This is a genomic window from Nocardia sp. CDC159 (genome assembly GCF_023740735.1).
Lineage (GTDB): Bacteria > Actinomycetota > Actinomycetes > Mycobacteriales > Mycobacteriaceae > Nocardia > Nocardia pulmonis.
This window is the reverse complement of sequence record NZ_JAMRXH010000014.1, coordinates 113848-212784: the sequence shown is the minus strand read 5'-3', so window position 1 is coordinate 212784 and position 98937 is coordinate 113848. Positions and strand designations below refer to the sequence as shown.

General features: G+C 68.2%; 89 protein-coding genes and 3 tRNA genes (1 of these 92 only partly in view). 53 read left to right on the top strand and 39 right to left on the bottom strand.

The window, feature by feature from the left end; all coding sequences use genetic code 11:
• Window positions 1–123 precede the first annotated feature (123 nt).
• Both NDR87_RS27490 and NDR87_RS27485 read right to left on the bottom strand, forming a co-directional pair.
• Entirely contained in the window at window positions 124–486 is a 363-nt protein-coding gene (locus NDR87_RS27490; RefSeq protein WP_251916101.1) for an STAS domain-containing protein, read from the bottom strand.
• Window positions 487–859: 373 nt separating this feature from the next.
• Window positions 860–1198, bottom strand: a complete 339-nt coding sequence (locus NDR87_RS27485) for a hypothetical protein (RefSeq protein WP_251916099.1) — start codon at window positions 1196–1198, stop codon at window positions 860–862.
• Window positions 1199–1412: 214 nt separating this feature from the next.
• On the opposite strand from NDR87_RS27485, the gene NDR87_RS27480 reads away from it, so the two are divergent.
• The gene (locus NDR87_RS27480) at window positions 1413–2180 is read left to right on the top strand and encodes a TetR/AcrR family transcriptional regulator C-terminal domain-containing protein (protein ID WP_251916097.1); all 768 of its coding nucleotides are present in this window, start codon (window positions 1413–1415) and stop codon (window positions 2178–2180) included.
• On the opposite strand, the gene NDR87_RS27475 is transcribed toward NDR87_RS27480, so the two are convergent.
• The gene (locus NDR87_RS27475) at window positions 2174–2638 is read right to left on the bottom strand and encodes a DUF5994 family protein (protein ID WP_251916094.1); all 465 of its coding nucleotides are present in this window, start codon (window positions 2636–2638) and stop codon (window positions 2174–2176) included. The two genes, NDR87_RS27480 and NDR87_RS27475, sit on opposite strands and share 7 nt — an antisense overlap.
• A 383-nt stretch (window positions 2639–3021) precedes the next feature.
• Here NDR87_RS27475 and NDR87_RS27470 point away from each other — a divergent pair, with 383 nt between their 5' ends.
• The 4 genes from NDR87_RS27470 to NDR87_RS27455 are packed head-to-tail and all read left to right on the top strand — an operon-like array spanning window position 3022 to window position 5532.
• On the top strand, window positions 3022–4275 hold the full coding sequence (locus tag NDR87_RS27470) for a fatty acid desaturase (RefSeq protein WP_251916092.1): 1254 nt from the start codon (window positions 3022–3024) through the stop codon (window positions 4273–4275).
• A complete protein-coding gene (locus NDR87_RS27465) occupies window positions 4272–4781 on the top strand; it encodes a DUF5994 family protein (RefSeq protein ID WP_251916090.1) in 510 nt (169 codons plus the stop codon). The genes NDR87_RS27470 and NDR87_RS27465 overlap by 4 nt, the downstream gene beginning before the upstream one ends.
• 5 nt (window positions 4782–4786) lie before the next feature.
• Window positions 4787–5230: a DUF5994 family protein gene (locus NDR87_RS27460; protein ID WP_251916151.1), complete on the top strand. Its 444-nt coding sequence runs from the start codon at window positions 4787–4789 to the stop codon at window positions 5228–5230.
• Window positions 5231–5259: 29 nt separating this feature from the next.
• Window positions 5260–5532 (top strand): hypothetical protein, encoded by a 273-nt coding sequence (locus NDR87_RS27455; protein ID WP_251916087.1) that lies wholly within the window; start codon window positions 5260–5262, stop codon window positions 5530–5532.
• A 164-nt stretch (window positions 5533–5696) separates the two neighbouring features.
• On the opposite strand, the gene NDR87_RS27450 is transcribed toward NDR87_RS27455, so the two are convergent.
• On the bottom strand, window positions 5697–7280 hold the full coding sequence (locus NDR87_RS27450; RefSeq protein ID WP_251916081.1) for an AMP-binding protein: 1584 nt from the start codon (window positions 7278–7280) through the stop codon (window positions 5697–5699).
• Window positions 7281–7478: 198 nt separating this feature from the next.
• A tRNA-Ala gene (locus NDR87_RS27445) sits at window positions 7479–7551 on the bottom strand.
• Between the two features lie 159 nt (window positions 7552–7710).
• On the opposite strand from NDR87_RS27445, the gene NDR87_RS27440 reads away from it, so the two are divergent.
• Window positions 7711–9438 (top strand): amidohydrolase family protein, encoded by a 1728-nt coding sequence (locus NDR87_RS27440; RefSeq protein WP_251916080.1) that lies wholly within the window; start codon window positions 7711–7713, stop codon window positions 9436–9438.
• A 3-nt stretch (window positions 9439–9441) separates the two neighbouring features.
• On the opposite strand, the gene NDR87_RS27435 is transcribed toward NDR87_RS27440, so the two are convergent.
• Entirely contained in the window at window positions 9442–10182 is a 741-nt protein-coding gene (locus NDR87_RS27435) for a uracil-DNA glycosylase (protein ID WP_286014101.1), read from the bottom strand.
• A gap of 271 nt (window positions 10183–10453) precedes the next feature.
• Between NDR87_RS27435 and NDR87_RS27430 the strand changes: the two genes are divergently transcribed.
• From NDR87_RS27430 to NDR87_RS27395, 8 genes are all read left to right on the top strand, one after another.
• Window positions 10454–10897 carry a GyrI-like domain-containing protein gene (locus NDR87_RS27430; RefSeq protein ID WP_251916079.1) on the top strand — a complete coding sequence of 148 codons (444 nt, stop codon included), beginning with the start codon at window positions 10454–10456 and terminating at the stop codon, window positions 10895–10897.
• The gene (locus NDR87_RS27425; protein WP_251916078.1) at window positions 10894–11328 is read left to right on the top strand and encodes a GyrI-like domain-containing protein; all 435 of its coding nucleotides are present in this window, start codon (window positions 10894–10896) and stop codon (window positions 11326–11328) included. Before NDR87_RS27430 ends, NDR87_RS27425 begins: the two co-directional genes overlap by 4 nt.
• 254 nt (window positions 11329–11582) lie before the next feature.
• A complete protein-coding gene (locus tag NDR87_RS27420; RefSeq protein WP_251916077.1) occupies window positions 11583–12356 on the top strand; it encodes a hypothetical protein in 774 nt (257 codons plus the stop codon).
• A complete protein-coding gene (locus NDR87_RS27415; RefSeq protein ID WP_251916076.1) occupies window positions 12346–14496 on the top strand; it encodes an Rv1355c family protein in 2151 nt (716 codons plus the stop codon). The genes NDR87_RS27420 and NDR87_RS27415 overlap by 11 nt, the downstream gene beginning before the upstream one ends.
• Window positions 14497–14539: 43 nt before the next feature.
• Complete coding sequence (locus tag NDR87_RS27410; protein ID WP_308212153.1) at window positions 14540–16372, top strand: EAL domain-containing protein; 1833 nt, start codon at window positions 14540–14542, stop codon at window positions 16370–16372.
• Between the two features lie 4 nt (window positions 16373–16376).
• A complete protein-coding gene (locus tag NDR87_RS27405) occupies window positions 16377–17357 on the top strand; it encodes a GAF domain-containing protein (RefSeq protein WP_251916074.1) in 981 nt (326 codons plus the stop codon).
• Between the two features lie 67 nt (window positions 17358–17424).
• Window positions 17425–18552: a glycosyltransferase gene (locus NDR87_RS27400; protein ID WP_251916072.1), complete on the top strand. Its 1128-nt coding sequence runs from the start codon at window positions 17425–17427 to the stop codon at window positions 18550–18552.
• 95 nt (window positions 18553–18647) lie between these two features.
• Window positions 18648–19496, top strand: a complete 849-nt coding sequence (locus NDR87_RS27395) for an SDR family oxidoreductase (RefSeq protein WP_251916070.1) — start codon at window positions 18648–18650, stop codon at window positions 19494–19496.
• Here the strand turns inward: NDR87_RS27395 and soxR are convergent.
• Window positions 19488–20006, bottom strand: coding sequence for a redox-sensitive transcriptional activator SoxR (gene soxR, locus NDR87_RS27390; protein WP_251916068.1), 519 nt, complete (start codon window positions 20004–20006; stop codon window positions 19488–19490). The genes NDR87_RS27395 and soxR overlap by 9 nt on opposite strands.
• A gap of 116 nt (window positions 20007–20122) precedes the next feature.
• Between soxR and arcA the strand changes: the two genes are divergently transcribed.
• Together arcA and NDR87_RS27380 are read left to right on the top strand one after the other, a co-directional pair.
• On the top strand, window positions 20123–21352 hold the full coding sequence (gene arcA / locus NDR87_RS27385) for an arginine deiminase (protein WP_251916066.1): 1230 nt from the start codon (window positions 20123–20125) through the stop codon (window positions 21350–21352).
• Window positions 21353–21361: 9 nt separating this feature from the next.
• Complete coding sequence (locus tag NDR87_RS27380; protein ID WP_251916064.1) at window positions 21362–21721, top strand: GntR family transcriptional regulator; 360 nt, start codon at window positions 21362–21364, stop codon at window positions 21719–21721.
• 3 nt (window positions 21722–21724) lie between these two features.
• Here NDR87_RS27380 and NDR87_RS27375 read toward each other — a convergent pair whose 3' ends face one another.
• A complete protein-coding gene (locus NDR87_RS27375; RefSeq protein WP_251916062.1) occupies window positions 21725–23338 on the bottom strand; it encodes a dolichyl-phosphate-mannose--protein mannosyltransferase in 1614 nt (537 codons plus the stop codon).
• A gap of 149 nt (window positions 23339–23487) precedes the next feature.
• Here NDR87_RS27375 and rsmI point away from each other — a divergent pair, with 149 nt between their 5' ends.
• The gene (rsmI, locus tag NDR87_RS27370; RefSeq protein ID WP_251916060.1) at window positions 23488–24336 is read left to right on the top strand and encodes a 16S rRNA (cytidine(1402)-2'-O)-methyltransferase; all 849 of its coding nucleotides are present in this window, start codon (window positions 23488–23490) and stop codon (window positions 24334–24336) included.
• A 135-nt stretch (window positions 24337–24471) separates the two neighbouring features.
• Here rsmI and metG read toward each other — a convergent pair whose 3' ends face one another.
• A complete protein-coding gene (gene metG / locus NDR87_RS27365; RefSeq protein ID WP_251916058.1) occupies window positions 24472–26031 on the bottom strand; it encodes a methionine--tRNA ligase in 1560 nt (519 codons plus the stop codon).
• Window positions 26032–26090: 59 nt separating this feature from the next.
• Here metG and NDR87_RS27360 point away from each other — a divergent pair, with 59 nt between their 5' ends.
• On the top strand, window positions 26091–26918 hold the full coding sequence (locus NDR87_RS27360) for a TatD family hydrolase (RefSeq protein ID WP_251916056.1): 828 nt from the start codon (window positions 26091–26093) through the stop codon (window positions 26916–26918).
• A gap of 184 nt (window positions 26919–27102) precedes the next feature.
• Window positions 27103–28230 (top strand): resuscitation-promoting factor, encoded by a 1128-nt coding sequence (locus NDR87_RS27355; protein WP_251916054.1) that lies wholly within the window; start codon window positions 27103–27105, stop codon window positions 28228–28230.
• On the opposite strand, the gene NDR87_RS27350 is transcribed toward NDR87_RS27355, so the two are convergent.
• Complete coding sequence (locus NDR87_RS27350) at window positions 28231–28998, bottom strand: SDR family NAD(P)-dependent oxidoreductase (RefSeq protein ID WP_251916052.1); 768 nt, start codon at window positions 28996–28998, stop codon at window positions 28231–28233. It abuts the gene before it with no gap.
• A gap of 185 nt (window positions 28999–29183) precedes the next feature.
• Between NDR87_RS27350 and NDR87_RS27345 the strand changes: the two genes are divergently transcribed.
• The 3 genes from NDR87_RS27345 (at window position 29184) to rsmA (ending at window position 32496) form a co-directional block, all read left to right on the top strand.
• A complete protein-coding gene (locus NDR87_RS27345; RefSeq protein ID WP_251941238.1) occupies window positions 29184–30323 on the top strand; it encodes a lipase family protein in 1140 nt (379 codons plus the stop codon).
• 126 nt (window positions 30324–30449) lie between these two features.
• Window positions 30450–31571, top strand: a complete 1122-nt coding sequence (locus tag NDR87_RS27340) for a lipase family protein (RefSeq protein ID WP_251916144.1) — start codon at window positions 30450–30452, stop codon at window positions 31569–31571.
• A 43-nt stretch (window positions 31572–31614) separates the two neighbouring features.
• A complete protein-coding gene (gene rsmA, locus NDR87_RS27335; RefSeq protein ID WP_251916048.1) occupies window positions 31615–32496 on the top strand; it encodes a 16S rRNA (adenine(1518)-N(6)/adenine(1519)-N(6))-dimethyltransferase RsmA in 882 nt (293 codons plus the stop codon).
• A 246-nt stretch (window positions 32497–32742) separates the two neighbouring features.
• Here rsmA and NDR87_RS27330 read toward each other — a convergent pair whose 3' ends face one another.
• From NDR87_RS27330 to NDR87_RS27320, 3 genes are read right to left on the bottom strand one after another with little or no spacing between them, the layout of a single operon-like run.
• Entirely contained in the window at window positions 32743–34971 is a 2229-nt protein-coding gene (locus NDR87_RS27330) for a cation-translocating P-type ATPase (protein ID WP_251916046.1), read from the bottom strand.
• Entirely contained in the window at window positions 34968–35867 is a 900-nt protein-coding gene (locus NDR87_RS27325; RefSeq protein WP_251916044.1) for a hypothetical protein, read from the bottom strand. The genes NDR87_RS27330 and NDR87_RS27325 overlap by 4 nt, the downstream gene beginning before the upstream one ends.
• The gene (locus NDR87_RS27320) at window positions 35864–36073 is read right to left on the bottom strand and encodes a heavy-metal-associated domain-containing protein (RefSeq protein ID WP_251916042.1); all 210 of its coding nucleotides are present in this window, start codon (window positions 36071–36073) and stop codon (window positions 35864–35866) included. The genes NDR87_RS27325 and NDR87_RS27320 overlap by 4 nt, the downstream gene beginning before the upstream one ends.
• Window positions 36074–36205: 132 nt before the next feature.
• Between NDR87_RS27320 and NDR87_RS27315 the strand changes: the two genes are divergently transcribed.
• Entirely contained in the window at window positions 36206–37138 is a 933-nt protein-coding gene (locus NDR87_RS27315) for a 4-(cytidine 5'-diphospho)-2-C-methyl-D-erythritol kinase (RefSeq protein ID WP_251916040.1), read from the top strand.
• A gap of 1 nt (window position 37139) precedes the next feature.
• Here NDR87_RS27315 and NDR87_RS27310 read toward each other — a convergent pair whose 3' ends face one another.
• On the bottom strand, window positions 37140–37997 hold the full coding sequence (locus NDR87_RS27310; RefSeq protein ID WP_251916038.1) for an LLM class flavin-dependent oxidoreductase: 858 nt from the start codon (window positions 37995–37997) through the stop codon (window positions 37140–37142).
• Between the two features lie 221 nt (window positions 37998–38218).
• Here NDR87_RS27310 and NDR87_RS27305 point away from each other — a divergent pair, with 221 nt between their 5' ends.
• A complete protein-coding gene (locus NDR87_RS27305) occupies window positions 38219–40015 on the top strand; it encodes an ABC-F family ATP-binding cassette domain-containing protein (protein ID WP_251916036.1) in 1797 nt (598 codons plus the stop codon).
• Window positions 40016–40046: 31 nt separating this feature from the next.
• On the opposite strand, the gene NDR87_RS27300 is transcribed toward NDR87_RS27305, so the two are convergent.
• On the bottom strand, window positions 40047–40871 hold the full coding sequence (locus NDR87_RS27300) for an Abi-alpha family protein (RefSeq protein ID WP_251916034.1): 825 nt from the start codon (window positions 40869–40871) through the stop codon (window positions 40047–40049).
• Complete coding sequence (locus NDR87_RS27295) at window positions 40859–42178, bottom strand: hypothetical protein (RefSeq protein WP_251916032.1); 1320 nt, start codon at window positions 42176–42178, stop codon at window positions 40859–40861. Before NDR87_RS27295 ends, NDR87_RS27300 begins: the two co-directional genes overlap by 13 nt.
• Window positions 42179–42451: 273 nt before the next feature.
• Here NDR87_RS27295 and NDR87_RS27290 point away from each other — a divergent pair, with 273 nt between their 5' ends.
• Together NDR87_RS27290 and NDR87_RS27285 are read left to right on the top strand one after the other, a co-directional pair.
• Window positions 42452–43330 carry a DUF4393 domain-containing protein gene (locus tag NDR87_RS27290; protein WP_251916031.1) on the top strand — a complete coding sequence of 293 codons (879 nt, stop codon included), beginning with the start codon at window positions 42452–42454 and terminating at the stop codon, window positions 43328–43330.
• Window positions 43331–43399: 69 nt separating this feature from the next.
• Entirely contained in the window at window positions 43400–43924 is a 525-nt protein-coding gene (locus tag NDR87_RS27285; RefSeq protein ID WP_251916029.1) for a nuclear transport factor 2 family protein, read from the top strand.
• On the opposite strand, the gene NDR87_RS27280 is transcribed toward NDR87_RS27285, so the two are convergent.
• The 3 genes from NDR87_RS27280 to NDR87_RS27270 form a co-directional block, all read right to left on the bottom strand.
• The gene (locus NDR87_RS27280) at window positions 43921–45501 is read right to left on the bottom strand and encodes a peptide chain release factor 3 (protein WP_251916142.1); all 1581 of its coding nucleotides are present in this window, start codon (window positions 45499–45501) and stop codon (window positions 43921–43923) included. The two genes, NDR87_RS27285 and NDR87_RS27280, sit on opposite strands and share 4 nt — an antisense overlap.
• Window positions 45502–45669: 168 nt before the next feature.
• Window positions 45670–46233: a TetR/AcrR family transcriptional regulator gene (locus NDR87_RS27275; RefSeq protein ID WP_251916027.1), complete on the bottom strand. Its 564-nt coding sequence runs from the start codon at window positions 46231–46233 to the stop codon at window positions 45670–45672.
• A 16-nt stretch (window positions 46234–46249) separates the two neighbouring features.
• Window positions 46250–47566, bottom strand: coding sequence for a dicarboxylate/amino acid:cation symporter (locus tag NDR87_RS27270; RefSeq protein WP_251916024.1), 1317 nt, complete (start codon window positions 47564–47566; stop codon window positions 46250–46252).
• Between the two features lie 269 nt (window positions 47567–47835).
• Between NDR87_RS27270 and NDR87_RS27265 the strand changes: the two genes are divergently transcribed.
• From NDR87_RS27265 to pth, 3 genes are all read left to right on the top strand, one after another.
• A complete protein-coding gene (locus NDR87_RS27265; RefSeq protein WP_251916022.1) occupies window positions 47836–48495 on the top strand; it encodes a 1-acyl-sn-glycerol-3-phosphate acyltransferase in 660 nt (219 codons plus the stop codon).
• 213 nt (window positions 48496–48708) lie between these two features.
• Entirely contained in the window at window positions 48709–49323 is a 615-nt protein-coding gene (locus tag NDR87_RS27260; protein ID WP_251916020.1) for a 50S ribosomal protein L25/general stress protein Ctc, read from the top strand.
• A gap of 21 nt (window positions 49324–49344) precedes the next feature.
• Window positions 49345–49926 carry an aminoacyl-tRNA hydrolase gene (pth, locus tag NDR87_RS27255; protein ID WP_251916018.1) on the top strand — a complete coding sequence of 194 codons (582 nt, stop codon included), beginning with the start codon at window positions 49345–49347 and terminating at the stop codon, window positions 49924–49926.
• 4 nt (window positions 49927–49930) lie between these two features.
• Here pth and NDR87_RS27250 read toward each other — a convergent pair whose 3' ends face one another.
• A complete protein-coding gene (locus tag NDR87_RS27250; RefSeq protein ID WP_251916140.1) occupies window positions 49931–51106 on the bottom strand; it encodes an aminotransferase class V-fold PLP-dependent enzyme in 1176 nt (391 codons plus the stop codon).
• A 200-nt stretch (window positions 51107–51306) separates the two neighbouring features.
• Between NDR87_RS27250 and egtA the strand changes: the two genes are divergently transcribed.
• The 4 genes from egtA (at window position 51307) to egtD (ending at window position 56009) form a co-directional block, all read left to right on the top strand.
• Window positions 51307–52593 (top strand): ergothioneine biosynthesis glutamate--cysteine ligase EgtA, encoded by a 1287-nt coding sequence (egtA, locus tag NDR87_RS27245; protein WP_251916016.1) that lies wholly within the window; start codon window positions 51307–51309, stop codon window positions 52591–52593.
• Window positions 52594–52663: 70 nt separating this feature from the next.
• Window positions 52664–54004, top strand: coding sequence for an ergothioneine biosynthesis protein EgtB (gene egtB, locus NDR87_RS27240; RefSeq protein ID WP_251916014.1), 1341 nt, complete (start codon window positions 52664–52666; stop codon window positions 54002–54004).
• Entirely contained in the window at window positions 54004–55041 is a 1038-nt protein-coding gene (locus NDR87_RS27235) for an ergothioneine biosynthesis protein EgtC (RefSeq protein WP_251916012.1), read from the top strand. Before egtB ends, NDR87_RS27235 begins: the two co-directional genes overlap by 1 nt.
• Window positions 55038–56009, top strand: a complete 972-nt coding sequence (gene egtD, locus NDR87_RS27230) for an L-histidine N(alpha)-methyltransferase (protein ID WP_251916009.1) — start codon at window positions 55038–55040, stop codon at window positions 56007–56009. Before NDR87_RS27235 ends, egtD begins: the two co-directional genes overlap by 4 nt.
• Window positions 56010–56042: 33 nt before the next feature.
• Here the strand turns inward: egtD and NDR87_RS27225 are convergent, their stop codons facing one another.
• The 5 genes from NDR87_RS27225 to NDR87_RS27205 all read right to left on the bottom strand — a co-directional run bounded on the left by NDR87_RS27225 (window position 56043) and on the right by NDR87_RS27205 (window position 59849).
• Window positions 56043–56678 carry a DUF2461 domain-containing protein gene (locus NDR87_RS27225; protein ID WP_251916007.1) on the bottom strand — a complete coding sequence of 212 codons (636 nt, stop codon included), beginning with the start codon at window positions 56676–56678 and terminating at the stop codon, window positions 56043–56045.
• 105 nt (window positions 56679–56783) lie between these two features.
• Window positions 56784–57107, bottom strand: a complete 324-nt coding sequence (locus tag NDR87_RS27220; protein ID WP_251916006.1) for a hypothetical protein — start codon at window positions 57105–57107, stop codon at window positions 56784–56786.
• A 111-nt stretch (window positions 57108–57218) separates the two neighbouring features.
• Window positions 57219–58199, bottom strand: coding sequence for a ribose-phosphate diphosphokinase (locus NDR87_RS27215; protein WP_251916004.1), 981 nt, complete (start codon window positions 58197–58199; stop codon window positions 57219–57221).
• Window positions 58196–59686, bottom strand: coding sequence for a bifunctional UDP-N-acetylglucosamine diphosphorylase/glucosamine-1-phosphate N-acetyltransferase GlmU (gene glmU / locus NDR87_RS27210; RefSeq protein WP_251916002.1), 1491 nt, complete (start codon window positions 59684–59686; stop codon window positions 58196–58198). The genes NDR87_RS27215 and glmU overlap by 4 nt, the downstream gene beginning before the upstream one ends.
• 92 nt (window positions 59687–59778) lie before the next feature.
• Window positions 59779–59849: transfer RNA gene (locus NDR87_RS27205), tRNA-Gln, on the bottom strand.
• Between the two features lie 240 nt (window positions 59850–60089).
• On the opposite strand from NDR87_RS27205, the gene NDR87_RS27200 reads away from it, so the two are divergent.
• The 4 genes from NDR87_RS27200 to NDR87_RS27185 all read left to right on the top strand — a co-directional run bounded on the left by NDR87_RS27200 (window position 60090) and on the right by NDR87_RS27185 (window position 66087).
• Window positions 60090–60704 carry a TetR/AcrR family transcriptional regulator gene (locus NDR87_RS27200; RefSeq protein ID WP_251916138.1) on the top strand — a complete coding sequence of 205 codons (615 nt, stop codon included), beginning with the start codon at window positions 60090–60092 and terminating at the stop codon, window positions 60702–60704.
• Between the two features lie 216 nt (window positions 60705–60920).
• On the top strand, window positions 60921–61568 hold the full coding sequence (locus tag NDR87_RS27195) for a TetR/AcrR family transcriptional regulator (RefSeq protein ID WP_251916000.1): 648 nt from the start codon (window positions 60921–60923) through the stop codon (window positions 61566–61568).
• Between the two features lie 146 nt (window positions 61569–61714).
• Window positions 61715–65332, top strand: coding sequence for a transcription-repair coupling factor (gene mfd, locus NDR87_RS27190; protein ID WP_251915998.1), 3618 nt, complete (start codon window positions 61715–61717; stop codon window positions 65330–65332).
• A 41-nt stretch (window positions 65333–65373) separates the two neighbouring features.
• Window positions 65374–66087 (top strand): MazG family protein, encoded by a 714-nt coding sequence (locus NDR87_RS27185; RefSeq protein ID WP_372494303.1) that lies wholly within the window; start codon window positions 65374–65376, stop codon window positions 66085–66087.
• A 279-nt stretch (window positions 66088–66366) separates the two neighbouring features.
• Here the strand turns inward: NDR87_RS27185 and NDR87_RS27180 are convergent, their stop codons facing one another.
• Entirely contained in the window at window positions 66367–66804 is a 438-nt protein-coding gene (locus NDR87_RS27180; protein WP_251915997.1) for a MarR family winged helix-turn-helix transcriptional regulator, read from the bottom strand.
• 29 nt (window positions 66805–66833) lie between these two features.
• Here NDR87_RS27180 and NDR87_RS27175 point away from each other — a divergent pair, with 29 nt between their 5' ends.
• Window positions 66834–67361 (top strand): cupin domain-containing protein, encoded by a 528-nt coding sequence (locus NDR87_RS27175; protein ID WP_251916134.1) that lies wholly within the window; start codon window positions 66834–66836, stop codon window positions 67359–67361.
• A 156-nt stretch (window positions 67362–67517) separates the two neighbouring features.
• Here NDR87_RS27175 and NDR87_RS27170 read toward each other — a convergent pair whose 3' ends face one another.
• The 4 genes from NDR87_RS27170 to NDR87_RS27155 all read right to left on the bottom strand — a co-directional run bounded on the left by NDR87_RS27170 (window position 67518) and on the right by NDR87_RS27155 (window position 69681).
• Window positions 67518–68246 carry an NIPSNAP family protein gene (locus tag NDR87_RS27170; RefSeq protein ID WP_251915995.1) on the bottom strand — a complete coding sequence of 243 codons (729 nt, stop codon included), beginning with the start codon at window positions 68244–68246 and terminating at the stop codon, window positions 67518–67520.
• A 90-nt stretch (window positions 68247–68336) separates the two neighbouring features.
• Window positions 68337–68633: an MTH1187 family thiamine-binding protein gene (locus tag NDR87_RS27165; protein ID WP_251915993.1), complete on the bottom strand. Its 297-nt coding sequence runs from the start codon at window positions 68631–68633 to the stop codon at window positions 68337–68339.
• 4 nt (window positions 68634–68637) lie between these two features.
• Window positions 68638–69114 carry a hypothetical protein gene (locus NDR87_RS27160; RefSeq protein ID WP_251915991.1) on the bottom strand — a complete coding sequence of 159 codons (477 nt, stop codon included), beginning with the start codon at window positions 69112–69114 and terminating at the stop codon, window positions 68638–68640.
• A 111-nt stretch (window positions 69115–69225) separates the two neighbouring features.
• Window positions 69226–69681: a flavodoxin family protein gene (locus tag NDR87_RS27155; protein WP_251915989.1), complete on the bottom strand. Its 456-nt coding sequence runs from the start codon at window positions 69679–69681 to the stop codon at window positions 69226–69228.
• A gap of 555 nt (window positions 69682–70236) precedes the next feature.
• On the opposite strand from NDR87_RS27155, the gene NDR87_RS27150 reads away from it, so the two are divergent.
• Window positions 70237–71688 (top strand): stealth family protein, encoded by a 1452-nt coding sequence (locus NDR87_RS27150; protein ID WP_372494298.1) that lies wholly within the window; start codon window positions 70237–70239, stop codon window positions 71686–71688.
• A 28-nt stretch (window positions 71689–71716) separates the two neighbouring features.
• On the opposite strand, the gene NDR87_RS27145 is transcribed toward NDR87_RS27150, so the two are convergent.
• The 6 genes from NDR87_RS27145 to NDR87_RS27120 form a co-directional block, all read right to left on the bottom strand.
• Window positions 71717–72670 carry a phosphodiesterase gene (locus NDR87_RS27145; protein ID WP_251915988.1) on the bottom strand — a complete coding sequence of 318 codons (954 nt, stop codon included), beginning with the start codon at window positions 72668–72670 and terminating at the stop codon, window positions 71717–71719.
• Between the two features lie 126 nt (window positions 72671–72796).
• Window positions 72797–74140: an MATE family efflux transporter gene (locus NDR87_RS27140; protein WP_251916131.1), complete on the bottom strand. Its 1344-nt coding sequence runs from the start codon at window positions 74138–74140 to the stop codon at window positions 72797–72799.
• A gap of 77 nt (window positions 74141–74217) precedes the next feature.
• Window positions 74218–75240 carry a PLP-dependent cysteine synthase family protein gene (locus tag NDR87_RS27135; RefSeq protein WP_251915986.1) on the bottom strand — a complete coding sequence of 341 codons (1023 nt, stop codon included), beginning with the start codon at window positions 75238–75240 and terminating at the stop codon, window positions 74218–74220.
• Between the two features lie 40 nt (window positions 75241–75280).
• Window positions 75281–76573 (bottom strand): Y4yA family PLP-dependent enzyme, encoded by a 1293-nt coding sequence (locus NDR87_RS27130; RefSeq protein WP_286014126.1) that lies wholly within the window; start codon window positions 76571–76573, stop codon window positions 75281–75283.
• 23 nt (window positions 76574–76596) lie between these two features.
• A complete protein-coding gene (locus tag NDR87_RS27125; protein WP_251916129.1) occupies window positions 76597–77559 on the bottom strand; it encodes an ornithine cyclodeaminase family protein in 963 nt (320 codons plus the stop codon).
• Entirely contained in the window at window positions 77513–78685 is a 1173-nt protein-coding gene (locus tag NDR87_RS27120) for a TauD/TfdA family dioxygenase (protein WP_251915982.1), read from the bottom strand. Before NDR87_RS27120 ends, NDR87_RS27125 begins: the two co-directional genes overlap by 47 nt.
• A gap of 277 nt (window positions 78686–78962) precedes the next feature.
• On the opposite strand from NDR87_RS27120, the gene NDR87_RS27115 reads away from it, so the two are divergent.
• The 11 genes from NDR87_RS27115 to NDR87_RS27065 all read left to right on the top strand — a co-directional run bounded on the left by NDR87_RS27115 (window position 78963) and on the right by NDR87_RS27065 (window position 89965).
• Complete coding sequence (locus NDR87_RS27115) at window positions 78963–80465, top strand: ABC transporter substrate-binding protein (protein WP_251915979.1); 1503 nt, start codon at window positions 78963–78965, stop codon at window positions 80463–80465.
• The gene (locus NDR87_RS27110) at window positions 80462–81391 is read left to right on the top strand and encodes an ABC transporter permease (protein ID WP_251915978.1); all 930 of its coding nucleotides are present in this window, start codon (window positions 80462–80464) and stop codon (window positions 81389–81391) included. Before NDR87_RS27115 ends, NDR87_RS27110 begins: the two co-directional genes overlap by 4 nt.
• Window positions 81367–82200: an ABC transporter permease subunit gene (locus tag NDR87_RS27105; protein WP_251915976.1), complete on the top strand. Its 834-nt coding sequence runs from the start codon at window positions 81367–81369 to the stop codon at window positions 82198–82200. The genes NDR87_RS27110 and NDR87_RS27105 overlap by 25 nt, the downstream gene beginning before the upstream one ends.
• Window positions 82197–83606, top strand: a complete 1410-nt coding sequence (locus NDR87_RS27100) for an ABC transporter ATP-binding protein (RefSeq protein ID WP_251941237.1) — start codon at window positions 82197–82199, stop codon at window positions 83604–83606. The genes NDR87_RS27105 and NDR87_RS27100 overlap by 4 nt, the downstream gene beginning before the upstream one ends.
• A gap of 158 nt (window positions 83607–83764) precedes the next feature.
• The gene (locus NDR87_RS27095) at window positions 83765–84511 is read left to right on the top strand and encodes a lytic transglycosylase domain-containing protein (RefSeq protein WP_286014120.1); all 747 of its coding nucleotides are present in this window, start codon (window positions 83765–83767) and stop codon (window positions 84509–84511) included.
• Window positions 84512–84632: 121 nt separating this feature from the next.
• A complete protein-coding gene (gene eno / locus NDR87_RS27090) occupies window positions 84633–85922 on the top strand; it encodes a phosphopyruvate hydratase (protein WP_251915970.1) in 1290 nt (429 codons plus the stop codon).
• A 51-nt stretch (window positions 85923–85973) separates the two neighbouring features.
• A complete protein-coding gene (locus NDR87_RS27085; RefSeq protein ID WP_251915967.1) occupies window positions 85974–86642 on the top strand; it encodes a septum formation initiator family protein in 669 nt (222 codons plus the stop codon).
• Complete coding sequence (locus NDR87_RS27080; RefSeq protein ID WP_251915965.1) at window positions 86639–87169, top strand: DUF501 domain-containing protein; 531 nt, start codon at window positions 86639–86641, stop codon at window positions 87167–87169. Before NDR87_RS27085 ends, NDR87_RS27080 begins: the two co-directional genes overlap by 4 nt.
• Window positions 87162–88109: a Ppx/GppA phosphatase family protein gene (locus NDR87_RS27075; protein ID WP_286014098.1), complete on the top strand. Its 948-nt coding sequence runs from the start codon at window positions 87162–87164 to the stop codon at window positions 88107–88109. Before NDR87_RS27080 ends, NDR87_RS27075 begins: the two co-directional genes overlap by 8 nt.
• Window positions 88110–88367: 258 nt before the next feature.
• Entirely contained in the window at window positions 88368–89834 is a 1467-nt protein-coding gene (locus NDR87_RS27070; protein WP_251915963.1) for a peptide MFS transporter, read from the top strand.
• A gap of 57 nt (window positions 89835–89891) precedes the next feature.
• Window positions 89892–89965 (top strand) — tRNA-Leu (locus NDR87_RS27065).
• A 683-nt stretch (window positions 89966–90648) separates the two neighbouring features.
• Here the strand turns inward: NDR87_RS27065 and NDR87_RS27060 are convergent.
• The 3 genes from NDR87_RS27060 to NDR87_RS27050 form a co-directional block, all read right to left on the bottom strand.
• Window positions 90649–91290: a hypothetical protein gene (locus tag NDR87_RS27060; protein ID WP_251915961.1), complete on the bottom strand. Its 642-nt coding sequence runs from the start codon at window positions 91288–91290 to the stop codon at window positions 90649–90651.
• 144 nt (window positions 91291–91434) lie between these two features.
• Window positions 91435–93531 carry a UvrD-helicase domain-containing protein gene (locus NDR87_RS27055; RefSeq protein WP_251915959.1) on the bottom strand — a complete coding sequence of 699 codons (2097 nt, stop codon included), beginning with the start codon at window positions 93529–93531 and terminating at the stop codon, window positions 91435–91437.
• Window positions 93532–93631: 100 nt separating this feature from the next.
• A complete protein-coding gene (locus tag NDR87_RS27050; protein WP_251915957.1) occupies window positions 93632–94090 on the bottom strand; it encodes a hypothetical protein in 459 nt (152 codons plus the stop codon).
• 229 nt (window positions 94091–94319) lie between these two features.
• Here NDR87_RS27050 and rmuC point away from each other — a divergent pair, with 229 nt between their 5' ends.
• The 3 genes from rmuC to NDR87_RS27035 all read left to right on the top strand — a co-directional run.
• Window positions 94320–96005 (top strand): DNA recombination protein RmuC, encoded by a 1686-nt coding sequence (gene rmuC / locus NDR87_RS27045; RefSeq protein ID WP_251915955.1) that lies wholly within the window; start codon window positions 94320–94322, stop codon window positions 96003–96005.
• Window positions 96006–96143: 138 nt separating this feature from the next.
• Complete coding sequence (locus NDR87_RS27040; RefSeq protein ID WP_251915953.1) at window positions 96144–98171, top strand: hypothetical protein; 2028 nt, start codon at window positions 96144–96146, stop codon at window positions 98169–98171.
• A 13-nt stretch (window positions 98172–98184) separates the two neighbouring features.
• On the top strand, window positions 98185–98937 hold the 5' end (the start) of the coding sequence (locus NDR87_RS27035; protein WP_251915951.1) for a class I SAM-dependent DNA methyltransferase. 861 nt of this gene lie beyond the right edge of the window; 753 of the gene's 1614 nt are visible here — the first part of the coding sequence; its start codon is at window positions 98185–98187; its stop codon lies off the right edge, out of view.

Genomic DNA, 98937 nt, shown 5'->3' with positions numbered 1-98937 from the left:
GCCTCAAACAACACCGTGCTGTCGCCACCCGCTACGAGAAACTCGCCACCCGCTACTTGGCCGTCATCCAGGTCGCCGCCATCGACCAATGGCTCTGACACAACACCTACTTCGAGACACGGCCTAGTGGGCGGTCTTCGGATCCGGGCAGAGGGTGAGCATGTGATCGAGCCCGGTCTGCTCGAGTGCGCGGCGCACCTGGCCCGAGGGGATGACCCGCACCGGCCGCGGCGCGGCGGCGTGCACGGTGTCGATCAGCACGGCCAGCCCGATCGAGCCGAAGAAGCCGACCCCCGACAGATCGAGGACCATCACGTCCGCCGAATCGGCCAGCGCCTCGTCCAGCGCCGTCCGCAACCGCGGAGCCGAGGCCAGATCGACCTCCCCCACGACGGTCACCGTCACCACCTCCCCCTCCCGCGCCACCGTCGCGGTCAGCAAGTAGTCAACCCCACCGCCATCCTGACCACCCTGCATGCCATGCATTCCTTCACCTGAGACGAGCCCCGCGCGACACCCCAGCCCCTCGGCCTCAGCGCAATACCGCACAACCTACTTCCGAAAACATACCGTTCTGAATTTTATCGGCAAGTTCCGGGGCTCGGCCGCGAAGCGATTCGCCGCCATGCCGGTGAACGCGCGAAAACCACCGGCAGCGATCGCACGCCGGCCTCGTTCACCTGCTGCGGCCGAGCCGGATCGGGAGCCGTCAATGCCTCCGTCCACGAGCGTGAACACCACCACCACCGTCGTGCAGGCTCGGATAGTCCGATCATGAAACAGGTGAGATGTACCGTCGAATAGACCGATGGGCGGAAACTGCCGCTGCGTCTGTCGCCGGCCCGGTTCCCACGATCGATCACTCGGAGGGGAGCCTGCCGTAGGCGGAGGCGGTCATCGGCCAGCTGGCGGCTATGTCGAGCATTATGGTGTTGCTCGAGCGGATTTCCTCTTCCAGGTCGGCGACCACGTCGTGAACGTTCCGGTATGCGGCATCCCGTTGCGCCGGTGTGGATCTCGTGTCGTCGAGTACGGCCCGGAGGTCGTCCATACGCAGCAGCGCGTCCAGTAGGTGTCGGACGATCCCATCGCCGAGGGCGAGGAATTCACTTACTCGGCCGTTGTCGCTGGGGGCTGTCGACGGGGTCATGGGCTTGTGGGCCCTGCCGTATCCGGCAGTGGGCTTGATGGTGGTCATATCGCGTCCTCTCGGCTGATCTGGCCACATGCCGCTGGTCGCAGTCAACGGTCTGACAGAGGACAGGTTTTCATGCTACGCCCCCGATGTACCTGGTTGCGGGGCCCGGTCGTCTCGCGAAAGGATCTGCGCCGCAGCCGCGTAGCGGCGCTCTGCCGGGGGTGGGTCTGGATATCCCTTGCGGAAAATAGCGTCAACGATGTAGACCTACACTATGGCTGTATCGGGTAAAGGCGCCGTCTCGTCACGGTCCGGATCTGCTCGTGCCAGGGGGCGGGTTGCCGGGCGCAGGCAGAGCCCGATCACTCGGGAGGCGGTGCTGGCCGCCGCGCTCGAGATCGTCGATCGCGATGGGGTCGAGGGCTTGTCGATGCGGCGGTTGGCCGACGCGGTGGGACGGGATCCGATGGTGATCTATCGGCATGTGCCGAACAAGGCCGCGGTGCTCGATGGCGTGGTGGAGTTGGTGATCGCGCAATTGTCGGTGGACACCTCCGCCGTCGACTGGGTCGCGCAGGTCCGGGCGGTTGCTCGTGATTTCCGGCGGCTGGCGCTGGCGCATCCGAAGGTAGTGCCGCTGTTGGTGACCCGGCCCCTGGCCACACCGCTGGGACGGCGGCCCGCGGTGCTGGTGCGGCCCTTGGAGGACATGCTCGTGCTGCTGACTCGCGCCGGGTTCACCGACGTCGATGCGCTGCACATCTATCGGGCGTTGTTCGGCTTCCTGCACGGGCACGTTCTCAACGAGCTTCAGGAGCTCGTCGAACGCCCCGAGGAAACCGATGATTTGTTGCGGCTCGGATTGTATCGCCTACCGATCGGTGAGTTCCCATTCGTACGCGGGCTCGCGCCAGTCCTTGCCGGATACGACGGTGCGGCCGAGTTCGAGCGCGGGCTCGATATTCTGCTGGCCGGACTCGCCGCAACACTGCCCGGCCCCCAGGCTCCCGAGCGGCCCGCCCCCTCGCGCGCGGGTTACTGACGGTACTGTGCCGCAACGCTTTCGGTGTCGCTGAGCACTTCGCGCACCGTCATCGCGACCAGGTCGTCGATCGCGGTGGCCACGTCCGGATCCGCGGCGATCCGGACGGCGCGGGCGGCATCGGCCCGCTGCGGAACGACTCGCAGGGCGATGCGGGTGCCGCCGACCGCGAGCACGTCGACGGCGTGTTCACAGGCGTGCCGATATCCGTCGAGCCGTACTCGTCGTCCATCGGTCACGAGTCCGGTTGGCGCGCAGACCCATTCATCCATGTGGTACCCCACACGGCCGATCGGGCCGACGCGAACCGCGAGGAAGGTGAGCAGGGCCGGAAGTTCGGCCGCGAGGTCGTCACTGCGCGGCCACCATACTCCGTCCACGTCACATGTCACCGCTGCCTCGGCGATGAATCGCAGCCGAGGACTCGGCGAGATCGGGTGAGCTGGTTGCGGCGTCATGCGGACGCTCCCGCCTCGGCCGCTGATCGGCCGGATCGGTCGTCGGAGGAACAGGTCGCGGGTGCGGCCGGTCGTCTACGTTGTAATTCTACGTTGTAGACAGACGGACCACCACGGCATAGGGTGAGGTGATATCCGGTGCGTGCGTCGAACGGTCGGCCGACCCGGCCGCCGCGGCCAAGCCACACACCCGGAGACGGGACATTTCCGAATGACCGAGAACAAGATCACCCGCCGAATCCAAGCAGCGAAACAGAGCCTGGGGAACCGTTTCCGGTACGTGGATAGCGGTGGTCGTGCCAGCAGAGGCGCCCACGTGGGCCACACCCCGTTCGACAGGTTCGAGCACGGACTGAGGAACGTGTTCAAGCGCTGAGTCGACGATGGCAATCACGCAGGTCGCCGTCTACGCGCACCTGAGCGCGGCCGATATCGAGGCTCTGGGGCATGAGCTCGACAAGATCCGTCGAGATATCGAGGACCGGCGTGGAACCCGGGACGCCGACTACATCCGGCGAACGATCGCGTTCCAACGCACCCTCGACGCGGCGGCTCGACTGACGATCGCGTTGAGTCGCAAGAGAATCGGCTGGGCGCTGGGCACCGCCGCGCTGGCGGTGGCAAAGATCGTCGAGAACATGGAAATCGGCCACAATGTCGGCCACGGCCAATGGGATTGGATGAACGATCCCGAAATCCATTCCGCTACCTGGGAATGGGATATGGCGGGCCTCTCGTCGCAGTGGCGCTACTCGCACAACTATCGCCATCACGTGTTCACCAACGTCCTCGGCATGGACGACGACATCGGCTTCGGCGTGATGCGCGTGACCCGCGACCAGCGCTGGCGGCCGTACATGGCACTGCAGCCGCTGCAGAATCTCTTGCTGGCAGCCACCTTCGAATGGGGAATAGCCGTTCACGGTCTCGACGCCGAATGCGCGCGGGCCGTGGGCAGGGCGGAGAAGCTCGCAGAGGCGAAGAAGCTGCTCGGAAAGATAGCCCGGCAAACCGGGAAGGACTACGTACTTTTCCCCGCGCTGAGTGGTCGGCGCTGGCGCCGCACGCTGACCGCGAACCTCACCGCGAACACACTGCGCAACGCCTGGGCGTACCTGGTGATCTTCTGCGGCCACTTCCCCGACGGCGCGGAGAAATTCACCGCCGCGGTGGTCGAGCGCGAGACCAAGCCCGAGTGGTATCTGCGGCAGATGCTGGGTACCGCGAACTTCCATGCCGGACCGGTGCTGGCCTTCCTGAGCGGCAACCTGTGTTACCAGATCGAACACCATCTGTTTCCCGATCTGCCCAGCAATCGCTATGCCGAAATCGCCGTGCGGGTGCGCGCCCTGTGCGACAGATACGATCTGCCGTACACGAGCGGATCGCTACTGCGCCAATACCTTCTGGTCATGCGCACCATCCACAAGCTCGCCCTGCCGGACCGTTTTCTCACCGCGACCTCGGACGATGCGCCGGAGACGGCCTCGGAACGAAAATTCATCGGCCGCAACGCGATCGATGTCGCCGATGGGAAGCGGCCTGCCAGTCGGCAAGGGCTGCGTGCGGCCCTCCGGGCGCGGCAACGCGACCGGTTGACCAGCAATTCGCAGTCGAGGCAGGAGGACCGATCATGACACCCGCACATTCGCTGCGGCTGCGGATCGACTCGCAGCCGCCGCACACCGGATGGGTAGATGGTGCGTGGTGGCCGTACGGCCATGACCTCACGGCCGAGCTTCCGGCTCTGCTCGCGGTGCTGACGATCCGGCTCGGCCCGGTGCACCGTGTGATCTACCACCTCGACGATTGGCATGCGGCACCGACGGGATTCGCCGCCGGCGGTAAGTGGGTGCGGCTCGATGGACTTCGCCGCAAGCAGCCACACACCCTCGATGTTTTCGGTCTTACCGGTGGCAGGGCCGCGCTGCTGGTCGTCCCGCCGCGCACCGACGCTTGTTCCGCGCGCGTCACAATGGCCGCCGCGGCTGATCGGGGCAACGAATCGACCGTCACCGATCTGCTGGGGGTTGGCCGAAACGCCGCAGATGCCACGGAAATGGCCGTTGCGGAGCAGCGCTGGGCCGCCGAAGGCGGAGCACAACCGCCGATCCGAACCGGCGTCGGCGAGGACGACTGGTGAAGTTGATGATGAGCCCGAGCAATACCCTGGACCGATCGTTCGCGTCCGGCACAGCCGGCGGGCCGACGCCGGTCGAGGTGTGGCCTGCGGCGCCGCGGCTGATGATGCGTGAGCGAAACGCCGCCACCGGGCCGATCGACGGCGCGTGGTGGCTGCGAACCGCGAATCCGATGACCGAACTGCATGAGGTGGTGGGTGTTCTCGCGCCCAGCCTCGGTCGACTGGCGCGGGTCGGATTCGATTGGAAGACAGCGACATCCATCCACAGTGGTGAAGCAGGCGGCATCATGCACCTGTTCGGACTGTTGGGCGTCCACCTGGCCCTGCTGGTCGTACCGGCCGATACCGCATCCGAACTTGCCGCCATCCGGATGCGGTGGGCGAGTGGGCAGTCCCTCCCAGAGGATTGGTGCGACCGGAGAAACGGAGCGCGAGCGTATGCGAGGTGAACGGCTGACGCGGGCGGCCGAGGTGGCCGATGCGCGCGGTGCGTGAGAAGGACTACTTGGAACTGATGCGCGATCTCGTCGCGCTTCGGAGAAGACGTTCCGTCACAACCGATCCCGCGGTTCGCGACCGCCTCGATCGCGTCATCGAGGAATACGATGGGGAGGTGCGAAGCGCGACCGGCACGGTCATCCGGGGGTCTGTGGCCGCGGTCGAGTCCTCGACGCGGGGGGCGCTGCGGAAGGAGGGTTGGCGAACGGGTACGCCCGTGGCGGGGGCGGTGTCGACCGGTGCGCTGGGATGACTGAACGGAATGACGCGGGCGGGGCCTTCCGAGGTCATCCTTCGATCCTCCCCCGTTGTCGGGGAACGGCGAATCCCGCTCCCGTGATCGATTTTCAGTGGACAGATCGGTCATGCGTTGCGGCGAGCCCGGAAGTGCACGCTGTCTCACCCGGCCGACGAACGTCACGCCACCCCGGTACCGGAGTCCGCGAATTCGCCTGTGGCGTAGGCGGTCTGGATTCGACGCTTGTAGACCTTGCCGCTGTCGTCACGAGGAAGCGACTCGACGATGCGGATATGGGTGGGCACCTTGTAGCTGGCCAGCCGAGCGGTAAGCGCCTCGCGCACCGTGGATTCGGTGAGGTCCGCGCCGGGACGCGGCTGGATGTGCGCGGCGACCGCCTCTCCGAGGTCGCCGGCATCGGGGACGCCGAACACCGCGACGTCCTCGACTCCCTCGAGAGCGATGATGGCGTTCTCGATCTCGGCGGGATAGATGTTGACCCCGCCCCGGATCACGACTTCGGAGTCACGGCCGGTCAGGTACAGATAACCCTCACCGTCGAGATAGCCCAGGTCCCCGACCCACAGCATGCCCGGCATCGGCGATGATGGCGCACCGAGGTTGAGGTATTCGAAGTTGGGCCAGTAGTCCGCGCCACGCACGTACACGCGCCCGATCTCCCCGGCGGGCAACGGATTTCCGTGTTCATCCGCGATCACGACCGCCGATCCGTCGGCGGGGCGCCCGACACTTCCCGGGTGGGCGAGCCATTCACTGGCACCGATCCAGGTGATGGTCCCAGCTTCGCTGCACCCGTAGAACTCCCACAGCGCCTCGCCGAACAACTCGATGGCGGCCCGCTTGAGGGCGGGCGGGCACGGGGCGGCGGAATGGATGACATGGGTCAGGCTCGACAGATCGTAGGCCGCGCGTTCCTCGGCGGGCACGCTCAGGATGCGAGAAATCATGGTGGGCACGATCTTCACCTGCTGGATGCGATGCGCGTCGACCAGTCGCAGGAACTTGCGCGCATCCCATTTGGGCATGATCACGATGTCGGCGCCCATGCGCAGCCCGAGCACCGCCAGCGCGTTCGGACTGGTGTGATACAGCGGCCCGGCCACCAGCATCGGTACCCCGGGGGCCAGGCCCGCGCGCTGCGCGTTCGCCCCGGCGATCCGGAGCAGCTGCTGCGGTGTCATCCTCTCCCGCGCAACACCTTTGGGCTTCCCAGTGGTCCCCGAGGTGTAGACGACCCCCATGCTGTCGGCGATCGCCCCTTCGATATGTCCGACGGGTTCGAGATGCGCGGCGATCAGCTCCTCGACGAGCTCATGACGACCGGTGGGCTCGCCCAGCCGCCGATCCCACCCGCCTTCGGTAACCAGCTCGGCCGACATGGCGATCTCGACGATTCGAGCGTCACTGTCGGCGAGTTCCCGAGCAGCCTCGACCACGGGCACGAATTCGGTGTGCGCGAAGATGATTCGCACGTCGGCGTCGGCGAGCACGTGCGCCACCTCGGGTGCGGTCCAGCGGGTATTGATCGGCAGCGGATTGGCGCCGGTGGAGGCGATACCGACCGAGACCTCGAGAAACTCGATGTCGTTGCGGGCCATGATCACACACTTGTCACCACGCCCGATACCGGCGGCCAGGATCGCTGATCCGAGCCGTCCGGCACGCGCGAGCGCATCGGGCTGGGCCCGGCGACGGCTACCGCACGTCAGGGCAGGAGTCTTCGGCGAAGCAACGGTCGTCATGCTGGCGAGTCTGCCATCGGCGCGCACAGTTGTAAGGGCGGTAACCGAACTCTCACCAGACCCTCGGCACGGAGGGCGGGGCATCCGGAAACCGTCCGAGCCACCACAACAGGCCGTGTTCCCGCAGTCGATCCCAGGTGTGTCTGCGAAGGTAACAAAAACGCCGCCCGACCTGGAGGTCGGGCGGCGTTTCGACTGTGGAGCTAAGGGGAATCGAACCCCTGACCTTCTCGATGCGAACGAGACGCGCTACCAACTGCGCTATAGCCCCGCGTGGGTCGTTGCCGAACCACGGTGAGGAACTTTAGCAGGTGGGGGTGCGGGATGCCGAATCGGCTGGTCAGGGGGAATTTGGGGTGGGGGCTGGTCTGGGGTGGGGTGGGTTGGATACAGTCGTGTATCGGAACGTTTCAGCGGGCTGGAGGTCCTGGTGGCCGGGTACGAGATCGTGGTGCGTGGGGGTGTCGTCTACGACGGGAGCGGGGCGGGGCCGGTTCGGGCGGATGTGGGGATCTCGGGTGGGCGGGTGGCAGCGCTCGGGGTCGAGCTGCCGGAGGGGGTACGGACGATCGATGCGGCGGGGAAGTGGGTGGTGCCGGGGCTGATCGATGTGCACACCCATTACGACGCCGAGGTGTTGTTGGCGCCGGGGTTGGGGGAGTCGGCCCGGCACGGGGTCACCTCGGTGGTGATCGGGAACTGCTCGCTGTCGACGGTGTACGCCGACGCCGAGGACTGTGCGGATATGTTCGCGCGGGTGGAGGCGTTGCCGTGGGATGTCGTGCACGCGGCGGTCAAGGAGCATCGGGACTGGGTCGATCCGAAAAGTTATGTGGCGGCGCTGGAGTCGAAGCCGCTCGGGGTGAATGTGGCCGCGTTCCTGGGACATTCGGATATCCGGGTCGCGGCGATGGGGCTGGCGCGGGCGTCGGATCGCAGGGCCCGGCCGACCCGCGGTGAGCTGCGGCAGATGGTACGGATGCTCACCGACGCGCTGGATGCCGGGTTCGTCGGGCTGTCCACCATCCGCAGCTCGTTCTCCAAGCTGGAGGGCAAGCGCTATCCGGGTCGGCAACTGCCCTCCACCTATGCGCCCTGGTCGGAGTATCGAGCGCTCAATGACCTACTGCGGGAACGCAATCGGGTCCATCAGAGCACCCCGAATCTGACCAGCCGACTGGAGATGGGGCATTTCTTCCTGCAGAGCGCCGCGCGCGGGCACGGCAGGCCGCTGAAGACCACGCTCATCTCCGCCGCCGACATCAAGGCCGATCGGACGGTGGTGCGCCTTGCCACAACCGTTGCGGCGCTGGTGAATCGGGCCCTGGGCGCGCAGTTCCGCTGGCAGCATCTGCCGGTGCCGTTCGAGGTGTACGCCGACGGCATCGATCTGGTGGTGTTCGAGGAGTTCGGTTCCGGAGTCGCGGCTCTGAACATCCGGGATCTGTTGCGCCGCCACGAGTTTTTGAACGATCCGGTTTTCCGGCGGGCCTTCCGCAAGGATATGGCCAAGAAGTTCGGCTCGCGGGTCTGGCACCGCGACCTGGGTGACGCCGAGATCGTCGCCTGCCCGGACGCCGCGGTGGTGGGCCGATCCTTCGGCGATATCGCCGCCGAGCGCGGCATACTCGCGCCCGACGCGCTGCTGGACCTGGTCGTCGAGCACGGCGCGGCGCTGCGCTGGCGAACCACGATCGCCAATGACCGGGAGACGGAACTGAATCGCCTGGCCCGCTCCCCGCAGGTGCAGATCGGCTTCGCCGACTCGGGCGCGCATCTGCGCAATATGGCCTTCTACAACATGGGGATTCGTTTCCTCGAGCGCGTGCACCGCGACGGGTTCATGCCCGTGGAACGGGCGGTGCACCGGCTGACCGGCGAACTCGCGCAGTGGTACGGCCTGGACACCGGCCGGATCGTGCCCGGCGCCCGGGCCGATGTCGCAGTGCTGGATCCGGCCGGATTCGACGGGTCGAGCGCGCGGTATCACGAGGCGGTGATGCCGGGGGCGGCGGGCGTGCGGCGAATGGTCAACCGCAACGACCGGGCCGTCGCCGCGACCATCGTCAACGGCACACTGGTGTATGAGAACGGCGACTTCGCACCGGGTTTCGGCACCGAGCTGCGCGCCGGTGAGTTCCTGCGCGCCGCCGACTGAGAATTACAGTCCCGCGGCCGTTTTCGCCCGGACGAGCACATCCTCGATCATCGCGGGGGTGAGCCGACCGGTGAAGGTGTTCTGCTGGCTCACGTGATAGCAGCCGAACAGTTCGAGTGGTTGGCGGTCCGGCCGTGCGGGCGGCAGCGAATAGTGCACGCCGTGGCCGAATTTCGGCCGTGGGGTGGGTACCGCCCAGCCCGCGCGCGCCAACATCGGCAGCAGTGCCTGCCAGCCGAAGCCGCCCAGGGTGATCACGGCCCGCACGGTCGGGGCGAGCAGTCCCAGTTCGGTGATGAGCCAGTGGCCGCAGGTGTCGCGCTCGGCCGGGGTGGGCTTGTTGTCCGGTGGGGCGCAGTGCACCGGCGCGGTGACACGCGTCCCGATCAGCCGCAACCCGTCGTCGCGGCTGACCGCCGTGGGCTGATTCGCCAGGCCGACCGCGTGCATCGCCGCGAACAGGACGTCGCCGCTGCGATCGCCGGTGAACATGCGCCCGGTGCGATTTCCGCCGTGCGCCGCGGGCGCGAGCCCGACCAGTAGCAGGCGGGCGTCGGCCGGTCCGATGCCGGGAACGGGTCGCCCCCAATAGGTTTGGTCGCGGAAGGCGGCGCGCTTCTCGCGGGCGACCAGCTCGCGCCAGGCCACCAGGCGCGGACAGGCCCGGCAGTCGATCAGGTCGGCATCCATCTCGGCCAGCGTGCGGTAATCGCCGGGCAACATCGGGTCCGGACGCGCCGTCATCGGACTCCCTTCGGTCGATCCGGGCGGGGTACTCCTCGAGTCTGCCCGCTGCGCGCCGCGCCGAACCTCGGATCGATAGCCGGGACGCATCGATAGCCTGATATTTGCAATCTTGCGTTTGCAGAAGTGTCCGGCAGTTCCGGCGGCCGAGTGAGGCCGGTCATAGTACGCCCCTGCGGGGCGGCCATGTCACCGATCTCTCACGGAGTGGGTTGATAGCATGACCTTCCTGGTAGGCCGGTACTGGGTTGATGTCGAGAAAGTTTCTTCCATGCAGTTTGAGATCGTCGAGCGGGACGAGACGTGGGTGGCCGGTTTGCCGGTGCGAAGCCCCAAGCGCGCGCTCGGAGAACTGCGGGATCACGATCTGGAGGCCGCCTGGGCCGCCGTCCTGCATCAGGAGCTCGGTGGCCCGCTGGCCTCGGCGTACACCGATTACTCGCCCGAGCTCAATACTTTCAACACCCAGATCGTCGGCTACGAATGCCGCTCGTTCGACGAGGTCACCCGCGGCCACATCGTGGCGCGGCTGCCCCGCGGTACCTATGCCCGGTTCTCCTCGGTCGGCAACTTCCCGCAGATCATGACCGACCTGTGGACCCAGATCGCCTACGCCGAGGAGCACAAGCAGATAAAACGCACGCACACCGGCGATTTCGAGTGCTACCCGCACGCGTACAAGATCGACCTGTATCTGGCGGTCGATCCCCGATGACCTACTCGATCGTGGTCCGCGACGGGGCGATCTACGGCGGCCTGGTGGTGCCGCGGATGCGCCCCAGCTTCAAGGTCAGCAACAGTGAGCTGATCGAATTCCTGCGCGACCGGCTGCGCGACCGCGACGGCGCCGAACGGCCGCTGTATACGGTGTACGTGCCCGACCCCGCGGGCAACTACAACGTGCTGGTGAGCTACGACTATCCGGCCGTCGACGCGGTGCCCTTCGGCGATGTTCTGATTCGCGTTCCCAAGGGCGTTTACGCGCGGTTCGAGCCCAACGGTGACTATCACGATCCGGTGGAGGACGTATGGGCTCAGGTCGACGACGCGACCGCCTCCGCGGAGATCACCCGGGCCTACCGCGAAGAGGTCGAGATCTGGCGCGGAACCGACCGCGTGGAGCTGTTCATCTCCATCCTGGTGTAGATAGCTAATGGATAACCAAGGAAGTACCAACCGGTCTTGCTGTTATTCCGGCTCGCCGGCGTCATGGGCCTGACCTGGGACAATTTCGAACCGCCCGCCCAGGTTTCGGGAGATTTGCCGGACGCCTAGTCAATTCGGGCAGGATGACGGATACTGCCCTAGGCGACCACATCCGGACACCGGCCCCAGCCCGGCCGTGCCGGACGGGGTCCGGTTAGTCGCGCGACACCGCGCAGCAACGGAGTAGGAACTGTATGACTGTCGAAGCGGTCGCGGTCGGCCCGTCAGTATCCCCCGTCGCGGGGACACTGCGCTTCCGAGATGCGCAAACCGGGTCCACCTTCCACATCGGCAGCCCCGCCCGGCGCCCGGAGCTGTGGGACCGGTATCTCGACGGCGCGCTGCGGGCGTATCGGCATTACGGAGTGGAGAGCGTTCTCGACTGGAAGAACACGCGCGATGGGAAGTCGACCGCGCTGTTCTTCGCCGGGGTGAATGCGGTGGGCGAGGTGGTTGCCGGTGTTCGAGCCCAATGGCCGTGTAATGGCGTGAACGAGATCGCTGCCCTGCGCGAATGGCGCGGCCGGGCAGGAGAATCCGCGCTTCGCGACAGCATTGCCGAGCGGATGCCGTTCGGGGTCGTGGAAGTACGCGGAGGCTGGGTCGATCGATCTGCCGAAGACCGTCGAGCCCTGGGGGCGGCGGTCGCACGCTGTATTGCCTATGCGCCGATGCTTCTCGGTAAGCGTTTCGCATTCGGCACGGCCGCATCGTTTACGGCGGACCGTTACAGCCGGGCGGGTGGTGTGATACCTCCGGAAATTCCGAGCGTGCCCTTCCCCGACACGCGCTATCGCACCGTGCCGGTCTGGTGGGACTCGTGGCGATACCGTGAAGTGGTCGGCGGGCAACAGTATTCGCTCATGTCGGCGGAACTGCGGGAGCTGGGTATCACCGATCACAAGGGCGGGCGCAGCCGCCGGGAGTCCGGGCGCGGATGGGAGGTTCTGCGCACACATGGCCGATGACCACGGTCCTCAGACGGAATACCGGCCGCTGATTCTCGACCAGTCGAACCCGGCCCAGGCCCGCGCGCTCGCCGCCCTGCGCGATGATCCGACCGTCGAATTCACCGATCTCCGGGATTCGATTCGGGCCGAATACGCGGCGATGACCCGTGAATCGATGGTCGACCTCGCTCCGACTCCGGATCGGTGGATCTATTACCCCTGGCGCAGACATGTCGTGGCCTTACCCGGCGAGCGCGTCTTCCGGAGGGTCCGGCTGGATCGAAATCGCAACAAACTGACCGAGGCGGAACAGCGCATCCTCGAACGGTTATCGATCGGCGTGATCGGCCAAAGCGTCGGGCACGCGGTGGCCTTCAATCTCGCGCTCGAGGGTGCGTGTGGTCGACTTCGGCTCGCCGACTTCGACGCTCTCGAACTGTCCAACCTGAACCGGGTGTCCGCGACTCTGCTGGACGTGGGCGTCAACAAGGCGGTCGTCACCGCCCGTCGAATCGCGGAGCTGGACCCGTACCTGCCCGTGGAGGTGTTCGAGGCCGGGGTCGACGAACGGACGGCCGACGCCTTCGTCGACGGGCTGTCGGTTCTGGTCGAGGAATGCGACTCCCTGGATATCAAGGTTGTTGTTCGTGAGGCCGCGCGCGAGCGAGGTATACCGGTATTGATGCATACCAGCGATCGTGGTTTGCTCGACGTCGAACGGTACGACCTGGAGCCGGACCGTCCGCTGTTCCACGGCCTGCTCGGCGGGTTGAAGGCGGGCGATCTGCGCGGCCTGACCGTTCGGGAGAAATCGCCCTACGTATTCCGATTACTCGGTGCTGGTGAGGTGTCGGCACGGATGGCGGCGAGCATGATCGAGGTCGGTGAAACCCTCACTGGCTGGCCACAATTGGGCAGCGACGTCGTGATCGGCGGGGCGAGCGTGGCCGCCGCCGTACGCCGGATCGGACTCGGCGTCGAGCTGCGATCCGGTCGTACGCGAATCGATCCGGACGCCGGTCTGGTCGAGTTGGCCCAGCCGCCGCTCGGCTCGGATTGGGCCGCGGTCGACGACGCCATCGACGCCGATATGGCGGCGGATCCGGTCGGCAGGGTGCTGCACTGTGCCGAACGGGCTCCTTCCGGGGGTAACGTCCAGCCCTGGGTGCTGCGCGCCGATTCGGCGGGAGTTCGCATCGCGCTCGCGCCCGAACTCTCCTCGCCCCTGGACATCGGCTATCGGGCCAGCGCGGTGGCGGTCGGCGCGGCGCTCTACAACGCACGCACGGCCGCCGCGGCCCACGGTCTGCTGGGTGCGCACCGTTTCCTGGAAAACACCTCCGAGGGCCCGCTGGTCGCGATCCTGGACTGGGGATCCGGTCACGACGAGGCGCTGGCGGACAACTACGCCACGGCGCTGCTGCGGGAAACAAGCCGGCACCACGGCACCGGCGAACCGCTCGGCTGGCCGATGATCGAGGCGCTGAGCGCGGCCGCCGAGGCCGAGGGCGCACACCTGCGCCTGGCCACGCTCCCCGAGGAGATCGCCGAGGCCGCCGCATTGCTGGGCGAGTCCGACCGGGTGCGGTATCTGACACCGCGGCTGCATGATTCGATGTTCGCCGAGCTGCGGTGGCCCGGCCAGGATACGAGCACGGGTATCGACGTGCGCAGCCTGGAGCTGGCCGCCGACGAGCAGGCCGCGCTCGAGGTGGGCCGACGGCCCGAGGTGATGGCGCGGCTGCGGGAGTGGTCGGGTGGAGCGGCGCTGGGCAAGTACACCCGCGATCGCGTGCGGTCCAGTTCGGCCGTGGTGGCGGTGACGCTCCCCGACGTGCTGTCCGACCGCCCCGCGGGCCTGTCCGAGTACGCACGGGCAGGGATGGCGGTGGAACGGGTGTGGATCCAGGCCCAGCGGCTCGGGTTGGCCGTTCAACCCGTCTCTCCGGTGTTCCTGTACGCCCGACGCCCCGAGGAACTCTTCGAGCTTTCCCCGCTGTTCGCCGATACACTAGCGTCACTTCAGGGCCGGTTCCTGGACCTCCTGGGAGTGCCTGAGCATGAGACCATTGCGTTGGTGCTTCGCCTGAGCTACGCGGCAGCAGCTTCAGTCCGTAGCAGGCGGCGTCCTACAACGGGCGCGGCGCCCCGTAGTTAGCGTGATCGGAGACAAGGTGCCTCGGCGGACGCTCGATTCACTGGTGACTCAGGTCGCCGCAGAGCTCATGGGGGTCGATGCCACGACCATGGTCGCGGCAACCGAACGCGTGCTGGCCGTGCTCGTGGAGTACTTCGATGTGGACTTCAGCTACCTGCGGCATACCGATCGAGAACGTCGCGCCACGGTCCTGATCGCCGAGTGGCCACCTCGTCCGGAGAAACCCGATCCGGACCCGCTCGCCGTGGTGTATTTCGAGAAGGCGGATTCGGTTTTCCGGGCGCTCGAGCATGCGACCGAACCCTTCCTGGTCACCCGGGAGGACGCCGATTACCAGGAGACGATCCGCAAGGCCTCCGGTCTGCCGTATGTGACCTCGGCAGCCGTGCCGTTGCTCTCCCGGGGTGAATCGACCGGTCTGCTCGGCTTCATCAAGGTCGGCGACCGGGAATGGAGCACCCGCGAGCTCAATGTGCTCAAGGCGATCGCGTCGTTGTTCGCCCAGTTGCAGGCGCGGGTGGAGGCCGAGGAGCGGCTGCGCTACATCGCGATGCACGACGATCTCACCGGCCTGGCGAACCGGCGCGCGCTCCTGGAGCACATGGAGGAGCGGCTGCGCCCGGGGCATCCCGGGCCGGTCGCCACCTTCTTCCTCGATCTGGATCGGCTCAAGGCGCTCAACGACTTCCTCGGTCATACCGCGGGCGACAACTTCATTCAGACCCTGTCGGCGCGACTGCGCGAGCATCTGGACCCGACCGACATGATCGCTCGGCTCGGCGGCGATGAATTCGTCATCGTGCCCGCCAAGCCGATGGATGCGGTGGCGGCCGAGTTCGAGGCCACCCGGCTGCAACAGGTCATCTCGCGACGGGTGACCGTGGGCGGCGAGTCGGTCAGCCGCGGCGCGAGTGTCGGTGTGGCCCTTGGGATTCCGGGTGAAACCACGGTCGCCGACGTGCTCCGCAGGGCCGATCACGCGCTGTTGTCGGCGAAATCCGGCGGTGGCAATGGTGTCGCCGTGTTCACCGACGCCATGCGCGCCCAGTTCGAGCTCCAGGACGACGTCGAGCTGAATCTGCGCAGCGCGGTCGCGGACAACTCGCTGATCCTGCACTATCAGCCCGAGGTGGACCTGCGAACCGGGCGGATCGTCGCCCTCGAGGCACTGGTTCGGTGGCAGCATCCGACCCGTGGCCTGCTGCCTCCGGGCGCGTTCGTGGGCGTGGCCGAGGCGACGAATCTGGCGGGAGAGCTGGGGCGGTGGGTGCTGCGTTCGGCCTGTCAGCAGTTCGCCGCATGGCGCGGTCGCGGGCTCGCCTCGAATGTCGTTATGCGCATCAATGTTTCGCCGGTGCAGTTGGTCAGCCTGGATTTCGTCGAATCGGTGGAAGATGTGCTCCGTGAGTTCGGAATCGACGGCAGCTCGGTATGTTTGGAGATCACCGAGCACGTCGTGGTCCAGGATCTCACCCGTACCCAGGTGACCCTGCGTGGGTTGAAGCGCATGGGTGTACAGATCGCCATCGACGACTTCGGGACCGGATACAGCTCGCTGTCCCATCTCAAGGCGCTGCCCGTGGACGCCGTCAAGATCGACCGCGGGTTCGTGCAGCGGCTCGGCGTCAGCACAGACGATCTGGCCATTGTGAAATCCATTGTGGGACTGGCCGGTTCGTTCGGCCTGGGCGTGGTCGGCGAAGGGGTGGAGACGGCCGTCGCGGCGCGTACTCTGGTCGGCCTGGGCTGTTATCGGGCGCAGGGGTTCCTGATCGCCCGGCCCATTCCCGCCGAGGAGGTCGAAGTGCACCTTGCCGCCGGACGGATTCCGCTGGATCTGGAGCTGCCTCGAGTCTCGCGCGTGCCTAAGCTGTAGTCATATGTCCGACAACTGTTGGCTGCTGGTGGAAACGCTGGGGCTGAAGTCCGAGCCGACGGTCGTAGCGGACGGGCACCGCTCGCGGGACTGGACGAGCCTCTCGCGCGCTCGGCGGAACTTCGGCGCGGTCGGCTCCCGGCTGGTGAGCCGGGCGGTGGCGCGCGCCTCGGCAGGCCACGAGGTGGACTCGCGCGAGTCGGATCTGCGCGTCGTGGCGCTACCGATCCGTTGCGCATTCGGCGCGATCCACGGCGTCGAGACGTGGATCGGCGAAAGTGACCAGACCCCACCGCCCCGTCGCGGCATCGCGGCCTGGGACTGGTTGTCGAAAACCGAACTCGCTCATCACGGCCCGGGGCTCGAAAAATTGATCTGGGCCCGGGCGGCGGAGGACGTGCGGGTCGTTCGGACGCCACCCGAGGTCTTCGGCCGGATGGTCCGCTTCGACCGGCGCCTGGAGTACTCGGCCATCGTCGCCGGTACCGATCCTTCCGGCCGATGGCAGGGCGAGGTGGAGATGCGCGGTGACGACGACCGAGTGCGGTGTTTTCAGATGATCGTTCGCGTCCACCGCGATGGGGGCGTCGTGACTCGCTCCCTCATGCACGAGATCAGCGATGTCCGGTCGCCGCAGCCGACGCCGGAATTGGCGGTGACGCGCGCCGCGGTGCAGTCGGACGACGTGGGGGTGGGCTTCATCGAACTGAATTTCGGAGTGATCTGGGAGTGGATCAGGGATCCGTTGCCGCCGTTGGATCGCTGGGCGGTCGAGCGGCCCGAGATTCATCCCGACGACCTGTCGGCGTATCGCTCCACGTGTCGCGAGGTGGCCGAGCGCGAGCAGGCCGGTGCCCCGCTGGTGCTCACGACACGGGTGCGCTTCGACGGGACCGATTGGATTCCGGTGCGGATGGAGATTTCCTGCATATCCGGTGCGCTCCCGCAAGGAATCATCCGCGTCTCGCCCGCCCCTCCCGCTTAGCCCACACTTCCCACCCTGTTCACACCGCGTTGACCCAATTGGCCTGGTAACCGGGAACGATCGGCAGGTGCGCATCGTTCAGCTGGCGAACTTCTATGGTCCGCGGTCTGGGGGACTTCGCACCGCGTTACATCATTTGGGGGCGGGGTATGTGGCGGCGGGGCACGAGGTGGTGCTGGTCGTGCCGGGGGCGCGGTGGAGTGAAGAGGTGCTGGGGAGTGGGGTGGTGCGGGTGACCGTGCCCGCCTTGGCGATTCCGGGGACGGGGGGTTATCGGGCCGCGGATCCGTGGCGGGTGGCCGATGTGCTGGTGGGATTGCGGCCGGATGCGCTGGAGGTGTCGGATCGGCTGACGCTGCGGGGGTTCGGGCGGTGGGCGCGGCGGCGGGATATCGCGGGGGTGATGATCTCGCACGAGCGGCTGGATCGGCTGCTCGGGCAGGTGCTGCCGGGGCCGGTGGCGCGTCGCGCCGCGGACGCGGCCAATCGCCGGACCGCGGCCGATTACGACATCGTGGTCTGCACAACCGAATTCGCGCGGCAGGAGTTTCAGCGCATCGATGTGCCGAACGTGGCACTGGTGCCGCTGGGGGTGGATCTGGAGATGTTCAGTCCCCGTCGGCACGACGGGCGGCTGCGGGCCGAGCTGGGGGGTGACTATCCGCTGCTGGTGCACTGCGGCCGACTGTCGGTGGAGAAGCGGGTGGATCGCAGCATCGCCGCGCTGGGCAGGCTGCGCCGGTGCGGGGTGGACGCGCGGCTGATCGTGGTGGGAGACGGGCCGCGGCGGGAGTCGCTGCAGCGGCTGGCGCGCGGGATCGCCCCGCTGTGGGACGGGCGGGCCGCGGTGCACTTCACCGGATTCGTCGACGATCGCACGCGGCTGGCGACCCTGCTGGCCAGTGCCGACGTCTCGCTGGCGCCGGGGCCGCACGAGACGTTCGGGCTGGCCGCGCTGGAGGCGCTGGCGGCGGGCACGCCGGTGGTGGCGAGCCGGTCCTCGGCGCTGGCCGATATCGTGACCGCGGACTGCGGTGCGGTCGCCGCCGACCATCCCGCGGCCTTCGCGCGGGCGGTCACCGACGTGCTCGCGCTGCCGCAGACCCAGCGCCGCCGGGCCGCGCGCAGCCGGGCCGAGCAGTTCCCGTGGCGAGCCGCGGTGAGCCGGATGCTGAAGGTCTTCGCGGGCCGCTGATCCGCGGTTTCGAACCCGTGCGCCCGCGAACCCGTATGCTCCTCGGCAGCACAGGAACACGGAAGACGTCCGCTCAACAGCATTCGAGGAACGGCGTGCGCGATCGCTTGAAGTCCGTCAGTGGCAAGAAGACCCTGATCACCGGTGCGGCCAGTGGGATAGGGCGGGCGACCGCGATCGCCGCGGCGCGGGCCGGGGCGGAGGTGGTGCTCACCGATATCGATGCCGAGGGGCTGGCCGATACCGTCGAGGCGATCGGCCGCGAGGGCGGCAAGGTGCTGGTCTCGCGCGCCCTGGATATCAGCGACTACGAGGCGGTGCGGGCGTTCGCGCAGGAGGTGCACGATCGGCACGGCAGCCTCGATGTGGTGATGAACGTGGCGGGCGTATCGGCCTGGGGCACGGTGGAGAATCTGGAGCACCGGCACTGGCGGCGGCTCATCGATGTCAACCTGATGGGCCCGATCCACGTCATCGAGACCTTCGTGCCGCCGATGGTGCGGGCCGGGCGCGGCGGGGCGCTGGTGAACGTGTCCTCGGCCGCGGGGCTGCTGGCATTTCCGTGGCATGCCCCCTACAGCGCCAGCAAGTTCGGACTGCGCGGGGTGTCGGAGGTGTTGCGGTTCGACCTCGAGCGGCACGGCATCACCGTGCATCTGGTGGTGCCGGGCGCGGTGAACACGGGCCTGGTGCAGACCGTCGAGATCGCCGGGGTCGATCGCGAGGATCCGCGAATTCAGCGCTACACCAAGCTCTTTCAGAAGCACGCCGCCTCGCCGGAGCGGGTGGCCCAGCAGATTCTGCGCGGCATCGAGCGCAACCGCTTCCTGGTGCACACCTCCTTCGAGGTGCGCTTCGGCTACTGGTGGGCGCGCAAATTCGCCTGGCCCTACGAATTCGTCATGCGCCGGGCCAACGACAAATTCAACTCGTTCCTAGGCTGATTCCGCCGCCGGTTCCGCGGATTCGACGCAGCCGTCGATCTGCTTGGTGCAGTTGATGTTCACGTCCAGCACGCGGGCGCCCGGGCCCTGCTCACCGAGTTTGTCGTGCCAATTGGCGATGCGGCAGCTGGCCAGCGACAGACATCCGCAGCCGATGCAGCCGGTGAGGCTGTCGCGCAGGCGGACCAGCTGTTCGATGCGCTGGTCGAGGTCGGCCTGCCACAGTGTGGACAACCGTTCCCAGTCCTTGCGATTGGGGGTGCGGCCCTCCGGCAGCGTGTCCAGGGCCTTGCGAATCTCGCTGAGCGGGATGCCGACTCGCTGGGAGATGCGGATGAAAGCGACCCGGCGCAGCGTTTCCCGGGAGTAGCGCCGCTGATTGCCGCTGGTGCGTCGGCTGCTGATCAGACCCTCGCGTTCGTAGAAATGCAGCGCGGACACCGCGACTCCGCTGCGCTCGGACAACTGTCCGGGGGTGAGCTCCTTGGCCTGCCACGTCGTATGCTGCATAGCTAAACAATACTTTAGGTTCCCGGCCCGTTCCGCCCGTTCGGAAGAACTGGGGGTGAACTCCGGGCCCAGCGAATTCCGTGCCAATGCGGCCCGTGACGATTACGGTCGAAGCCATGGAAGCAGAGGCTGTGCCGTCGGCGCGACCGTTTTCCGTGACAAGCGAGGTGGGCACGCTGCGCACGGTGCTGTTGCACCGGCCCGGCGACGAACTGCGGCGGCTCACCCCGCGCAACAACGATCAGCTGCTCTTCGACGGCATCCCCTGGGTCGAGCGCGCCCAGCAGGAGCACGATGTCTTCGCCGACGTGCTGCGCGGGCGCGGGGTGGAGGTGCTGCTGCTGCGCGATCTGCTGGTCCAGACGCTGGCGGTGAGCCGACCCGGCCGCAGTATGGGCATCACCGCCGCGGTCGACGCCCGGCGCATCGGGCACGCGCTGGCCGAGGATCTCAAGGCTCACCTGCGGGGGGTGCCCCCGGAGGATCTGGCCCGCGTCCTGATGGCCGGTATGACCTTCGACGAGCTGCCCTTCGGTTCCGCCGCCACCTCGCTGGTGCGCCGCATGCACCACGGCACCGATTTCGTCATCGATCCGCTGCCGAATCTGCTGTTCACTCGGGACTCGTCGTTCTGGGTGGGCCCGAAGGTGGCCATCACCTCGCTGGCCCTGCCCGCCCGGGCCCGCGAGACCTCGCTCACCGATCTCATCTATGCCTTCCATCCGCGCTTCCTGGGCGTGCGGCGGGCCTACGAATCGCATACCGCGCCGATGGAGGGCGGCGATGTGCTACTGCTCGCGCCCGGCGTGGTGGCGATCGGCGTCGGTGAGCGGACCTCCCCGGCCGGGGCGGAGGCGCTGGCGCGCAGCCTGTTCGAGGACAATCTCGCGCATACCGTGCTGGTGGTGCCGATCGCGCAGAACCGGGCCACCATGCATCTGGACACGGTGTGCACCATGGTCGATCGTGATGCGGTGGTGATGTATCCGGCGGTGCAGGATTCGCTGCACGCGTTCACCATTCGCAAGGAGCGCGACGGCGCGGTGGGCATGAGCGGGCCGGACCCGTTCCTGCCCGCCGCGGCCGAGGCGATGGGCATCGACAAGCTGCGCATCATCGATACCGGCCTGGACGGCGTCACCGCCGAACGGGAACAGTGGGACGACGGCAACAACACCCTGGCGCTGGCCCCGGGGGTGGTCGTCGCCTATGAACGCAACGAGAATACGAACGCGCGGCTGGCGGACGCGGGCATCGAGGTGCTCACCATCCCGGGCTCCGAACTGGGCTCCGGGCGCGGCGGACCCCGCTGCCTGTCCTGCCCGCTCGCGCGCGACGAGGTCTGAGAGACGGTCATGCTCGAGATTCCGGTCGACCATCACTCGACGGTTCCCCCGTACGAGCAGCTGCGGCAGGGCATCGTCGCCCGGGTGCGGTCCGGCGAGCTGACGGCCGGAACCAAGATCCCGACGGTGCGCGCGCTCGCGGCCCAGCTCGGGTTGGCGCCCAACACCGTCGCGCGGGCATATCGCGAACTGGAGCAGGACGGGGTGCTCGAGACCCGCGGGCGGCTGGGCTCGTTCATCGCCTCGTCGGGGGATCCGACCCGCGACGCGGCCGGACGGGCGGCCACCGAATACGTGGGTGTGATCCGGCGGCTCGGCCTCGACGACGAGGCGGCGCTGCGCTACGTGCGGGCCGCGCTCAACGAATAACGATCATCGCCAGCTGGGCAGCCACAGGTGATCCTGCCAGTTGCCCGGGGTGATCGGCAGGGCGGTGAGGATCGGCCACAGCCAGATGAAGTTGGCCACCACCACGGCCAGGTACAGACAGACGAGCAGCAGGCTGAGATTGCGCCGCTCGGTGGTGATCGGCCAGCGCTGCCCGTCGGGCCCGCGGACGAACGGGGCGGGCCCGAGGATGTCGCCGAGTGCCAGCGCGACACCCATCACCAGGAACGGGGCCATCGGCACGGCATAGAAGAAGTACATCTGCCGGTCCAGCGTCGCGAACCAGGGCAGCAGCCCGGCGCCGTAGCCGACCAGCACGGCCGCGTAGCGCCAGTCGCGCCGCGTCGCGGTGCGCCAGATCGCCCAGGCCAGCATGGGGAGCGCGAGCCACCAGATGGCGGGCGTGCCGATCAGCATCACCGCCTTCACGCACACCGATTGGCCGCAGCCGGTCACCCCGTTGTCGGCGTAGTAGTACATCATCGGCCGCAGGCTCATCGGCCAGGACCACGGCTTGGATTCCCAGGGGTGATGATTGCCCGCCGAATTGGTCAGGCCCTCATGGAAAGTCAGCGATTCGCCCTGGTTGTGCCACAGCGACCGCAAGGCGTCGGGCACCCAGGACCAGAAGCCGCCGGTGCCGATCGTATTCTTACCCGCGTAGGGATTGCCGACCGAATAGCGGTCGTAGCCGCTCTCGCTGGCGAACCACATCGAGTAGCTGCCCAGATAGACCAGCAGCGGAATCAGCACCAGGGCGTACAACGCCGGGCCGATATCGCGGATCGCGGTGCCCGCCCACGGGCGCGGCACCCGATACGCGCGCCGCGCCGCCAGATCGAAGCCGACCGACAGCAGCCCGAAGAAGGCGATGAAGTAGAGCCCGGACCACTTCACCCCGCACGCCAGGCCGAGCAGCACACCCGCGCCGAAGCGCCACCAGCGCACGCCGAGCCGGGGACCCCAGGCGCTGAACGCGATTCGGCCCTGCGCGTCGGCGCGGGCGAGCCGTTCGCGCACCTGGTCGCGGTCGACGATCAGACAGCCGAAGGCGGCGGTGACGAACAGCGCCTGGAAGATGTCGAGCATGCCGATCCGCGAGGCCACGAAGGTGGCGCCGTCGCAGATCAGCAGCAGCCCCGCGATCGCGCCGATCATGGTGGAGCGGGTCAGCCTGCGCACGATTCGCACGACCAGCAGCACCAGCAGCGAGCCGAACAGCGCGGCGCTGAACCGCCAGCCCCAGGGGGTGTAGCCGAAGATCAGTTCACCGAGCGCGATCATCTGCTTGCCGACCGGCGGGTGCACGATCAGCCCGAAGGCCGGATTGTCCTCGGTGCCACCGCCGGTGATCATCTGCCAGGCCTGCGGCGTGTAGTGCTTCTCGTCGAAGACCGGCGTCCCCGCATCGGTCGGATAGCCCAGTTCGAGGAACCGGGTGACACCCGCGATCACGGTCAGGAACAGCGTGACCAACCAGCCGCGCGCCCAGTCGGTGGGTCCGAAATCGGGGGTGGGGCGTAGCGGCGCCGGACTGGACAAGGCCGGGCCCGCGCCGATCGGCGGTCGCGCGTCGGTCAGCTGGGTCACGGTGTTCATTTTGCCTCCGCTTCGCTCCGGCGGGTTCGCGGCCCTGAGTCTCGTCGTTCCTCGCTGGTATGTCTTGTTGCCCGGGAACCGCCCACCGGGTTTTCCGTCTGCGCGGATGTGATGGGGTAGGGGGACAGGGAACCGAGACGGGAGTGGTGATGACCGAACAGCCCGCCGGGCGGTTGGTGCTCGCGGCGACGCCGATGGGGGATGTCGGGGATGCGTCGCGGCGGCTGCGGGAGGCGCTGGGGTCGGCCGATGTGGTGGCCGCGGAGGATACGCGGCGGACGAAGGCGCTGGCCAAGGCGCTGGAGGTGGAGATCGCCGGGCGGGTGGTGAGCTTCTACGACCATGTCGAGACGGCGCGAATTCCGTTGCTGCTGGAGGAGATCGAGGCCGGGCGCACCGTGTTGCTGGTGACCGACGCGGGGATGCCGTCGGTCAGTGATCCGGGGTATCGGATGGTGGCCGCGTGTGTGGAGCGCGGATTGTCGGTGACCTGTCTGCCCGGGCCCTCGGCCGTCACCACCGCTCTGGCCCTGTCGGGCCTGCCGATGGAGCGGTTCTGCTTCGACGGATTCGCCCCGCGCAAGGGCGGGCAGCGCCGGCAGTGGCTGGGCACGCTGCTGCGCGAGGAGCGGGCGGTGGTGTTCTTCGAGGCGCCCCACCGGCTGGCCGACTGCCTGGCCGATGCCGTCGAGATGCTCGGGCCCGACCGTCGCGCCGCGGTCTGCCGGGAGTTGACGAAGACCTACGAGGAGGTCGTTCGCGGCACCCTCGCCGAACTCGCGGCGTGGGCGGTCGAGGGGGCGCGCGGGGAGATCACCGTGGTCATCGAGGGCGCGCGGCCGCGCTCGGCCGACCCCGCGGATTTGGTGGGTGAGGTCGAGGCGCTGGTCGCCGAGGGTGTCCGGCTCAAGGAGGCGTGCGCCGAGGTCGCGGCGGCCGCCGGGACCTCGCGCCGCGAGCTCTACGACGCGGTGCTGGCCGCCCGCGTCGACAAGTAATACCCGAGAATTTCGGGGCAGGTTTGAAATGTGTTTGTTTCGTAGTATTGATTCTGTAATGGTGCCGGTACTGCGGGCGGCACCATTACCGTGAAAGCCCTTGGCGGCCTCCGCAATTCGACCGCCCGCGAACCCCTAGTCCTTGGGCTCCACGTACTTCGGGAACACCGGCTCCGGCGCGGGCAGCGCCAGGCCCGGCGCGATCGGCGTGGCCAGATCGGCGAAGGTGCGATTGGTCTGCCCGAGCTGGTCCAGGATGCGGGCGGACGAGCCGGGAATGATCGGCTGCACCAGGATCGAGACGATACGCAGCACCTCGAGCGTCACGTAGAGCACGGTGCCCTCGCGGACCACATCCTCCGGGGTGCCCGACTTGGCCAGCGCCCACGGCTGCTGGGCGGAGAAGTACCTGTTCGTCTCGCCCAGCGTCAGCCAGATGGCCTCCAGCGCGAGATGCATCTGCTGCTGGTCGAACTCGGCGCGGCAGCGCTCCAGCAGGCCGCGCGCGCGGTCGAGCAGTTCGCGATCCTCGGCGGTGAACTCGCCGGGAGTCGGCACGGCCGAGCCGAAGTCGCGCGCCACCATCTTCAGGCTGCGCTGCACCAGATTGCCGTACTCGTTGGCCAGATCGGTATTGATCCGGCCGACGATCGCCTCGTGGCTGTAGGAGCCGTCCTGGCCGTAGGAGATCTCGCGCAGCAGGAAGAACCGCACCGCGTCCAGCCCGTAGTTCTCGACGAGTTCGAGCGGGTCGACCACATTGCCGACCGACTTCGACATCTTCTCGCCCTTGTTGTACAGGAAGCCGTGCACGAACACGCGTTTGGGCAGTTCGACGCCCGCCGACATCAGGAACGCGGGCCAGTACACGGTGTGGAAGCGGGTGATGTCCTTGCCGATGATGTGCAGATCGGCGGGCCAGAACTTGCCGAAGGCCTCGGAATCGGTGTTCGGGAAGCCGACGCCGGTGAGGTAGTTGGTGAGCGCGTCGACCCACACGTACATCACGTGCGCGGGATCGTCCGGCACCGGCACACCCCAGTCGAAGGTGGTGCGGGAGATGGACAGATCCTTCAGCCCGGCCTTCACATAGCTGACGATCTCGTTGCGCCGCGTCGCGGGCAGGATGAAATCGGGCCGCTGTTCGTACAGTTCGAGCAGTCGGTCCTGATACTTCGACAGCCGGAAGAAGTAGTTCGATTCCTCGGTCCACTCCACCGGCGTGCGGGTCTCGGTGGCCACCCGGGTGCCGTCGTCGAGGACGGTCGTCTCCTCCTCGGTGTAGAACGCCTCGTCGCGCACCGAGTACCAGCCGGAGTAGGTGTCCAGGTAGATGTCCCCGGCCGCCCGCATGCGCTCCCAGATCGCGATCGAGGAGGTCTGGTGGTCCTCGTCGGTGGTGCGGATGAAGCGGTCGTAGGAGATGTCGAGGGTCTTGTCCATCGCCTCGAACACGTCGGAGTTGCGCGCGGCGTACTCCTCGACCGGCACGCCCGCGGCCCGGGCGGCCTGCTGCACCTTCTGGCCGTGCTCGTCGGTGCCGGTCATGAAGAACACGTCGTAACCGTCCATGCGCTTGAACCGCGCCAGGGCGTCCGCCGAGATGTACTCGTAGGCATGCCCGATGTGCGGCGCGCCGTTGGGATAGGCGATGGCCGTGGTGATGTAGAAGGCGGGGCGTCCGGTCGCAGTCATGGTGTCACTACTGTAGTCCGGGTGACCGGAACCGTTCGCGCCAATATCCCCGCCTGACCATGGCCGGCAAACGACCCGCGCCCGAGGCCCCCGAACCGCTGTCTCCGCTGGTGGACGCGCATACCCACCTGGACGCCTGCGGCGCGACCGATGCCGAATCGGTTGCGGCCGTGGTGGACCGGGCCGCGGCGGTCGGCGTCGGGCGGGTGGTGACCGTCGCCGACGACCTCGACTCCGCGCGCTTCACCGTGCGGGCCGCGCACTGGGACCCGCGCGTGTACGCCGCGGTCGCGCTGCATCCGACCCGCGCGAACGCGCTCGACGACGCCGCGAAGGCCGAGCTGGAGAAGCTGGCCGCCGATCCGCGCGTGGTCGCGGTCGGCGAGACCGGGCTGGACTATTACTGGCCCGGCAAGCTCGACGGCTGCGCCGAGATCGAGGATCAGGTCGAGGGTTTCCGCTGGCATATCGACCTGGCCAAGCGTCTGGACAAGCCGCTCATGATCCACAACCGCGAGGCCGATCACGACCTGCTGGCCGTGCTGCTCGACGAGGGCGCGCCGGATGCGGTGATCTTCCACTGTTTTTCCTCCGACGCGCATATGGCGCAGGCGTGCGTGGACGCGGGCTACCTGCTCAGCTTCTCCGGCACGGTCAGCTTCAAGAACGCGCACGAACTGCGCGAGGCGGCGAAGCTGGTTCCGGACGCGGCCATCCTGGTCGAGACCGATGCGCCGTTCCTCACCCCGCACCCGTTCCGCGGCGCTCCCAACGAGTCCTACTGCCTGCCCTACACCGTGCGCGCCCTGGCCGAGCTGCGCGCACAGGATCCGGCCGAACTCGCGGCGATCACCACGGCCAATGCCGAACGCGTCTACGGCATTTGAGCGCCGGATCACAGGGCGACCGTTCGGTGGGTGAAATGTGGCCCGGCCCACTACCATGACCGCGTCGTGATCTGTCCGCCGGCCGCGTTATCCGGCCGTTATGTGAAAACCGCCTGATCCACCCCGCGTGGTTGTCAGGCCCTGACCCCGTCGTTATCGTATTGTGACCATGCCGGAGCCTCGGATGTCCGCTCTGCAGCGGATCAACTCGTCGCGATCGCCGCTGCTGTACGCGGCGATCGCCGCGATGCTGATCACGCTGATCGTGGGCGCGTGCCTGGCCATCCTGCACCGCAAGACCGTGACGCTGGTCGTCGACGGCGAGCAGACCACGCTGACCACGATGGCGCTGAACGTGGGCGGGGTGATCAAGGCCGCGGGCTTCGTGCTGCACGCCAAGGACGCGCTCTCGCCCGCCGCCGACGCCGTGGTCCCCGACGGCGGAACCATCACGCTGAACCGGGCCCGCCAGGTGGCGATCACCTTCGACGGCAAGGTGCACCAGCGGTGGACCACCGGCTACACCGTCGCCGAAGCGCTCACCCAATTACAGATACCCACCGACGTCTTCGTCTCGCCGCCGCGCCCGACGCCGCTGCCGCTGCAGGGCGCCGCGCTGGCGATCACCAGCCCGCGCACGGTGCTGCTGGCCGACAACGGTGCGGAGCCCGAGATCGTGCGCATCGCCGCCCCGACCATCGGCGAACTGCTGCAGGGGCAGGGCCGACCGCTGATCAATCAGGATTCGGTGGATCCGGCGCCCGACACCAAGCTCACCATCGGCATGAAGATCACCGTCACGCGCAAGCGGGTGGAGAACCGCGTCGAGCGGGTGCCGCTGGATCCGCCGGAGAACGTGATCGAGGATCCGACGATGAACATGAGCCGGACGGTCGTCGAGGATCCGGGCAAGCCCGGCGTGCAGGACGTCACCTTCGCGGTGTCCATCGTGAACGGCCATGAGGCGCACAAGGATCCGATGGACAGCAAGGTGATCGTCCCCGCGCATCCCAAGACCGTTCGCAAGGGCGCCAAACCCGGCACCGAGGTGCCGCCGGTGCGCGACGGGGCGATCTGGGACGCGCTGGCCAAGTGCGAATCCGGCGGCAATTGGGCGATCAATACCGGCAACGGCTATTTCGGCGGCATCCAATTCGACCAGGGGACCTGGGAGCGCCAGGGCGGTCTACGCTATGCGCCGCGGGCCGATCTGGCCACCCGCGAAGAGCAGATCGCCATCGCCGAGGTGACGCGGGCCCGGCAGGGCTGGGGCGCGTGGCCCGCGTGCACGAGTCGGCTGGGGATCAGCTAGTCACATGAGCGCGCCGCCGTCGACGCGGATCTCCGAACCGGTGATGTAGCGGCCCTCGTCGGAGGCGACCATCGCCACCACGCCCGCGATGTCCTCCGGATTGCCGAGCGCGCCGCCGTCGAGCCAGCCGGTGAGCCGGGCGAACAGGCTCCAGTCGGTGTCCTCGGGTACGGCCAGATTGGAGGTGATGCCGCTGGTGATGCCGCCGGGGACGATATTCACCGCGCGCAGGCCCTGTTTGGCGTACTCGAGGGCGATCGCGTGCGTCATCGCGGTCACCCCGCCCTTGGATGCCGAATAGGCGGCCATATAGGGATGGGCGCCGAAGGCCGCGGTGGAGGAGAAGTTCACGATCACCGGATGGTGTCCGGCCAGCAGATGTGGGATCGCGGCCTGGATCATCAGGAAGGTCCCGGTCAGATTGACGCCGATCACCTGATTCCACGCCGCCAGCGGCATGTCGTGGGTGTGCGCCGCGCGGTGGATTCCGGCGGCGTTGACCAGGACGTCCAGCCCGCCGAGGAATTCGATCGCCGCGACACTGCCCGCCCGCACCGAATCCGCGTCGGAGACGTCGACGATCGTGGTGTGCAGCCGGGCGCGCGCGTCGGCCTCGACGGCGTCGGCGGTCTCTTTCAGGCCCGGCTCGGAAATATCGGCGGCCGCCAGGGTGGCGCCCTCGCTCAGGAGCCGGTGGACGATGCCCCGGCCGATGCCCGAGCCCGCTCCGGTGACGAGCACTCGCCGTCCGTCGAATCTACGCTGCATTGCGCTCGCCCTAACTCTCTGCGGACCATTTCGCGACACACCGAAACTAGAACGGGTATCAGTTCGCGTCAATGTGTACGATCGTGCCGGTTGGTCTGATCTGTCGTATTTCCTGCGCGCATTCCCGGTTTGCCTGTCCAAACGGAAAGTGGTGCTGCATGCGATTTTTCGGCTCTCCCAGGCGCGTGGCGTCGATCGCGGTGATGGTCGGCGTGGCACTGGTCGCGAGCGGCACGCAGGTCGAGGCGGTGACGGCCACACCGGGGACCCCGATTGCCGTCGTCGACCGGCCCGACGGCTGGCGGGGCATGCCCGGTACCGGGTCGGTGCTGGAATATTGGACCAGCGGTTCGGACGGTTCGGTCCAGCCCGCGACCGGTGCGGTATTCCTCCCGCCCGGTCCGGTGCCGCCCGGCGGGTGGCCGATTCTGGCCTTCGACCACGGTTCGCTCGGCATCGGGCCGAACTGCGGCGGGCAGGCCGAGCCGCAGCTGGGGCCATGGCCCGAGCGGCGTGTGAAGGAGGACGCCTATCTGCGCACCTTCATCGAGAAGGGGTTCGCGCTGGTGGCGCCGGACTATCTGGGACTGGGGCGGTTCGACACCGGCGTGCATCCGTATCTGGAACTGAAGACCGAGGCGAGCGCGACCATCGATATGGTCAAGGCCGCGCGGGCCGCCCATCCCGAACTCGGACGCCGGTGGGCGGTCTTCGGCGGTTCCCAGGGCGGGCAGGCGGCGCTGGGTACGGCCTGGTATCAGCGGAAGCTGGCCCCCGAACTCGATTTCCGCGGCGCGGTCGCCCTCGATCCGGAGTCCGAGGTGGAGAATCTGCTGCCGATGGCCGGGCCGTGGGGACCGGATCTGCCCAGTGTCATCGGCGATGCGCTCACCGCGTTCATGGTCACCGTGTTGGCCGGGCTGCGGACCGCGCGTCCCGAGGCGAAGGTCGACAGCTATCTCTCCCCGCGCGGCAGGCAGATCCTCGACAGCAGCGCCAAGCTGTGCCTGGACGCGATCGCCGAGCGGGTGACCGGGGTCGGAATCAGTGATCTGTTGGCGAAACCGCTGGCCGACGATCGCATGCGGGCGATCCTCGCGGACTATATGGGCGTGCCGACCAGCGGCTACGACAAGCCGATCCTGCTGCTGCTCAATGCGCTCGATCTGACCGTGCCCTCGCCGCTGCACGCCGCGCTGGCGGCTCGGTTCGCGGCCAATCAGGTCGATCACAAGGTGGTCGTCGGGGTCGGTCGGCATATGCAGCTGAACAAGGAGATGTCGGCGGCCATGGACGAGTTCCTCGCCCGGGTGCGCAAGCCGTAGCTCTCACGCTTCTCTCACAAACTGCCGCTACGCTTCGCCGCGAATTTGCCGGTGTATGGAGAAGTGGCGGTGGTCGTGCGGGTGTCGGGTTACTGGAGACGGGTTGTCGTCGCGGCGGCGGTGTCGATGGGTGCGGTGCTGGGGCTCGCGAGTCCGGCTGCGGCGGCCGAGGTTCCGGGGACCGCGATCGCGGTGGCCGCGCGGCCCGGCGGATGGCCGGGGTTGCCCGGCGGTTCGGTGATCGAATACTGGATGACCGGTTCGGACGGCGCGCCGCGGCCCGCGAGCGGGGCGCTGTTCGTGCCCGAGGGACCGGTCCCCGCGGGTGGCTGGCCGATCATGGCCTACGACCACGGCACTTCCGGGCTGGGACCCGGCTGCGGCGGGCAGTCCGATCCGCGGCGCGCGCCCTATCCGGAGAGCCGGGCCAAGGAGGCGCAGACCCTGAAGTACTTCCTGGACAAGGGCTTCGCCGTCGTCGCGCCGGATTACCTCGGCCTCGGCCGCTTCGACACCGGGCCGCATCCGTATCTGGAGTTGCGGACCGAGGCCACCGCGACCATCGATCTGGTGCGCGCGGCCCGGGCGACCCATCCGGAGCTGTCGCGGACCTGGGCGGTGTTCGGGGCGTCTCAGGGCGGTCACGCCGCGCTGGGTTCGGCGCATCTGCAGCGGACCTATGCGCCGGAGCTGGACTTCCGCGGCACCATCGCGCTGGACCCGGCCTCCGATGTGGAGAAGCTGCTGCCGGTGATGGGCCCCGGCTTCCCGGATATCCCCGGTGTGAGCGGTAACGGCAGCACCGCCTTCGCGGTGAGCATCCTGGCCGGGCTGCGGGCCGCGCGTCCCGATGTGGATGTCGACGGCTATCTCAGCCCGCGCGGCCGCGACATCGTCGACAACGCCGGGGGCCAGTGCCTGGATGCCCTCATCGACCGGCTCCAGGGCGCCACCATCGGCGAGCTGCTCGCCCGCCCGCTGTCGGATCCGCGCCTGACCACGGCGCTGAGCGAGTACATGGCCGTGCCCACCGCCGGTTACGACGCGCCGATCCTGTTGCTGCTCAATGCCACCGACCTGACGGTGCCGTCGCCACTGCACGCCGCCCTGGCCGCCCAGTTCACCGCGAACCGCGTCGATTACCAGAGCGCGGTCGGTACCGGAAAGCACTGTGAGATGAACGATCGCATGTGGTCGGCGGTCGACGCGTTCGCCGCCCGCATCCTGGCCACGCCGGCCGAACGCTGACGCGCGGGCAGCGCGGGCCGTGCCGCTTGATAGTTTGTCGGGCGTGTCCGAACCTGTTGTCGCTGCCCGGGGGCAGGCCGAGTTGCTCGGCCCGGCCGAGGTACGGGTGTTGGCGGAGCGGTTCGGGGTGCGGCCGACCAAACAGCTCGGGCAGAACTTCGTGCACGACGCGAACACCGTGCGGCGGATCGTGACCGCCGCCGGGGTGGGGCGCGAGGACGTGGTGCTCGAGGTGGGGCCGGGGCTCGGGTCGTTGACGCTCGCGCTGCTCGATGTGGTGGACCGGGTGATCGCGGTGGAGATCGATCCGGTGCTGGCCACGCAGCTGCCGGGGACCGTGGCCGAGCGGGCGCCCGGGCTGGCCGAGCGGTTGAGCGTGGTGGAGGCCGATGCGCTGCGGGTGCGGGCCGCGGATCTGCCGAACAGTCCCACCGCGCTGGTGGCGAATCTGCCGTACAACGTCGCGGTGCCGGTGCTGCTGCATCTGCTGGCCGAATTGCCCTCCATCACAACGGCCTTGGTGATGGTCCAGGCGGAGGTGGCCGACCGGCTGTCGGCCGAGCCCGGCTCCCGCATCTACGGCGTCCCGAGCGTGAAGGCCGGTTTCTTCGGCGCCGTCCGCCGCGCGGGTGCGGTCGGCCGCCAGGTCTTCTGGCCCGTCCCACAGGTCGAATCCGGCCTGGTCCGCATCGACCGTTTCCCCACCCCACCCTGGCCCCTCGACGACACCCACCGCCGCCGCGTCTTCGAGGTCGTCGATGCCGCCTTCGCCCAGCGCCGCAAAACCCTCCGCGCCGCCCTCGCCCCCTGGGCAGGCTCCGCCGCCGCAGCCGAACAACGCCTCCTGTCCGCAGGCATCAACCCCACTGCCCGCGGCGAAACCCTCGACACCGCCGCCTTCGTCCGCCTCGCCCAACAGCCGTAACCCCACCCCGACTCCCGCCCGGCAGGTTCGATCTCGCCGACGGCAGCTCCAACTGGATCGTTCCCGGCCCAATTCGGTTTCGCTGGTGGTTGCCCGACTGGATCGTTCTCCGCCCAATTCGGTCTCGCTGGTGGTTGCCGGACCGAATTATTCCCCAGCCCAATAGTTTCGGCCCGCTCGATTACCAGATTTCCCCGTCTCTCGGCCCCCCAGGGCCGAGAGACGGGGCCAAAGGCCCGCCCGAACTCAGCGGAATCCACGCAATCGCAGGCTGTTGCTGACCACGAACACGCTCGACAGGGCCATCGCGCCCCCCGCCAGCATCGGGTTCAGCAGACCGGCCGCGGCCAGGGGTAGGGCTGCGACGTTGTAGCCGAAGGCCCAGAACAGGTTTCCCTTGATGGTGCGCAGGGTGGCGCGGGACAGGCGGATGGCGGTGGCGACCGTGCGCAGGTCGCCGCGGACCAGGGTGATGTCGCCCGCCTCGATCGCGACGTCGGTGCCGGTGCCCATGGCGAGGCCCAGGTCGGCCTGGGCCAGGGCGGCGGCGTCGTTGACGCCGTCGCCGACCATGGCTACCACGCGGCCCTGATCCTGCAGCCGCTTCACCACGTCCAGCTTGTCGCTGGGCAGCACCTGCGCGATCACCTCGTCGATGCCGACCCGGTCGGCGACCGTCCGCGCGGCGGCGGCATTGTCGCCGGTCAGCAGGACCGGGTGCAGGCCGAGCGCGCGCATGTCCGCGATCGCCTCGGCGCTGGAGTCCTTGATCGCGTCGGCGATCACCAGCACGCCCCGGGCCGCACCGTCCCAGGCCACCACGATCGCGGTGCGCCCGGCCGCCTCGGCCTCGGATTTGGCCGCTGCCAACGACTCCGGCACCGTGATCGACCAGTCATCGAGCAGTTCGGTGCGTCCGACGACCACCGCGCGCGCACCGACCAGGCCCTGTACGCCCTTGCCCCCGTGCGCGACGAACTGCCGCACCGGTTCCGGCGTCAGCCCGCGCTCGGCGGCCCCGGCCACGATCGCTCGCGCCACGGGATGCTCCGAGCCGTGCTCCACCGCGGCCGCCACCGCGAGCAGTTCCGCTGCGTCGCCGCCGTCGGCCGGAATCACCTGGGCCAGAGTCATTTTCCCGGTGGTGACGGTGCCGGTCTTGTCCAGGACCACGGTATCGATGCGCCGGGTGGACTCCAGCACCTGCGGCCCCTTGATGAGAATCCCCAGCTGCGCCCCGCGCCCGGTCCCGACCAGAAGGGCGGTGGGCGTGGCCAATCCGAGGGCGCACGGGCAGGCGATGATCAGCACGGCCACCGCCGCACCGAACGCCGTCGCGATCGAGACACCGGCGCCGAGCCAGAAGCCCAGCGTCGCGACCGAGATCGCGATGACGATCGGCACGAACACCCCGGCCACCCGATCGGCCAGCCGCTGCACCGGCGCCTTGCCGTTCTGCGCCTGCTCCACCAGTTTCGCCATCTGCGCGAGCTGGGTGTCGGAGCCGATCCGGGTGGCCCGGACGGTCAGCACCCCACCGGCATTGACCGTCGCGCCCACCACCTGATCGCCCGGCCCGACCTCGACCGGCACCGACTCACCGGTGAGCATGCTCATATCGATCGCGGAATTACCCTCCACGACAACGCCGTCGGTGGCGACCTTCTCCCCGGGCCGCACCAGGAACTGCTCGCCGATCCGCAACTGCTCGACCGGCACCCGGATCTCGCCCCCCTCGCGCAGCACCGCGACATCCTTGGCGCCCATCTCCAGCAGCGCCCGCAGCGCCGACCCCGCTCGTTCCTTGGCGCGCGTCTCGAAGTACCGGCCTGCCAGGATGAACACGATCACCCCGGCCGCCACCTCGAGATAGATATTGGCCGCCGAGGAGCCCCGCTCGACGGCCAGGCTGAAACCGTGCTTCATGCCGGGCATTCCGGCCTCACCGAAGAACAGCGCGTACACCGACCACGCATACGCCGCCAGGGTGCCCAGCGAGATCAGGGTGTCCATGGTGGCGCTCGCGTGCCGCGCGTTGGCCCAGGCGGCGCGATGGAAGGCGGCCCCGCCCCAGAACACCACCGGGGTGGCCAGCGTGAGCGAAAGCCACTGCCAATTGCGGAATTGCAGGGCCGGAACCATCGCCAGGGCGATCACCGGCACCGCCAGCGCCAGGCTGATCAGCAGCCGCTGCCGCAGCAGTTGAGCGGGAGACGAGCCCGAATCCGCTTCGGCCGCATCGGTTTCTGTGGTGTGCAGCTGGGCGGTGTACCCGGTCTCGACGACCTTCTCGATCAGATCCTCCGCGCTCACCGAGGACGGAAAGCTGACCCGTGCCTTCTCGGTCGCGTAGTTGACCGTCGCGGTGACACCGTCGATCCGGTTGAGCTTCTTCTCGATTCGAGCCGCGCAGGAGGCGCAGGTCATGCCGCCGATATCGAGTTCGACCGAGCGTTCACCCGTTGGCGCGCTCATTGATGCCCTCCTCCGTGGTCGTCGTGCTCGCCGGTGGCGCCACCCGCGGCCGTCTCGACGGTGAACTCCGCGGTGTGCACCGAACCGCCGTGGGCGAAGTCCAGATACAACCGGTATGCCCCGTCACCGGGCGCTTGCGCATGGAAGGCGACCTGGGGACCGGATGGTGTCGAGCCGACCGCACCCTCGGGGTGAACGTGCAGGTAGGTCAGGTCGTTCGCGCGCAGGGCCACCAGATGGGCGTACGCGCCCAGATAGGGCTCGAGGTCGGTGACCGGTCGCCCGTCGCGAGTGACGGTGAAGCGTAATTCGCTTCCGCCGGTACGCGGTTCGCCGGCGAGGATGACGCGGTAACCGTCCACCTCCGCGGTGTTCGACCGGGGTGGCAGCGGGTGCGTCTCGGCCGCGCCGGTCACGGTGAACGTGCGGCTGAGCACCAGCTCGCCGGGGCCGTCGGCCGGGGCGAAGTCGGCGAATACGCGGTAGACGCCGGGTTCGGCCCAGGTCCAATCGATCGACCAGGTACCGTCGGCCGCCAGCTGCGGATGTACGTGCCGATATCGGGTGGTGTCGGTGCGGACCGCGATCAGATGCAGCTGCTTCTCGTGCAGCGTGTTGAAGCGGGTCACCGGCTCGCCGCCGGGTCCGTCGATCCGCAGGCGCAGCGCACCGGGCCGGTTAACCTCGGCGGGGGCCGACAGCTCGGCGAGGGTGTAGCCCGCGGCGGCGGCCTGCGATCCGGTGCCCGCGGCCGGGTTCGCCGGGGCCGAGTGGGATTCGCCGTGCCCGGGGGCCGCTCCGATCCGGTCGCCCACCAGGGCGCCGAGGCCGAGCGCGGCCCCGAACAACACGACCAGCCCGCCGCCGAACGCGGCGAACCGCAGTCTGTCGTTCATGAATTCGCCACCTCGTAGCCCGCCTCGTCGACGGCCGCGGCGACCTCGGCATCGGAGATCGCGCCGGTAGCGGAGACCTGCACCCGGCCGGTGGCCAGGTCGACGTCGACACCGGTGACACCGTCGATCTTGCCGATCTCCTTCTGCACCGCCGACACGCAGTGGCCGCAGGTCATGCCGGTGACGGTGTAGGTGCTGGTGGCCATGATCGACTCCTCATCCTCGGTTTCTATACGGTGTGGGGGTATTGCCCCCATATCCATGAAGATACCCCTAGGGGGTACTTACCGCAAGCGGCCTGCCGCACTGGCGCGGTGTGCGCATTACGCTTGGGGCTCGTGCTTTCAGTTGTGCCCAGCCCCGTGGTCGTGCGGGCGCCGTCGAAGGTGAACCTGCACCTCGGGGTGGGTGAGGTTCGCGCGGACGGCTATCACGAGCTGACCACGGTGTTCCAGGCGCTGTCGCTGAGCGACGACGTGGAGATCGCCCCCGCCGGATCGCTCGCGGTGCGCGTGAGTGGTGAGGGTGCGGCGGAGGTGCCGATCGATCGCACGAATCTGGTGTGGCAGGCGGCGGTGCGGCTGGCACATCTGGGCGGCCGCGCGCCCCTGGTGGAGATCGCGATCCGCAAGGGTATTCCGGTGGCGGGCGGGATGGCGGGCGGCAGCGCCGATGCCGCCGCGGCGCTGGTCGGCCTGAACGAGCTGTGGGATCTGGGGCTGACCCGCGACGAGCTGGCGACGATCGGGGCCGAACTCGGCAGCGATGTGCCCTTCGCGCTCTACGGCGGCACCGCGCTGGGTCGGGGCCGGGGCGAGAAGCTGCTTCCGGTGTTGTCCCGCAACAGCTTTCACTGGGTGCTGGCGCTGGCCAAGGGCGGCCTGTCCACCCCGGCGGTCTTCCGAGAACTCGACCGGCTGCGCGAACACGGCGACCCGCCGCGGCTGGGCGAGCCGCAGGAACTGTTGCAGGCCTTGGCCTCCGGCGATCCGCACCAGCTCGCCCCGCTGCTCGGCAACGACCTTCAGGCCGCCGCCCTGTCCCTGAAACCCGAACTGCGCCGCACCCTGCGCGCGGGCGTCGAGGCGGGAGCGCTCGCCGGGATCGTCTCCGGTTCGGGTCCCACTTGCGCCTTCCTGTGCGCCGACGAATCCGCGGCCGTCGCGGTCTCGGCGGAACTGTCCGGTGCGGGGGTGTGCCGCAGCGTCCGCACGGCCACCGGTCCGGTGCCCGGCGCCCGTGTGGTCGGCGACCCCACCCCCCGCGCCTGATTCAGTCGAGGATGTCGGCGATGCGATCCACCTGGTCGGGATCGGTGCCGTAGCAGTAGAGCATGAGCTCGTCGGCGTCCAGGCCCTCGAATTGCGCGATGGCCGTGCGGATTTGCGCGCCCGTGGTGAGCATGCCGTCGACCATGTGGTCGGCGCGGCCGCTGAAGCCGTAGTAGGCGCGCATGGCGCCGCGAGCCTGCTCGACCAGGGCGTCGGGGCCGAGGGCGACATTCACCTGGGCGACGATGCGTGGCTGGCCGGGCCGGTCGTGACGCTCCCAGGACTGGCGGGCGGTCTCGATGAGGTCGTCGGCCCAGTCGGGGGCAGCGGCGCACAGGAAGCCGCCGCCCCAGCGGCCGACCCGGTCGAGTGCGGCGGGCTGGAATCCGCCGAAGAGCAGTTCCGGACCGGGCTGGGCGTGGCCACCGTGGGGCGCGGGGCCGATGGGGCCGCAGCTGTCGCTGTAGGGTTCACCGGCCCAGAGCCTGCGCATGAGCGCGATCTGCTCGTCCAGGCGGCGGCCGCGGGTGCGCAGTTCGGTGCGGGCGGCCTCGTGATCGTCGGCGCGGCCGCCGACACCGAGGCCGAGCACCAGCCGTCCGCCGGACATGCGGTCCAGCGTGGCGGCCTGTTTGGCCAGCAGGGCGGGTTCGCGCAGCGGTGCGAGGAGCACCTCGGTCTGCAACTGCACCCGCTCGGTGACACCGGCGAGCACGGCCAGCGCCACCAGCGGTTCGGGATTGTCGTAGACGAGTCGGTCGAGCAGGCCGAGGGTGGCGAACGGGCCCGCGTCGGCGCGGCGAGCCCATTCGGACAGCAGGGTCGGTTCGGCAATGGGAAGGCCGAGGCCGATACGCATGGAATCCTCCATCGAGTGGGTATGGCAAATCACGCCGCCCACTCCGGGCCTCGTTCGTCGAGGCTGGGCTCCCGCTCTGCGGCAATACTTCTGGAGAGCTCCGTTTGGATTGAGGTCAATCTAGGGCAGGCGGTCGGCGTTGGCAAAACGAGCGCACGGATCGAGGCTCGGCCGCGTCCCAGTACCCTGGCTGAGGCACGAATCGACGACACCGAGGATTTATGGCGAACCTGATCAATCTCGAACAAGTCCACAAGAGCTTCGGCATCACGCCGTTGCTGGACGACGTCTCGCTCGGTGTGCAGGAGGGCGAGCGGATCGGGGTCGTGGGTCTCAACGGCGGCGGTAAGACGACGCTGCTGGAGGTGCTGACCGGTATCGAGCAGCCCGACGGCGGCCGGGTGAGCCGGATGAACGGTCTGCGCATGGCCGTGGTGACCCAGCGCGGTGTGCTGCCGGACGGTGCGACGGTCGGCGAGGTCGTGCTCGCGGGGCTGGCCGAGGATGCCCGCACCGACGGCGTGGCCGAGCACGAATGGGCCGCCAATCCGCGCATCCGCAGTGTGCTCGAGGGGATCGGGATCGCCGATCTGGGCATGCAGACCTCGGTCACCAATCTCTCCGGTGGTGAGCGCCGCCGGGTCGCCCTGGCGGCGGCGCTGGTGCGTGAACTCGATCTGCTCGTCCTGGACGAGCCCACCAACCACCTCGACGTCGAGGGTGTGCAGTGGCTGGCCGAACATCTGCTGACCCGCCGCAGCGCCCTGGTCGTGGTGACCCACGACCGCTGGTTCCTCGACACCGTCGCCACCCGCACCTGGGAGGTGGTGGGCGGCAAGGTGGAAAGCTACGAGGGCGGCTACAACGACTGGATCTTCGCCCGCGCCGAGCGGTCCCGCCAGGCCGACGCCACCGAGGCGCGGCGGCGCAATCTGGCTCGCAAGGAGCTGGCCTGGCTGCGCCGTGGGCCGCAGGCCCGCACCTCCAAGCCGCGCTATCGGGTGGAGGCCGCCGAGGCGCTGATCGCCGATGTGCCGCCGCCGCGCGACACCGTGCAGTTGGCCTCCTTCGCGCGAAAGCGCCTGGGCCGGGTGGTGATCGAGCTGGAGGACGCCACGCTGACCACACCCGACGGCCGCGAGCTGGTGCGCGATCTGACCTGGCGGCTGGCGCCGGGGGAGCGGGTCGGCCTGGTCGGGGTGAACGGTTCCGGGAAGACCACGCTGCTGCGTGCGCTGGCCGGTGACGCGGAGTTGGCCGCCGGTAAGCGTGTGCAGGGCCAGACCGTCCGAATCGGTTGGCTGCGCCAGGAACTCGACGATCTACCGACCAATATGCGTGTCCTGGAGGCGGTTTCCGAGGTTGCCGAGCGAACCATGCTGGGCGACAAGGAGATCTCGGCGGGCCAACTGGCCGAACGTCTCGGCTTCACCCCCGCCAAGCAGCGCACCCCGGTCGGGGATCTGTCCGGCGGCGAGCGCCGCCGCCTGCAGCTGACCCGCATCCTGATGGGCGAGCCCAACGTGCTGCTGCTCGACGAGCCCACCAACGACCTCGATATCGACACCCTGCAGCAGCTGGAGGACCTCCTCGACGGCTGGGCGGGCACCCTGGTGGTCATCAGCCACGACCGCTATCTCATCGAGCGCATCTGCGACTCCACCTGGGCCCTGTTCGGCGACCACCAGCTCACCAACCTCCCCGGCGGCATCGAGGAGTACCTGCGCCGCCGCCGGGCGCTCATCGAGCCCGCCCGCCGCCCGGCGGCCGCCGCACCCGCGAATCCCACCGCCCCCGCTACGGATTCGGCCACCTACCGCGCCGCCCGCAAGGAACTCGCCAAGCTGGAACGAGCCCTGGAAAAGCTCACCGAACGCGAGGAACGCCTGCACACGGCCCTGGCCGAGGCCGCGACCGACCCGGACAAACTCGTGACCCTCGGCGCGGAGCTCAAACAGGTTCAGGCCGAGAAGGAGTCCACCGAGGAGCGCTGGCTGGAACTGGCCGATACGGTCTGACGGGTGCCGCGCCATCCGGGCGCGGCGCCGCTCACAGGGCTTGATCCAGTGGCGGAACCGGCAGGCAGGTGCGCACGAAGTCCGTGCCGAAGCCGGTCAGCGCGATGCTGCGATAGAAGACCTTGGTGCCGAAGCCGCCGCGCTTGAGCAGCTTTCGGATCTCGTGCTGGGATTCCAGCAACTGATAGCGGGTGGGGTTGTCCAGCGGCTCGCGCAGCCAGTCGGCCAGGCCCAGGCGGCGCAGGTTGGTCAGGTAGATGTCCGTCCGGTCCGGAAAGCGCAACGCGGCCTCTTCGCCGATCATGGTGAAACCCATGGGCATTCGCGAGGCGCCGGAGCTCGGGGCGCGGCCGGTCCGGACGTCCAGCGAGGGTTGCGCGCCGTCGAGATAGAGGTGGCGCAGGATGCGGGCCTCATCGGGAGCCAGCTCGGTGAGGATGCGCGCGAAGGCGGGATGGTCGTCGTCGCCGTCGTGCACGCTCGCCGAGCGCCGCAGCAGTTCGGCCCCGCGCTCGCGCAGGCTCGGCGTCCCGGGCGACGCGCTCGGTTCCTCGGCCGCGGCCGGAATCCCGAGCACCCGGCGCACCGAATCCCGTACCTGCTCACCGGCTTCGGCCAGCACATCGCGCGTCGGCCGCCCGGTCATACTGCCGCGCACCACGGTTCCGGTGATCCCCACCGCGGTCCCCAGCCCCCAGGCCGTCACCTCCGAAACCGCGGACACCGCCACCCACACCACCCCCGCCGCGGTGCGCACCGGACCGGCGGTGCGCAGGGCGAGGTCGGTGGTGGGCCTGGGCACCAGTTCGGTGGAATACCCGCGACTTTCGTCGTCCGGGTCGTTCACCACGGCCATGGGGCTACTCCTGTTCCGAAGATCAGGATATGAGCGTAACCGGCCAACAGGCCCAACACGCCGCCATGCACGAACAAAAGCCACTCGTCCTGTTTGATGGCCGAACGCAGCATGTCCACGAAGTCCGGCGGCGACAGCGCGGCCATCTGCTTGGCGATGTACTGGCCCACCGACTTGCTCTGCTGGGCGTTGAACGCCGGATCGGCGAAGGCCACCGGCGCGAGATTCTTTGCCTCGTCGGCGAATCGGGTCTGCAGCGTCTCGTAGTCGCGGCTGCCGATCATGAATTTCAGCGCGCCGCGCGCCGGTCCCAGTGCGCGATCGGTGGCCGGGCGCAGGGTGTCCTCCAGTACCTGCATCGTCCGGTCCGAGCGTGGTCCGTTGAGCAACTCGTCACCGATATTGGCGACGGTCATGATCTGGCTGGCCACCAAATCCGCATAGCCCTCGGTGATTTCGGGCTGCCGTTTGATCAGCAAACCCTGCCGCCACGGGCACCACCATTTCGGGTACGCCGGCTCGAAGATCAAATTGATGCCGATCCAGTTGACCACCCAGCCGATGATCACCCCGCCGATCGGCAGCACCAGCAGCGGATGCGGAAACCAGTGCAGGATGAACACCAGCACCACACCCATCGGCGCACCGAAGTAGAAACCGAAATTCTGCATGAACCGCAGTTCTTTCGCGCCGAGCACCTGGAACACCATGTTCAACAACTGCGGCCGCGATTGGAAGTAGCGGATCACCATCTGCTTGACGTCGAGCAGCTGTTCGATGTTGTTGCCCAGTTCCTCGGTGAGCTCGCGCAGGATGTCCGGCAGTTGCTGGCGCACCCGCTCGTGCACCATCTCCCGGATCTGGCTGGGCAGGTTGAACCACAGCTGCGGATGCTCCCGGATCACGATCTCCTCGACGATGTCGCGGATCTGTTCCTCCGCGATCGCGGTGAGATGTTCGGCCAGCGCGTCCGGCTCCAGCTCCCGATAGAAGTCGGCGACGCTGCCCAATTTGGCCAGGCCCTTGTCCACCGCTATGGAGGCCATCTTGTCCGCCCGCGAGGGCACGATGCCCTGCCAGCCCATCCGCCCGTCCCACTGCAGTAGGGGCAGCACCTGAATTCGCTTCGGGAGATAGGGGAACAACCATCGCAAACCCGGCACGTGGATACCGTGAAAGCGGATCGGCTTGAACAACATCAAGACGCCGGTCCAGTTCGTGATGTATCCGATGACTCCGGTGAACAGGGGGATGGTGATCAGTTCGAGCCACCAGTTCGGGGCGACATGAAACAAACTCTCCAGCACGACACCCTCCTGCCGACCCCATTACCGGTGACCGCCGCCACACCGGCACTTCAACGTACCCCGTCGGCACGCTGGACCTTACTGTGGTTTCTGGAAACCGGTCCAATTCTGGCGAGGGATCTGGTTCACCGCGGCCCCGAATGGGAGACTTCGGTCACACGCGGGTCCGGAATGTCGCGCTCACGCTGCGGGTACCGGAAGAATGACCCTCACCACATCGGCGGCGGCGACTATGCGTGAGCACCCGCGCTCACCTGGATATCGGAGAAGGACGTGGCAGACGACAGGACCGGACAGGATGTGGTCCGACCCGGTTCCCGTGCGGTGGAACGCAGCTCGGATGTGGAGAAACGGCAGATCAGCAACGAGGCCCGCCTGATTCGCGGGGTCTTCCGCGCGGCCGGACTGGCCGCGGGGACCGCGGTACGGGGTGGGCAGTGGGCGGTCGGCACCACCTACGAGGTCGGCAAGCAGATCACCCAGGCGGCGCTGGACGGCGAATCCTCCGCGGACATCGCCGAGCGGGCCGGGGCCGCCCTGCAGTCGGTGGCCCGCAACATCCTCGGCGTGACCGAGGGTTCGGTCCGCGAGATCGTCAGCTATGTCCCCACCAACGGTCAGAACAATCAGCAGGCCGCCCTCACCGCGGGCTATGTCCGCTCGGGCACGCTCGACGATCTGCGCCGCCGCGGCGATGCGCTGCTCGCCCGGTCGGCGGATGTGTACTTCACCGAGGACGTGCATCCGGCCTACGACCGCATCCTCGACCAGATCGCCCCCGACGAGGCCCGCATCCTGCGCTTCATGGCGCTGAACGGGCCGCAACCGTCGGTGGACGTGCGGACCAACCGCCCGTTGGGCATCGGTTCGGAGCTGGTCGCCGGGGATCTGACCTCGGTGCCCGAACAGGCCGGGGTGCGCTATCCCGATCGGGCCCGGCTGTATCTGATCAATCTCAACCGGCTCGGGTTGATGATCACCTCCGACGATCCGGTGGTGCTGAGCCGCTACATGGTGCTCGAGGTGCAGCCGATCGTCGAGTCCGCCCTGAAGCAGGCCGGGCGGGCGCCCAAGATCGTGCGAAAGAGCCTGCGCCTGACCGAGTTCGGCGAGGACTTCTGCAAGACCTGCTTCACGATCAACGGAAGTTGATCCGATAGCGATCTGATACAAATTTCCCGATCCGCGCGAATCTTCGGCATCGGGTGGGATTGTTGAAGTATGGACTCCGACGCCGTCTCCGCGATCAGCCGGCTGAAGTTCCGGTATCTGCGGGCACTCGACACCAAGTCCTGGGACGAGTTCGCCGACACCATGATCCCGGAGGCGACCGCGACCTACAGCGAGTACCTGCAGTTCGAATCGCGCGACGCGTTTCTGGCGTTCATGCGCAACACCCTCGGCCCGCACGTGATCACCGAACACCGCTGCGACCATCCGGAGATCGACGTCGACGGCGACGCTGCGACCGGCACCTGGTATCTGGCCGACACCGTGCTCATCCCGGGCCACAACATGCTGTTGCGCGGGGCCGCGTTCTACACCGACCGCTACGTTCGCTGCGACGACGGTCGCTGGCGCATTGCCCACACCGGCTACGAGCGCACCTACGAGGTCGTGCTCTCGTTATCGGATCTGCCCAGCCTGCGGTTGACCTCCAGCCGCTGGGGATTGATCGCCCGGGAGCCGGGCATGCAGCCGGAGGGGGAGGGCCCGCCGCCGGACGCGGCCGAGACCATGGGCTAATCGGCCGTGGCCACCAGCGGTTCCAAGGTCAGCTTCGGCATTTCCTTCTGGAGGTACTGCAGCCGCCACTTATCACTGAACAGGGCCAGCAGTACGCCGTCGCTGCGGGTGAACACCTCGACCCCGCGCTGGCGATCGAGCTCCGGCGCGGATTCGGCATCGGTGCGCCGGGCCAGCTGATACGGCAGGAAGTCCAGCTGCGTCTCGACATTGAACTCCGCCTGCATCCGGGCGCTGACCACCTCGAACTGCATCGGACCGACCGCGGCCAGCACCGGCGAGGCGTCGCCGCGAGTGTCGTTGCGCAGCACCTGCACCACACCCTCGGAGTCGAGCTGGTCGATGGCCTTACGGAACTGCTTGTACTTACCGGCGCTGCGGGCACGCAGGGTCGCGAAATGCTCCGGGGCGAAGGACGGGATCGGCGGGAATTCGACCTTGCGATCCAGAAACAGCGTGTGGCCCGGCGCGAGCGCGGTCGCGTTCACCAGTCCGACCACATCGCCCGGATAGGCGGTGTCGACGGTGGATCGCTCGCGGCCGAAGACGGTCAGCGCGTATTTGGTCGCGAACGGCCGCCCGGTCTGGGCGTGCGTGACCACCATGCCGCGTTCGAACTCGCCGGAGACGATGCGCATGAACGCCAGCCGGTCGCGATGCGCGGCATCCATCCCGGCCTGCACCTTGAACACGACCGCGCTGAACGGATCCGACGGATCGCGTGGCTCGCCCCGCACATCGCGGCGCGGGCCGGGCGGGGGCGCCAGGGTGACGAGGGTTTCCAGCAGCTGCCGCACGCCGAAGTTCAGCATGGCCGAGGCGTAGATGACCGGTGAGGTCTGCCCGGCCAGGAACAGTTCCTGATCGTGGTCCTGGCCCGTGGCCGACAGCAGCTCGCTCTCCTCCGCCGCGGTGGTCCACGGCTCGCCCTCGCGGGCCTCGGCCTGCTCGGGGGTGTAGGACTCCTCCGGCGCGATGGTCGCACCGCCCGCGGTGCGGGTGAAGTGGATGTATTCGACGGGCGCGCCCTCGGCGCCGCGGCGCAGCAGACCCCGGAAGTCCCCGGCGATACCGACCGGCAGGAACAGCGGGGTCGGGGTGAGGCCGATGCGCTCGCTGATCTCGTCGAGCAGTTCCAGCGGCGCGCGGCCGGGCCGGTCCCACTTGTTGATCACGGTGATGACCGGAATGCCGCGGTGGCGGCACACCTGGAAGAGCTTGAGCGTCTGCGGTTCCAGACCCTTGGCCGCATCGATGAGCATGACCGCGGCATCGACGGCGGTCAGCACGCGGTAGGTGTCCTCGGAGAAGTCCGAGTGGCCCGGGGTGTCGACCAGGTTGATCACGCAGTCGCCGTATTCGAACTGCAGCGCGGTCGAGCTGACCGAGATGCCGCGCGCCTTCTCCATCTCCATCCAGTCCGAGACGGTCGAGCGGCGCCCGGCCTTGCCGTGGATCGCGCCCGCCTCGGAGATCATCTTGGCGTGCAGCGCCAGCGCCTCGGTCAGCGTGGACTTACCGGCGTCCGGATGGGAGATCACCGCGAACGTGCGCCGCCGCGCGATCTCCTCGGCCAACCGTGCGGACGTGGTCGCCCCGGCGGTAGCGACGGGCCTGGAGGCGGCAGCCTGCGTAACCACGGAAGGCCCCGCGGACGCCGCATCGACATTGTCTGTCGGGGAATTCACGGGAAGGGACTCCTTTTCGCGGCTCGGCAACCGGTCCAGGGTACTGGACCCCTGTTCTCAGCCGCGTTCCGCGTCGAGATGTCGGGCCACGGCCGCGCGAACCAGCTCCGCCACATCGGCCTCGGGGGAGATCAGCTCGAGGCTGCGGTTGGCGACCAGGGTGGCGATGCCGTGCAGATTCGCCCACAGCTGCAGGGCCGGTTCGTCCGGCCGCGCGCGGACGCAGGCGCCGATCAGCTCGGTCCATTCGCGGTAGATCGGCAGCGTCCGGCCGCGCAGATTCTCCCCCGAGCCCTCCAGCAGGTCGTGGCGAAACATCAGGGTGAACATCTCCGGCCGCTCCCGGGCGAAGCGCACGTACTCCAGCGCGATCGCCTCGACCCGGGCGCGCGGATCGCGGTCGGTCCGGGCGCCCAATTCCCGTCGCAGATCGGCGAATCCGCGCGCGGCCACCGCCGCCAGCAGCGCCCGGTGGGTCGGGAAGTGCCGCCGCGGCGCGCCGTGCGAGACCCCGGCCTCCCGCGCGATGGCCCGCAGCCCGAGCTGGCCCGCGCCGACCTGCTCGAGCAGGTCGACGCCGGTGCTCACCAGCCGTTCCCGCAGCGACTCCTGGACTCCCATGCGGGTCATTGTCGCCCTACGCCGGAGCGGGCACCGCCTGCGGTTCGGTCGCGCGGTCGGTCAGTGACGGGGCCGGGCCGTCGAATACCTCCTGATCGAGAATCCCCTCGCGCTTGGCCACCAGCACGGGCACCACCATCTGGCCCGCGACATTGGTGGCGGTGCGGATCATGTCCAGGATCGGGTCGATGGCCAGCAGCAGACCCGCACCCGCCAGCGGCAGGCCCAGGGTGGACAGGGTGAGGGTGAGCATGACGATCGCGCCGGTGAGCCCGGCGGTGGCGGCCGAGCCGACCACCGAGACGAAGGCGATCAGCAGATAGTCGCGGATGCCGAGTTCGGTGCCGGTGAGCTGGGCGACGAAGATGGCCGCGAGCGCCGGATACACCGCCGCGCAGCCGTCCATCTTGGTGGTGGCCCCGAACGGCACCGCGAACGAGGCGTATTCGCCGGGGACACCGAGCCTTTCGGTCGTCATGCGCTGGGTCAGCGGCATGGTGCCGATCGAGGAGCGGGATACGAAGGCCAGCTCGATGGCGGGCCAGGCCTTGGCGTAGAAGCGAATCGGGTTCACCCCGGCGACCAGCCGCAGCAGTGCGGGGTAGACCACCAGCAGCACGATGAAGCAGCCGAGGTAGACGGCCGCGGCGAAGGTGGCCAGGGGGCGCAGCAGATCCCAGCCGTAGCTCGCCACGGCCTTGCCGATCAGTCCGGCCGTGCCGATCGGGGCCAGGCGGATCACCCACCACAGCGCCTTCTGCACGAGGTCGAGCACTGATTCGGCCAGGGTCAGAACGGGTTTGGCGGCCTCGCCCAGTTTCAGCGCCGCGATGCCGAAGACCAGGCCCAGGAACACCAGCTGCAGCACATTACCGCCGGTGAACGCGCCCACCACATTGGTCGGGACGATGCCGGTGAGGAAGTCGGTCCAGCCGCCCCGAGTCTCCGGTTCCTTCGCGCCGGTCAGCGAGAGATTCACGCCGTGACCGGGATTGGTGATCAGGCCGAGCGCGATGCCGACCGCGACCGCGATCAGCGAGGTACCCAGGAACCACAGCAGCGTGCGCCCGGCCAGCCGCGCGGCATTGGTGACGTGCCGCAGGCCCGCGACGCTCACCAGCACCGCGGTGAACACCAGCGGCGGCACCGCCAGCTTGAGCAGTTGTACGAAGATGCCGCCGACCTGCTTCAAAGTGGCGGCGAGCCAGGCGATATCCCAGGTGCGGGCGATGAAACCGGCGGCGACGCCGACCACCAGGCCGAGCAGGATCTGCACACCGAACGACCAGCGCACCGGATTCAGCACGCGGGCAGGCGAAATCGAGGAGGACATGACGAACAGCTCCAGACGAGAAGAGGTTTCGGATAGCGGGCCGAAGCGGCCCGGGGCGCGCTTCAGCGACAGAGCTGCGCGGCCAGCCGTCCCAAATCCACGTGCAGCCTGGCCACCAGGTGCACGAACGTCACAGAGAAGTTCACAACATATCGAGAGTAGGCGATATGTCCGGACCGAAACAGTCGCGGGTGGAACCACCCCTATCGGTAGACATTGTCTACGCGATCGAGTAGACAATGTCTACGTCCAATCGTCGGAGGTTTCCCATGTGGTACTGGCTGCTGAAGTACGTCCTGATCGGCCCGCTGCTGCGACTGCTCGGCCGACCGAAAGTCGAAGGGCTGCGGCATGTTCCGGCCGACGGGCCGGTGATCATCGCCGCCAATCACCTGGCCGCCATCGACTCGCTGTACCTCGCGCTGGTGCTGCCCCGGCGGATCACCTTCATCGCCAAGCAGGAGTACTTCACCGCATCCGGTTGGCGCGGGCGGTGCCACCGCTGGGTCATGACGGCCACGGGTCAGGTGCGCGTCGACCGCAGCGGCGGCAGCGCCGCGGCCGATGCCCTGGCCGCGGCCGAGCGCATCCTCGAATCCGGCGGCATCTGGGGCATCCATCCCGAGGGGACCCGCTCGCCTGACGGTCGTATCTATCGCGGGCGCACGGGTGTGATCCGGGTGGCGATGCGGACCGGGGCCCCGGTCGTCCCGGTCGCGCTGTCGGGCACCGATCGGGTCAACCCGCGCGGCCGCCGCTTCCTGCGCTTCGCGCGGGTCCGCATCTCCTTCGGCCGCCCCCGCTATTTCCCGCCCGCCGATCGCCCGGCCGTGCGCGCGGCCACCGACGCGCTCATGCTGGATCTGGCCGCTCGCTCCGGGCGCCGCTATGTGAACCGCTATGCCGCCACCTTCGGCGAGCGGCGCTGACGGGCGGGGTGGCGGTTCGGGGGAGTTGGTCGTGCGTGTTATTCTCTTCGGGTTGTCTCGGCGAGGGTGAGACGCTTTGTGCTCACCGTGATCGACGCGGCCCGGTTTTCGGCCGTCTGCGTTCGGTCTTCGCCCGACGAGCAGACCCCATTCGCCAGGGCAGACCCTGGCCACTGTTGCAGACCGCCCGGAAAGCCGTAGGAGTTATCTGTCATGTCCGACGTCAGCGTCCTCGAAGCCACCGTCCGCACCGAGTTCGGCAAGGGCGCGGCGCGCCGCACTCGCCGCGACGGCAACGTTCCGGCCGTGCTGTACGGCCACGGCGAGGCCCCCAAGCATCTGTCGGTCAACGCCCAGGCGTTCGCCGCCATCCTGCGTGAGCACGGCACCAACGCCGTGCTGAACCTCGACATCGAGGGCAAGAAGCAGCTGGCGCTGACCAAGTCGGTGGTCGTGCACCCGATCCGCCGCTACATCGAGCACGCCGATCTGCTGATCGTGCGCCGCGGCGAGAAGGTCACCGCCGACGTGAACGTCACCCTGACCGGTGAGGCCGCCGCGGGCACCCTGGTCACCCAGGACACCACCACGCTGTCCATCGAGGCCGAGGCCCTGCACATTCCGGAGCAGATCGAGATCTCCATCGAGGGCGCCGAGGCCGGTACCCAGATCCTCGCGGGCCAGATCCCGCTGCCCAAGGGCGTCACCCTGGCCGGGGATGCCGACGCGCTGATCGTCAACATCATCGAGGCGCCGTCCGCCGAGGAGCCCGCCGCCGAGGGTGAGGGCGAGGCCGCCGCGGGCGCCGAGGGCGAGAGCGCCGAATAGTCCGGCGCCCACCATCTCTCGATGACCGCATCGGACGCCGGGCCCGCGCTCGTGGTCGGACTGGGTAATCCCGGAGCCGAATACGAGCGCACCCGGCACAATGTCGGTTTCATGGTCGTGGACGTGCTCGCCGAGCGCGTCCGCGGTCGCTTCACCGTGCACAAGAAATCGGGCGCGGATCTGCTCGAGGCCCGCCTCGACGGCCGCAAGGTGCTGCTGGCCAAACCGCGCTCCTACATGAATGTCTCGGGCCGCCCCGTCGCGGCGCTGGCCCGCTTCTTCTCCGTCCCGCCCACCGAGGTGATCGTCGTCCACGACGAACTCGACCTCCCCTTCGGCGCCATCCGCCTCAAGCGCGGCGGCGGCGAGGGCGGACATAACGGATTACGTTCCGTCTCCAGCGCTTTGACCACCAAGGACTATCTCCGCGTCCGCTTCGGTATCGGCCGCCCGCCCGGCCGCCAGGACCCCGCGGACTTCGTCCTCAAACCCTTCTCCACCCCCGAGCGCAAGGACCTCCCGGTCTTCGTCGAACAGGCCGCCGACGCCGTCGAACTGCTACTCCGCGTCGGCCTGGAACCGGCACAGAACCAACTGCACTGACGGTTCACCCGCGGCTCAGCTTCGCCACCGCGGCGATGAAGCGGTCGAGTTCGGCGGTGGTGACAAAACAGTGCGGGGAGGCGCGCACGACCGAGTCCAACCGTCGGGCCGACATATCCAGCAGGGTGGAGCGGGCGTGGCTGACGGTGACCGTGATGTTCTGCTCGGCCAGGTGATCGCGGACCGCGGTGGACGGCACGCCCGCGACGGTGAACGACACGATGCCGCTGTGGCGGATGCCGAGGTCGCGCACCGTGACGCCGGGAATTCCCGGCAGCTCGGCGCGCAGGTGCTCGGCATTGGCGGCGACGGCCGCGTAGACCTGCTCCGGACCCAGGTCCAGCAGATAGCGCACGGCCGCGCCCAGACCCAGCCGCGCGGCCACATCGCACTCCCAGAACTCGAATCGGCTGGCGTCGGGCGCGAGCCGGTATTCGGCCGGTCCGGTCCACTCCGCGCTGTGCAGATCCAGCCGCTGCGGTTCCATCGTGGTCGCCAATTCCGGTCGCACGTAGAGGAATCCGGTGCCACGCGGGCCGCGCAGCCACTTGCGCCCGGTCGCCGACAGCGCGTCGACGCCGAATTCGATCACGTCGAGCGGGACCTGTCCGGCCGACTGGCAGGCGTCCAGCAATACCAGCGCACCCGCCTCGTGCGCGAGCTTGGTGACCGCGGCGACCGGATTCAGCAGCCCGCCGTTGGTGGGGGCGTGCACCAGCGACACCAGCCTGACTCGCTCATCGAGCAGCCCGGCCAGCGCCTCGACGTCGATCTGCCCGGAGCCGTCGCTGGGGATCGCCTCCACCACCGCGCCCGTGGCCCGGGCCCGCTGCAGCGCGGCGATGGCATTGCTGCCGTAATCGGAGCCCGAGACCAGGATGCGGTCACCGGGCGACAGCGGCACCGAGTAGAAGAAATCGGCCCAGGAGCGAGAGGCGCTGTCGCTCAACGCGATCGTCGCGGGATCGGCATTGATCAGCGTGCCGATCGCGGACTTCACCGCGGCCAGGTCGTCGAGGCGTTCGTTCGCCGCTCGATAGCCCCCGACCTCGGCCTCGCGACGCAGATGTGCCATCACGGTGTCGAGCACGATCCGGGGCGGCAGCGAGGATCCGGCGCTGTCGAGGAAGACCGGCGAGGGGCGGGTGCGGTCGGCGTAGGCGGGTATGTCCGCGCGCAGGCGTGTCTGATCGAGCACCCCACCGACGATAGAAGATGGGACGAATGAGGGGTCCGGGGATTTTTGGAATCTCTTTCGTTACCCGGTGACCTGCGGCGACGCATCGGCGTCGCCGAGTTCGTCACGATTTGGCCGGATTTGTTGTCGGTTCCCGCCGCTACCCTGGTTCGGTCGGTGCAAATAGCCCTTCGGAGGTTGGCATGGCAGTAACGGCGGTGCGGGCACCTTCGGGTACGGGTGCGGACTTCTCCTCCCGGGCAGCCGTGGAGGCGTATGTCGGCGGCGTCTGCTTCAAACAGGGCCCACCCGCGCTCATCGGCGCCGAACTCGAGTGGCTCACCGCGCAGGACGAGCCGTCGGCGCCCGGATCGCGTCCCGGCCTGGCCCCGCTGGCCGACGCACTCGGACCGTATGCGCCGCGGTCCATCGCCCCCGATTCCCCAGCCCTGCCACTTCCCGGGGGCAGCCGGGTCACCATCGAACCCGGTGGGCAGGTCGAACTTTCCAGCGCCCCGTTCGGCGATGCGGCCGAGCTGTGTGAGCGCCTGCGGGCCGACGCCCGCCAGCTGGAGCGTCTGCTCCGATCTCGTTCCATCGCAATCCGTTCGGCGGCCGCCGATGCCGACCGCCGGGCCGAGCGCCTGCTGCAGTTGCCGCGCTATCGAGCCATGGAACACGCCTTCGCCGGTATCGGCCCGTTCGGCAAGCTGATGATGTGCAATACGGCGGCCACGCAGGTCAGCGTCGACGCCGGGGCCGATCCCGCCGAGATCGCGGCCCGCTGGACCGCGCTCTATACCGTCGGTCCCGCCCTGCTGGCGGCCTTCGCCTGCTCGCCCCGCCTGCACGGCGCCCCCGTGGGCGCCTGGGCCTCGCAGCGCATGCGGGCCTGGCTGCGGCTGGACAATGCCCGCACCCGCCCGCCGGTGCGGCACTGGGCCGATCCGATCGCCGACTACGCGCGCTGGGTACTGGATGTGCCGCTGCTGTGCGTGCGCCGGGCCGAGGACGCGGTCGCGGACTGGGCGGCCCCGCCCGGGGCGACCTTCGCCGACTGGCTGTGCGGCGCCCTCGACGACGAGGTCGGCCGCCGCCCCGACGCCGCCGATCTGGACTACCACCTGACCACGGTGTTCCCGCCGGTGCGGGCCGCCGGGCATCTGGAGGTGCGCTACCTCGACGCGCAGCCGGGTGACGGGTGGACGGCTCCGATCCACGCCCTCGACGCCCTGCTGTCGAGCCGGGCGGTGGTCGCGGAGGCCACCCGGGTCGCGGCGCCGGTCGCGGGCGCGTGGCTGGAGGCGGCCCGCTGCGGACTGGCCGATCCCGAAATCCGTTCGGTCGCGGTGGAACTGCTCACCCTCGCCGCCGATCACGCCCGCTCACCGGCGGCGGCGGATCAGCTGGGCGCGGCCGCGCGCCGGTGTAGCGGCGGCCGCATGCCCACGGGCGAGGCCGCATCCAGCAGCGACAGGGCCGGAGCGTGACCGTCGCCGGTCCGCCGCGACCGCGCGGCGTGCACTTCGCATCCTTGTTCGATCACTTCGGAGCGTGCTCATGACTACCCATCTCACCGGCACCGATCGTGCCGAGACCGAACGGCTACGCGAGCGGATCGCCCGGGTGCTCGCCCGATCGCGGGCGCGCACCGCCACCCTCACCGACTGCCTGGACGAGGCCGAACTGGTGGCGCAGCATTCCCGGCTGATGAGCCCGCTGGTCTGGGATCTGGCCCATATCGGCAATCAGGAGGAGCTGTGGCTGGTGCGTGATGTGGGCGGGCGCGAGCCCGTGCGCGCCGATATCGACCACCTCTACGACGCGTTCCAGCATCCCCGCGCCGACCGCCCGGCCCTGCCGCTGCTCGACCCGGCCGAGGCCCGCGACTATGTCGGCACCGTCCGGCAGAAGGTGTGGGATGTGCTGGCCGACAACCGGTTACGCGGTTCTCGGCTGATCGACGGCGGCTTCGCCTTCGGCATGATCGTCCAGCACGAGCAGCAGCACGACGAGACCATGCTGGCCACCCACCAGCTGCGCGTGGGCCGGGCGGCGCTGTCCGCCCCGCCCGCCCCGCCGGCGCGGGTCGCGGTGGCGGACGAAATCGTCGTTCCCGCAGGTGAATTCGAGATGGGCACCTCGACCGATCCGTGGGCGCTGGACAACGAGCGGCCCGCGCATCCGGTCCATGTGCCCGGCTTCGCGATCGATGCCGCGCCGGTGACCAATGCCCAGTACCTGGCCTTCATGGCCGACGGGGGCTACGAACGCCGAGAACTGTGGTCCGAGCGGGGTTGGGCGCATCGGTGGCAGGCGGGTCTGGTCGCGCCCCAGTTCTGGGAGCGCGATGGCGACAACCGCTGGTGGCGTAGGGTTTTCGGCACCATGCGACTGATCCGGCCGCAGCAGCCGGTGGTGCACGTGTGCTGGTTCGAGGCCGAGGCATATGCCAACTGGGCGGGTAAGCGACTGCCCACCGAGGCGGAATGGGAGAAGGCGGCCCGGTTCGATCCGGCCACCGGCCGCTCCCGCCGCTACCCGTGGGGCGATGCCGAGCCGGACGAGTCGACCGCGAATCTGGGCCAGCGCCATCTGGAACCGGCCGATATCGGGGCCTATCCGGCCGGCGCCTCCCCGGCGGGCGTGCATCAGCTGATCGGCGACGTGTGGGAGTGGACAGCATCGGGATTCGAGCCGTATCCGGGTTTCGAGGCATTCCCGTACCGGGAGTACTCCGAGGTGTTCTTCGGCGGCGACTACAAGGTGCTGCGGGGCGGTTCGTTCGGCACCGACCCGGTCGCCTGCCGCGGCACCTTCCGCAATTGGGATCATCCGATTCGCCGCCAGATCTTCTCCGGCTTCCGCCTGGCCCGCGACCTGCATCCGGACGAGCGCTGATGTGCCGACACCTCGGCTATCTCGGCGCACCGATTCCGGTGGGCGCGTTGCTCACCCGCGGCCCGCATTCGCTGCGCACTCAGGCGTGGGCCCCGCGGGATATGCGTGGCGGCGGCACCATCAATGCCGACGGCTTCGGCGTGGCGTGGTGGATTCCCGCCGCCGCGGCGTCGCCGGAGACGGGAAACGTCGGCACGCGGGCACACGGCGGCCCGACCGATGCGCGCGGATCGGGTGGCGGGGCCGATGCCATCGCGGCGTCGGAGCCGTTGGTGGTGAGCCGATATCGCAATGCCGCACCGATCTGGACCGACCCCGCGGTGGACGAGGTGCTGCCGCAGTTGCGTTCCCCCGCGGTCCTCGCGGCCGTGCGCTCGGCGACGGTCGGCATGCCGGTCGAACGCACGGCCTGCGCCCCATTCGCCCATGGCCGCTGGGCCTTCAGCCACAACGGTGCGATCCCGGACTGGCAACGTGTGCTCACCGCCGTCGCCACGGAATTCGACTCGCCGTCGCTGCTCGAGGCCGAATCCCGCACCGACTCAGCCGCCCTGTGGGTCGTCCTGCGACACCTGCTGGAGCGCGACGATGATCGCGGTCGGCCCGGTATCGGCATTGCGGAGCCGAAGGCCCACGCCCTGGTGACCGGCGGATCGAGCCGCGCCACCGACCCCGCGGTGGCGCGTGCGGGTGGTGACGACGGCCGGGTCACGGGCGGGCGGAACGGGGCGACACCCGCGGCCGATTCCGATCGGCCGGAATCTATGCTGCGACAGGTGGCGCTGGCCGTGCTGAGGCATTCGCCCACGGCACGGCTGAACCTCCTGCTCGGCGACGGCGAAACACTGTGGGCCACAACGGTTCACCACGCGCTGTCGGCCCTCGTCACCGATGAGGTGGCGATTCTGGCCTCCGAACCCTATGACGACGATCCGCGCTGGCGGGCGATTCCCGACCGACGGCTGGTGACGGCGCGGCCGGGAGAGCTGTCCGTCGCATCCCTCGAACTCGAGCAATCCGAAAGGGCCCGTTCATGACCGCACCGACGCTGGAGATCCATCTAACCGACGACGACCTGACGGCCGCGCTGCGATCCGATGCCCGGGCCGGGCTGACCGCATCGCCGAAGTCGTTGCCGCCCAAGTGGTTCTACGACGCGCGGGGCAGCGAACTGTTCGAGGCCATCACCCAGCTGCCCGAGTACTATCCCACCCGCACCGAGCGCGCGCTGCTGCGGGAGGTGGTCGGCGAGGTGGCGCGGATCGCCCAGGCCGAGGTGCTGGTCGAACTGGGTGCGGGATCGGCCGAGAAGACCAAACTGCTGCTGGACGCGCTTGGCGCCGAGGGGCCCCTGAAAACCTATGTGCCGCAGGATGTCTCCGCGGCGGCGCTGCGCGGTGCGGCCGCCGAGATCGCGGCCGCGTTTCCGGGGCTCGGGGTGCACGGCGTGGTCAGCGACTTCACCGATACCCTGCACAACCTTCCGGGCGGCGGCCGTCGCATGATCGCCTTCCTCGGCGGCACCATCGGCAATCTGGTCCCCGCCGAGCGCGCGGCATTCCTCTCCGGCATCCAGCAGGTCCTCGAACCGGGCGAGCAGCTGCTGCTCGGTGCGGGTCTGGTCATCGATCCCGCCGTGCTGGTCCCGGCCTACGACGACGCCGCCGGGGTGACCGCTGAGTTCAACCGCAATGTGCTCTACGTCTTGAACTCCCGGCTGCGAGCCGACTTCGACCCCGAGGCCTTCGCGCACGTCGCCCTGTGGGATGCCGAGAACGAGTGGATCGAAATGCGGCTCGAGGCGACCCGCGATATGACGGTCACCGTCGCCGACCTCGACCTCACGGTCGAATTCGCCGCGGGTGAGCAGATGCGCACCGAGATCTCCGCCAAGTTCCGCACGGACGGCCTGGCCGCGGAACTGGAGTCCGCCGGTTTCGCGACCGAACGCATCTGGACCGACCCCGCCGAACGGTTCGCGCTGCTGTTGGCCGAGCGACGGTGAACCCGGGGCGTTCGGCCCGCGGTGTGGCGTCGGCTAGTTTCCGACCACCGCCGACAACCACTCCACGGCCGGGCGCAGGGTCTCCCACGACTGGCGAATCTCCTGTGCCGCGCGGGGGGTTTCGAGCCAGTCGGGGGCGCCGAATTCCCTGCTGACCACCAGTGCTTTGTGGCGGAGCAGGTCGATGCGCGGATGGTCGGCGGGAAAGCCCTTGGGTCGAGTCTTCAGCTGTTCGCCGCCGATGGTGTAACCGGCGGCGGCCAGCCCGGCGAGGATCTGCTCGAGTTCGTGGCCGCGCACCTCGTCATCGATGGTGGTGCGCAGCCGCGCGAGCTGTTCCGGGGTGGCCGCGTACATCCCGCCCGCCACGAACAGCCCCGGGGCGCCGATCTGCACATACCAGCCGACGCCCGGCGCGGTGTGCACGACCGCGCCCTGATGGTCCTTGTAGGGCCGCTTGTCCGCGGCGAAGCGCACGTCCCGATACGGCCGGAAGATCTTGGCAGTGCCGAAGTCGGCCTCGAGCTCCGCGCACAGCGCGACCATCGGCTCGCGCACGGCCTTGTCGTAGATGTGCTTGTTCGCCGTCCAGAACGCCTTGCAATTGTCGGCCTCGAGATCTTCGTAGAAGTCGAGCCCGGCCAGCGGGAAGCCGGTGAATCCGCTCATCCGCCCAACCTAGCGCGCGGGCGCGGCCCGGGGCACCCCGGTACCGCGCTCGGAGCGAAAGGTATTGGGAACCCTGCCTCGTGCTGCCCTGACGGCTCTGACGGCTCAGAGGTCCTGTGGCTCTTCCACGATCTCCATGGCCGCCACCTCGGCCGGGCGTTCGTCCTCGGCGAGTTCCTCGTCGCGATGGCGGCGGCGGGTCCATTCCTGGTCGAGTTCGCGGGTGATCCCGAGGCGGCCGGTGTCGTCGTTCTCGTGATAGCGGATGACCAGATCGTCGGGCGGGTCGGTGATGTAGCGCTCGTATTCGCGAACCTCGTCGGCCTGTTCGTCGTCGCCCAGGTCGTAGTCGAGATTCTCGCTGTCGTCATCGCCCATCTCGAACACCTCGTCCGTCAGCCGGTTGTCCTCGTAGCGTTCGTCGGCCATGATGCCCACCTCTCTCCGCAGGCCAGCTCACCGCGAGCTACTACATACGCTACAACCGAACCGCCCCGCCGGATAACTCCGACGGGGCGGTGGATCTTGGGCGGGAGGCGGTTAGGCCGAACCGTTGAACAGCCCGGTGACCGAGCCGTTCTCGAACACCTCGCGGATCGTGCGCGCCAGCAGCGGCGCGATGGACAGCACCGTCAGCGTGGGGAACTTCTTGTCCTCGGTGATCGGCAACGTATTGGTGACGATGACCTCCTTGGCGCCGCACGCCGCCAGGCGCTCGGCCGCGGGGGAGGACAGAATGCCGTGGGTGGCGGCGATCACCACATCACCGGCCCCGGCCTCGCGCAGCACGCGCACCGCCTCGGCGATGGTGCCACCGGTGTCGATCATGTCGTCGATCAGGATGCAGGTGCGGCCGTCGACGTCACCGACGGGGCGGTGCGATTTGACCTGGTTGGGCACCAGCGGATCGCGGGTCTTGTGGATGAACGCGACCGGGGCGCCGCCGAGCGCGTCGGCCCACTTCTCGGCTACCTTCACGCGGCCCGCGTCGGGCGAGACGACGGTGATGTTGTCGAGGGTGTAGTGCTGTCGCACGTACTCCGACAGCTGCACCAGCGCGTGCATGTGATCTACCGGGCCGTCGAAGAAGCCCTGGATCTGATCGGTGTGCAGGTCGACGGTGATGATTCGGTCGGCACCGGCGGTCTTGAGTAAGTCGGCGACCAGGCGGGCGGAGATGGGCTCGCGGCCGCGGTGCTTCTTGTCCTGGCGGGCATACGGATAGAACGGCAGGACCGAGGTGATCCGCTTGGCCGAACCGCGCTTGAGCGCGTCGATCATGATGAGATGTTCCATCAGCCACTCGTTGAGCGGCGCCGGGAAGCTCTGCATCACAAAGGCGTCCGAACCGCGCACCGACTCCTCGAACCGAACGAAGATCTCGCCGTTGGCGAAATTGCGGGCGGTTTGCGGAGTGATGGAGACGTCGAGCTCCTTCGCGACCTGTTCGGCCAACTCGGGATGAGCGCGTCCCGAGAACAGCATCAGGTTCTTCTGGTTATCGGTCGAGAACGCGGTCACTCTTTGTTGCCATCCTTTTGCTCGGTTGCCTGACTCGCCCTGTCATTGGCCGCGATCGCCTCGGCCGCCGCCTGCGCCGCAGCGGTTCCGGGTCGGTTCCGCTGCACCCAGCCCTCAATATTGCGCTGTGCTCCACCCGACACGGCAAGCGCCCCCGGCGGAACGTTTCTACGCAGCACAGTACCCGCCCCGGTATAAGCCCCGTCACCCACGGTGACCGGCGCGACGAACATGTTGTCGCTGCCGGTTCGCACGTGCGAGCCGATGACCGTGTGGTGCTTGTGCACGCCGTCGTAATTGACGAACACGCTGGACGCGCCGATGTTGCTGTATTCACCGATGGTCGCGTCGCCGACGTAGGTCAGATGCGGCACCTTGGAGTGCGCGCCGATGGTGGCATTCTTGGACTCGACGAATGCCCCGAGCTTGCCGGACTCGCCCACGACGGTGCCCGGCCGCAGGTAGGCGAAGGGCCCGATGGTCGCGCCCGGCCCGATGGTCGCGCCTTCGCCGTGCGTGCGAATCACCTTCGCGCCCTCGCCGACCACCACATCGGTCAGCGTGCTGTCCGGACCCACCTCCGCGTCCTCGCCGACGATCGTCGTGCCGAGCAATTGCACGCCCGGCCGCAGGACCGCGTCGCGGCCGATCCGCACGCCCGCGTCCACCCAGGTCGAGGCCGGATCGATGACCGTCACACCGGCCCGCATGTGGCGTTCGAGGATGTAGCGGTTGAGGGTGCGCGCGGCGTGGGCCATCTGTACCCGGTCGTTGACGCCGGTGACCTTGTTGGCGTCCACCAGCCGCGCGCCGTGCACCGGATGGCCCGCCTCGCGCGCCAGCTTCAGCACATCGGTCAGGTACAGCTCGTGCTGGGCGTTTGCGGTGGTCAGGCGGCCGATCATGGTGCGCAGCACGGTCACGTCGAAAACGTAGACGCCCGAATTGACTTCGGTGATGGCGGCCTGTTCGGGGGTGGCGTCGGCGTGCTCGACGATCTCGAGCATATGTCCCTCGGCGTCGCGCACGATGCGGCCGTAGCCATTGGCGTCATCGGGCACGAAGGTCAGCACGGTCACCGCTGAGCGCTCCGGATAGCTGCGGTGATCGGCCAGCAACGCCTGCAGTGTGTGGCCGTCGAGCAGCGGCACATCGGCGGAGGTGACCAGCAGATCGCCGGTGAAATCGTCCGGCACCGCCGACAGCGCGCACTGCACGGCGTGTCCGGTGCCCAGCTGCTCCTCCTGAACCGCCGCGATGATCTCGCGATCGAGTTCCGCCGCAACCGAATTCATCGCCGCGCCGACCTGCTCCCGATCGTGACCGATGACCGTGATCAGGTACGCGGGGTCGATCTCGTTCGCCGCATGCAGCGCGTGGGCGAGCATGCTGCGGCCGGCGAGCGAATGCAACACCTTGGGGGTCTTGGACCGCATTCGGGTTCCGGCACCGGCGGCGAGAACGACGACGGCGGTCTGCTGTGGCATGGATCTCCCTCGGCTGCCTGTCATCGTGCTGCTGGGCTGTCGTGGTCGGGCTGGTCGGGCGCGGACCAACGATATACGCCTGCGCCCCCGAGCTCCGCCGCCAGGACTCGAACCTGGACTAACTGAACCAAAATCAGTGGTGCTGCCATTACACTACGGCGGATTGTCACATCGGCGGCCCGATCGGATCCGCCGCTGCGCCACGGCACGCGCGAATGATCCTCGCATGCTCAGCGCCAAACGTCGAACCGCTTCTCCGATTTCCGGTCGCCGTGTCGATAGGGTACAGACGGTTGGAACAATTGTCGCAGGTGAGGTTGCGGCATGGGGTAGCAGCGCGCGCAGCGAAGGGTTGGTGGGATCGATGACGTCGGGAGAGGTGAGCCGGTCGGCGCGGCAACGCATGACCGGGACTCAGCGGCGTCAGCAGCTGATCGAGATCGGTCGGGCGCTGTTCGCCGAGCGGGGCTACGACGCCACCTCCATCGAGGAGATCGCCCAGCGTGCCCAGGTCTCCAAACCCGTTGTGTACGAACACTTCGGGGGCAAGGAGGGGCTCTACGCCGTTGTCGTGGACCGGGAGATGTCGACGCTGCTGGACATGATCGTCTCCTCGCTCACCCAGAATCGCTCTCGGGTGCGGCTCGAGCAGGTGGCACTGGCGTTGCTGACCTATATGGAGGAGCGGACCGACGGCTTCCGGATCCTCATGCGCGACCAGCCGGTCTCGGCCGCCGAGGGCACCTATTCGAGCCTGCTCAACGAGGCGGTCAACCAGGTGGCGCACATCCTGGCCGGTGACTTCGAGCGGCGCGGTTTCGATACCAGCCTGGCCACGCTCTACGCCCAGGCGCTGGTCGGCATGGTGGCGACCGCGGCGACCTGGTGGCTGGACGTGCGCGAACCCTCCAAGGAGGTGGTCGCCGCGCACCTGGTCAACCTGTGCTGGAACGGCCTGACCCACCTCGAGGCCGACCCCCAACTGGCCTCCGAGTGGCCGCACGGTGCGGGCACCTGAGTCCTCGCCGCACCGAGCAGGGGGTAATGGGGGCGGAACTGGACAGTTAACCCAAAATTTGCGACGGAGGCTGGTCTGAATGCTCGATTCCACTGGCAAGGGCCGGTCGGGTGGTACGGTTCACCCATCCTTCGAGTGCTGTTCGAGCTGTGATGTCGGTCAACTTCGGGATGTCGGTCTACTTCAGGATGGCTGGTTTGATGACAGGCGGATCTGATGGCTAGGCAAGCGCGTGCGGAGATCACTCGCGATTCCGTTCTCGCCGGCGCGGCCGATGTCTTTCTCCGACTGGGCTACGCGAATGCGAGCCTGAGCGAGATCATCGCGCAGTCCAATGTGACCAAGGGCGCCTTGTACTTTCACTTCGGTTCCAAGGAGGAGCTGGCGCGCGCCGTGGTCGACCAGGGCAACGAGCGTCTGGTCAGCGCCTGCCAGGGCTTCTTCGATCCCAGAGTCCCGGCACTCGAGGCGTGTATCGGCATCACCTATGTGGTGGCCGACCTCACCATGAACGATCCGATGGTCGGCGCCATGCTGAAGCTGACCCACCAGATCGGCGACTACCGCGGCGCCACCGGCGAGAACATCGCCAAGACCTGGGGCGAGACCCACCGATTACTGGCCGAGCGCGCGATCGCCCAGGGCGACCTCAAGCCCGAGCTGGACCCGGAAACCATCGGCCTGCTGCTGCAGGAAATGACCGCCGGGGTCCACATCACCGCCGTCGGCACCGACTCCATCGATCAGATGGCGGTCCGCATGGAACGCGTGTGGTACTTCCTGTTGCCCTCGATCGTCCCCGAGGAAAAGGTCGCCTACTTCCGCGAATTCGCGGCCCGGCGGCTGCGGCGCTACGTGCCGTGACCCCGTACCTCGGGTTCCGGCGCTACGTGCCGTGCCCTCGCACCTCGGGTCCCGGCATGCTTTCGGCCGGGAAGAATCCTGTCGGTAGCGCGCACTAGACTCGCCTGAGTCATCGGTATTCCCGATTCGTGCCCAGGAGTCTGTTCATGCCCACCCGTCGTCCACCTCTTGCGGGACTGGCCGCGGTGGCCGCTGCCGACGTCGCGTTGGCGCAGGTCACTGGTCTGATCGGGCGCTCGGCGGTGCGGTTGGTGGCGCCGTCGGCGGTGCGGCCGTTCGTGGCGACGGCGGTCGCGGGGCAGCGGCCGCTGGTGGTGGTGACCGCGACCGGGCGGGAGGCCGACGATCTCACGGTCGAGTTGACCGAGATCCTCGGCGACACGGTGGCGCTGTTCCCGTCCTGGGAGACGCTGCCGCACGAGCGGTTGTCGCCGAGCGCGGACACCGTCGGGCGGCGGTTGGAGGTGCTGCGGCGGCTGGCGCATCCCGCCGATCCGGTCCACGCCGAACCGCTGCGGGTCGTCGTGACGACCGTGCGATCGCTCATGCAGCCCATGGCATCCGGCCTGGGCGACATCGAGCCCGTTCTGCTGAAGGTCGGCGTCGAGCACGACTTCGACGAATTGGTCACGCGCCTGGTCGAATTCGCCTACGAGCGGGTCGACATGGTCGGCAAACGCGGCGAATTCGCCGTGCGCGGCGGCATTCTCGACATCTTCCCGCCCACCGCAGATCATCCGGTGCGCGTGGAGTTCTGGGGCGACGAGATCACCGAACTGCGCCCGTTCTCGGTCGCCGATCAGCGCTCGCTGCCCGACGTCGAGGTGGATGTCATTGTGGCGCAACCGTGTCGGGAGCTGCTGCTCACCGAGGAATTGCGGCTGCGGGCGGCGGAGGTCGCCGCGGAGAATCCGGCCGATGCCGCGCTGGTCGAGATGTTGGAGAAGGTCGCCCAGGGCATTCCGGTGGTGGGCATGGAGGCCCTGCTGCCGGTGCTGCGGCCGGGGAAGCTACAACTGCTCACCGATGTGCTGCCCGACGGCACCCATGTGCTGCTGTGCGATCCGGAGAAGATCCGCACCCGCGCGGCCGATCTGGTGCGCACCGGTCAGGAGTTCCTGGAGGCGTCGTGGACGGCCGCTTCCTTCGGCGGCGCGGCCCCGCTGGGTGCGCACGGCCTGGACCTGGCCGCCTCGGCCTACCGCAATCTGGACGAGATCCATCGCGATGCCGACGAGCGCGGCCTGCCGTGGTGGACGCTGAGCCCGCTGTCCTCCGACGATCCGGCCGAGGTGGTGCTGCCGGTGCTGGCCGCGCCCGCCGCGCGCGGCTCCGACGAGTTGGTGGCGACGGTCTTCGCCTCGTTGCGCGCGCACGTCACCACCGGGGGGCGCGCGGTCATCGTGGTCGCGGGACACGGTACGGCACAACGTTTCCTGGAGCGGCTGGCCGATGCCGAGGTGCCCGCGGCGGCGCTGGATCCGGGCGCCGAACCCGTGCGCGGGCTGGTCGGCGTGGTGTGCGGATCACTGCACGACGGCATCGTCTTCGACGACGCGAAGCTGGTCGTCATCGCCGAATCGGATCTGACCGGCAACCGGGTCACCGCGCCCGGCGAGGGTAAGAAGCTCCCGGCCCGCCGCCGCAATCAGGTCGATCCGCTGGCCCTGTCGGCCGGTGATCTGGTCGTGCACGATCAGCACGGCATCGGCCGATTCGTGGAGATGATCGAGCGCACGGTCGGCGGGGCGCGGCGGGAGTACCTGGTCATCGAGTACGCGCCGAGTAAGCGCGGCCAGCCCGGCGACCGGTTGTACGTGCCGATGGACGCGCTGGATCAGCTGTCGCGCTACGTGGGCGGCGAGATGCCGAGCCTGTCCAAACTGGGCGGCTCGGACTGGGCCAATACGAAACGCAAGGCGCGCAAGGCCGTTCGCGAGATCGCCACCGAGCTGGTGCAGCTGTACGCGGCGCGCCAGGCCGCGCCCGGGCACGCGTTCGCGCCCGACACCCCGTGGCAGCAGGAGATGGAGGACGCCTTCGCGTTCACCGAGACCATCGACCAGCTCACCGCGATCTCCGAGGTCAAGGCCGATATGGAGAAGGCCGTCCCGATGGACCGGGTGATCTGCGGCGACGTCGGCTACGGCAAGACCGAGATCGCGGTGCGCGCGGCGTTCAAGGCAGTGCAGGATGGTAAGCAGGTGGCGGTGCTCGTGCCGACCACGCTGCTGGCCCAGCAGCATCTGCAGACCTTTACCGAACGCATGGCGGGCTTCCCGGTCACGGTCAAGGGGCTGTCCCGCTTCACCGATCCGGGCGAGTCACGAGCGGTGCTGGAGGGCATGACCTCCGGCGATGTGGATATCGTCGTCGGCACCCACCGGCTGCTGCAGACCGGCGTGCGGTGGAAGGATCTGGGCCTGGTGGTCATCGACGAGGAGCAGCGCTTCGGCGTCGAGCACAAGGAGCACATCAAGGCGCTGCGTACGCACGTCGACGTGCTGACCATGTCGGCCACCCCCATTCCGCGCACGCTGGAGATGAGCCTGGCTGGAATCCGCGAGATGTCGACCATCCTCACCCCGCCCGAGGAGCGCCATCCGGTGCTCACCTATGTCGGCGCCTACAACGACAAGCAGGTGGCCGCGGCCATCCGGCGCGAGCTGCTGCGCGACGGTCAGGTGTTCTATGTGCACAACCGGGTGTCCTCGATCGACAAGGCGGCCAAGCGGATTCGCGAACTGGTGCCCGAGGCCCGGGTCGCCGTCGCGCACGGGCAGATGAACGAGGACACGCTCGAGAAGACCGTGCAGGGCTTCTGGGAGCGCGAATTCGACGTGCTGGTGTGCACCACGATCATCGAGACCGGCCTGGACATCTCCAATGCCAATACGCTGATCGTGGAGCGCGCCGACACCCTCGGCCTGTCCCAGCTGCATCAGCTGCGCGGGCGGGTCGGGCGCAGCCGCGAGCGCGGCTACGCCTACTTCCTCTACCCCTCGGAGAAGCCGCTCACCGAGACGGCCTACGACCGGCTGGCGACGATCTCGCAGAATTCGGATCTGGGCGCGGGTATGGCCGTGGCCATGAAGGATCTCGAAATCCGCGGCGCCGGAAACGTTCTCGGGGCCGAGCAGTCCGGCCATGTGGCGGGTGTGGGCTTCGATCTGTACGTGCGACTGGTCGGCGAGGCGGTGGAGGCGTATCGGGCCGCGGCCGACGGGCGGCCGATCACCACCGACGAGGAGCCCAAGGAGGTGCGCATCGATCTGCCGGTGGACGCGCACATTCCGCCGGACTACATCGCCAGCGATCGGCTGCGCCTGGAGGGCTATCGGAAACTGGCCGCCGCGCAGGACGATTCGGCGCTGGCGGCCGTGGTGGAGGAGCTCGTCGACCGGTACGGCCCGCTGCCGGTGGAGGTCGGGCGGCTGGTCTCGGTGGCCAAGCTGCGGCTGCTGTGCCGCGAGTACGGGATCACCGAGGTCGGCGTCACCGGGACGACGCTCAAGATCTCGCCGATGCAGCTGCCCGATTCGAAACAGTTGCGGCTCAAGCGGTTGTATCCCACCGCGACCTACCGGCCGACCACCGGTATCGTGCAGTTGCCGCTGCCGCGGGTGGAGGACAGCGTGGGCGCGGGGCGCATTCGCGATGTGCGACTGCTGCAGTTCGTCGCGGATCTGCTGCTGGCGCTGGACGGAAAGCCGCAGGGCACGGTCGACCTTCGGGTCGCGACCGAGGTGTCGACGGCGCGATGAGTGCGGCGCACCAGGATTCCGGTGCCACCGCGCCCGCCTCGATGAACGGCGCGGGCCGCGAAGAGGATTCGGCGGCGGACTCGATTCGCATGGCCCGCAACCTCGCCGGTGCGGTGGAGATCATGGACCGGCTCTGGAACTTCGGCGGCTGGGAGGTCACCCAGACCCACGATTCGCTGCGCCCGTACCTGCTCGAGGAGACCTACGAACTGCTCGACGCCATTCAGCACGGTGATGTCGAAACCATCAAGGAGGAGCTGGGCGATCTGCTGCTGCAGGTGCTGTTCCACTCCCGGATCGCCGAGGCGGCGGGCGAATTCACCGTCGACGACGTGGCGGCCGCGCTGGTGACCAAGCTGGTTCACCGCAGCCCGCACCTGCTGGACGCCCGCATCGACCCCGACGCCACCGTCGAGGACAAGATCGCCGCCCAGGAAAAGGCCTGGGAGGAACGCAAATCCACCGAAAAGGCCCGCCGCTCCTGCCTGGACGGCATCGCCCTGGCCCAGCCCGCCCTCGCCCTGGCCGAAAAGATCCTCTCCCGCAGCCGCAAGGCGGGCCTCCCCGAAGACCTCATCCCCGACCACCTCCGCGTGGTCCACCTGGGCGGCCCCCACAGCGCCGAGGAACACCTCCGCAAGGCCGCCCTGACCTTCGCCCACACCATCCGCACCACCGAAGACGCCGCCGAAACCGCCCGCGGCGAACGCACCCCCCTGACCGCCGCCGACTGGCGCACCTACTGGCCCCGCTGATCAGCTCCCGTCACAACGCTCCCCACCAACCCCAGCCCCGCCGTCGCCCCGACCGCGATCCCATCAGCCCGAGCGCACTCCATGAGCCATGAGCCCGACCGCGCCGCATTGGCCCGCGCAACCCATCAGCCCGAGTGCAACCCATCAGCCCGAGTGCAACCCATCAGCCTGAGCACCAATGCATCAGCTGAGGGTGGTCGTATCAGTACGAAGGGAAGACTGCATCAGCCTGGGGCGACTGCGTTGGCCCGACCGCGGCCCCAGTTCGAGCGACTCCTATCAGCCCGAGCTTGCGAGGGCCTGTTGGGCGCGTTCGAGTAGGTGACGGAGGTTGGTGAGGGCGGGGGCGCCCATGGCCTCGCGGAGGCGGTGTTCGATGGCGGTGATGTGGGTGGCGGCGAGGGTGAGGGCGGTGTGGCCGGAGGCGGTGGTGGTTACGAGGCGGGCTCGGCGGTCGGTGGGGTCGGGGCGGCGTTCCAGGTAGCCGCAGCGCTCGAGATGGGTGACCAGTTCGCCCATGGACTGTTGCGTCATACCGGCGGCGTCGGCCAGGTCGCCGATGCGTGAGCCGGTGGGGGCGAGGTAGCGAAAGACCGCGTAGTGGGCGGGGCGCAGGCGGTCGTCGAGTTCCGCGCGGAGTTTCTCCTCGAGGTCCTGTTCAACGGATCGGGTGAGTTGGACCAGCAGTTTCAGCAGGCTGGGATCGGCTGTTGACACAATAGGAAGGCTACCTTTATATCTTGACCATGGGAACCACGCTGACGTTCCGCAATGGTCACTCGGTGACGCTGCTCGACAACGGCGCCGACGAGCGCGGGCCGTTCCTGCGGCTGCGGCATCGGATGCCCGCGGTGGGGCGGGAGGCCGGGCCGCATTGGCATCCGGTGCTCACCGAATCGTGGACCGTACGGCAGGGACGGTTGCGATTCCGCATCGACGGCGTCGAAACCATTGCCGGACAGGGTGATTCGCTCACCGCGGGCCCGCGTGCGGTGCACGAGTTCTGGACCGAGGCGCCCGAGACCGTCATCGACCACGAGATCAGGCCGCCGCTGCGGCACTGGGAGATGTTCCGGCTCTGGCAGGCCCTGGACGCCGCGGGAAGGACCACTCGGGCGGGTGTCCCGTGGGATCCGCTGGCCTTGGCGCTGCTGTGGGAGTACCAGGACGGTTATCTCGCGGGGGTTCCGGCTCGCGTGCAGCGCGTCGTCCTCGGGCCGCTGGCCCGGCTGGCCCGCGCGCTCGGATACGAGCGGCGGTGGTTGCGGGGCTGATGCCCACGCCGCAACGGCGTTCGCCAGCGCATCGAATGCGCCCTGGCGGCCGTCCTGATCGCGCTCGGCTTCGGCCTGGCCGCCGACGCCCGCTGACCCCGGGCACAGCGCGGCCTGGGCACGGATATGCCCAGACCGCAGGCGATCTCGACGCGTTCAGTGCAACAGTGATCGCGCGGTGGGAGCCAGCCGTAGGCGATCGCTCGGGGCCGCAAGGCGTTTCGACAGCTCCGGTTCCAGGCGGCAGGTCCAGTTGTGCGAGGTGGCCAGGCATTTCAGATGATCGTCCAGATCCTCGGCGGTATCGAAGCGCGAGAACCAGACGAAGACCTCGTCGTCGCGAATCGGCAGAGCGGGGAAATCATTGTGGGCCCGGTGGGATTCGTAACAGGCGAGCGGCTCGGCGCCATTGTCGATGAGGACGGGGCTCACGTGGTCCTCGAAGAATTCGGCGAATTCGGCGGTGGGGATGTTGGGGTAGTGGATGGTGATCAGCATGCGCGACTCGGGCAGTTCGGTGGCTTCCGGTCCGGGCCGGACGAATTGCGCACCGAGATCGTCGGTCGCCAAAACCGGATGCAGCAGCAGGGCATTGCTGGTGTCGAGCATCGTCGCGCGGGCCGCCGGTGCATGCGTGCGCCACGTCTGGCCCTCAACATAGAACGCGGTCAAAGCCGCACGGCGCGAATCCATATCGGCGAAGGCGCGCACCCACACGAAACGATCCGGATCATCCTCGTCGCGGAACTGGCCGACGATGCGCATGCCGACGGATTCCTGCGTCTCCACGAATTCCCGGTCGAACAGATCGATCAGCGCGTCCCGCTTTCCAGGCCGCAGCGTGTACTGGCGCAATTCCAATAGTGGCCAAAGGGTTTCGGTCATGGGCTCACCATGCCGCACCGGTAAGTCCTGGACGAGTGGCCAGATAGCCTTTGTTCGTCAACATCTGGCCACCTCCGCGTCCGCGGTATGTCAGTCCTCGGCCAGATATCGTTCCACACTGGCCACCTTCGCGGTGATCGCGTCGGTGACACCGGGACGGATATCGGCCTTGATCACCAGGCTGGCGCGCGGCGCGGCGGCCAGGACGGCATCGGTGGCCCGTTTGATCACGTCCATCACCTCGTCCCATTCGCCCTCGATCGTGGTGAACATGGCATTGGTCTCGTTGGGTAGGCCGCTGGCGCGCACCACGCGCACGGCCTCGGCGACGGCTCGCCCGACGTCCTCGCCGGTACCGAGCGGACTGACCGAAAACGCTGCAATCATGGGATCAATTCTCGTTCGCGGCCAGCCGGCGCAGGGTCGCGACACGCGATTCCAGATAGCGCAGTTCGGATTCGTCGAGCACGGTGCGCTGAATACCCGCCGCGATGGTGAAGGCGGACTGGCGATGATCGTCGATCACCTCGACATCGAGCGCGATGCCGACGTAGTCGTCGGCACCCGGCAACGGATCGGCGATAACCCGCGCCGCGCCGCGTGCGCAGAGCGCGACATCGCCGCCGCCGAGGATCAGCAGCGCCACCTCCGGCTGCGCGCGTAACCGGGCCAGCGAGCCGCGATCGGACTTGAGGCTCAACAGAATTCGGCGGTCACCGGCGCGCACCGGCCACGACACCGGGATGGCGTGCGGCGCCGGATCGGTGGTCACCAACACCCCGATCGTGTCCAGCGGCCACTCCGGTAGAACATCCAATTCGGGATGCTCGGTCGAGGGCTCTTGACGTTCCCGGGCTCCGGCTACCATCTTCGTCACCTCACGGTCGGCTCGCGCGGCGGGCTGGACCGCGCATGGCTAGCAGTGTAAACCGTTGTGCCGCAGGCCTGATCAGGCCATTGTCCGTAAGGCAGCCCTAACTCATGCTCTGGCCAGGTCGGGAACGGTGAGCCGCTGCGCCCACTCGCGCGCCTGATCCTGCGGTCGCGCCAGGCCGGAGTTGTCGTGGCGACCGTGCTCACCGACCTGAACCGCGCCCCGGGCGCGGAACTTCTCCGCGCAGATCTCCCCGCCCCGGTTGAAGGTGTCGCCGTACACCGAGTCGCCCAGGCCGAAGACCGCGAAACGCAGGCCGGTGAGGTCGGGCAGGCGGTCGTCGAGCTGGTCGAAGAAGGGTTCGGCGCCGGTGGGCAGCTCGCCGGTGCCATAGGTCGAGCAGACCAGCACGTGGAAGTCGCCGGTATCGAGATCGTCGACGTCGAAATCCGACATATCGTAGATCGCGACATCGTGCGCGGTCGCCAGCACGTCGGCGATCGCGTCCGCGGCCAGCTCCGCGGTGCCCATCTCGGTCCCGAACAGAATCACAATCCGCACACCGTCTCCTCGGTTCGCAAACGCCCAGCTACACATCCTCACCCCGGGAGTAAGCCTACCCTAACCTGTACACTGGTCGAGGTATGACGAGTGCCGCAAACCGACGGCTCGGCCTGTTCTCGTTACGAGCAGGAAAACACCGGGCACACCTGTGACGGTTTCGATTGACGAACAGGTACCGGCGGTTGCATCATTCGTTACAGCTTCCCGTCTGCACGGGAACACGCGAGTAACCGGCCGATGACCGTCCGGTGAAGCGAGTCGTTCACCGCTTCCAGGTGGAGACAACGCAGCAGCATCCAGTACGACGCGTTCGCGCGTCCCGCCGCGAGTGAGGTGAGAGCAATGGGATTCCGGTCTTATCGGCATCGGCTGTGGGCGGCTTTCCCGAACAGTCTCACCGCGCGGCTGTGCTAGCGCGCTGATCGGCGTTTGCGTCGCCCTCCGCTGATCTCGGCGGGGGGTGTGGGTGTGTGTCTGTGTGTGTCCATGGGTGATTCGACCCGGGGTCCTTGGGTGGGACCGCGCGGGTCCGTTCCGAGTCAGGAGACGGTGATGACGGAATTCGATGCGTTCGACGCGATGGAGACCACCGGTCCGGCGGTGGTGGCCAATCTGGCGGTCTCGACGGCGGTGGTCGAGGATCTGCGGTATCTGCGCGGGGAGCTGACCGCGGCGGAGGTGCCGTATCTGCTGGTGCGCGATTCCGATCATCGGCTGGTACTGGCGGTGGATTCGGCGCACCGGCTGGCGCTGCGCCGGGTGCTGGGTGCGGCGATGGTCGCTGGATTCTCCTGTAACGAGATGCGCCCCAACGTGTTCCGGCTCGGTCGCGATCTGGATCCGGCGCATCACGTGGAGCTCGAGCTGTGGGACCACCACGGCGACACAGTCGAATGCCCGCGCCCGAATGCCTTGACCCGCAACGTATTCGACGTGGCCGACGTGGAGTACACCACCGTGCTGCTGTTCGACACCAGCTGGCCGACGCTGGACGGCATGTTCGCCCCGCATCCCACCGATGTGGGCTTCGACATCGATATCGTCTTCTCCTGGGTGGACGGCACCGATCCCGAATTCCGCGCTCGCCGTGCGGGAATGCTCGCACAGGTGGTGGTCGGCGAGGGTGACGACGCCGACGCGCGGATCCGCCAGATCGACGAGCTGAAGTACGCGCTGCGCTCGGTGCACAAGAACGCGCCGTGGATTCGGCGCATCTTCATCGCCACCGATTCGAGGGTGCCCGACTGGCTCGCCGACGATCCGAAGGTCACCATCGTCCGTGCGGCGGACCACTTTTCGGATACCAGTGGGCTGCCGGTCTTCAATTCCCATGCGGTGGAATGCCAGCTGCAGCACATCGAGGGGCTGTCGGAGCATTTCCTGTACTCCAACGACGACATGTTCTTCGCGCGGCCGGTGCGGCCGTCGATGTTCTTCACCCCGGCGGGCATCAGCCGGTTCGTCGAGGCGGGCACCCGCATCGGGCCGGGTGTCAACACCGAGCGGCGCAGCGGGTTCGAGAACGCGGCGCGGGTGAACCGGCAGCTGCTGCGGCAGCGGTTCGGACATGTCATCACCCGGCATCTCGAGCACACGCCGGTGCCGCTGCGGCGCAGCGTGCTGCTGGAGATGGAGCGTGAGTTCGCCGCGGATTTCGCGCGTACCCGCGACAGCCGCTTCCGCTCGGCCACCGATATCTCGGTCACGAATTCGCTGTATCACTACTACGCGCTGCTGACCGGGCGCGCGGTGCCGCAGGAGGCGGCCCGGATGCGCTACGTCGACACCACCAGCCACTCCGGACTGGCCCTGCTCGCTGGGCTGGCCCAGCGCCGCGACGTGGACTTCTTCTGCCTCAACGACGGCAGCTTCCCGGAGGTCGCCGAGGCCGAGCGGGTGCGCGCGGTCTCGGAGTTCCTGCAGACCTACTTCCCGGAGCCCGCGCCGTGGGAGCGGGTCGTCGAGGGCGATCCGCTGGCCGCGCTGGAGCCAGGCGCCGCCTGAGCGGAGTCGGGACGCGGCGGCGGGGCGGTCAGCAGACCGCTTCGCCGTCGGATTCGGGAGCTGCGGCGCGGCCCTTCAGGCCGCGCGGTATGCGTCCGGCGGGCAGGATCACGATGCCCTCCTTCCGCAGCCGCTCGGCGGCCTCCTCGGGGGTCGCCGGGGTGCCGACCGTCGGGCCGCGATCGATCGGCACGACCGAGTGGACCACGGTGTCGGGGTAGACGTGTACGAAATTGAAGCTCTGGGCCCCGTCGCGGCCGCGCTGACCGCCCTCGGACACCGCGAGGTCCTGGCTGTAGCAGGCCGAGGAGGCCACCGAGACCGGAATGCTGGCGAAGGTGGCCGTGGTGGAGAAGTGCAGATGGCCCGCGAGGATGCTGCGCACATCGGTGCCGTCCAGCACATCCGCGAGGCGGCGTTGATCGCGTAATTCGACCGTCGTGGCCAGATCCTGGATGCACGGCACCGGCGGGTGGTGCATGGCCAGAATCGTGCCGAAGGGCGCGGGTTCGGCCAGCACCGAACGCAGCCAATCCAATTGGGCGTCGGAGATCTCGCCGTAGTGCTGCCCGGGCACGGTGGTGTCGAGGACCACGATGCGCAGCCCGTCGAAAGTGTGCACTCGGTCCAGCGGTTCGGTCGAGCCCGCCTCGTCGAGCAGGTGCTCGCGCAGCGCGGCCCGGCTGTCGTGATTGCCGGTCACCCAGACCACGGGCGCGCCCACCCGCCGCGCGAACGGCTCGACCAGCTCCCGCAGCCGGTCGTACGCGCCGGGCTCGCCGTGATCGGTGAGATCGCCGGTGAACACGATCGCGGTCGGGGTGATGCGACTGGCCTCGGCCTGATCGAGCAGCTGCCGCAGCCGCCGCTCGGCGTCCACGGTCCCGTACAGCTCGCCGTTCCCGGCGATCAGGTGGGTGTCGCTGAAATGGAACAGAACATGGTCCGGTCGCGGATACTCCGCGACTCTGCTGATGTGCACCGGACTCCTCCCGGCAAGGTTGCTCGCCATTGGCTTCGGGGCTCCTGCGTCAGCTTAGCGAAGCCCCTACTACCACGTTCCCCGCGCACGGTGACGACATGCTTACGTCAGGGTGAGAATTCCGTGTCAGCTCGCCCCCGGCAAGCTATCTGCCAGCACACGCCGCTCGGCCTGCTGGCGCTGGGCGAGCAGCGCGAAATACCGCCGCAGCATCAGCCCGGCGGTCGCGGCGAGCCCGGCCGTCAGCCCCCACCACACCCCGGCCGCGCCCAGTCCCAGCGGGAAGGCCAGCAGCAGCGCTGTGGGCAATCCCACAACCCAGTAGCCCACCAGCGACAGCCGGAATCCGGCCTGGGTGTCCTTGACCCCGCGCAGCAGTCCGTTGCCGATGTTCTGCGCGGCGTCGAAGAACTGCAGCACGATCGCGATCAGCAGCAGGGTGTGCGCGAGCCGGACGGTGTCGTCGTCCTTGCCCGCGATATAGCCCAGTCGCAGCACCAGATCCGGTACCGCGAGGTAGGCCACGCCGACCAGCGCGGCGACCACCGCGGCGTGGCGCAGCGCGAGCCAGGCCAGGCCCTGGGCATGGCGGAACTCCTCGCGCGCCACGGCCTTGCTGACCAGGATCGACGATCCGTGCGACAGGCCGACCGCGACCTGGAACACGATGTAGACCAGCTGATAGACCACGTTGTGCGCGGCCAGCGCGGCCGGACCGAAGGTGCCCATCACCAGCGCCAGCACCGAGAACATCCCCGCCTCCGACCCGTAGGTCAGCGCGATCGGGGTGCCCAGCCGCAATTCGGCCGCGATCGTGCGCCAGCGCACCGGCCACATCCGAATCGGCAGGGTCGCACCGATTTCCGCGTCGTGGCGGACCATGGCCCACAGCACGGCGAAGGTGATCAGGAAGACCAGTGAGGTCGCGATGCCGATGCCGGTGAGCCCGAGCGCGGGCAGTCCGGCCCAGCCGTGCATGAGGGCCAGGGCGAGTACGAGATTCAGCGCCACCGAGCCGAGCGTCACCATCAGCAGGGCCTGCGGGCGCTGCATGCCGACCGAGTACTGGCGCAGCACCTGAAACCACAGGCACGGCAGCAGGCCGGGCGCCAGCGCCACCATCATGGGCCGCGCCTCGGCGAGCACGCTCGCGTCCTGGCCGAGCCACTGCAGCGCCCAGCCCAGCCCGATCAGCACCAACCCGCCCAGCAGTCCGGCGACGGTGGCGATGAGGAAGCTGGCCCGCACCACATCGCGAATCTCGTTGGCGGGGTTGGTCTTGCGCTTCTCGGCGCGGCTGAGCACCGTGGCGACCTGATTACCGGTCGCGGTGATCAGGCCGACGCACATGGTGCGGATCTGGTTGAACAGCGTCAGCGCCAGGCCGCCCGCGGCGACCTGGCTGATGCCGAGCGACCCCATCAGGGCGATATTGGTCGTCGATACGGCGACCTGCGCCAGCTGGGTCATGGCGATCGGGGTTGCCAGCGCGGTCAGCTGTCGGCTGTCTCCCTCCGCCGCCGCGGCGAACGTCGCGAACCTCGTCCTCACGACGCCCCTACCAGGCTGCTCGGGGCGTAACGATCCAGCAATTGCAACACCTCGCGTTCGGTGGCCGGGTCGAGCAGGTCACGCTCGGCCATCCAGTCGTCGTCGAAGACCGTATCCAAGTACTTCTCGCCGCCGTCGCACACGATCGTGACGATCGTGGAGCCCGGCGGGAACTCCTCGAGTCGGATGAGCGCGGCGTGTACCGACCCGCCCGCCGACCCGCCCAGCAGCAGGCCGTTGCGTCGCGCCACCGCGCGGGCGGTGGCGAAGGCGGCCACGTCGGTGACCTTCACACCCTCGTCGAGCAGCGAGTAGTCGACGGCCGTGCCGACCGTGGCGCCCGGCGGGGTGCCGGTGCCGGACTGCCAGTACGGGCCGCCCTCGCCGCCGAAGGCGATCGAGCCCACCGGCTCCACGCCGATCACCCGCGGCGCACAGCCGAGTTCGCGCAACCGCCGCGCGGTACCGAACAGCGAGCCGCCGGTGCCGACCGCGGACAGCAGGATGTCGACGCTGCCGAGATCCTCCAGCAATTCTTCGGCGACCGCGTAGTAGCCGAGCGCGTTGGCGTCGTTGTTGTGCTGTTCGGTGAAGTAGGCGTCGGGGCGGGCGGCGGCCATCGCCTCGGCGAGATCCTCTCGCGCCGAGGTGGCCAGGCTGTCGTCGCCGTCGTCGGCAACATAGACCAATTCGGCTCCCATGGCTTTCATCGCGCGCAGCTTGTCCTTGCAGGCGTGGTGATCGACCACCGCGGTGAAGCGATACCCACGTTCGGCCGCTACCACCGCCAGACCCAGTCCGGTATTGCCGGATGTCGACTCGATGATATGCCCGCCATCGGGCAGCAAACCGCGCCGCTCGGCATCGAGCACCATTTCCCGGGCCATCCGGATCTTGGCGGCGCCGGTCGGGTTGAACTGCTCGAGCTTGAGCAGCAACCGCGTGCCCGTCGCGGTGGTCGCGAGTTCGAACAGCGGGGTGTTGCCGATCAGATCCGTCACTCGGCGGACGAGTGGCATGCGTATCTCCTCGGGTGGGCTGATGGGTGAGGGTCGCCGGTCACCCGGCGTCGATCGTCCAGCGGAACCGTCCCTCGGGTGCGTCGTGCAGCACCACCTTGGGTGGGATCGGCAGCTGGTGGAACGGGGACTCGTTGGAGTCCATCTGATAACCGGCGGTATTCGGATAGACGAGCAGATCGCCCACCTCGACGGCGCGCGGCAGCGGAATGCGCCGCCAGCTGAGCATGTCCGATTCCAGGCAGGTGGCCGCGCCGACCGCCGCCGCGCCCGGCGCGCCCGGCCGGGTGGGCCAGGGCGCCGGGTCGGGCAGGTATTCGCTGTCGAACCACTGTTCCGACAGGCTCAGGCTGGTCCCGTCGACGGTCAGCAGTTGATACGAATGTCCCTGCACGGTACGGGTTTTCGCGCCCTGTACGCGAAACACGCTGCTGCCCGCGCGATCCAGCAGCGCCCGGCCGGGTTCGATGGCCAGGCGAATATCGTTGTCGCGCAGGCTCGTTGCCAGATCGCCATGGTCCAGGATGGCGGCGAGCATGGCGGGACCGGGGGCGGGGCAGTGATAGGGGTAGTAGTCGTCGAAGCGCTTGTCGGCGTGGAACCAGTGCGGGCCCGCACCCGCTCGAAAGGCCCGCCAGTGCTCGGCCGGGACGTAGTCCACGGCGAAGCCGCCGCCGATGGAGATCGTGCGCACCGGATGTCCGAGCGCCCGGGCGGCGCGGCAGCGTTCCACCAGCGCCGCCGCCAGCTCGGCCCGGGCAATAGGATCGTAACCGGACAAATGGAAGCTGAAGCCCTCGAGGCGCACCGCGCCGAGCGGCGTGTGCGTCAGAGCGGCCTGGAGTTCGGCCTCGGTCATGCCGAACCGGCTCGACGAGCCCGGCGGCAGCACCCGCAGCAGCACCCGCGCCGGAAGATCCAGCGCGACGAGGCGGGCCAGTTCGCCGAGTTCGTCGATCGCGATCAGGGCCCCGTGCCGGGCCGAGAGCCACAGCAGCTCATCGGATTTCGCGGGGCCGGTCACCATCAGCTCGTCGCCGCGGACCCCGTGCGCGAGCGCCGCGGTCAGCTCGCCGGTGCTGGCGACATCGATCCCCGCCCGGTGGTCGGCGCAGGCGCGTACCACGCACGCGGCCTTGTTCGCCTTCTTGCCGTAGTAGATCGCACCCTCGACGCCCGACCGCTCGAACACCGCGTGGAAGCCGTCGATGTTGTGCCCGACCCGCGCCGGATACATCACATGGAACGGTCCGCCGATCGCGAAGGCGATGTCGCCCAGCAGATTCGGGTCGTCGAGCAACCGCCGCTCCCACTCGTCTCGATGGGCGGGCATGGGTGCGGCGATGCTCGGGGCGATCAGTCCCACAGACGTACCTCCGTTCCTCGTCCCTCACCGATGGCTCGTTCTGCCAGGGCGTGCGCGACCGCGACATCGGTGAGCACCAGGCCGCTGTTGTAGACGAAGATGCGTTCGTCGTCGCCGCGGCGGCCCACGGCGCGGCGGGCCAGAATCGTCGGCAGTTCGGCGTCGACGGGGCGCAGTCTGCCGTCCGGTCCGGCCATATCGGTTCCGGTGAGCGCCATCTGCTCGGCACTGGTGGCGATCACGCGGTCGGCGTCGTGCAGCGCCGAGGGCGCGAGACCGTAGCCGACCAGCACCGCCACCGAACCCGGTGCCAGATCGGCGGATTCGAGCGCGACGGCGGTGCCGGGCCCGGCGGTGGCGAGCACGACGTCGGCCGCGCGGGCGGCGGCCCGCGGGTCGGCGACGGTGCGCAGCTCCAGTCCGGGGCGATAGGCGGCCAGCTGGTCGTGAACCGCCTTCAGGCCCTCCTCGTGCGTGCCGTACACCATCAGCCGATCCAACTGCGGATTCGCGGCGAGCAGATGTGGCAGGGCATGCCTGCCCTGGGTGCCGGTGCCGATGAGCAGCACGCTGCGCGCATCCGGGCGCATCGTCTCGCGCACCAGCAGCGCCGAGGCCGCCGGAGTGCGCACCGCGCCGACGCGGGCGCAGTCCATCATGGCGATCGGCATGCCGGTCGCGTCGTCGTAGAGCGTGATCGTGGTGTAGTACCGCTTGGTGCTGCGATCGTGGCTCGGATCGAACTTGTAGGAGGTCTTCATCGCGACCACCCGGCGTCGCCCGTCGCGGCCGAGCATGGCGTAGGCCACCGACCAGCCGTCGGGATGGGCGACGCTGAGCTTGCGCGGATTGTCCGACTCGCCCGCCGCGAGGGCCAGATACGCGTCTTCGACGGCGCGCACCACCTCACCCGGGGTGATCGGAACGTCGGCTAGGTCGCTGCGGCTCAGAATCCGTAGCGGGGTGGGCTTGGTGGTACTCACGGTCTTCCTCGTTCATCTTCGATCCGAAAGGCGTGACCGTTCGCTGTCCGTAACCACTTTCGCCGTGCTCGGCGGGAGTGCGGCGGCGGGGCAGCCGGATGTTGACCCGCTTGAGCCAGCGATCGGTCCCGTCGTAGCGCGGGGTGAACGGTACTCGGCCGTGCACCACCACGTCGTTGTCCACCAGCAGCAGCTCACCCGGGCGCAGCACCGCGGCGCGGCATACCCGCTCCAGCTCCGCGCCGAGATGGGCGTAGGCGCGGCGGTATTCGTCGTCGGCGTCGTCGAGCGGGGTGTAGGCGGGGTCGTAGCGCAGCGTCGGCGCGTCCGCCGCGCCGCCGATGGTCGCCACCGGACTCGCCGGATGGTGGTGGAAATCGGTGCCGTAGGAGACATCCGGCAGGATCGGCAGCAGCGGCTCCCGCAGACGGAGCCGCTGCCGCTCGTCCAGCTCGATCTGGCGCACCGACGAGACGGTGGTGCCGACTAGATCGGGATTGCGCAGGCAGCCCAGCATCAACAGGTGCGCCCGCTCCGGATGGAAGGCGTCCTCGGTGTGCGGGCTGAGCAGCGTGGTGCTGCTGGCGCCGGACTGTTCGTGTTCGTGGCCGGGGGAGGGGACGATGTTGTTCACCAGCCGCCCGCCCTGCTGGCCCTCCCAGCCGAACGGCTCACCCGCGCAGCGCGCCAGCAGCAGCATCGCCAAATCCAGTTCCAGCGACGCGTGCCGCAGCTGGGCGTCGCCGCTCCACGCGGCGGCCTGGCGCCAGTCGCGCGGGGTCGGGCCCAGTTCGCCCTCGTGCAGCGGGATGCCGGACACGATCGCCGCGCCCGCGGTGGTGGCCGGTGGGCGCACGGCGTCCCGCACGGCTCGGGGCAGGGCGGCCGCGCGCTCATCGATCAGGTCGATCAACCGCGGATCGGTGAGGGTCGTGGCGCTGCGGGCGGACCATCCCGGCATATCTTCGATTGTGGCGGCGATCGCGGCGGCGGTGGCGCGAACCGATTCGGCGGCGGCCGCGGGCAGTTCCCGGCGTTCGATCTCGTCGAGAGCCCCAGGTGGGGGTGTATGACGTTCGCACAGAACGTTTTTCACCAGGTGTTCCCTTCTTCGCAACGTAGGTGAAGCAGGTGGTGAAGACTCGGTGTGCGAAGTTAGCCGCTCGCGGGAGCTTAAGCAAGGCTTACCTAAGAGTGTTTCGAAAATAGCTGAAGGGCATTAACGAACGGTGGCACGATAGCCGACTGTTGGCTGATCGTCGCACTCGATCGGATCCGCGCCCGCGTGGACGAATGCTGCTCCCGTATCGCAAACTCATTAGGTTAGCCTTGGCTGCCCGGGGTGACGAAGCGATGAGGATGAGGCAACCGCGATGACGATCATGACCCGCAGGCAGATTCTGGGCGCCGGACTCGGACTCGGTGCGGCACTGGCGCTGGGCGCATGCGGCCGCGGTTCCGGCGACACCGGCACGCTGCGCGTCGGCGCACTCGGCAAGGTGTCGGCGCTGCAACAGGATCCGCACGCGAACCTCAGCAACGACAGCGATTTCCTGATCGCCTCGCTCGTCTACGACGCGCTCACCGTGCCCGGGGCGGACCCGACCGTGCAGCCCCGGCTGGCCACCTCCTGGGCCGCCGATCCGGAGCAGCGGCGCTGGGTGTTCACGCTGGCCGAGAACGCGACCTTCCACGACGGCAGCAAGGTCACCGCCGACGATGTGGTGTGGTCGCTGCGGCGGCTGCGCGAGAAGGGCGGGGAGTCGAAGGTTCCGGTGCGCGCGGAGGACATCGCCGCCGACGGTCCGAATCGGGTCGTGCTCACCGCGGCCGCGCCCAACAGTCAGATCCCGTTGCTGGTGCGCCTGATGACGTTCACGGTCAAGCAGGGCACCACCGACTTCACCGAACCCGTTGGGAGCGGACCGTTCCGGCTGGAATCCTATCGGCAGGGCAATGCCCGGCTGGTGCGCAACGACGCCTGGCACGGCCCGAAGCCGCGGCTGGAGGCCATCGAGATCACCATGTTCGAGGGCGTGGACGCGCTGTCCAACGCAGTGCTGGGCGGGCAGATCGATCTGGCGTCGAATGTGGGCGCGATCGCCGGTCGCACCGCCGCCGGGCGCGGTGATCTGCAGGTGATCCGCCGTCCCAACGACACCGCGGTCGCGATCGCCATGCGCACCGCCGACGGCCCGTTCGCCGATCCGCGGGTGCGCACCGCGCTGCGGCTCGCGGCCGATCGCGATGCGCTTGTCGCGCAGGCATTCTCGGGCTTCGGCACCGTCGCCAACGACATTCTGGGTACCGGTGATCCGCAGTACGCCAAGGATATTCCGCAGCGTCGCCGCGATCACGAGCGGGCGCGCGGGCTGCTGGCCGAGGCGCGCTTCGATACCGGCACGACCTATCAGCTGGTGACCAAGGAGGAGGCGCCCGGCGAGGCGGAGTCGGCCAAGCTGTTCGCCGCCCAGGCTCGCGAGATCGGGGTGAAGCTGGAAGTGGTGGTGCAGGATTCGGGCACCTTCTACGACCGCACCTGGCTGCACGCGCCGCTCTACACCGTGAACTGGGGCACCAACGATTCGGTGCTGTTCTTCGCCACCAAGCTGATGGCCTCGAGCAGCAATCGCAACGAAACAGCCTTCGCCGACCGGGAATTCGACGCCGCCACCGCCGCCGCGCTGGCCGCCGGGAATCCGGCCGACTACGCCCGGGCCTGCCGCACGGTGCAGCAGCTCCAGCACGAGCGCGGCGGATATCTGGTGTGGGGCATGGCCGACGGCATCGATATCGCGGCGAGCCGGGTGCGGGATCTGCCGACCCTAGGTGGCTTCGGCCGGGTGCAGCTGGAACGGGTCTGGCTGGCGTCGTGACGACGTTCCTGGGTCTGCTGCTCCGCCGGTTCGCGCTGCTGGTGGTGTTGCTGGCGCTGGTGTTCACGGTGGTCTCGGTGCTGCCCGGCGACGCCGCGCGGGCTGCCCTGGATCGCGACGCCTCGCCGGAACTGCTCGCGGCCAAGCGGCATGAGCTGGGGCTGGATCGTCCACTGCCGCAGCGCTTCTGGTCCTGGCTTTGCGGGGTGTTCACCGGCGATTTCGGCTCCACCGTGCGCGGGCGGCCGGTCGGCGACCTGCTGGCGGCCGCCGCGCCGCAGACGCTGCTGCTGGGCGGGCTGGCGCTGGTGCTCACCGTGGTGGCGGCGCTCGGGCTGGGCATGTGGTGGGCGGCCCGGCCGTCGGGCTGGCTCGCGCGGGTGCTGCAGCCGACGACGGCCATGGTGGTCGCCCTGCCGGAGTTCGTGGTCGCGGCGGTGCTGATCATGGTGTTCTCGTTCGCGGCGGGCTGGCTGCCCGCGGTCACGGTGGCCGGACGCTCGGGCTTTCCGGCCCGGCCGGACATGCTGGTGCTGCCGGTGCTGGCACTGGCCATCCCGCATATCGGCTGGAATACCCGCGTGGTACGGGGCGCGCTGGCCGATGCCGGTCGCGCGCCGCACGTGGAGCAGGCCGCGCTGGAGGGATTGGCGCAGGCGCCCCTGCTGTTTCGGCATGTGCTGCCGGTGGCGCTGCCCACCATCGTGGCCTCGGTGGCGACGACGGTCGGCATGCTGTTCGGCGGGGCGCTGGTGGTGGAGAGCCTGTTCAACTATCCGGGACTGGGCGCGCTGCTGGCGGGGTCCATCTCCGATCGGGATACCGCCCTCACCGCCGCCACGGCGGCCGTCGCGGGGGTGGTGATCATGGCGGTGCTGCTGCTGTCGGATGGCGTGCGCGCGTGGGCGATTCGAGGGCGGCGATGACGCATCGGCGGCTCTGGGTGCGCGGACTGCCCGCGGTGATCGTGGTGCTGGCCGCGGTCGTCGGCCCGTGGCTCGCGCCGCACGGGGTGGACGATGGTGTCGGAGCTCCGTTCGCGGCACCGAGTTCGGCTGCCTGGCTGGGGTCGGATCGGTTGGGGCACGATGTGTTCAGTCAGCTGCTGCGCGGCGGGTGGGGGCTGATTCTGCTGGCCGCCTTCATCGCCGCGGTGGTGACCGGGCTCGCCAGTGTGCTCGGTGCGGTGGTGGCGCTGTGGCCGCGGTGGGGTGCGGTGATCGAGCGCTGCGCCGATCTGCTCATCCTGCTGCCGGTCGTGCTGGCGCTGCTGCTGGTGGTGATGTCGTGGCCGCGGTGGGGCACCGTCGGGGTGGTGACCGTGGGGATCGTGTTCGGGGTGCCCTATTGCGCACGGGTTTTCGCGGCGGCCGCCACCGGCATCGCCGCCACGGGATATATCGAGGCGGCGCGGCTGAGCGGGGAGTCGGCGGGGTACGTGATCTTCCGGGAGATGCTGCCGAACATGCGCGAACTGCTGCTCACCCAGCTCGGGCTGCGATTCGTCGCGGGCATGTACATCGTCGCGACCGCGGCCTTCCTGCGCCTGCCGACCGCGCTCGGCGAGGCCAACTGGGCGGTCATGGTGCGCGACAACGCCTCCGGCATTCTGCTCAATCCGTGGGCGGTGCTGGCTCCCAGTCTGGCCATCGGCGTGGTGGCGGTGAGCGTGAACCTGCTGGCCGCCGCGCTGGGCACGGTGGCGCGGCTGCCGCAGTCGATCGGGGGTGCGTGAGCGTGATCGTCGTGGCGGAGCTGTCGGTCCGGGCGGGCGAAACCGCACTGCTGGAACCGATCTCGCTGACGGTGCCCGCCGGTGGCATCGTCGGACTGCGCGGGCCGTCGGGCTGCGGTAAGTCGACGCTGCTGCGGGCGCTGCTCGGGCAGGTGCCCGCCGGAGCGACCGCGACCGGCGCCGTGCGGGTCGGCGAGCACGATGTGCTGACGCTGCGACCCCAGGTGCTGCGGCAGTTCCGGCGGCGCGAGATCGCCTTCGTCGGACAGGATCCCGGCGTGGCGCTCAATCCGACCATGCGGGTGCGATCGCTGCTCGGGGAGCTCGCCGATCCGCGGCACGCCCTGGAGGCGCTGGCGGCGGTGGAACTGCCGGAGTCGTATCTGCGCCGCCGTCCCGCCGAGCTGTCCGGCGGCGAGCAGCGCCGCATCGCCCTGGCCCGCGCCCTCGCCCGGCACACGCCGGTACTCGTACTCGACGAGCCGCTGGCCGGACTGCACGGGCGGCTGCGCTCGGCGGTGATCCGGCTGCTGCGCCGCCGGGCGGGCGAGCGCGGCACCACGATCGTGGTGTCGGGGCACGATTCGGCCGCGCTGCGGGAATTGGCCGACGAGGAGATCTTCGTCGGGCGTGCCCTGCCCAAGCCGGGGGTGAGTGCGGGTCGCGCCGGTTCCGGTGACGGAAAGGAGAGGCCCGCATCGCGATTCGCTGGTGGGCAGGCGAAAGATGCCGGGGCGCTGGCCATTTCGGGTCTCGCGGTGGACATCGGCAGGCGGCGGGTGCTCGAGGGGATCGACCTGCGGCTGGCGGCGGGGGAGGCGCTGGCGGTCACCGGGCCGTCCGGCGCGGGCAAGTCGACCCTGGCGCGGGCCGTGGTCGGCCTGCGCAAACCGGCCGCGGGCTCGGTCCGCTCGGCGGGCCGGATCGCGCTGGTGCCGCAGGACAGCACGGGCAGCCTGAATCCCCGCCGGACCATCGCGGAGACCCTGGGTCGCCCCCTGCTCCGGCAGCACGGCGTCCGAGCCCCCGGGGCCATCGCCGACCTGCTGCACACCGTCGAACTGAAACCGGAACTGGCCCACCGCTATCCGCACGAGCTGTCCGGCGGCCAGCGCCAGCGCGTGGCCCTGGCCCGAGCCCTGGCCTCGAACCCGGCCGTCCTGGTGTGCGACGAGGTGACCGCCGCCCTGGACCCCGACACGGCCGAGGCGATCATGACCCTGCTCGACACCCTGCGCCGCGACCGCGCCCTGGCGCTGCTCCTGATCACCCACGACATGAGCCTGGTCACCCGCTACTGCGAGCGAATGTGTGTGCTCGAACACGGCCGGATAGTCGAAGCGGGCACGGTCACCGACCTGCTGACCGCACCGAGTCACGACGCGACCCTCGCGTTGCTCGGGTGATGAGGGGAAGCTGCGGGTGATGAGGGGAAGCTGCGGGTGATGCGGGGAAGCTGCGGGTAATGAGGGAAGCTGCGGGTGATGGACCGGCTGTTGGGGAGCGGCACGGATAAATAGGGGCATGGGCACGGTGCCGGGATCTGGATGATGGAAACGTGCGTCTGAGAAAGTGTGGTGGCCGGGCCGGGGTTGCTCGCGCCGGTGCTGTGTTCGCCGTCGCGGCCGTCGTGCTGGCCGGATGCGGGATCGGTGGGGAGCCGTTGCCGCCGATTCCGGAGGGGGTGCCGCCGGGGCCGGGAACGCCCGTGCCGCCGATCGATCTCGATGCTCCCGGGCGCAGTGCCGAGCAGTTGCGCGGCTGGGCCGAGGAGCAGGCCGGGGCGCTGCGCATTCCGGTGGTGGCGCTCGAGGCGTACGGATATGCGGCCGCGGTGCTGGCGCGCTCGCGCCCGGACTGCGGAATCGCCTGGACCACCCTCGCCGGAATCGCCTCCGTGGAGAGCAAGCACGGCAGCCACGGCGGTGCGCGCCTGGACGCCGATGGCGGGGTGCGACCCCCGATCCGCGGCATGCCGCTGGACGGATCACCTGGCGTGGCACGGATTCTCGACGAGGCCGCGACCGCGCGCGCCGGAAGCCCGGTCTACGTGCGCGCCGAGGGGCCCTTCCAGTTCCTGCCCGAGACCTGGCAGCGCTTCGGCGTCGACGCGAATGGCGACGGTGTGGCCGATCCGGACAATATCGACGACGCCGCCCTCACCGCCGCCCGCTATCTGTGCGTCAGCGGCGGCAGGCTCACCACCCCGGAGGGCTGGCGCAAGGCGCTGTTCACCTACAACCAGTCCAACGCCTACATGCTGAAGGTCCGCGATCACGCGGCGGCCTACAGCATCGGCCGCCGGGCCTGAGGAACTGCTCGAGGTCACCGAGGTTCGCCTACGTTAGGCTCGCGGTGCACGGATCGCCGTGCGACCTGCTCATGGACGGCGGTGAGCAGGACGGAGTCCACAGCCGAAGGAGTGTCGTTTCGTGGCCATCATCGAACAGGTCGGAGCTCGCGAGATCCTGGATTCGCGCGGTAACCCCACCGTCGAGGTCGAGATCGCTCTCGACGACGGCACCCTGACCAGGGCGGCCGTGCCGTCCGGCGCGTCCACGGGTGAGCACGAGGCCGTGGAACTGCGCGACGGCGGCGACCGCTACGGCGGCAAGGGTGTGCAGAAGGCCGTCGAGGGCGTCCTCGACGAGATCGCCCCGGCCATCATCGGTCTCGACGCGGTCGAGCAGCGCACCGTTGACCAGGTCCTGCTGGATCTGGACGGCACCCCCGACAAGTCCCGCCTCGGCGCGAACGCCCTGCTCGGCGCCTCGCTCGCGGTCGCCCGCGCGGCGGCGGAGTCCTCGGGCCTGGAGCTGTTCCGCTACCTCGGCGGCCCGAACGCCCACGTGCTGCCGGTGCCGATGATGAACATCCTCAACGGTGGCGCCCACGCCGACACCAGCGTCGACGTCCAGGAATTCATGATCGCACCGATCGGCGCGGCCACCTTCAAGGAGGCGCTGCGCTGGGGTGCGGAGGTCTACCACGCGCTCAAGGCCGAGCTGAAGACCAAGGGGCTGTCGACCGGCCTCGGTGACGAGGGCGGTTTCGCGCCCGATCTCGCCGGCGGCACCCGCGAGGCGCTGGACCTGATCGCCGCCGCGATCGGCAAGGCCGGTTACCAGCTGGGCACCGATGTGGCCCTGGCCCTCGATGTCGCGGCGACCGAGTTCTACACCGCGGGTGCGGGCTACAAGTTCGAGGGCACCGAGCGCACCGCCGAGCAGATGGCCGAGTTCTACGCCGAACTGCTGTCGGCCTACCCGCTGGTCTCCATCGAGGACCCGCTGTCGGAGGACGACTGGGACGGCTGGGTCGCGCTGACCGATCGGATCGGCGACAAGGTGCAGCTGGTCGGCGACGACCTGTTCGTCACCAATCCGGAGCGTCTCGAGGAGGGCATCGCCAAGGGCGCCGCCAACGCGCTGCTGGTAAAGGTGAACCAGATCGGCACCCTGACCGAGACCCTGGACGCGGTCGAACTCGCCCACCGCAACGGCTACAAGACGATGATGAGCCACCGCTCCGGCGAGACCGAGGACACCACCATCGCCGACCTGGCGGTGGCCGTGGGCAGCGGTCAGATCAAGACCGGCGCCCCCGCCCGCAGCGAGCGCGTCGCCAAGTACAACCAACTGTTGCGCATCGAGGACGCGCTGGGCGACTCGGCCCGCTACGCCGGGGACGTCGCGTTCCCGCGCTTCGTCTTCGAAGGCTAGTAACGTCGTCTCGAGTCGCGGCGAGGACAACCGACTTTCGAGGTGTGACATATGACTGAGCGACGGGCGCGCGGTACCAGTCCGGCCGGACGGGGAGACCGCCGCTCGTCGCGGTCGGCCCGCTCGCGCCCCGAGCGTGCGGCCGGTGCGTCGGCCCCCGCGGCCCGCACCGCCGCGGGCAAGCGCGCGGCCCAGCGTCGGTCCGGGAAGTCGGAATCCGGTGCGACGGCGAAGAAACCGGCCCGCGCCGCGAGATCCCCGCGCAAATCCGAGGACCGGCACGAGCGCAAGATCCTCGGCCTGTCCACCGGGCGCGCGGTGATCCTCGCGGCCGTGCTGTGCGCCCTGGCGCTCACGCTGGCGGTGCCCATGCGCACCTACTTCAGTCAGCGCGCGGAGTCGGCCCAGCTGGCCGAGCAGCGCCGCGACCTGGAGGCCGAGCTGGCGCGGCTGCGCGATCGCCGTGCCCAGCAACAGGATCCGGCCTACATCAAATCCGAGGCCCGCGGCCGGTTGCGCCTGGTGATGCCCGGCGAGACGCCCTACATCGTGCAGGTGCCCGGAATCGAACAGCCCGCGGTCCCGGTCCAGACCGCCCAGCCCCGCAGGCCCGACCCGTGGTACACGCAGCTGTGGCGCAGTATGTCCAATCCCCAACGCACCCAGGCGGATCCGGAACCCACCACCCCGGCCCCGCCTCCGGAAGGAGCACCCCGGTGACCCAGCCCGACCCCCAACCGAGCGCGGCCGATCTCGAGATCGTCGCCCGGCAGCTGGGCCGCCCGCCGCGCGGAGTGCTCGCCATCGTCTACCGCACCCCGGACGGGCAGCCGGGCGTGGTGAAGACCGCTCCGCGGCTGCCCGACGGCACCCCGTTCCCCACGCTCTACTACCTGACCGATCCCCGGCTCACCGCCGAGGCGAGCAGGCAGGAGGCCGCCGGTCTCATGCGCGGCATGACCGAACGGCTCGCCAACGACCCGCAACTGGCGGCCGCATACCGCGCCGCGCACGAGAGTTATCTGGCCGAGCGAAATGAAATCGAATCCCTCGGCACCGATTTCAGCGGCGGCGGCATGCCGGATCGGGTGAAATGTCTGCACGTGCTGATGGCGCACGCACTGGCGAAGGGGCCGGGCGTGAACCCGCTCGGCGACGAGGCGGTCGCCCTGGCCGCCGATACCGGACTGCGCGGCACCGCGATTCCCGCGGACTGGCCGAAATACGAAGGGGCACCTGATGAGTAACCGGGTGGCCGCGGTCGACTGCGGCACGAACTCGATCCGACTACTGATCGCCGATGTGGGCGCGGACGGACGGCTGTCCGATGTGCACCGCGAGATGCGAATCGTGCGCCTGGGCCAGGGCGTCGACGCCACCGGCGAACTCCATCCCGAGGCGATCGAGCGCACCCGCGCCGCCCTGCACGACTACGTCGATCTGATGCGCGACAACGAGGTCACCCGGGTGCGCATGGTCGCGACCTCGGCCACCCGCGACGCGCGCAATCGCGACGACTTCTTCTCCATGGCCGCCGCCGAACTGGGCCGGGTCGTGCCCGGTGCGTGGGCCGAGGTGATTACCGGCGACGAGGAGGCGCGGCTGTCGTTCGCCGGTGCGGTCGGCGAATTGTCGGGCAGCGAGGGGCCTTTCGTCGTGGTCGATCTCGGCGGCGGGTCGACCGAGGTGGTGCTCGGCGACAGCACCGGCGTGCAGTCGGCCTATTCCGCCGATATCGGCTGCGTCCGAATCACCGAGCGCTGCCTGCACGGCAACCCGCCCACGCCCGAGGAGGTCGCCTCGGCCCGATTCTTCGCCTCGCAGCGGCTGGCGCAGGCGTTCGGCGTGGTGCCGGTCGAGCGGGCGCGCACCTGGGTCGGCGTCGCCGGAACCATGACCACGATCGCCGCGGTCGCACTGGATTTGCCCGAATACAATTCGGAGAAGGTGCATCTCACCCGGCTGCGCCTGGACCAGGTGCGCGCGGTCTGCCACCGGCTGGTTGCCATGGACCACGACGAGCGGGCCGCGCTGGGTCCGATGCATCCCGGCCGAGTCGACGTCATCGGCGGTGGGGCGGTCATCACCGAGGTCCTCGCCGACGAACTGGCCCGGCGGGCAGGCATTTCCGAACTCGTCGTCAGCGAGCACGACATCCTGGACGGGATCGCGCTGTCGATCGCCTGAGCGCGATGGTCCGTTTTGTCCAGTGGGGCGCGCGCACCCCGCATGGGTGCCGTGCAGTGTGCCAAGCTGCCATACCGGCAGATGTGCACATTGAGGGCAAATTGCTCAAGCGTCCAACATTCTGACCGGAATTTACTTCCTCGACACAGATACCCCGCTACTCTGCTGGCCGCAGCGACCATTACCTGGCTCGCTGTATTTCTCGCGACCACAACCCCGGTTGCTGAGAGATTGCGTGAACATGGAAAGGTCGAGCGCATGACGGAAGTGGCTCAGCCGGAGCAGCGGGGGACCGAACGGACGGTGTTCGGGCATCCGATCGGTCTGGTGAATCTGTTCGGAGTCGAGCTGTGGGAACGGTTCTCGTACTACGGCATGCTCACGATCCTGGGCTACTACCTGTACTACTCGCTGGCCGACGGCGGCCTGGGGCTGGAAAAGGCCACGGCCACCGGCATCGTCGGCGCCTACGGCGGCCTGGTCTACCTGTCGACCGTGCTGGGCGGGTGGATCGCCGATCGCCTGCTGGGCATGGAGCGCACCGTGTTCTACGGCGGTGTGGTCGTGATGGCCGGGCATATCGCGTTGGCGGTGCTGCCCGGACTGCTCGGGGTCGGCGTGGGCCTGGTGCTGGTCGCACTGGGCAGCGGCGCGCTCAAGGCGAACGCGTCCTCGCTGCTGGGCACCCTCTACGCCAAGGGTGACGCGCGGATCGACGGCGGCTTCACGCTGTTCTATCTCGGTATCAACCTCGGCGCCTTCATCGGGCCGCTGGTCACCGGTCTGCTGCAGGACAACATCGGCTTCCACTGGGGCTTCGGCGCGGCCGCGGTCGGCATGGCGCTGGGCCTGACGCAGTACGTGGTCTTCCGCCGCAATCTCGGCAGCCATGGCCGTATCGTGCCGAATCCGCTGCCGCAGAGCCAGGTGGGGCGGGTGGTCGCCCTCGCGGCCGCGGTGATCGTGATCGTCGCTCTCGCGATGGCGACCGGGTTGATCACGCTGGCGAATCTGAAGTGGGTGGCCACCGGTGTCATCGCCATCGCCTCGATCATCTACTTCGTGGTCATCCTGACCCATCCGAAGGTGACCCCGATCGAGCGCACCCGGGTGCGCGCGTTCATCCCGCTGTTCGCCGCCAACGCCGTGTTCTGGTCGCTGTTCCAGCAGATCTTCACCGTGCTCGTGGTGTACTCCGACGAGCGGATGGACTGGTCGATCTTCGGCTGGACCGCGCCCTCGAGCTGGATCGCCTCGGAGGAGCCGATCTGGATCATCACGCTCTCACCGCTGTTCGCGATCATGTGGACCCGGCTGGGCAACCGCGCCCCCAGCACCCCGCGCAAATTCGCCTACGGCGTGATCGGCATGGGTGCGGCCTTCCTGCTGTTCGTGCTGCTGACCGCCTTCGAGGGCAAGACCGTTCCCGCGCTGCTGGTGTTCTTCATCATGGGCCTGTTCGCGGTCTCGGAACTGCTGCTGTCCCCGATCGGCCTGGCCGTCACGAGCAAACTCGCCCCCGAGGCCTTCCAAGCCCAGATGATGGCGCTCTACTTCTTCTCGATCGGCCTCGGCACCGCCCTGTCCGGCGTCCTCGCGGGCTTCTACGACCCCGACAGCGAGGTCGCCTACTTCGGCCTCACCGGCCTGATCGCCATCGCGGTAGGCATCCTCGTCTACTTCTTCGCCCCCCGGGTGAGCCGACTGATGGAGGGCGTCCACTGACCACCCGGCCGGAGAATTCCGAGACGCCCGTACAAATTCGGTAGGCTGACCCGGCACGCCCCCGTAGCCCAATTGGCAGAGGCAGCGGACTTAAAATCCGCCCAGTGTCGGTTCGAGCCCGACCGGGGGCACATACCAACAACAGGATTTTCGCAGTTCAGAGGCTTGAGGCCTCGCTAACTGTATCCGGACTCAGGATGAAACCCCAGGTCAGATGCTGCCGGTTCGAACCCCTCGGGGCAAGGTGGTTCAAACCCGCAGCCTTCAGTCGAGTAGGGATTGGTTCGGCGGCTCGACCGTCATTCGACGGTACGTGTGCACTCGGGATCAGGAGGGCGGCTTGCTTGCAAGCTGGCCCATTCCAGCAGGTCACCGATAACCGCTGCGAGTTCACTGCGCAAATGTTCGTCTTGCTCGCCCTCGACATAGCTCACTCGGTAGGCAAATGCCCATTGCCGACGGCGCCTATCGAACTGGGGTCGCTCTTGGGGTTCCATGACCTTCGATGATCCAGCGATCACGAGGTGGGTCGGAGTACTTCCGGGCACTGCTCGACCCATAGAACTCAACCGTTGCCGCCCTGCGTCTTCCTTGCAAGTAATAGCCGGATGCCGCTACCGTCAGCAGCTGCGCCATCCGGGGCCATCGAGAACCGTTGCCCCTCAGATGAACTGGTTCGGTGGCGTCGTCGCGGTCGGCGTACTTCACCATCTCAATAGGACCAACCGTCCGGTCGGATCGTGTCCGCCCTTCCACGGGGCCACACCCGCCGATGGCCGCGTGGACTCCCAAGAGGTAGCAGGCGGGCCGTGGTTCACCATGAGTCGCGGTGGGACAGTTCCATGCCGTCGGACACCCACGCGTAGGCCGCGATCTTCCACTCGTCTGGTGAGTTGCAGATGCTCCCGACCGCTTCGGCTGTGAGCGGGTATTCAGGTTTCTCCTCACCGTGTGGTCCGACGCACCAGAGCGATGCGAACGTGCCTGGTTCTCCCAGGCACTTGCTCAGGGTGGTTGCGACGTCGTTGGCGGCGTAGGACACCATTTGCCGCAGCATCATCGAGACCTCGGTATCGAGTTCGTCGTCTGTGGGCGGCGCGCCGTATTCCTTGATGTGATCGGAGAAGTCGAACTCGGCGAGGATCCGATCGACGATCCAGGCGCGTGGAAGCAGCGGTGGTGTCCCGATGGCTTCACCGACCTCGTAGTCCCAGTCAGTGACGTAGCCTTCGTCGAAGGCGTGCACGAAGAAGGATTTCGTGATGGCCCACAGCGCGATTGCTCGCAGCTTCACTTCATTGCGATCGTCGTCGGAGTCGGCCTGGGTTTCACCGGTTTCCTCCAGGACTTTCCAGGCATAGCGGTACCAGTTGGTTTCGGAATCGCCGGTCCAGGTCTGTGGGAGCCGATCGAGGATCGGCTCGACTTCGCTGAAGGAGACATTGGTGGCGGTCATGTGTATCCGTCCGATTGAGTTGTGCGGCTTGCGATTTGAACTGACAGGGAGCACGGGCGGGAGCTGCGGACTCTCACGAAACCGTATGTGATGTTGCCGGTATGCTCCACCGAGACCGGAGAATCGGTACGGCGGCAAGTCGGGCTAGCTGTCCTGAACCGTGGCGAGGAACCTGCTGGGCTGTCCGTGCCAAGTGAGCAGCAGTTGTTCACGGGCGCGGGTGCAGGCAACGAACAGCAGGCAGCGTTCGCGCTGGAGGTCGCCGTCGTGTGCGTGGGGGTCGTCTGTTATGGGCGTGACGGCGGCGGCGAGCGGATTATGGTCGTCGTCGACTCCGGCAACGACCATGCATCGGAACTCGAGGCCCTTGATTCGATGCATTGTGCCGACCGAGATCTCACCGTGAGGGCGGTTCGTTCGGGTGAGGAGGCACGCTGAAAGACCGGCGGCGCTGAGCTGGCGGGTCAGTTTCCCGGCTATCTGGTTGGTGCGGGCCGCGATACCGATCTCTTCAGGCATCACACCGCTGGTCAGCCATCGGCGGACGGTTTCGATAATGCGCTGAGTTTCAGCCTCTTTGGTGGCGAAACCGGCGAGTTCCGGTGGCTGCCCGTGAATGTCGGACCGGCATCCGGCGATGGAGTCCAGTCCACCGTTCATGTCGTCGATGGCCTGGCCCTTCAGCAGCGCCAGGCTCCAGGCGAGGATTTCAGCCGTGGTGCGGTAGTTGATCGACAGTCGCCGGGATCGGCCACTGATGTCGATTCCGGTGTCGCGCAGGCTGACTCGGTTGGCGTAGACGCGCTGATGAGTATCTCCGGCGATGAAGATGTCGTCGGGTCCAGGGGCGACGGCGGCGCGCAGCAGCCGCCACTGATCGGGGCTGAGATCTTGGGCTTCGTCGACGACGACGTGCCGGAAGGGCTTGTCGTCGGTGGTGTCCAGGATGCGGGTGGCTTCACGGCGCAAGGTCTCCCACGTCCAGACGTTTCTGTCGGCGAGCAGCTTCTCGAACGCCATGACCGCCTCCCAGATCTTCGACTTCTGAAGTCTGCCCAGCCGTCGGCCGCGGCCATCGCGGTTGGCAGTGCGATACTCGTCGACCGTTTTCAGTCCTTGCGCGAGAATGACGTGCCGCCACTCTTCGGCCAGAAATGTTTCGGTGAATTCGGTGGGGTGCATCGAGTGCGCGTGCCGCCACAGCTTGTCCTCGCCCCGGGCATCGAGCACTCGGGGTTGCCCGTGCTTCTCTCGGAATACATTGTGCGCGAAGCGATCCACATGCCGGACGACGATCGACTCGGCCAGTTCTGGTTCCTTGACCAGGGTCATGACACCGTCCTGCAGCGAATCGGCGAGTGTCGAAGTGAAGGTGGTGAGCAGTACCCGCCCTGCTCCTCGCGCGGCGAGCCGTCGCGTGCGGTGCAACGCCACCACAGTCTTGCCGGTACCGGGTCCGCCGGTGACGCGTGCGGGACCGTGGTAGCAGGCGTCGACAATTTCGTTCTGGGTTGGGTGAAGATAGATGCGCCACAACGCGAATGGGTTGGCGAACACCTTCATCAAATCGTCAGGTCCGTCGACCAGCAGCACGCGTCCGGGGCTGCGGCGCAGCGCGGCATCCAGATCGGTGACGTCGACCGGTTCGGTGACCCGGTCGGCGCCGATCTCCGACCACACTTGTTCCGGCGTCAGCCCGGCGGCCAGCCCCAGCAGTACGTCCCACTGAATGCTGGGCAGAGCGTCTCGGGCCGCGTCGAGCTGTTGCTGACTGGTCATGGCGCGCGCTGCTGCCAGGGTCGTGTCGTCGATACCGAGTCGCCGCAGGTCATTGTCGCTGACGTGGGCGAAGAGCCGGGCCGGAGTGCGCTCGGCCGCGGCGGTGAGTTCAGGCAGGGACTCGGCGAGAGTCACGTCGTCGCGGATCTCGAGGCCCCCATTGACCCCGTTCACGGTGATGTCACGCCGGGCGGCCCACTCGTACGCTTCGTCGTGCGGCAGCACCTTCAACAGAAGGTACGTGTCGCCTTTGTCCGGGGCCAAGACGATACCGCGCCAGAAGGCATCGATTCGGATGGACCGCAGCTGCTTGTTTCGGGCCTGCGCGAGTTTTTCGAGGTGGAGGCCGGCGAAGGTTGCGTTGCTGAACTTCGTGAACACCGCCTCCACTCGGTCTTGTACGCAGCCTTCGAGTTTGCCGAAATCGCGCAGGAAGTCGCGATGGATAGCGAGAGTAGGCATGAGGTCTCCTGGGTGCGCGGTCCGGAGACCAGAGCCCCCGGATCCGCAGAGTGTCCTGAATGATCTTGTAGTGGAACGGCTTTCGTGCGCGAACCAGTGATCAGCCGTCCAGCGCGTCGGTGCGCGGAGCTCCCGGGACGCGCCCCAGGAGGGCGTCCGGCTCGTTGGCTTCCAAGATGAAAGCAGGACCGCTGAAGACCCGGTGCGTCAAGATCTCATTCGCGAGTTCGGTGCCCTCCGCGAACATCTCCTCGGTCCAGTCCGGCATGTCGCCACACGCCCGCAGATCGGTGAGCAGGTCGGCGCGGGTGCGGACGCAAACGTTGGTGATGCTGCCGGAGATGGCTGCGCTGTGTAGCGCGTCGTGCATCAACCGCTGAGCGCGTTCGACCGCGTCTGCCATCGATATGGCGTGCACCGGCGTGGAAGCCGTGGTCCGGCCGGTGTCGTCGTCGTGACTGATGCATACCCACTGCCCGAAGCTGTCGATCAGATCGTCTACCTGGTCGTAGGTGATCGGGCCGGTGTGGGCAGTGGTTTCCGTTGCCCAGTACTGCATGGCGGTGTCCTCCGTCGGTCTTCGATGGTGGCCTAGCGGCCGAATGTCATCGAGCCTGACAGGCTCTTTGTGCCATGAACAGAAAATTTACTGATAACCAGGGTTATCAGGTGTATTGCATCAAGCGTGAATTCGTCGCGTCTATCTTCATGAAAGCCGCTGCCTCTGGAGCTTTGGCTACTCGGCGGCTTTGTATCACGAATCATTTTGTCTCACAGGAGGTTTCATCATGACTGGCACCATGTTGACTGTCATCGTGCTTGTGGCGGCGGTCTGCGCTGCTGCTAGCTACCTGTACGCGAAAGCGCGCATTCACGCCCGCCTCTCGGAGGGTGACAGCGCCCGCCAGGTTGCCGAAGAACAGAGCCGTGAGGCTCGCCGGCAGGTCGACGAACTGCGCACCGACCGGGACCACAATCGGGAACGTGCGGATCGCTTGGAGGTCATCAACAGCGAATTCGCAACGGAGCGCCGCGAACTCGGCGAGCAGATCGGCAAGATCACCGAAGCACTGGACGCGACGCGAGCGAATCTGCAGGCCCGAGAGGTGGAGGTCGAACGCCTTCGCGCCGATGTGGCATCAGAGCAGACGCAGAATGCGGACCTGCTCCGCCAGTTGCGTGCAGCCGAGCAGAACGTCGCCGAATTACGTGGGCGCGAGGAGCAGTTACGCGAGCAGTTGCATGAGGTGGAGACCGCCTACGCTGCGCTCGAAGCCGAGAACGTCGAGCTGCGGGAGCAGGCGCTTGCGATGGAGGTGTTGCGCAAGCAGATGGACGACGCCAATGCCGAGAATATGCGCCTGCAGAAGGAAGCGATCGAGGCGATCGGTGCGAAGCTGTTGGCGCGGTCGGAAGAAACCCTCGTGTCGGCGGCGGAGGCGAAGCTGACCGAAATCAGCAAGCCGGTTCAGGAGGGTCTGGCTCAGATCGACAAGCAGCTTAGGGATTTCGAGACCAGCCGCACCAAGAGCGAGGCGGGGCTGCAGCAGGAGATCAAGGGATTGTCGGAGGAAAGCCTGCGGCATCGCGAGCAGACCCGTGGTCTGGTTCAGGCATTGAAGCGCCCGGAGATCCGCGGCTCATGGGGTGAGATGCATCTGCGTCGTGCCGTGGAGTTGGCTGGCATGCAGGAGCGGTGCGACTTCGACTTGCAGGTGCACATCCCCGGCGAGGACGACCGCGTGCAGCGACCGGACATGGTGGTGCATCTGCCGGGCGGCAAGCATGTGATCGTGGACTCGAAGGTGCCGATGGACGCGTTCGTCGCGGCCACGGAAACCGACGACCAGGCCCACGCCGCAAAGTCGTGGGTGAGGCACGTCAAGCAGGTGCGGCAGCACATCGACGGATTGGCGAGCAAGGAATACTTCCGCAAGATCGATCCCACGCCGGAATTCGTGCTCATGTTCGTGCCCAGCGAATCGTTCTTGCAGCCTGCGTTGGAGAAGGACCCGGAGCTGCTCGAATATGCCGCCGCCAAGCAGGTTCTGATCGTGACGCCGGTGACGCTGATCGCGGGGTTGCGGGCCATCGCCTTCGGCTGGAAGCAGGAGGCGCTGCGCGAAAACCTTCGTCAGGTCCTCGAACTCGGCACCGAGATCTACGAGCGGTTGTCGACGATGGGGAAGAACGTCGAGAAGCTGGGCACCGCGATCGACCGCTCGGTCAAGGCGTACAACGAGACCGTGGGATCGCTGGAGGGGCGGGTCATGGTGACCGCGCGCCGGTTCCGGGACATGAAAGTGGTGGAGGCGGAGCTGCCGAACCCGCAGCCGAAGAACAACACCACGCGCCCGCTGACCAGCCCGGAATTGATCGCCTCGGCGATGGCGCAACTGCCGTCAGCCGAGTCCGTTGACGCCGACTCTGACGTTCACATTCTCTCCGACTCGGCGGAAACGCAGTCTGCGTGATAACGGGGGATATCAGGCATAAGCGACAAGTGAGTACCCAGCTGCGGATAGCCTATGGGGCACAGCGTACGGAACGGAAAGGAGGTGTTGACGATGCGAAACACGCAAAGGCAGAGGCTGCTGATATCGAGGCAGGAGATGGCCGATCTTGCTCGGGTGAAGCGCCCAGTGATCAGCACGTGGGCTCGCCGACACCTCGACTTTCCGGAGCCTGTGGCCGGCGACCATCGCTACCCGTTGTTCGATGCTCGCGAGTTCGGTGACTGGCTCGTGACCACAGGACGAGCCAGCCGCAAGGATATCGACGGGGACCTGCAGTCCTATACGCTCACCCGGCTCACGACCGAGTTCTCGCCACGGACCCTGGTCTCTCATCTGACGTCCCTCATCTGCTTGCGGCATCTCAATGATGACGAGCCGCTCCACGACGACGCTGATTCGCTGCCTGGTCTCATCCGACTTGCCGCGCATCTGGATCCCGATAACGCCATGCTGAAGGAGGAAATCGCGGCGCTCCACGCGGAGTGGTTACCGGCGCAGGTAGACGAACTGGTCGAAGCTGCGTGGGGAACTGTCAACGCGTTCGAACGAGTGATGGACCTGCGTGAACGCCTTGGTGCGACAGACCTTGCCGCAGTCCGCCTCGCCCCCGAACTCGTCCGGCTGATCGCTCTGCTAACGGATGCGGCCACTGTCGCGGACCTTGATTCCAGGGATGCGCGCATCTACGACCCGCACGCGGGTGCGGGAGACCTCCTCGTCGCTGTGGCCGCCACGCTGCGCGACGACCAGCCTGTACACCTCGCGGCTCGCTGTGGTGACCGGTACTTGGCTCGACTGCTCCGCCGCCGCCTGGCCGTGCGAGACCTGCACGACGGTGAATTCACTGTCTACGGCGACGAATCCGATCACGACGGCGCGAACATCATCGTCACCCAGTTGCCGTTCCGGCCAACGGAGGAACGCTCCACGGTCGGGTCGCTGAAGCTCATCGACGACATCGCGGTGCAGCTATGTCCTGGCGCGACGGCCGTTGTCGTTGCTCCCTCCGATACGACGGGCGCGCTCAACCCGCACAGCGAAGCCGCATCGCTTCGAGCTGAACTCATAGCCGACACGGTGAAGGCGGTCATTCGTCTACCTGGTGGATTGGTCCCGTACCGTCCTGGCTACGAGGTATCGGTGTGGGTTCTCGGCACCGACCAGCAATCTCGACGCGGCGAGGTACTCCTAGCCGATGTCTCTGATCGTCCCCTGACGAACGTTGTGGTCGATGCCCTGGTCACAGACATCCTCGCGTGGCGTCGCCCCGAATACGACCCGCGCGCCCATGCGCATGTCCACGCGATCCGAACACCGGTGAAGGCCCTGATCAGCGATGCGCGTGCATTGACGCCCCGGCACCTGCTCACCGAACTCGAATTCAGCCATGACGTGCCAGAACGTGTCGCCCGCGCTCTGGATCTGGAACGGATCCTGCTTGAGGCCCGGCCCGGGCGTCGGCTGCCGAGCCACGTTGAACTCGATCCCTCGCCCTCGCCGCCTCTCACCAAGACCATCCATGAGCTCACTCGCGGCGGCCAGCAGCGCATCAATCTGTTGTCCTTGAAGAAGGGCACTAGGATTCGCGCCGAACACGTTCGTCCTAGGAAACACCTGCGTTCAGCAAGCAGCGCCGCCGTGATCGGAGCGCCGGAGCTGGCGGGACGGTGCGCGCTTGGGGATCGCCGTATCGACCGCCTCGACCTGGCCAACCACTATCCTTCCGCGCAACTGAGCCGCCCCGGCGATGTCGTCATCACGACGGTGCCCGAACCAGCCGTGCTAATTGACCACCAGGGCTATGCGGTGATCCAGTACCCCGCTCGTGTCCTGCGCATCACCGAGGTCGGAGCCAAGCAGTTCACGCCGCGGGTTCTCGCTGCCCTACTGACACAGGCTCCCCGAATTCGCGGCGCAATCCGCGCCGTCGAGAGGATCGAGGAGATCCGACTACCGATTCTCCAGGAAGAATCCGTGGAGCGGCTCGACAAGCTCCTGGCTGAACTCGATGACCGACGTCAAGCAATACAACACGAACAAGCGGCCCTCGATGAGCTGCATCGCCTGGCTACCCGAGGGCTCACCGACGGGACGCTGACCTTGACCGCAAACACCATCCACTGAACTGAGGAGCACGATGCCACCCCGGAAGACGAAGAACGGCAACGGGCAGTCGGAGCTGCCCGGAATGCCGACCATGGACAACCTCAAGGACATCCTGTGGAAGTCCGCTGACAAACTGCGCGGCTCCATGGACGCCGCCCAGTACAAGGACTTCGTCCTCGGCTTGGTGTTCCTCAAGTACGTCTCCGACTCATACACCGAGCGCCGCGACGCAATCCGTCAGGAGTTGATTGCCGACGAGATTCCCGACACCCGCCACGCCGACTTTCTTGATGACCCTGACGAATACACGCGCGAAGGGATCTTCTGGGTCCCTGAGGGCGCACGGTGGGACGACCTCGCCGAAGGCGCGAAGGCGGGTTCGGTGGGCGAACTCATCGACGACGCGATGGACGCCATCATGAAGTCCAATGCCGCCCTCACAGGCGTTTTGCCCAAGATCTTTAACCGCGACAACGTCGACCAGCGTCGGCTTCGCGAACTTGTCGATCTCATCAACGACGCTCGCTTCACCGGCCACAACGGCAAGACCGCCCGTGACGTCCTCGGCGAAGTCTACGAATACTTCCTGGAGAAGTTCGCTCGCGCGGAAGGGAAACGCGGTGGCGAGTTCTATACCCCCGCAAGCGTTGTCAAGGTCCTTGTCGAGATTCTGGAGCCGTACAAAGGGCGCGTGTACGACCCCTGCTGCGGATCGGGAGGCATGTTCGTCCAAGCCGAGAAGTTCGTCCTATCGCACCGAGGCCGCCGCGATGATATCGCCGTC

Bases quoted from the DNA above. Each gene is read 5' to 3' on its own strand.
- NDR87_RS27115 (WP_251915979.1), top strand. From the start codon at position 78,963: ATGACGATCATGACCCGCAGGCAGATTCTGGGCGCCGGACTCGGACTC.
- NDR87_RS27185 (WP_372494303.1), top strand. From the start codon at position 65,374: ATGAACGGCGCGGGCCGCGAAGAGGATTCGGCGGCGGACTCGATTCGC.
- NDR87_RS27420 (WP_251916077.1), top strand. From the start codon at position 11,583: ATGACTGTCGAAGCGGTCGCGGTCGGCCCGTCAGTATCCCCCGTCGCG.
- mfd (WP_251915998.1), top strand. From the start codon at position 61,715: ATGCCCACCCGTCGTCCACCTCTTGCGGGACTGGCCGCGGTGGCCGCT.
- NDR87_RS27220 (WP_251916006.1), bottom strand. From the start codon at position 57,107: ATGGCCGACGAACGCTACGAGGACAACCGGCTGACGGACGAGGTGTTC.
- NDR87_RS27055 (WP_251915959.1), bottom strand. From the start codon at position 93,531: ATGCCTACTCTCGCTATCCATCGCGACTTCCTGCGCGATTTCGGCAAA.
- NDR87_RS27170 (WP_251915995.1), bottom strand. From the start codon at position 68,246: ATGACCGAAACCCTTTGGCCACTATTGGAATTGCGCCAGTACACGCTG.
- NDR87_RS27325 (WP_251916044.1), bottom strand. From the start codon at position 35,867: ATGAACGACAGACTGCGGTTCGCCGCGTTCGGCGGCGGGCTGGTCGTG.
- NDR87_RS27435 (WP_286014101.1), bottom strand. From the start codon at position 10,182: ATGACGGCGCGTCCGGACCCGATGTTGCCCGGCGATTACCGCACGCTG.
- NDR87_RS27050 (WP_251915957.1), bottom strand. From the start codon at position 94,090: ATGCAGTACTGGGCAACGGAAACCACTGCCCACACCGGCCCGATCACC.
- NDR87_RS27160 (WP_251915991.1), bottom strand. From the start codon at position 69,114: ATGGTAGCCGGAGCCCGGGAACGTCAAGAGCCCTCGACCGAGCATCCC.
- NDR87_RS27275 (WP_251916027.1), bottom strand. From the start codon at position 46,233: ATGGGAGTCCAGGAGTCGCTGCGGGAACGGCTGGTGAGCACCGGCGTC.
- NDR87_RS27040 (WP_251915953.1), top strand. From the start codon at position 96,144: ATGGCCGATCTTGCTCGGGTGAAGCGCCCAGTGATCAGCACGTGGGCT.
- NDR87_RS27330 (WP_251916046.1), bottom strand. From the start codon at position 34,971: ATGAGCGCGCCAACGGGTGAACGCTCGGTCGAACTCGATATCGGCGGC.
- egtA (WP_251916016.1), top strand. From the start codon at position 51,307: ATGGCAGTAACGGCGGTGCGGGCACCTTCGGGTACGGGTGCGGACTTC.
- NDR87_RS27465 (WP_251916090.1), top strand. From the start codon at position 4,272: ATGACACCCGCACATTCGCTGCGGCTGCGGATCGACTCGCAGCCGCCG.
- NDR87_RS27195 (WP_251916000.1), top strand. From the start codon at position 60,921: ATGGCTAGGCAAGCGCGTGCGGAGATCACTCGCGATTCCGTTCTCGCC.
- pth (WP_251916018.1), top strand. From the start codon at position 49,345: ATGACCGCATCGGACGCCGGGCCCGCGCTCGTGGTCGGACTGGGTAAT.
- NDR87_RS27305 (WP_251916036.1), top strand. From the start codon at position 38,219: ATGGCGAACCTGATCAATCTCGAACAAGTCCACAAGAGCTTCGGCATC.
- egtD (WP_251916009.1), top strand. From the start codon at position 55,038: ATGACCGCACCGACGCTGGAGATCCATCTAACCGACGACGACCTGACG.
- NDR87_RS27320 (WP_251916042.1), bottom strand. From the start codon at position 36,073: ATGGCCACCAGCACCTACACCGTCACCGGCATGACCTGCGGCCACTGC.
- NDR87_RS27430 (WP_251916079.1), top strand. From the start codon at position 10,454: ATGCAGTTTGAGATCGTCGAGCGGGACGAGACGTGGGTGGCCGGTTTG.
- NDR87_RS27310 (WP_251916038.1), bottom strand. From the start codon at position 37,997: ATGCGTATCGGCCTCGGCCTTCCCATTGCCGAACCGACCCTGCTGTCC.
- NDR87_RS27490 (WP_251916101.1), bottom strand. From the start codon at position 486: ATGCATGGCATGCAGGGTGGTCAGGATGGCGGTGGGGTTGACTACTTG.
- soxR (WP_251916068.1), bottom strand. From the start codon at position 20,006: ATGCAGCATACGACGTGGCAGGCCAAGGAGCTCACCCCCGGACAGTTG.
- NDR87_RS27285 (WP_251916029.1), top strand. From the start codon at position 43,400: ATGGACTCCGACGCCGTCTCCGCGATCAGCCGGCTGAAGTTCCGGTAT.
- NDR87_RS27485 (WP_251916099.1), bottom strand. From the start codon at position 1,198: ATGACCACCATCAAGCCCACTGCCGGATACGGCAGGGCCCACAAGCCC.
- NDR87_RS27075 (WP_286014098.1), top strand. From the start codon at position 87,162: ATGAGTAACCGGGTGGCCGCGGTCGACTGCGGCACGAACTCGATCCGA.
- NDR87_RS27425 (WP_251916078.1), top strand. From the start codon at position 10,894: ATGACCTACTCGATCGTGGTCCGCGACGGGGCGATCTACGGCGGCCTG.
- NDR87_RS27175 (WP_251916134.1), top strand. From the start codon at position 66,834: ATGGGAACCACGCTGACGTTCCGCAATGGTCACTCGGTGACGCTGCTC.
- NDR87_RS27450 (WP_251916081.1), bottom strand. From the start codon at position 7,280: ATGACGACCGTTGCTTCGCCGAAGACTCCTGCCCTGACGTGCGGTAGC.
- NDR87_RS27340 (WP_251916144.1), top strand. From the start codon at position 30,450: ATGGGTGCGGTGCTGGGGCTCGCGAGTCCGGCTGCGGCGGCCGAGGTT.
- NDR87_RS27350 (WP_251916052.1), bottom strand. From the start codon at position 28,998: ATGCAGCGTAGATTCGACGGACGGCGAGTGCTCGTCACCGGAGCGGGC.
- NDR87_RS27060 (WP_251915961.1), bottom strand. From the start codon at position 91,290: ATGACCGCCACCAATGTCTCCTTCAGCGAAGTCGAGCCGATCCTCGAT.
- egtB (WP_251916014.1), top strand. From the start codon at position 52,664: ATGACTACCCATCTCACCGGCACCGATCGTGCCGAGACCGAACGGCTA.
- NDR87_RS27470 (WP_251916092.1), top strand. From the start codon at position 3,022: ATGGCAATCACGCAGGTCGCCGTCTACGCGCACCTGAGCGCGGCCGAT.
- NDR87_RS27455 (WP_251916087.1), top strand. From the start codon at position 5,260: ATGCGCGCGGTGCGTGAGAAGGACTACTTGGAACTGATGCGCGATCTC.
- NDR87_RS27355 (WP_251916054.1), top strand. From the start codon at position 27,103: ATGTCCGCTCTGCAGCGGATCAACTCGTCGCGATCGCCGCTGCTGTAC.
- NDR87_RS27225 (WP_251916007.1), bottom strand. From the start codon at position 56,678: ATGAGCGGATTCACCGGCTTCCCGCTGGCCGGGCTCGACTTCTACGAA.
- NDR87_RS27260 (WP_251916020.1), top strand. From the start codon at position 48,709: ATGTCCGACGTCAGCGTCCTCGAAGCCACCGTCCGCACCGAGTTCGGC.
- NDR87_RS27475 (WP_251916094.1), bottom strand. From the start codon at position 2,638: ATGACGCCGCAACCAGCTCACCCGATCTCGCCGAGTCCTCGGCTGCGA.
- NDR87_RS27200 (WP_251916138.1), top strand. From the start codon at position 60,090: ATGACCGGGACTCAGCGGCGTCAGCAGCTGATCGAGATCGGTCGGGCG.
- NDR87_RS27150 (WP_372494298.1), top strand. From the start codon at position 70,237: ATGACGGAATTCGATGCGTTCGACGCGATGGAGACCACCGGTCCGGCG.
- NDR87_RS27140 (WP_251916131.1), bottom strand. From the start codon at position 74,140: ATGACCCAGCTGGCGCAGGTCGCCGTATCGACGACCAATATCGCCCTG.
- NDR87_RS27265 (WP_251916022.1), top strand. From the start codon at position 47,836: ATGTGGTACTGGCTGCTGAAGTACGTCCTGATCGGCCCGCTGCTGCGA.
- NDR87_RS27270 (WP_251916024.1), bottom strand. From the start codon at position 47,566: ATGTCCTCCTCGATTTCGCCTGCCCGCGTGCTGAATCCGGTGCGCTGG.
- NDR87_RS27135 (WP_251915986.1), bottom strand. From the start codon at position 75,240: ATGCCACTCGTCCGCCGAGTGACGGATCTGATCGGCAACACCCCGCTG.
- NDR87_RS27360 (WP_251916056.1), top strand. From the start codon at position 26,091: ATGGCCGGCAAACGACCCGCGCCCGAGGCCCCCGAACCGCTGTCTCCG.
- NDR87_RS27235 (WP_251916012.1), top strand. From the start codon at position 54,004: ATGTGCCGACACCTCGGCTATCTCGGCGCACCGATTCCGGTGGGCGCG.
- NDR87_RS27460 (WP_251916151.1), top strand. From the start codon at position 4,787: ATGATGAGCCCGAGCAATACCCTGGACCGATCGTTCGCGTCCGGCACA.
- NDR87_RS27375 (WP_251916062.1), bottom strand. From the start codon at position 23,338: ATGAACACCGTGACCCAGCTGACCGACGCGCGACCGCCGATCGGCGCG.
- NDR87_RS27415 (WP_251916076.1), top strand. From the start codon at position 12,346: ATGGCCGATGACCACGGTCCTCAGACGGAATACCGGCCGCTGATTCTC.
- arcA (WP_251916066.1), top strand. From the start codon at position 20,123: ATGGAAGCAGAGGCTGTGCCGTCGGCGCGACCGTTTTCCGTGACAAGC.
- glmU (WP_251916002.1), bottom strand. From the start codon at position 59,686: ATGCCACAGCAGACCGCCGTCGTCGTTCTCGCCGCCGGTGCCGGAACC.
- NDR87_RS27165 (WP_251915993.1), bottom strand. From the start codon at position 68,633: ATGATTGCAGCGTTTTCGGTCAGTCCGCTCGGTACCGGCGAGGACGTC.
- NDR87_RS27405 (WP_251916074.1), top strand. From the start codon at position 16,377: ATGTCCGACAACTGTTGGCTGCTGGTGGAAACGCTGGGGCTGAAGTCC.
- NDR87_RS27070 (WP_251915963.1), top strand. From the start codon at position 88,368: ATGACGGAAGTGGCTCAGCCGGAGCAGCGGGGGACCGAACGGACGGTG.
- NDR87_RS27380 (WP_251916064.1), top strand. From the start codon at position 21,362: ATGCTCGAGATTCCGGTCGACCATCACTCGACGGTTCCCCCGTACGAG.
- NDR87_RS27300 (WP_251916034.1), bottom strand. From the start codon at position 40,871: ATGGCCGTGGTGAACGACCCGGACGACGAAAGTCGCGGGTATTCCACC.
- rmuC (WP_251915955.1), top strand. From the start codon at position 94,320: ATGACTGGCACCATGTTGACTGTCATCGTGCTTGTGGCGGCGGTCTGC.
- NDR87_RS27085 (WP_251915967.1), top strand. From the start codon at position 85,974: ATGACTGAGCGACGGGCGCGCGGTACCAGTCCGGCCGGACGGGGAGAC.
- rsmI (WP_251916060.1), top strand. From the start codon at position 23,488: ATGACCGAACAGCCCGCCGGGCGGTTGGTGCTCGCGGCGACGCCGATG.
- NDR87_RS27130 (WP_286014126.1), bottom strand. From the start codon at position 76,573: ATGCCCGCCCATCGAGACGAGTGGGAGCGGCGGTTGCTCGACGACCCG.
- NDR87_RS27480 (WP_251916097.1), top strand. From the start codon at position 1,413: ATGGCTGTATCGGGTAAAGGCGCCGTCTCGTCACGGTCCGGATCTGCT.
- metG (WP_251916058.1), bottom strand. From the start codon at position 26,031: ATGACTGCGACCGGACGCCCCGCCTTCTACATCACCACGGCCATCGCC.